Here is a 115,343-nt window from a genome sequence, read left to right as displayed (position 1 = left end):
CGCAAGGTTGGCGGCTTTGGTGCCGTGCATACCCAACATGCCTAAATAGTGCGGGTAGTCTTTGTTGACGGTGCCTAGCCCTTTAAGAGTGCTGACAACGGGCATTTGACTGCGAGTAAGATAGTCACGAAGCGCCGCCGTTGCTTTGCCTAACACCACGCCACCACCGACATAAAGCATAGGGCGCTCGCTTTTTTGGATAAGCGCATTGGCATGTTCGAGCGCGACAGCATCCAGAGGGACGCCGGTGGGCGCAGGCACTGAGGCCTCACGAGGCGCAGGGATCAGCGCTTGCTGTACGTCTTTAGCAATATCGACTAACACAGGCCCCGGGCGGCCTGATTGTGCCACGACGAACGCCTTTTCGAGCGTGGCGGTGAGGTCTGCGGAGTCTGTGACCAAAAAGCTATGTTTGGTACAGGCCAAAGACAAACCTAAGACATCAATTTCTTGGAAAGCATCCGTGCCGATTAATGGGCTAGCCACTTGGCCTGTGATGGCGACCACTGGGACGGAGTCCATCATGGCATCGGCCAATCCGGTGATCAGATTCGTCGCGCCGGGGCCAGAGGTCGCTAGGCAGACGCCGGGACGCCCGCTAGCACGGGCATAACCGATGGCGGCCATGGCAGCGCCTTGTTCATGGCGACATAAAATGTGTTCGACGCCGCCGTCGTATAGCGCATCATAGACTGGCATGATGGCGCCACCGGGATAACCAAATACCGTTTCAACGCCTTGCTTACGTAAGGCTTCCACAACCCATTGTGCACCTGTCATCGTCGCCCCTCCCCGAATGAACGGGGAGGGCAGGTGTGCGAATAGTCAGTGTCTGCGCTCTCCATTTTTGCTGCTTCCGTTTTTGTGTGGCTTGGCCACATGAATGAAAAAAGCCCCCGGACCTGGTTGGGTGCGGGGGCTTGGTTGCGATGTTTGCTGCTGTGTTTCGCGTACCTACACCCCTCGCGGCAGAATGACCACGATAAGGCGAATAATGAGGACGGTAGCGAAGTTTGGCATTTGTCTGTCTTTTCTTGTCGTTAGTCGCCCATTTTTGGGCGTTTTGTTAATTATGTTTTTGTTTGCGCCTGCTTGTTACAGGTCAGTCATGAACTCGATCTAGCGCCGAGTCTCATGTTTAATTGTTGTGCATTTGTAGTGGTATCACAGACCTCACTCGCATGACAAGAAAAAATTACTCTGAATCACAAATTCTCTCGTCACCATAAGCGCAAGGTTTCATAGTAATAGCAGGATAGAGTCATGGCGCTAGCGATTGTGCATAGCCGAGCGTGTGTCGGGGTAGAGGCTCCCAATGTGACGGTTGAAGTCCATATTTCCAATGGATTGCCAGGGTTTGCGCTGGTGGGGTTACCGGAAACCACGGTTAAAGAAGCGCGCGATCGGGTCAGAAGTGCCATTGTGACCTCCAATTTTGAATTCCCATCACGGCGTATTACTGTCAATTTAGCACCGGCGGATTTACCGAAAGAAGGTGGGCGTTTTGATTTGCCTATCGCGCTTGGCATTTTGGTCGCCTCTGGGCAAATTCCAGCGAAACGGCTGCATGAATTTGAGTTTCTCGGTGAGCTGGCGTTATCCGGGCAGTTGCGCCCCGTCAAAGGGGCATTACCAGCTGCACTTGCCAGCCAAAAAGCGCAGCGTGCGCTCGTGGTTCCTGATGATAACGCTAGCCAAGTGGCGTTGGTGGACAGCGAGCGCCACGTGTCAGCGCCTGATTTAATCGCAGTGTGTCAGCACCTAGCTGGTCAACAGAGTTTGCAGCTTAACGCGACACCACATAGTGATACGACGCCGGCGCCAACCCGCTGCTTACGTGACATCATCGGCCAACAGCAAGGCAAACGCGCGTTAGAAATCGCCGCCAGTGGTTCACATAACTTGTTGTTTGTTGGACCGCCGGGAACAGGAAAAACCATGTTAGCGTCGCGCTTGTGCGATTTGCTTCCTCCCATGAACGACGAAGAAGCGTTAGCCTCCGCCGCGGTCACGTCATTAACCCAGCAACCTTTGCATGAGGGAAACTGGCGTCAGCGACCGTTTCGCAGTCCTCATCACTCTAGCTCTATGGCGGCGCTGGTCGGGGGCGGAACGGTCCCGCGTCCCGGGGAGATATCATTGGCGCACCAAGGGGTGCTGTTTTTGGATGAAATGCCAGAATTTGAGCGTCGTGTGCTCGATGCGCTTCGCGAACCGCTGGAGTCGGGTGAAATTATTATCTCGCGTGCTAACGGTAAAACCCGTTTCCCCGCCCGCTTTCAGTTGATTGGCGCATTAAACCCGAGCCCGACAGGCCATCATGAAGGCGAGTTGGCGCGCTCTAATCCACAGCAAGTGTTGCGCTATTTGGCGCGTTTATCTGGCCCTTTGCTGGATAGGTTTGATATGTCAATTGAGATCCCGGCATTGCCGCGCGGGATGCTATCGAGCGGTGGCGACCGCGGTGAATCAACCGCAAAGGTACGGGAAAGAGTTGCGTGTGCCCGTGCGCGTATGTTGGCGAGGCAAGGGAAAGTGAATGCGTTACTCAGCAATCGCGAAATGGAGGAATATTGTCAGCTTGCGCAGGCGGATGCCGCATTTCTCGAACAGGCATTGCATCGATTAGGACTGTCTGTGCGGGCATACCATAGGATCATTAAAGTGGCGAGGACGATTGCCGATCTGGCCGAAGCGGAGGCGATAAGCCGCCCTCACCTTGCTGAGGCCTTAGGGTATCGGGCGATGGATGGCTTACTTCGCCATCTCAACGCCCAAGTCAGTTGATTACTTCTGGCTTAACAGGAAGTTAATCAGTTGGAAGTACTCTTCAGGGGTTTCGACGGTTTTCGGTGTCACGTGATATTTACCGTTCACGATCACCGCAGGCACGCCGCGTAGGCCGGCTTTTTCAAAAGATTGATCAAATCGTTTGGCCATCGAGTTGGCGGCAAAACTGTTGTAAGCCGAATCGAACTCTTTGCCGTCAACGCCGTTGTCGACAAACATCTGGCGAACGTCATCTAGCGACTTGGGCGCATTTTGGGCCACATGAATGCGGTCAAAAATCACCGGGATCATGGTGTCTTCAACGTTTAAGACCACGGCGGTTGCATAGGCGCGTGTGACCACTTCACCCATGTTGCCGCCCATGAAAGAAACGTGATTTTTCACTACTTTGGCATTATCAGGCACTTGCTGCTTCAACTGCTGAACCAGTGGCTCAAATTGGAAGCAGTGCGGACAGTAAAACGAGAAGAACTCGGTCACCGTTGGGGTATCGGTCGCTGCGGTGTCTAGGATTTGATAATCCTCTCCCGCCTTGAAGCGGCCGGGTTTGGCGGCGGGGACGTCGATTGCTTCTGCTGGCTCAGTTTGGGTTTGGGTTTGGTTTTGGTTTTGCGTCGTGGCCTGTTGGCTTGTCGACTCGACGGTTTCAGGCTCAGAGCAGGCCGCAAGGCCGAGTACGAGCAAGATAGGAAGCAGTTTTTTCAGCATCATTGAATGACTCTCCGTTATCGGTTGAACGCTTACGGGTACAAGGTAAGCGATGGCGCTTGTAAGGCGGCAAGCTGCTCCTTAAAAGCAAGCACCTGACTTTCCCAGTATTTTGCCTCAGCAAACCAAGGGAATGCACGTGGAAATGCCGGGTCTTGCCAACGTTTTGCTAACCACGCCATATAGTGCACCATTCTCAGACCACGTAATGGCTCGATCAGTTGCAATTGGTCAGCGGGAAATTCACTAAACTCACGATAGCCGTCGGCAAGGGTATCGAGTTGGGCCAGCTGATCGGCACGGCTGCCGTTTAAAAACAACCACAGATCTTGAATCGCGGGGCCATTGCGGGTGTCGTCAAAGTCGACAAATAACGGGCCATCGCGCCATAGGATATTGCTGGGATGGCAGTCGCCGTGCAAACGGATAATCGGCCAGTTGGTATGCCATCTTTCGCTAATGGCATCGATCAATCGGTCAAGATCGGAGAAAAAGGTCGTTTTAATCCCATCGGGGATCAGGCTCGCATGGGTCAATGCTTGGCGAGGTTGGTAGAGGTGGGTGTCGAGATCAAATCGCGCACGTGCCTGAAAAGGTCGAGCGGCACCGACTTGGTGAATACGGCCAAGATAGCGGCCAACCGCTTCGATCTGGTCCCAGTTATCGACTTCAAAGTTGCGCCCACCCACGCTGGGAAACAATGCAAAACGGTAGCCGTTGAAATGAAACAAGCTGGTCCCGTCGCGAACAAGCGGGGCAACGACGGGAACCTCCGCGTCGACTAACTCTTGGCAAAACGCGTGTTCTTCAAGAATTTGCTCGTCTGTCCAGCGCGCAGGGCGATAAAACTTCACCACGTAGCGCTTGCTATCATCGGCAACAAATTGGTAAACCCGATTCTCGTAGCTGTTCAGTGCAAGTAAACCCGATTGTGGGTAAATCCCCACCGACTCAATGGCATCCAGTTGATGCTCAGGGGTGAGGGCGTGAAAATCAAAGCCAGGTTCAGTCATGGTTTGCTACTCATTCAGCACAGAAGTGTCATGGTAACAAATAAAAAGGGCGCTGCATGCGCCCTTGTTACCAATCAGCTGGGTGGCTGATTAAAGGTCTGTAATAAAGCGGCTTTCCGCTTGGACCTCTTTTTGTTTGTCGCCCGATGCACGCTCCATGACAAAAGTGATGTCGGCAATGCGTTGGGTCATTTCGTAGGTGTCTACGCCTAAACTGATGGGCAGTGAGAACACTTCTCCCGCTTGCACTTTAACGGTTTGTGGGCCGTACCATTGCACATCTTTTAGTCCTTTCACCGAGAGGGTATAGGTTTCATCACTTTGGGTCTTATTGAGGATTTTCAGCGTGTAGGTATTCTCAATCAGCCCTTGATTGTTGACGCGATAAAGCTGGTTACGGTCACGAATGACATCCAATTCCATGGGCATCACGGACATGGCTAAGTAGATAAACATAGCCGTGACAATGGTCATGACGACGCCATAACCGACCAGTTTGGGTCGCATAACTGCCGTCTTCTTCCCTTCAAGCTTATGCTCGGTGGTATAGCTTATCAGTCCGCGTTCATAGCCCATGCGGTCCATGGTTTGGTCACAGGCATCAATACAGGCGCCACAGTTGATACATTCATACTGTAGGCCATCGCGAATATCGATGCCTGTTGGGCAGACTTGAACGCATAAATTACAGTCAATACAGTCGCCCAGCCCCAACTCTTTGGGATCTTTTTTACGTGGGCGTGGGCCACGTTTTTCACCCCGTTCGACATCATAGCCGACAATAAAAGTGTCTTTGTCGAACATGGCAGATTGGAAACGTGCATAGGGACACATATGGATACACATAATCGAGCGCATCCATCCCGCATTTCCGTAAGTACAGGCGGCAAAGAAAATCACCCAAAAACCGACCCAGAAACTGGTATCAAAGGTGACTAAGTCCACCGCCAGCTCGCGCATGGGGACAAAATAGCCGACAAAGGTCATGCCCGTAATTAAAGAAATCACCCACCATGCTGCGTGTTTCGCGGTTTTGCGTACGGCCAGCTCAGGGGTCATTTTTAATGAGTCTTGTTTGCGACGCTTGTTGGCGGCGCCTTCGAGCTTTTCTTCAAACCAGATAAACAGGAAGGTCCACACGGTTTGCGGGCAAAGGTATCCACACCAGACGCGGCCGAGGAAGGTGGTAATAAAAAAGAGTCCGAACGCCCCAAGCATCAACAAGGCTGCCAATAAGGTCAGATCTTGTGGCCAAAGTGTGGTGCCAAAAAAGGTGAACTTCTGGTTGCCGATATCGAGCAAAATCGCTTGGCGCCCTTGATACGGGATCCAAGGAATCGCGAGAAACAGCACCATGAAAAACCAGCCCATATAGCGGCGCATCTTTTGGTAATAGCCTTTTACCGCGCGCACATAAATGCGATTGCTCGGATTAAAGCGATCGTCGCCCCCTTTATGGGTTTTCGGATTGTATTCTTTTGCGGTCACGTCTTTGACGTCTATCTTTTCGTTGCTCATGACATTGGCTTTCCTTGGGATGTCGAGGCCTTGGTACGTTGCCAGACCCTGTTTATCGTTGTGACGCGTGATTATAGCGTAGCCAGATTCGCGAATACTCTATCAGTGTCATAGTTTGCGAAACAGTCACAAACTAGAACAATTCCAGCTATAACAGCGCTCTATGTGTGCTCCCTGCCTCATTCCGCTTAAGATTGAATACCGCGAGCACGCAAGATAGCGGCTTTGAAGTCCTCTTCGCTGTCTTTTGCCAAGCCGGGAATAGGGGCAGTTTTATCTTCTAGTCGCATTTTGAGCTGATAGATCAAGGTGTCGTCCGAGATGTTGTCCAGTCCGTCTTGATGACCAGCCTCTTGGGCAATGACAGTGAGCATCTCGACCAGTGAGCGCTCCGGCGTTTTCTGCCACGACTGATTTAACAGCTCGAGCAGTTCATTGATGCGATGGCAATTCATAGGTGTCCTTTATGTGTGGCACGTAAAAAACACCATTTTGCCCGAGCGTATTGGGCTGAAACTTAGCCAAGATCAAATAAGGCGCAGGTGAGGATTAATTTATCGGCATCACGCGATTGCGGCCGAGTTTCTTCGCGCTGTATAAGTGCTTGTCAGCACGATGAATGAGATCTGACGCAGACTCACCCGTTTCATTATCGTACTCGGCAACGCCAATCGATACCGTGATATGGTCGAGCGTGTTGCCACGGCGTCTATCTTTGATAATCATCCGGTCGATAGCGGTGCGTATCGTTTCAGCAATACGCTTGGCGCCATTGAGACGTTTTTGCGGGATGAGCAAAGCAAACTCTTCGCCGCCATAACGAAAGGCTTGGATGCCATCACGACAGTAATCGCTGAGGCGCTTGGCCACTTGTTTTAGCACGGTATCGCCAATCACATGGCCATAGGTGTCGTTGAGCTTTTTAAAGTGGTCAAGGTCAATCATGGCGAGGCAAAAAGGCGGAGTGAGATTGCTGTCGATATAGGCGGTGAGTTCTCGGTCGAAGGCACGGCGGTTTAATAGGCCGGTTAAGCCATCATGCGTGGCTTGCTCTGTCATTTCTGCCAGCGTCTGTTTGAGCTGAGAGATCTCTTGCTGCGCATCACTGAGCTGGTGCTTGAAGTAGCGGGTCGACTGGGTGAGCGATTGCGAGTCTTTAACCACGCTACGCACGACCGCGATGGTCTCATCGATAGATAAGCCCTCATCTTCTACCCGCGCAAGCTGTTCGAAGGTGCGATCCAACACACTCTGGAAGGCATCGGTGTCTTGCAATGTATCCGACATCGAGTGGCTCATCTCGGTCATCATCGATTCGAGGCTTTGCTTGAGAGCGCTCATGTCTTGGCTGTGTTTATCGGCGACGTGTTTTTGGTAGAGCATGTCACTTTGCAGCGGACTGCAGGTGCCATGGTGCGTGAGCGTGTCGTCTACATCCGCATTGAGTTGAGGATCGGTATCCGCGACATAGGTGTACCACAACGCGTAGTTGGTAGGGGTGGTGGGCACCTTGTATTTCATCATTAACGGCACGGCTTTCTTTAGAAAAGCGGTCGATTGTTGAAACTGATCATCCGACATGGCTACGTTGATACTCCCTGTCCGGTCGGGGGCCGGAAAAACACGTTATTATCAGTGTATACCCAAATTTAGGGCGCAGGCAGTGTGCGAGCCAAAAGTGTGTGCCTGTAGGCCAGATTGGCCTACAGAATATTGATTTAGAGAAAGAAAGGGCTGGGCTGGAAAAGACGCTCTACGTCTGGAATGTATTTTTTATCGACCAAGAACATCACCACATGATCGTCTTGTTGGATCACGGTTTTATCGTGTGCAATCAAGACTTCTTCGCCACGTACCACTGCCCCGATGGTGGTGCCGGGGGGTAGCTTGATATCGCCAATCTCACGGCCCACGACTTTGGATGTTGCAGCATCACCATGGGCGATAGCCTCGATGGCTTCGGCCGCGCCACGCCGTAGCGATGACACATTGACGATGTCACCGCGACGCACATGGGTTAGCAGGGCAGAGATGGTCGCTTGTTGAGGCGAGATGGCAATATCGATCGCGCCGCCTTGCACTAAATCAACATATGCACCGCGTTGAATAAGCACCATGACTTTCTTTGCCCCAAGGCGTTTGGCCAACATGGCAGACATGATGTTCGCTTCATCTTCGTTGGTCACCGCGATAAAGACATCGATTTGGTCAATGTGCTCTTCACTCAACAGCTCTTGATCGGAGGCATCGCCACAAAATACCGTGGTATCTTCCAGCAACTCAGATAGGTGTTCGGCTCGGGCAGGATCGCGCTCGATAAGCTTAACGCTGTATTGGCGTTCAAGTGCCATGGCTAGGCCTGCCCCGATATTCCCGCCCCCGACAATCATGATCCGTTTGTAGGGTTTTTCGAGGCGTTGCAATTCACTCATCACGGAGCGAATGTGGTTACTGGCGGCGACAAAGAATACTTCATCATCGGCTTCGATAATGGTGGTGCCTTGTGGACGAATCGGACGATCGCGACGGAAGATAGCGGCAACACGGGTGTCTACGTGCGGCATATGCTCACGCAGCGCCGACAAGGCCTTTCCGACAAGCGGGCCGCCGTAATACGCTTTGACGGCGACTAAGCCCACTTTGTTATCGGCAAAACCGACCACCTGCAGCGCCCCGGGATATTCAATGAGGCGGCGAATGTAGCGGGTGACGAGCTCTTCGGGCGCAATTAAATGATCGACCGGACAGGCCTCGCGATTAAACAGCTGATCTTTGACTGCTAAGTACTCTGGGCTACGGATCCGGGCGACACGGTTAGGTGTATTAAATCGGGTATACGCAACCTGACAAGCAATCATATTGGTCTCGTCAGAATTGGTGACGGCAACCAACATATCAGCATCTTGTGCGCCAGCTTCTTGCAGCGTTGAGGGATGGCTGGCATAGCCTTGCACCACGCGCAGATCGTATTTGTCTTGCAAGTCACGCAGTCGCTCAGGCGCACAATCGACAATGGTGATGTCGTTGTTTTCACCCACCAAGTTTTCTGCCAAGGTGCCGCCGACTTGTCCGGCGCCCAAGATGATGATTTTCATGTTATTAACTCTCCCTGCTTGGCACTTAGGTCAGTAACTTTTCCAAGCATGCGTAGTAAAAGCCGTCCATGTCTTGCTCTCCAGGTAAAATCTGACGTCCCGGTACTTCTGACGAGCCGGTGCGTAAGTTGGCATCTGGTGTACGAGCGAGAAAATCACGGATTTGATGGCGATTTTCATCAGGTAAAACAGAACAGGTTGCATACACAAGAGTACCGCCCGGCTTAAGCTGCTGCCACATTGCATCCAAGATTGCCGCTTGGAGCGTGACGAGGGCGGCAATGTCGCTATCACGGCGTAACCATTTGATGTCGGGGTGGCGACGGATCACACCGGTTGCCGAACAGGGTGCATCAAGCAAAATACGGTCAAACGCGGGGCCTGAATGCCAAGTGCTGGGCTCGCGAGCATCGGCTTGTTTCACCGTGGCATTAAGCCCCAGTCGGGCAAGGTTCTCTTTGATGCGGCTCAATCTTTGCGCATCGGCATCAATCGCGGTCACGTGTGCGCTAGGTTGGTGCTCTAAGATATGACAGGTTTTTCCGCCCGGTGCCGCACAGCAATCAAGAATCGTCTCGTCTGCTTGCGGGGTCAGGTAGTCGACCGCGAGCTGGGCAGCGGCGTCTTGGACGGATACCCAACCTTGGTCAAACCCTGGTAAGCGCGAGACATCGCACGGCTTGGCTAATTTGATCGCATCACCAGCCTCAACGAAGCACTCTCCATCAATGCCCGCTTCTTTGAGTAGTGCAAGATAGGTATCAGGGCGATGGTACTGACGATTAACCCGCAGCCACATGGGCGCTTTTTGATGGTTGGCCGCGACAATCGCTTGCCATTGCTCGGGATAGGCTTCTTGTAACCGCTTGAGTAGCCAACTGGGGTGGCAAAACTCGCCGGCGGCATTGGCGGTACTGGCTTCATCTAACGTGGTTTGCTCGCGTTGATATTGACGCAAGATGGCATTGATCAATCCACGAAGTTGAGGGCGCTTGAGTGTTTGGGTGGCGTTCACGGTTTCAGCCACCGCAGCATGCGCTGGGATGCGCATATAACCTAATTGATACAAGCCGACCAGAATGAGGTGATGAAAGACACGTTGTTTGCCTTTCAGTGGCTTATCCATCAAGGATTGCACGATTTGCTCAAGGCGTGGCAACCAACGTAAGGTGCCATAACACATCTCTTGTAATAAGGCCGCGTCACGCGGTGCGATACGTTGCTGGGCTAAAGGCAGTTGTTGTGACAGGGACTGACCCTGATCGACAACTTGATACAGAACGCGGGCAGCCGCGGCTCTTACATTCATGCTGTTACCTACATTGCAGCCAAGTGGCGAGTAGTATGCCACCAAGGGGCGTTAACCAATAAAAAAGGCCAGTGGACTGGCCTTTGAATGACGATGACACGGTAAACCGTGTTCATTATAGCTGTGTACCTATCTCAAACCATTCACGGCGCGCGTTGAGCAGCTCATGGGCTTGCATGGCTTTTTTACCGGGAGGCTGAAGCTGTGTTAGCTGGAGTACACCTTTGCCGGTAGCAACCTGAATACCGTGCTTGTCGGTATTGATCACCGTGCCAGGTGTGGCGTCGACATCAATGTCGAGCACATTGGCCTGCCAGACTTTGATATTTTGCTCTCCCAAGGTGAAGTAGCTGACTGGACGTGGATTAAAGGCGCGAATACAGCGTCCGATAAACGCAGCATCTTGTGTCCAATCAATTTTGGCTTCTTGCTTGGTCAGCTTCTCGGCATAGTTGGCTTTGGCATCGTTTTGTGGCTCGGCAAGAATAATGCCGTTGGCCATGTCATTGAGACAATCAATCAAGGCTTGGGGCCCCAATTCTGCCAAACGCGTATACAAGCTGGCACTGGTATCGGTTTCTTCGATAGGCAGCGTGGCGATTTTTAGCATATCGCCGGTATCAAGGCCTTCGTCCATCTGCATGATAGTGACACCGGTTTCGGTATCGCCCGCCCACACGGCACGCTCAATTGGCGCGGCGCCGCGCCAACGTGGCAAAATAGAGCCGTGGACATTCACACAGCCCAATCGCGGTGTATCCAGTACTGCTTTGGGCAGGATCAGCCCGTAAGCGACCACCACCATCACGTCAGCGTTTAAGGCTGCCAGTTCCGCTTGCGCTTGTTCATCACGCAGCGTGCGGGGTTGATACACGGGTAAGTCATGCTCAAGCGCGAGCTTTTTCACTGGGCTTGCCGTGAGCTTCTTGCCTCGGCCTGCCGGTTTATCTTCGCGGCTATAAACCGCAATCACCTCATGCTCGCTGTTGAGCAGGGCTTGCAAATGGCGCGCGGCAAAATCCGGCGTGCCCGCAAATACAATACGCAGCGGTGTACTCAAAGTGACCTCAGCTTGCTTTTTGGTTAGCGCGTTTGATTTTTTCCATCTTCTGCTTGATGCGTTGACGCTTCAATGGCGAGAGGTAGTCAACAAACAGCTTACCTTCTAAATGGTCAAGCTCATGCTGGACACAAATGGCCAACAGATCGTCAGCATCAAACTGATATGGATTGCCGTCGCGGTCTAACGCTTTCACAGTCACTTCGGCGGCACGTGGCACTAAGGCACGGGAACCCGGTACGGACAGGCACCCTTCTTCGATACCGTCTTCACCCCGTTTTTCGATGATCTCTGGGTTAATTAACACCATAGGGTCATCGCGGGTTTCTGAGATATCGATCACTACAATGCGTTGGTGAAAGTCCACCTGGGTCGCCGCTAGGCCAATACCGTCTTCGTCGTACATGGTCTCGAGCATGTCGTCGACCATTTTTTGGATCTCAGGCGTCACTGCTTCCACCGGCTTGGCGACGGTGCGAAGACGCTCATCTGGGAATGTTAATACGTTCAATAAAGCCATAACGTCTCATAAAAATTGAACTGTGCCGAAAGCGGCACGGGGTAATTGGGTTAATTCTAGACATTTTGACAGCCAATTGACAGCATCAGCATCATCCGTCTGGTGAGGAAGACATTGATGACAAGAAAGCTATTCAATCTCGCCGCCGCTGGGCTATTGGCTATCGCGCTACCAGTACTGGCAGCCGGCCCCGCCGAGAGTCAGCGATATGTGGTTGAGCGAGGGGATACCCTGTGGGATATCGCCGCTGCCTTTTTCGATAACCCTTGGCAATGGCCTGAAGTGTGGTACGCAAATCCGGCCATAAAGGATCCCAATCTTATTTATCCCGGCGATGTGCTCACCCTCACATGGCAAGCGGGAAAACCGACCGTTAGCTATAAGCCCAGACGTGCGATTGCAGCAAAGGGAGATACGCCCAACACGCCAGCGCTGAGCAGTGTGGATCCTGTGCTGCTGCCGTATTTACAGCAGGACATACTGGTTGAAAAGGCGCGTTTGGTGGCGCTGCCTCGCGTCCTTGGCTCGACGGATGGACGTCAATATCTGTCAGTACACGATACCCTATATGTGGATGCGTCCCTGAGTGTTAAGGATTGGCAAGTGTTTCGGGTTGAGAAAACCTTTTTACGCCCTGCGCCGTCAGAGGCTAGCGCCGAACCTACCGCGATGGTGAGCTTAAAACATGTGGCTGATGGGCGTATTCGTGCGCGAAGTGAAGGCCGCAGTGTGATGACATTGACACGGGTGGTTCAGGAAGTGCGCCCCAATGATGTCTTGTTACCTTTGCCCGAGAACACGCATCCGCGTTTTTGGCCCCAAGCGGCTCAAACTGATGCCACATTATTGGGGCATCTGTATGGCAGTGAGTATGTCGCGAATGGTCAGCTTGTGGTACTTGATAAAGGCGCCAATGATGGCGTGACTGCCGGGCAAATGTTTACTGTCACTGAAGCTGGTGCCAACGTATTAAATGGCCCTGGTGAGTATCGCTATCAAAACGCAAGTGACAGTACTGCGCAGCCTATGACCGCCTTGCCTGATGTGACGGTGGGACAAACCATGGTGGTTCGGGCTTATCCGTGGGTAAGTTTGGCGGTGATCACGCAAGCGCGTCAGCCGATCAAAGCCGGCATGCATGCGGTGCCACCGTCCCCTCAACTGGCCTATGCGCGATAAATCCCTGCGAGGGTGGTTGATACTGACCCAAGTTCCGCGGTTGCGCGTTTCGCAGCGACGCGCGCTGTTGGCCAAAGTGCCCATCGATGCGTTGAGTGAGCAAACTGCTCATGATCTTGCCGCGGTTGGTTTAACCGCTGAGCAGTGTCAGGCCGTCACGCATCCCAATCATGCCATGATTGAGCGCAGCCTTGAGTGGGCGAGGCAAGAGAATTGCCACCTGATTGGCTTTGACCACCCAGCTTACCCTGCATTACTCCGAGAAATCGCACGGCCGCCTTTGCTCTTGTATGTGCAAGGCGATCTGACTTGCTTGGCGATGCCTCAATTGGCGATGGTGGGCAGTCGTCACGCGACCCCGCAAGGTTTAGAAACGGCGTATCAATTTGCTAAACAATTGGTTGAGCATGGTGTTGCGATTACCAGTGGGCTTGCGCTAGGTATCGATGGCCGAGCACACAAAGGCGCTCTTGAAGGCCACGGCAAGACATTAGCAGTGCTAGGAAGCGGGCTTGCCAATGTGTATCCTGCACGACATCGCGCATTGGCTGAGCGGATTGAAGCACAAGGCGCACTGGTCTCAGAGTTCTGGCCAGAGGCTCCGCCAAGGGCTGAGCACTTTCCGCGGCGCAATCGACTGATCAGTGGGTTGTCGGCAGGCGTATTAGTGGTAGAGGCCGCGCCACAAAGTGGGTCGCTGATCACGGCACGTTATGCACTTGAGCAAAATCGTGATGTGTTTGCGATTCCTGGGCCCATTGACCAAGTCCAGTCGCGTGGGTGCCACCAATTGATTAAACAAGGGGCCACACTCACAGACTGTGTCGATGATATCTTGCATGAAATTGATAGCCTGATAAGCTTCGCCGCGTGTCAACAAACCGAATTATTTAGTGACGCGCCTAAGTTAGATACACATGAAGGATTGCCATTTCCTGAGCTGTTGGCTAACGTAGGTACTAAAGCGACGTGTGTCGACGTACTGGCTGAGCGCTGCAACCAACCGGTTCACGAAATCATGATGCAGTTGTTAGACTTAGAACTCCAGGGGCTTGTAGCAGCAGTACCCGGTGGCTATGTCAGAACGAGGAGGGGCTAGCCATGATGGACATTCTTATGTACCTGTTCGAAACCTACATCCATAGCGATGTGGAAGTGATGATCGATCAGGACGAGTTAGCAGATGAATTGTCCCGTGCGGGTTTTCATCAAGACGATATATATAAAGCCCTGAACTGGCTTGAAAAGCTGGCACAGTTGCAAAATGCGGATAAACAGCCTTACCTATCAGGCAGTGCCCAAAGCTCGATCCGAATCTATACCGAGCAAGAAACACGCTTTATCGACCAAGAAAGCCGAGGCTTCCTTTTATTCTTGGAGCAAGCTGGGGTACTTTCACCGGAAACGCGTGAAATGGTCATCGATCGGGTGATGGAGCTCGAGACCCAAGAATTCTGTCTTGATGACCTAAAATGGGTCATTTTGATGGTGCTGTTTAACGTGCCCGGTAACGAACGTGCGTATACACAGATGGAAGAAATGCTGTACGACGCACAAGAAGGATACGTGCACTAACGCTTATCAATGACACTAAAAGGTGTGAATGAGTAAAGATAACACCCCGAATACCCATGAGCGCTGCCCGGAATGTGGCAGCGCTCTTGCGTTTAAATCGGGCAAACGAGGCCCGTTTCTGGCCTGTACGGCCTACCCAGACTGCCACTATACCAAAGCGTTACATCATGGCGATGGCCATGTAGTAAAAGCCCTTGGCGTGGTTTGTCCGGCGTGTCATCAGGGAGAATTGGTGTTACGCCAAGGTCGATTCGGTATGTTTATTGGCTGTGATCAGTTCCCGCAATGTACGCATATCGAGAAACCGGATGAACCGGATCATACTACCCTCACTTGCCCTGCCTGCCACAAAGGTGAGCTGGTGGAGCGCACCTCGCGTTACGGCAAGCGCTTTTTTGCCTGTGACCAATACCCGAAGTGTCATTTTGCGGTAAACGCACAACCGATAGCCGGCACCTGCGAGCAATGTGGCTTTGCGCTACTGGTGGAACGCAAGAAAGGCGGTAAGACGGTGCATCAATGTGCCGACAAACCCTGCAGCGCGATTCAAGGTGAACCGGCTGCAGAATCGGAAAGCGAGGGTTAATCGGTTTGCGCGGCGAGAGCCAAGGCAGCCGACTTTAAACCGTGAAAAGCATCGTCGGGGAGGTAGCTGGCGAGGCTGGCTAACTTGGTGGCAAGCGCTGCGTTCGATGTGGCCGTGACATTAATATGGCCCACTTTGCGCCCCGGACGAGGCGTTTTGTTATACCAATGCACATGGGCATCACGATAGGTCGCAAGCGGGACACTGCCTTGGCCTAAGATATTAATCATCGCTGTTGGCTGGATTAAATCGGTCGGGCCAAGGGGTAAGCCGCTGACGGCGCGCAGGTGGTTTTCAAATTGGCAACACGCGCTACCTTGCTGTGTCCAGTGACCGGAGTTGTGCACCCGAGGCGCTATCTCGTTCACCAGCAAGCTGCCGTCTACATCAAAGAATTCCACCGCAAGCACCCCCACATAGTTAAGCGCGCTGGCTATCTTTTCCAACATGTCCGCGGCCTGTGTTTGCAAGGCATGCTCATCCGGGCGCACCACAGACAAGGTTAATATCCCATCATGGTGGTGGTTTTGGGTCAGGCTATAACTGGCAAATTCACCATTCGCGCCACGCACACCAATCAGTGACACTTCTCGGTCAAAGGGGATCATGGCTTCGGCAATGATGGCTTGGCCATCGCGTTGCTCTGGCGCGCTAAGAAAGGCGTCGAGCTCGGCCCATAATGCGTGAAGATCATCGCCGTCACGATAGCGCCACTGTCCTTTGCCGTCATAACCATCCAAGGTGCTTTTGAGGACCAAGGGTGCCCCCAGTGCGTCGACCGCCTTTTCTAAATCAGCCTGTGTATACACCACTCGGTATGGCGCATTGGCGACGCCTGCTTGCATCAGCAGGGCTTTCTCAATTTGGCGGTCGCCACCGGTTAGAATCGCCTGAGCACTGGGGCGTAACTTCCCGCTTTGCTCGCATTGGTGCAAGATATCAGCGGGGATATGCTCAAATTCCGCGGTAATAATATCTGCGCCAGCGATGGCCGTATTGAGGCCGTGCCCCAGTGGTTGCAGCGTCAGTGGGTGAATAATGTCGCCACTACGCACATCATAGGCGCTGACGATAAGATTGAGCGGTGCGCCGGCCAAGGCCATCATCCGAGCCAGTTGTCCCGCGCCTAACACCAGAATATTCATGGCCTTAGCCTTGTGGGTTGGGTTGAGCGAGAACGGCCTCAGTTTGCGCTTGGCGAAACGCATCCACTTTTGCCATCAAATCAGGGTCGGCCGTTGCGAGAATTTGTGCCGCAAGGAGGCCTGCATTCGCGGCGCCTGCGTCACCAATGGCGAGCGTGCCCACAGCCACACCTTTGGGCATTTGAGCAATAGAAAGCAATGAGTCCATTCCCTTTAATGCTTTTGACTGGACCGGAACGCCGAGCACCGGCAGGCTGGTGTGTGCGGCGGTCATCCCAGGCAGATGGGCGGCACCACCGGCGCCGGCAATAATCACTTTAATCCCGCGCTCGGCCGCTTGTTGGGCGTAGTCGGCAAGTAACTGTGGTGTGCGATGGGCAGAGACAATACGGGTTTCGTAAGGGATGGCAAAGTGATCCAACATAGCCGCTGCATGTGTCATGGTAGGCCAATCGGATTGCGAGCCCATGATGATACCGACAGTCATAATACGTCCTTCTTGATGACAAGCGTGAATAAGATAAGCTGAGCGTGACGCGAATTATACCCAGATTTCATCGCAAGGAAAACGTTTGCGTCAGCGGTGGGGGATGAAATTCCGTCAAGATCCCAGTGCGTGGATCAGGTAAAGTAAGCACATAGTCTCAGTAACAAAGGATGTGAGCGTGGCACACGGTCAGTCGACAATTGATAAGCAAGCCGTGAAGGCTTTTTTCCTCCAGCTTCAAGATGATATTTGCCAACAGCTTGCGCAAGAAGATGGTCAAGCGCGTTTTTTTGAAGATGCGTGGGAGCGTGAGAAAGGGGGCGGTGGCCGCAGTCGCGTCCTGCGTCAGGGCCAAGTATTTGAGCAAGCAGGAGTGAACTTCTCGCACGTATTTGGCGATCAAATGCCTGCCTCGGCGACCGCGCACCGTCCAGAGCTTGCCGGGCGCTGTTTTGAGGCCATGGGAGTGTCGTTAGTGATCCATCCTCATAACCCGTACGTGCCGACCTCGCACGCAAACGTGCGGTTTTTCATTGCCGAAAAAGAAGGTGCAGATCCTGTGTGGTGGTTTGGCGGCGGCTTTGACCTCACACCTTTCTATCCGTTCGAGGAAGACTGCCAGCACTGGCATCAGACCGCCAAAGCCTTATGTGCGCCCTTTGGTGATAGCGTGTACGCTGATCACAAAGCATGGTGTGATCGCTATTTTTATCTGCCCCACCGTGATGAAACCCGTGGCGTCGGCGGGCTTTTCTTTGATGATTTGAACCAATGGCCATTCGAACAGTGCTTTGCCTACACTCAAGCGGTTGGAAAAGGCTTTATCGATGCCTACCTGCCGATAGTACAGCGCCGCAAAGCCACGCCTTATGGTGAGCGAGAACGCGATTTTCAGCTTTATCGCCGCGGACGCTATGTCGAGTTTAACTTGGTGTATGACAGAGGCACGCTATTTGGCTTACAAAGTGGTGGGCGTACCGAATCTATTCTGATGTCGATGCCGCCGATGGCGCGCTGGGAATACAATTGGTCACCTGATGAAGATGCACCGGAAGCGAGACTCTATCGCGACTACCTTAAACCGAGGGAGTGGTAACCAATGACCGATCGTTATTGCGTGGTAGGCCACCCGATTGGCCACAGTAAGTCGCCGCAGATCCACGCCGCATTTGCGACGCAAACCCAACAAGACATCGACTATCAAGCCATTGAGGCGCCGCTTGAAGGCTTTGTGACCACCATGCAGGCGTTTTTTGCGCAAGGAGGGCGCGGCGCCAATGTGACCGTGCCTTTTAAACAGCAAGCGTATGATTGGGCTGATACACTGACAGAGCGTGCCCGCCGCGCCGGTGCCGTGAATACGCTGGTTAAGCAAAGCGATGGCTCTCTACTAGGTGATAACACCGATGGCGCCGGTTTGGTGACGGACTTACACCACCACCATGTGACACTGCGCGATAAGCGCATTATAGTCGTGGGAGCGGGCGGTGCCGCACGGGGTGTGTTGCTTCCTTTACTGGAGCAAGTGCCAGCATCGCTGATGATTGTCAATCGCACCGAGCAAAAAGCCCAGCAATTAGCCGCTGCATTTGGTGAGGCCGGACCGATCGCCAGTCATGCCGTGGATAAACCTGTGGCGGCGCCTGTTGATGTGATCATTAATGCGACCTCGGCAAGCTTACATCAAAGCTATCCCCCTCTCCCGCAAGGAGCGATTGGCCCAGCGACCACTGTCTATGACATGGTGTATCAAGCTGGCAGCACAACCAGCAACCAATGGGCGCAACGCCAAGGAGCAGGGCGGTGTTTAGACGGCTTGGGCATGCTGGTGGAACAAGCGGCGGAAAGCTTTGCTATATGGCGCGGCTGTCGGCCACAAACCGAACGTGTGCGCGAGCAGTTAAGAGAGGCACTCAATCGATGAATCAGTCCCTTATTCTGGCTGCGGACGAAGCGCAGGTCGATACGGCAAAGGCCCGTGTTTGTTTTTACGGCCAGCTTAATGGTGCATTGCTAACATGCGCTGTCCGCTTTACCACCTTATCTACGCTCGCCGGCTGTGCGGTGGACACGGATAATGCGCAGGCGATCGTCGAACAGGTATGGTTTGATATTGAAGAGCAAATGGAAGCGGCCATCGAATCAGAAGCGTTTGAACCCGATGGCAGCTTGGTGATCTAGTGCTCGCAGCGGTAGATGTCTTTGGTGTCGACATAGTTTTGCGCTGAGCGGGCAAAATAAGCACGCTCTTTGTCAGTGAGGGGGCGGACCTGTTTGACCGGTGAGCCAACATAAAGGTAGCCGCTCTCTAAGCGTTTTCCTGGTGGGACTAAACTGCCAGCGCCAATCAGCACTTCATCTTCTATGACAGCGTCATCAAGAATAATCGTCCCCATTCCCACTAGAACTCGGTTGCCAATCCGGCAGCCGTGTAACATGACCTTGTGGCCGATTGTCACTTCTTCACCAATGATCAGCGGGTAACCATTTGGGTTTTCCGCATTTTTATGGGTGACATGAAGGACGGAGCCATCTTGCACATTGGTCCGTGCGCCAATCTGGATATGGTTCACGTCACCACGTGCCGCAACCAGCGGCCAAATACTCACATCATCGCCTAGCGTAATATCGCCAGCCAATACACTGGATTCATCAATATAGACGCGTTCGCCCAGCTGAGGCATCATGCCTTTATAAGCGCGCAACTGTTTTGCCATCACAAATCCCTCTTTATATCGCTATACAATGTCAGATAACGCTGACTTTGGTACCAGTTTTACACCCTAGCGAGCAAAAAAACAGCGAGTGACAGTTTTTTTCTAAAAAACCACTAAAAAGGGGTTGCCAATCTGATCAGCTTCCCTATAATGCGCCCCCATCGACACGGCACACAGGGCAAGCGCTCAGCGGCCATGTCGGGGCAAAAAATCAAATAAAAATAAACGCTTGACGTCAGTTTTTAAATGATTAAGATAGCCCACCTACTTAACGCGGACAACGTGTTAGGGGAGTCAAGAAGACGTTTTGTTTTCGCCGGTTGGCATCAACAAAAAGATAAAATTTCTTCTTGACTTCATCGGCAAGGCGAGTAATATACGCAGCCCTGACCGAGCGAAGCAACGCTTCGCAAGTCAACGCTCTTTAACAATTTGACCTATGCAATCTGTGTGGGCACTCGTTGAGAATAGACAAAAAGATTTATTCGATGAACTGAGTGACCAAACGATAACTTTTAGTTATTCGGCACAGTCAATTCGTTTTTCTCTTCGGAGATAAACAGTAATCAGTATTCATTGAGCTGAAACTTCGGTTTCGAAAAAACTTTAATTGAAGAGTTTGATCATGGCTCAGATTGAACGCTGGCGGCAGGCCTAACACATGCAAGTCGAGCGGAAACGGCAGTATTGAAGCTTCGGTGGATTTACTGGACGTCGAGCGGCGGACGGGTGAGTAACGGCTGGGAACCTGCCCTGACGAGGGGGATAACCGTTGGAAACGACGGCTAATACCGCATAATGTCTACGGACCAAAGGTGGCCTCTACATGTAAGCTATCGCGTTGGGATGGGCCCAGTTAGGATTAGCTAGTTGGTAAGGTAAAGGCTTACCAAGGCGACGATCCTTAGCTGGTTTGAGAGGATGATCAGCCACACTGGGACTGAGACACGGCCCAGACTCCTACGGGAGGCAGCAGTGGGGAATATTGCACAATGGGGGAGACCCTGATGCAGCCATGCCGCGTGTGTGAAGAAGGCCTTCGGGTTGTAAAGCACTTTCAGCAGTGAGGAAGGCAGTGTACTTAATACGTGCATTGCTTGACGTTAGCTGCAGAAGAAGCACCGGCTAACTCCGTGCCAGCAGCCGCGGTAATACGGAGGGTGCAAGCGTTAATCGGAATTACTGGGCGTAAAGCGCATGCAGGCGGTTTGTTAAGTCAGATGTGAAAGCCCGGGGCTCAACCTCGGAACCGCATTTGAAACTGGCAGGCTAGAGTCTTGTAGAGGGGGGTAGAATTTCAGGTGTAGCGGTGAAATGCGTAGAGATCTGAAGGAATACCAGTGGCGAAGGCGGCCCCCTGGACAAAGACTGACGCTCAGATGCGAAAGCGTGGGTAGCAAACAGGATTAGATACCCTGGTAGTCCACGCCGTAAACGATGTCTACTTGGAGGCTGAGGTTTAAGACTTTGGCTTTCGGAGCTAACGCATTAAGTAGACCGCCTGGGGAGTACGGCCGCAAGGTTAAAACTCAAATGAATTGACGGGGGCCCGCACAAGCGGTGGAGCATGTGGTTTAATTCGATGCAACGCGAAGAACCTTACCTACTCTTGACATCCAGCGAATCCTTTAGAGATAGAGGCGTGCCTTCGGGAGCGCTGAGACAGGTGCTGCATGGCTGTCGTCAGCTCGTGTTGTGAAATGTTGGGTTAAGTCCCGCAACGAGCGCAACCCTTATCCTTGTTTGCCAGCGAGTAATGTCGGGAACTCCAGGGAGACTGCCGGTGATAAACCGGAGGAAGGTGGGGACGACGTCAAGTCATCATGGCCCTTACGAGTAGGGCTACACACGTGCTACAATGGCAGATACAGAGGGCAGCGAGACAGCGATGTTAAGCGAATCCCTTAAAGTTTGTCGTAGTCCGGATTGGAGTCTGCAACTCGACTCCATGAAGTCGGAATCGCTAGTAATCGCAGATCAGAATGCTGCGGTGAATACGTTCCCGGGCCTTGTACACACCGCCCGTCACACCATGGGAGTGGGCTGCACCAGAAGTAGATAGCTTAACCTTCGGGAGGGCGTTTACCACGGTGTGGTTCATGACTGGGGTGAAGTCGTAACAAGGTAGCCCTAGGGGAACCTGGGGCTGGATCACCTCCTTACTGACGCTATTCTTGCGAGTGTTCACACAGATTGCACGGTCAAAATTAAAGAGAGCATCATTGCTTATGATGGGTCTGTAGCTCAGGTGGTTAGAGCGCACCCCTGATAAGGGTGAGGTCGGTGGTTCAAGTCCACTCAGACCCACCAACACATCCCCAAATGTGTTGGTCAAAGCAATATCAATGTGGGGCTATAGCTCAGCTGGGAGAGCGCCTGCTTTGCACGCAGGAGGTCAGCAGTTCGATCCTGCTTAGCTCCACCACTCTTTAAAGGTTTTTCCTTAAGAATCTTTAAAAAGTGGCTTGCCTGATGGCAAACCCATGCTCTTTAACAATCTGGAAAGCTGACAAGTCATTCTTAAAGAATGACAGTAAAGTTCTCAATCAGTGACAGAAATGTCACTCACACAATCAAGTGTGCTTGGGCTTTGTCTTAGTGATAAGCAAAGTCTCTATTTTGAGTCCGGCAAAAACAAAACCTTAGTTGTTTTCATACAAGACCTTTTGGGGTTGTATGGTTAAGTGACTAAGCGTAGACGGTGGATGCCTTGGCAGTCAGAGGCGATGAAGGACGTATTAACTTGCGATAAGCCCAGATAAGGCAGTAAAAGCCATTTGAGTCTGGGATTTCCGAATGGGGAAACCCACCTGCATAAGCAGGTATCTTAGCGTGAATACATAGCGCTAAGAGGCGAACTCGGGGAACTGAAACATCTAAGTACCCGAAGGAAAAGAAATCAATTGAGATTCCGGCAGTAGCGGCGAGCGAACCCGGAGCAGCCCTTAAGCGGCTTAGGCGTTAGGTGAACAGGTTGGAAAACCTGGCAATAAAGGGTGATAGCCCCGTAACCGACAGCGCCTTAGTCGTGAAAACGAGTAGGACGGGACACGTGATATCTTGTCTGAACATGGGGGGACCATCCTCCAAGGCTAAATACTCCTGACTGACCGATAGTGAACCAGTACCGTGAGGGAAAGGCGAAAAGAACCCCTGTGAGGGGAGTGAAATAGAACCTGAAACCGTCTACGTACAAGCAGTGGGAGCCTCCTTTGTGGGGTGACCGCGTACCTTTTGTATAATGGGTCAGCGACTTAATGTTAGTAGCAAGGTTAACCGCATAGGGGAGCCGTAGGGAAACCGAGTCTTAACTGGGCGTGTAGTTGCTAGCATTAGACCCGAAACCGAGTGATCTAGCCATGGGCAGGTTGAAGGTTGAGTAACATCAACTGGAGGACCGAACTCACTAACGTTGAAAAGTTAGGAGATGACCTGTGGCTAGGGGTGAAAGGCCAATCAAACTCGGAGATAGCTGGTTCTCCCCGAAAGCTATTTAGGTAGCGCCTCGGACGAATACTACTGGGGGTAGAGCACTGTTAAGGCTAGGGGGTCATCCCGACTTACCAACCCTTTGCAAACTCCGAATACCAGTAAGTACTATCCGGGAGACACACGGCGGGTGCTAACGTCCGTCGTGGAGAGGGAAACAACCCAGACCGCCAGCTAAGGTCCCAAAGTTATCGCTAAGTGGGAAACGATGTGGGAAGGCTCAGACAGCCAGGATGTTGGCTTAGAAGCAGCCATCATTTAAAGAAAGCGTAATAGCTCACTGGTCGAGTCGGCCTGCGCGGAAGATGTAACGGGGCTAAGCGATACACCGAAGCTGCGGCAATGTCCTTATGGATATTGGGTAGGGGAGCGTTGTGTAAGCCGTTGAAGGTGTGCTGAGAGGCATGCTGGAGGTATCACAAGTGCGAATGCTGACATGAGTAACGATAAAGGGGGTGAAAAACCTCCTCGCCGGAAGACCAAGGGTTCCTGTCCAACGTTAATCGGGGCAGGGTAAGTCGGCCCCTAAGGCGAGGCCGAAAGGCGTAGTCGATGGGAAACGGGTTAATATTCCCGTACTGCTGCTTACTGCGATGGGGGGACGGAGAAGGCTAGGTGGGCCTGGCGATGGTAGTCCAGGTTCAAGTGCGTAGGCTGATTTCTTAGGCAAATCCGGGAAATCAAGGCCGAGACACGATGTCGAGCCACCAAGGTGGTGAAGTCATTGATGCCATGCTTCCGGGAAAAGCCTCTAAGCTTCAGGTAAGTAGCAACCGTACTCCAAACCGACACAGGTGGTCGGGTAGAGAATACCAAGGCGCTTGAGAGAACTCGGGTGAAGGAACTAGGCAAAATGGTACCGTAACTTCGGGAGAAGGTACGCTGCCCACGGTGAAGTCCCTTGCGGATGGAGCTATGGGCAGTCGCAGATACCAGGTGGCTGCAACTGTTTATTAAAAACACAGCACTGTGCAAAATCGAAAGATGACGTATACGGTGTGACGCCTGCCCGGTGCCGGAAGGTTAATTGATGTGGTTATCGCAAGAGAAGCCATTGATCGAAGCCCCGGTAAACGGCGGCCGTAACTATAACGGTCCTAAGGTAGCGAAATTCCTTGTCGGGTAAGTTCCGACCTGCACGAATGGCGTAATGATGGCCACGCTGTCTCCACCCGAGACTCAGTGAAATTGAAATCGCAGTGAAGATGCTGTGTACCCGCGGCTAGACGGAAAGACCCCGTGAACCTTTACTACAGCTTGGCACTGAACATTGAGCCTACATGTGTAGGATAGGTGGGAGGCTTTGAAGCGGCGACGCCAGTTGCTGTGGAGCCATCCTTGAAATACCACCCTTGTATGTTTGATGTTCTAACTTAGCCCCATTATCTGGGGTGAGGACAGTGCCTGGTGGGTAGTTTGACTGGGGCGGTCTCCTCCCAAAGAGTAACGGAGGAGCACGAAGGTGGGCTAATCACGGTCGGACATCGTGAGGTTAGTGCAATGGCATAAGCCCGCTTAACTGCGAGAGTGACGGCTCGAGCAGGTACGAAAGTAGGTCATAGTGATCCGGTGGTTCTGAATGGAAGGGCCATCGCTCAACGGATAAAAGGTACTCCGGGGATAACAGGCTGATACCGCCCAAGAGTTCATATCGACGGCGGTGTTTGGCACCTCGATGTCGGCTCATCACATCCTGGGGCTGAAGTCGGTCCCAAGGGTATGGCTGTTCGCCATTTAAAGTGGTACGCGAGCTGGGTTTAGAACGTCGTGAGACAGTTCGGTCCCTATCTGCCGTGGGCGTTGGATGATTGAGGGGAGCTGCTCCTAGTACGAGAGGACCGGAGTGGACGAACCGCTGGTGTTCGGGTTGTGTCGCCAGACGCATTGCCCGGTAGCTAAGTTCGGCACAGATAAGCGCTGAAAGCATCTAAGCGCGAAGCTGGCCCCGAGATGAGTCATCCCTAGAGCTTCGAGCTCTCTAAAGGGTTGTCGTAGACGACGACGTTGATAGGCAGGGTGTGTAAGCGCTGTGAGGCGTTGAGCTAACCTGTACTAATTGCCCGTGCGGCTTAACCATACAACACCCAAGAGGTTTTGGGTTGGACTCGAAATAAGCCAGTTGATTGTGGCGAGAACGAAACAGCTTTCTAGATACGTGTTTTGACTGAAAAGTGAAGACACACCAAATTTTGCTTGGCGACCATAGCGCTTTGGACCCACCTGACTCCATGCCGAACTCAGTAGTGAAACGAAGCAGCGCCGATGGTAGTGTGGGGTCTCCCCATGTGAGAGTAGGACATCGCCAGGCTTTGAATACAATTGATTAAAGCAAAGAGATATAAGCCTTTAATCATACAGAATTGGTGCGGAGTGGTAGTTCAGTTGGTTAGAATACCGGCCTGTCACGCCGGGGGTCGCGGGTTCGAGTCCCGTCCACTCCGCCACTACTTAGAAACCCTAGCTGAAAAGCTGGGGTTTTTTGCGTTTAAGCCCCAGCATCATTGTGTTGGGGCTTTTTGTGTTTATCGCATGACATCGAGTAGGGCGTTGAGTAAAGGCTCTTTTGCGCGGGAAGCTTTACAACAAAGGCCCAGTTCGAGAGGTTGCACAATTTCTTGACGTAAGCGCTCAACCTTGTCTTTTACTGGGCTGTTATCAATCACCACATCTGGCGCCACACCAATACCACAGCCTAATGCCACCATACTGACAATCGCCTCGTGGCCTGCTATTTGTGCGTAGACGTTTGGCTCGATACCTTTACTGGTCAACCATTGATCAGCGAGTTCGCGCGCTGTCCCTGCTTCGGGCAAGATTAACGGTGTGTGTTGCCAGTCAATGGCTTGTAGATCAATGCCACTGCTGGCCATTGCTGGCGCGATAACCGACAAACTGACTGTATCAATCGGTTGAAACACCAAACTAGATGACAAGCGCTTGGGTTTAGCGGCAATAGCGATGTCGGCACTATTATCTTGCACTTTCTCTTCTGCTTGAGCGGGGTCGCCGGTCAGCAGTTGTAGCTCGATATTTGGGTATTGTTGACGAAACCGCGCGAGGAGCTCAGGTAAATGGCTATAGCTTGCCGTGACTGAACAAAAGAGCGTGAGCTTGCCGCCGAGCAAAGAGGCATGTTCATTGATACTGGCCTTCGTGGTGTGCCAAAGCTGCAGGATATCGCGTGCGACGGGAAGCAGCGTTTTACCTGCTGGGGTGAGATCGACCGCTTTATTGGTGCGAATAAACAGCGGCTGACCAATATCTTCTTCGAGACGTTGGATGATTCGGCTCAGCGCAGAAGGGCTGACGTGCATTGCTTGTGCGGCTCGGGTATAGCTTTTGGTGTCACAGAGGTGGAGAAAGCCTGTGAGTTGCTTTGCATTCATAATTTATTGTTGCTGTAACTGCAATGTTATGTTGTGAATATATCACTTTAGGCAATATAGTGGTTAGGGTAGTATCAAAAATACGCGGTGAAAACACACCCAATCACGGATTTGAATCAATGGAGCACCCCATGGCGAACTACTTTAATACCCTGAATTTACGTCAACAATTGGAACAATTAGGCGTATGCCGATTTATGGATCGTGATGAATTTGCCACCGAGGCCGAATTTCTCAAAGGTAAAAAAGTGGTGATTGTGGGCTGTGGTGCACAAGGGCTCAACCAAGGCTTAAACATGCGTGACTCGGGTCTTGATGTGGCTTATGCACTACGTCAGGCTGCCATTGATGAAAAACGTCCTTCTTATCAAAACGCGGTCGAAAATGGATTTGAAGTGGGTAGCTATCAAGATTTGATCCCACAGGCAGACTTGGTGATTAACCTTACGCCAGATAAACAGCACTCCAACGTGGTTGAAACTGTAATGCCACTGATGAAAGAGGGCGCCGCGCTTGGCTACTCACATGGCTTTAATATTGTCGAAGTCGGTCAGCGTATCCGTGAAGACATTACTGTGGTTATGGTTGCGCCAAAGTGCCCAGGTACCGAGGTGCGTGAAGAATACAAACGCGGCTTTGGTGTTCCGACGCTGATTGCCGTTCACCCAGAAAATGATCCTAAAGGTGAAGGCTTTGAGATTGCGAAAGCATGGGCCGCTGCAACCGGTGGTCACCGTGCTGGTGTACTCGCATCCTCATTCGTAGCAGAAGTGAAATCCGATCTGATGGGTGAGCAAACTATTTTGTGTGGCATGCTGCAGGCCGGATCCATCGTTTGCTACGAGAAAATGATCGCAGAGGGTGTTGAGCCAGGTTATGCGGGTAAGCTTATTCAGTACGGCTGGGAAACCATTACGGAAGCGCTGAAGTTCGGTGGCATCACCCATATGATGGATCGCTTGTCCAACCCAGCGAAAATCAAAGCCTTTGAATTGTCGGAGTCGCTTAAAGAACTGATGCGTCCTCTTTATAACAAACATATGGATGACATCATTTCTGGCCATTTCTCGGCGACCATGATGGCCGATTGGGAAAACGGCGATAAAGATCTGTTCACATGGCGTGAAGAAACGGCACAGACCGCTTTTGAAAACTATCCCGAGTCGGATGTAAGCATCAGTGAGCAAGAGTTCTTTGATAACGGTATTTTGATGGTTGCTATGGTGCGTGCAGGGGTTGAGCTTGCTTTTGAAGTGATGGTGTCATCCGGCATTATCGAAGAGTCAGCCTATTACGAGTCATTGCATGAATTGCCTTTGATTGCCAACACCATCGCGCGTAAGCGTCTTTATGAAATGAACGTGGTCATTTCAGATACGGCTGAGTACGGTAACTACTTATTTGCAAACGTCGCGACACCGCTGCTGCGCGAACACTTTATGCCAACAGTGGGTGCTGATGTGATTGGTAAAGGACTCGGAGAAACCTCTAATCAGGTCGACAACGCCACCTTAATCGAGGTCAATGACCGTATCCGTAATCATCCGATTGAGTATATCGGCGAGGAATTGCGAGGCTATATGACTGATATGAAGCAAATCGCAATTAATAACCACTAACGACACAGTATGAGATGAAAGCCTGGCCAGTGGTCCTGTCTCTTGATCACATCTCAGAGGTCAAGAGACTGGGCTAGTAGGTAACCTTCAAGGATGGTTTGTAACATAAACCATCCTTCCCATAACCTTTCCCAGCCAACTCGGCCATTACGTTTTGAGTCATGCCAACCGGCTAACTTCCCGAGATTAATGTACGCCCAATACAGACTGGGAGCATGCTTTGGCGGCTTACTCTTTTCCTGTTTAGACCACAGAAGCTTCCAAGCCAGCGGGCTTAATATCGTTTCACAACTCTGTTTTTCGGCCTCTTCTTTATTGAGTCCGAGGTAACGCAGTTGGTGCAACCGCACCGCGATGAAAGCCAGTATCACGACCATTCGCTCTAAGTTTTCTTTACTTTGCATCCGCAGGCCTTCGACTTGAGTTCCGCCGCTCTTCCATGCTTTGTGAAACTCCTCAATCAACCAGCGCTTTTCGTAGTAATCCAATATGCGTGCAGCATCTTCTTTCGTCCGGACGGGCTCTGATGTCAGAATATGCCAGTTCAGGCCTTTCTCATGGCCAACTTCCTGACAACCCACGTAATATAACGGCACAGGCTCACCTGTTTTATTGGCAGGGATCTTCACCGTCACCGGTGCGTAACGCACTTCGCAGCTGGCTTTACGAGCCTTGCGACCGCCTTTCTGCCTAACCTGAACCGTCCTAGTGCCAGCATGCGCCAAGGAGTCGCTGTACTGGTAAAGTCTCTCCTCACTTTCCTTGATGCAGCGACTTTGCATTGAACGCACAATAAAGCGTTGCTGATGCGAGATCTTGTAGGTCAGGTATTCGATAACATCAGCCTCCCGGTCACAGACCGAGATAACCTTCTGAATTCCGTTCCCGAGACGAGTTTCCATGGCTCGAGAAGCGCGTTCCCATTTATAGCTTTCTTTTTCTATGTAAGGCCTGCTCGCATGGCGCTGATTCTGCCCGTAGGCCTGGAGATCTCTGGTCCAGCGTTCTTGCTCAATCAGACCAACGACATGTTGCTCTTCTGGCGCAAACAGCAAGACAGAATGGGCATGCATCCCTCGGGAGCGCTTATTGGATGTGGTATGCCCCATTTCTCCCCGAACGGTCTGATGGGAAAACTCGAGCGAAGTTGTATCTTCAAGGGCGAGTAAGCAATCATAGTGCTTTGTATGTTCAACTGTTGCGGCAAAACCCGCTTCAGCAATGGCTTGTGGATCAATGGCTTGATTCCGAGTAAAACGATAGGCCGCTTCAATATCGGCGGGAGATTTTAAAGACTGCACGAGGGACTGCCCTAAGTGGTTGGCCAGAGAGGAGGCAAGTTTAACCAGACGCTTGGTTCGGCGGCTATCACCTAATTCGGTATGGTAGAAGGTATCCTTGGCCCATTGCTCAGCATCTGTTGAAAACATAGTCACTTACCTCAACTTATGATTTTTTGTTGAGATCAGTCAGGCAGATAAAGGTTCAAAAAAAATCCCTCGATTCTCATCGAGGGATTTGTGTAGGAAAGCCAGGGCCAGTGGTCAGGCTTTTTTAATGATGAATTTAGGCGTCAGTGTCTTGGTTAAGCTTTTTTTCCATCTCTGCGAGTTTGGCTTCAAGCTCGGTCAACTTTTGACGGGTGCGTAGTAGCACCTGAGTCTGCACATCAAACTCTTCACGGCTTACCACGTCGAGCTTGGTCAACTGACCTTGAATGGCTTGGCGCACACGGCTTTCCATATCCGTGCCTAACTCTTTGACAGGCTGAGGCATGGCGTCGTGAATTTGCTTGGCCACTTGCTCAAGTTTTTTGGGGTCAAACATGGAATACTCCTTCATTAACTGCCTTTATTCTATGTAAATACGGACAGCTTGTCGAAAGATGACAAAAGAGAAAGGGCCCGAAGGCCCTTTAATTAGTGTGACGCGTGATAGTCTTTATCGAGCTTGTCGAGCTCATCGTCTTCGACAAACACAGGCAGTGGTTTGTGTTTGCTGGCCAGATAGGTGTAAATCACTGGCAAAACGAATAGGGTAAACAAGGTACCGATAGCAAGACCTGCCACGATCACAATCCCGATGCTAAAGCGTTGCTCGGCACCTGCGCCGGTCGCGAACATCAGAGGGATCAGGCCAGCAATCATTGCTGCAGTGGTCATTAAGATCGGGCGCAAGCGAATTTTAGCCGCTTCTTTGACCGCATCCATCCGACTGGCTTGATGATGCAGCTGCTGCTCTTTGGCTACCTCACAGATCAAAATACCGTGTTTGGTAATCAGACCTATCAAGGTGATCAACCCGACTTGCGAGTAGATATTCATCGACGACAGCCCCCATGCGAGTGCAATTAATGCACCACAAATGGCGAGCGGTACAGAGACCAAGATCACCAGTGGGTCGAGCAAGGATTCAAACTGAATCGCAAGGACCAGATAAATGATCGCTAGCGCGAACAAGAAGGTGGCATAGAGTGCGCTACCTTCTGTGACGTATTGGCGAGATTCACCGAGGTAATCGTGTTGATAGCCTTTAGGCAACTCTGCCGCTTTGCTTTCAAACCAGTCAACAGCAGTCCCCATGGTTACGCCAGGCGCTGCCACTGCACTGATTGTGGCGGCATTCAATTGGTTGAAGTGCGGCAGTGAACGTGGCTCTGCGGTAATGTCGATATCAATCAGCGAACCGAGTGGAATTGACTCACCATTTGCCGCGCGTACGTAATAACCTTCGATAGACTCAGGGTTGAGGCGATATTTACGCTCAACTTGTGGGATCACTTCATAAGAGCGTCCATCAAAGTCGATACGATTGACATAGCCATCCGCCATCATGGTGCCAATGGTGGAACCGATGTCTTGCATGGTCACGCCGTAGGAACCTGCCTTGTCTTTATCAATGCTGATGTTCATGGTGGCCGAGTCAAAATTAAGGTTCAGCTCCGAATAGACGAAATTCGGGCTAGATTGAACCTCTGACATGATTTCAGCCGTCACTTGATAGAGACTTTCGAAGTTATTCGGTGTCGTCACCACGAATTGGATTGGTAGGCCAGACGAGGCGCCGGGGAGCTCTGGCATCTCAAAGGTGGTGACTTTCATGCCCGGAATGTCTTTCACTTCCTCGGCCATGCGCTTCACGATTTCTGACTGACTGGCTTCACGCTCACTCCATGGCACCAAAGAAGCAATACCAAATGCTTGATTCGACTTAGGTACCCCAGAGAAGACCTGAGAGAAGGCCACTTCTGGTTGTTCGTCGAGCTTTTGGTTGACTTCTGCCATGGTGTTTTGGATGTAATCCAAGTTAGCGGTCGAGGGAGCAGTACCCATCATCACGACCACCCCTTTATCCTCCGAAGGCGCAAGCTCGCTGGGGATAAAGCTGAACAGAACCGGCAAGGACGCAAACACGATCACGGCGAAAGACAAGATCACCGGACGACGTTGCATCACCTTATCCAGCATGCCAGCGTAGCGCTCTGTCATACCATCTAAGAAACGGTGGACTGCCAATTCAAAACGGCTTGGCTTTGCGTGGGCTTTTAACATCGATGAACACATCACTGGCGAGAGAGTGAGTGCCACAATCCCCGAGACAAACACGGCCCCGGCAAGTGTAAGCGCAAACTCCTTAAACAGTGAGCCCGTGATCCCGCCCATCATGGCGATAGGGGCATACACAGCCGCCAGTGTCAGTGTCATTGAGATAACTGGCACGGCAATCTCCCGCGTACCAATAATGGCCGCGCGGAAAGGCGATTCACCCAGCTTGATATGTCGGTCGATGTTTTCGAGGACCACGATTGCATCGTCAACCACCAAGCCGATGGCCAACACCATCGCCAGTAGCGTCATCAAGTTCAGCGAGAAACCAATCATTTCCATGACCAAGGCCACACCAATCAATGACAACGGAATGGTGATGATAGGAATGATAACGGCGCGGAATGAGCCCAAGAACAAGGTAATCACCACCAGTACGATAATGGCCGCTTCAATGATGGTTTTTACTACCTCATGAATGGACTCATTAATCGCTTTGGTAGAGTCATACAGTACGTTCATTTGGATATTGCCCGGCATGTTGCGCTCGACTTCGGGGAGCATTGCAGTCACGTCTTCGGCAATATCAATGGGGTTGGCGGTAGGTGCTGCATTGACCGCCGCGACCACTGCCTCTGAGCCATTCGCAATGGCGCGGAAGCGATCATGGCTTTTCTCTAGCGAGACTTTGGCAATATCCCCAAGGCGCACCACGCGACCCTCTTGGGTCTCGACCACCAAATTACTGAGCTCTTCTGGGGTCGACACCTGGGTGTCGGCGCTACCGTTGTAAACCATATAGGTTCCGATAGCTTGACCGGTGGCGGACTGGTAGTTATTGGCACTCAGTACCGACATGACATCCGTGGCCGTTAGGTTAAACCCGGCCATTTTCTGAGGATCCAGCCAAACACGTAGACCGTATTTCACCCCGCCGTATAAGTCGATTTTCGACACCCCGTTCACGGTGAACAGCTGAGGCTTCACGACTCGCTCGAGGTAATCAGTGATCTGACTTGAATCGAGCTCCGGTGAGGTAAAGCCGATATACATCACCGCAGTGGTTGAACCCGTCGACATCGATACCGAGGGGTCCTCTGCCTCAGTCGGAAGCTGTGCACGCACCGAATTGACCTTGGCAAGAATATCCGCCAGTGCCGCGTTCGGATCCGTGTTTAGCTTCATGTTGACGGTAATCGTCGAGGTCCCCAGCACCGATTCTGAGGTCATAAAGTCAATATTGTCAGCTTGGGCGACGGCCTGTTCGAGTGGGGTGGTGATAAACCCCTGAATCAAATCGGCACTGGCACCATAGTAGCTGGTTGTGATGGTGACCACGGTATTGGTCATTTCCGGGTATTCCCTGACTTGCATCTTAAAGAGCGACTGCAAGCCTAGCAGCGCAATCAGTATACTGATTGAGGCTGCCAGTACTGGGCGCCGGATAAAAATATCAGTAAAGCGCATCACATCCTCGTCTTACAATTGAGGTAATTGTTCTGGTGGTGTGAGAGCGTCATTTTCGACGATTTTCACTTTTGAACCGTTGCTCAAGCGCACTTGGCCGGACGTTACCACGAGATCGCCAGGTGCGAGACCATCAATGATTCGGACTTGGTGGCCACGACGCTCGCCCACTTTAAGCACTTGCTGATAAGCACGCTTTTCGCCATCTTCTTCACGGATCACGTACACACTTTCCCCATACAAAGTGAAGTTGATCGCGGTTTGGTCAATCACGATTTGATCTTCAATGGTCGGTAAGACGATATCGGCGCGGGCAAACATCCCTGAGCGCAACTGGCCGTCGTTGTTGGGAATGTTGGCTTCTACTTTAATCAGGCCGCTCTGACTATTGACAGCTGGCTCGATAGCACTAATTGAGCCGATAAACTCCATTTCTGGATACGCATCAACGGTGATACGTAGTGGCTGACTGAGACGGATTTTAGCAATGTCCGTTTGTGGCACGGTAAAGCGAAGCTTCATGACAGAGGTGTCTTCTAAACGAGCAATATCGGTACCTGGCTGCAAATATTCACCCATGAAGACATTACGCAGACCTATGACCCCATCAAACGGCGCTTGGAGGTTACGACGAGCGATGGTGGCTTTCAGCGCCGTGATATCCGCTTGTAACGAACGATAATTCGCTTCGGCTTCATCGAGTGCCTCTTTAGAGATGGAGCCTTTGGCAAACAGACCCTGGTAGCGTTTAAATTTTGCTTCCGCAGCAGGTAGGCGCGCTTGGGTACTGGCAAGGTTGGCTTTTTCAACACTGGAGTCAAGTTCCACCAAATTTTGACCCTGCTCGACGGTTTGGCCTGATTCGAAATTGATCACATCGACGACCCCAGCAATTTGTGTGGTCAGGGTGATCCCTTGATTTGGCTCGATAAAACCAATTGCGTCGATGGTGGGGGTCCATGGCTCAGCAGCAATCGTCACGGCCGTCACCGGATGGGTTGGTTCCGGCATATTTGCCATGTATTCCGCTATCTTTTGCTGCTTGAACAGGTTAAAGCCAATCACACTGCCAAACAGCAGCAGTGCAAGGATCAGCATGACAAAAAACCATTTTTTCATCGAAGTTAGCTCCGAACGTCGTTAGTGAAGAGAAATTGCATCCCAGCAAGCGCGAATTGCATCTGCGATAGCATCATCGTTCAGGGTTATAACACCCCGAACCTGTTTGCGAGCTAAACAAACCGCCGGTTCTAGCCCGAGAGTGATCAAAACGTCATCGTCCATGGGTTTGAATAGCCTTTGGTCTTTACCTTGTTGAATCACCCGATAAAGGTCAGCAAATGCGATGCGTTCCTGCTGAGTGTGTGCATGGTCATCACGTGGTAGTGCTTCGAATTGATCACGTGATAACAGGAGGTGGTCGCGCTGTAACATCATGTGCCAAGTATTGCGCCATAGGCGTTCAAATTGGTCGCGCAGTGTTGGTTCATCCTTAACCCCATGTTGAATGTGTGTCGCGCATTGCATCATCAGATGCGCAGATAATTGACGGAGTAAGTCATCCTTGTCATCGAAATAGCGATAAATGGTGCCAGCTGCTACGCCAGCATGCTTGGCGACTTGCTGCATCGAGACTTTATCGAGCCCACGTGTCGCAATGAGTTGCTCAGTGGCTGACAAAATTTGGGTGCGTTTATCCATACTGTGCATGGTATTAATAGTGAATGAACGTTCATTCATTCTAGTCTGTTTTTTGCGCGAGTGACAAGCGCAAAGTGTAGTCAATCTTTGCGACAAGCGCGCGTAAGATAGACATGTGAGTGTTTCCCTCTACAATGCCAACTCAGGTTAAAAAGAGGCGTTGTCACCATGAAACTTAACCCCGCGCAGTCCGATGCGGTGCGCCATATTTCCGGCCCTTGCTTGGTTTTAGCGGGAGCCGGTTCAGGAAAAACACGTGTTATTACCCACAAAATCGCCTATTTGGTTCAACAGTGTGGGTATAAAGCGCGTCATATTGCGGCGGTCACCTTTACCAACAAAGCAGCGCGAGAAATGAAAGAACGTGTCGCGCAAACGCTCGGCAAGCAAGAGTCGCGTGGCCTGATGGTGTCAACCTTCCACACCCTAGGTCTGAATATCATTCGGCGAGAATATAAAACCTTGGGGCTCAAGGCGGGCTTTTCGCTCTTTGATGACCAAGACCAATTGGCCTTGCTTAAAACCTTGACCGAAGATGAGCTGGATAATGATAAAGACTTGCTGCGTCAATTAGTGCATACCATCTCGAATTGGAAAAATGCGATGCTGGGGCCTGATGAGGCACTGGCGCAGGCGCAAGGTGAGCGCGATCAGCTATTCGCTGCCTGCTATGCGCGTTATCAAAAACAAATGCGCGCGTATAATGCGTTGGATTTTGATGACTTGATATTGATGCCGGTGGCGTTACTTAGTCAGAATCAAGCGGTACGGGAGCGCTGGCAAGCACGCATTCGTTACCTGCTCGTGGATGAGTATCAAGATACCAATACCAGCCAGTATCAGTTGGTAAAACTGCTGGTGGGCGAGCGTGCGCGCTTTACGGTGGTTGGGGATGACGATCAGTCGATTTACTCATGGCGAGGCGCCCAGCCGAAAAATCTCGTTTACCTGCAGCAAGACTTTCCGCGCTTGCACGTGGTGAAATTGGAGCAAAACTACCGCTCAACCAGCCGTATACTGCGTGCCGCCAATATTTTGATTGCCAATAATCCGCATGTTTTTGAAAAAACGCTTTTCTCAGCATTACCTGATGGGGACATGCTAAAGGTATTGACGGCGAAAAATGAAGAACATGAAGCCGAGCGTGTGGTGGGTGAGCTGATTGGCCATCGCTTTCTGGGACGCACCCAGTATAAAGACTACGCCATCCTTTATCGCGGAAATCATCAGTCTCGTCTCATCGAAAAAGCGCTGATGCAAAACCGCATCCCGTACAAAATATCGGGCGGCACCTCCTTTTTTGCCCGCGCAGAAATTAAAGACATCATGGCTTATTTGCGCTTGCTGACCAACCAAGACGATGACAACGCCTTTTTACGTATTGTGAATACTCCGCGACGCGAAATCGGCCCTGTCACGCTGGAAAAACTGGGTAGCTACGCAAACCAGCGAGGCAAAAGCTTGTTTGCGGCGAGCTTCGAGTTAGGACTGACGCAGCATTTGTCGGGCCGAGGATTGGCCTCGTTACAGGCGTTCACACGTTGGATTGTTGAATTGTCCGATCAGGCTGAACGTGGCGATACAGTCGCCGCAGTAAGGGCGTTGTTGCGTGATACCCATTACGAAGATTGGCTATATGAGACCTCGTCCAGCCCCAAAATGGCGGAAATGCGGATGAAAAATGTCTCGGATCTCTACAGCTGGATAGTGGCTGATTTAGAGGGCGACAATCCGGACAACATCGAGCGCAGTTTACGAGAAGTGGTTCAGCGCCTTACGCTGCGCGACATGATGGAGCGAGGTGAAGACGATGATGATGCCGATCAAGTGCAGCTGATGACCTTACATGCGTCTAAGGGGCTCGAATTTCCCTATGTGTATATGATTGGTATGGAAGAAGGCTTGTTGCCTCACCAGTCGAGTATCGACGAAGACAATATCGATGAGGAGCGGCGTTTGGCGTACGTGGGGATCACGCGGGCACAAAAAGCGCTGACTTTTGTCGTCTGTAAAGAGCGTCGCCAATTTGGCGAGTTGATTAAGCCGCAGCACAGCCGTTTTCTCGACGAATTGCCGTTTGAGGATGTGGAATGGGAGATGAACAAAAAGCCCGTTTCACAACAAGAGCGCATGGAGAAGGGACAAGCCGCGATCGCGAACCTAAAAGCGATGTTAAACCAAAATAAATAAGCGCCGTTGATACGGCGCCTTTTATTACTCAGTCGAACGCAATAACCATTCCGTCTTAGAGCGCGTCTAGCATGTGCTCAATCGCGGCAACGATCTCGTCGTCAGAGCAGTCCATACAAGTGCCTTTGGCAGGCATCGCATTAAAGCCGTTAATAGCGTGTTTGGTGAGGGTTTCCATGCCTTTGTCGACACGAGGCCCCCAAGCGGCAGCGTCACCGGTTTTTGGTGCGCCTGCTGCGCCTGTGCTGTGACACGCAGTGCAGTAGGTATTATAAACCTGATCGCCGGTACGCGGACCCGTCGGTTCAGCGGCAGCCGTTTCGACCGGGGCTTGGCCGTCAAGGTATACATCACCAACTGGGGCAATGCGCTCGGCAATGGCGGATTTTTCACTCTCTGAGACTTCAAGCGCCTGTGCGGCTGAAGCAAACATGAAGGCAGCCACAGAGGCAACCATGATATGACGTAGACTCTTTCCCTTTGCGCTCACAATGACACTCCCACATTACTGGTGGCTTACGCCTTTTTCGTCTTATTTTGTCGCCAACCTCAAAGGGTGAATCAATGAAGACGTGATTCGGCCGCGACATTCATATTTCTCTACGGGCTCACCCAAACAGGGTAGGTTAACCCCGTGTAAAGATTAGGTGATTATAGCGCTTTAGATTGTTACGTTAAACCGTTATAGTAGAGACCTAACTGACGATTTCTACGCAATTTGTCCAAAAAGAGACCAGTCAGTAAAAAAATTAAAAAAAGTGCTAGACGGCTGGTAACGATATCCGTAATATTCGTCACCGCCAACGGGGCAAGCGCCCGTAGCTCAGTTGGATAGAGCGTTGGCCTCCGGAGCCAAAGGTCACAGGTTCAAATCCTGTCGGGCGCGCCATTCCGGGATAGAAATAGATGGCAAAAAATCAGTGGTGGCTGTAGCTCAGTTGGTAGAGCCCTGGATTGTGATTCCAGTTGTCGCGGGTTCAAGTCCCGTCAGCCACCCCATTATTCTCGCTAAAAGCGAAAATGTCGGTGAATAGCGCAGTTTGGTAGCGCATCTGGTTTGGGACCAGAGGGTCGGGGGTTCGAATCCCTCTTCACCGACCACCATTCAAACCCTAGCCTAACGGCTGGGGTTTTTTCGTTTATACCTGTTCGTTTGGGATAGCGGGTCGGGGGCCGGAAGCCCGGTCGCATCGAATTCCTCTTCACCGACCACCATTCAAACCCTAGCCTAACGGCTGGGGTTTTTTCGTTTCTAGGTCTGCTTATCATGATAGATGTGTCTGTGTTGATGCCTGTCTGATTAACCCACCTTACCTGCCTATTTATTTTTTGTCGCGATGATGCGGCTTCATGAAGAAAAAGTCAGAAATTAGAGCTTAATCAAGAATCCCACACAGAAAAAAACCTGAATCTGCCCGATATCAGCGGCTACGCGATACTGCTGCTATACCTAAGATTATACAGGGTAAAACACTGCCATTCTTATTATTGATAAAATAGATAACAATTTATGCCGTTAATATCAGCGTAAAGCACTGGCAGTGTTTTATGAGTGTTAACAGGTTAGGCTTTATCTTATGCGTAATTTGTTTTACAACTGTGACACGGTAATGAATCTGTATTTCACTGATATGAAATGTGTTTTGTATCTTTTGGTGTGAATTTACAGAGAATGGCTGTGAATGATTATTCGACCTTTAAGCAGGATTATGGCATATCCTGCTGTGTTGTTGATTTTTTGTGAAATGTTTGCCAGATTGGAATCCCCCTATTTTTTACTGGGTATCGGTTGAACAGGGCTCAGTCTGGACAAGGAGTACATCGTCACATTCGACGATGCCAAGGATGATAAATGGCACTGCTAGAAGTAAATAACCTACGAATAGAGTATCCGTCTCGTCATGGCGTTCATGCGGCAGTGAAATCACTGTCATTTACCATTGAACGCGGCGAGATCGTTGGTGTGGTCGGTGAGTCCGGCGCGGGTAAGTCGACGGTTGGTAACGCGGTGATTGACTTACTGAGCCCTCCGGGACGGATAGTCAACGGCGATGTGTACCTCGACGGCAAAAAGATTTCTGGTCTGACACCCAATGAGATGCGCAAGGTTCGCGGGGATAAGATTGGCTTTATCTTCCAAGACCCCATGACATCGTTAAATCCACTGTTCACGGTGGAGCAACAGCTGACTGAAACCATTCATACCAATTTAAATGTGACTCAGCAGCAAGCCTATCAGCGGGCGTTGACCTTGATGGAGCAAGTGGGGATTCCAGATCCAGAAATCCGCATTAAACAGTACCCCCACCAATTCTCTGGCGGAATGCGTCAGCGTGTGGTGATTGCTATCGCCCTAGCCGGTGAGCCCGATTTAATCATTGCCGATGAGCCCACGACTGCATTGGACGTCTCAATACAGGACCAAATCCTGACACTCATCCGTGACTTGTGTCAGCAGAAAAACGTCGGCTGTATGTTAGTGACCCATGATATGGGTGTGGTCGCGAATGTCACTGATCGCGTTGCAGTGATGTATCGCGGTGATTTGGTGGAAATTGGCACCACCCAACAAGTACTCGGTGAGCCACAACATCCTTACACGCAAAGTCTGATTTCAGCGGTACCACGCTCAGATATCAAGCTTGATCGCTTTCCACTGGTTAACTATATCGAAGAAGCTGGCGAAACCGTCGAGCTGGATATTAAAAACCATTGGTTGGGGCAAAGCCAAGATCAGCGCGCTTATACCGGGCCGTTATTGCAAGTCAAAGACGTATCGCTGCGTTTTGTTACCAAAGATTCGTTATTTGCCAGCCGTCGCGAATATGTTCAAGCGTCTGATCATGTCAGCTTCGATATTGTCGAAGGTGAAACCTTCGGGCTGGTGGGCGAGTCAGGGTCGGGTAAGTCGACCATTGCCCGTGCGATTACGGGGCTGTATCCGCCCAATACAGGGCAAATCATTTTTGAAGGCATTGATCTCACCGCGATTAAGAGCGAACGGGCGCGACGGCCAATTCGTCGTCAAATGCAGATGGTGTTTCAGAACCCGTATTCGTCAATGAATCCGCGGATGAAAATCTATGACATTATCGCTGAGCCTATTCGCTTCCACCGCTTGGCAGACAATGAGTCTCAGATCCGTCAGATCGTGGGGGATTTATTGGATCATGTTGGATTAGGACGTGGCGCGGGGATCAAATACCCTCACGAGTTCTCTGGTGGCCAACGTCAGCGGATTTCAATTGCCCGCGCACTGGCAACGCGCCCGCGCTTATTGATTTGTGATGAACCTACGTCGGCGCTGGATGTGTCGGTGCAGGCCCAAATTCTAAACCTGCTTAAAGACCTACAAGACGAGCTCAATCTCACCATGCTGTTTATCAGTCACGATTTGCCAGTTATTCGACAAATGTGTGATCGCATTGGTGTGATGCGCAAGGGTCAGCTGTTGGAAGTGGCACCGACCGAGCAACTATTTACCGATCCTCAGCATGAATACAGCCGCAAGCTGATTTCATTGATGCCGGAATTTAAGGGAATGAGCACGGAAGGTTTGCAAACGGCATAGTTAGCCTGTGCCGTCGCGGCCAGATGGCCGCAATTGATTACCGATGCAAACACAGCAGGGGACACTCCCCTACGCATAAAGGAGCTATGCAAATGAAAACAATGAAGAGCAAGATTGCCGTGGCGCTGATGGCCGCAGGCCTAAGCTTTAGCGCAGCCGCTGCGGATATCACCATTGCTTACGATGCGGATCCTGTCTCACTTGACCCGCATGAGCAACTGTCTGGTGGCACGTTGCAGCTTTCTCATATGGTCTTTGATCCGTTAGTCCGTTTCACCCAAGAGATGGACTTTGAGCCACGCCTCGCGACCTCTTGGGAGCGCATGGATAACAAAACGGTGCGCTTTAATTTGCGTGAAGGTGTGACGTTCCACTCTGGTAACCCATTTACTGCTGATGATGTCGTTTGGACGTTCAAGCGCCTCAAATCCTCGCCAGACTTCAAAGGGATCTTCACCCCGATTGTTGATATTAAAAAAGTCGATGCGCATACGGTAGACGTGATCACGGATGGCACCTACCCATTGGTTGAAAACGTGATGACCTATGTCTTCCCGATGGACAGCAAATACTACAGTGGTAAAACCGAAGACGGGCGTGACAAAGCAGAGCTGAAGAAAAATGGCTCAACCTATGCGTCAACACACCTGTCAGGGACCGGTCCTTACGTGGTTGCCGAGCGTGAGCAAGGCGTTGTCGTGGAATTTAAGCGCAACGAAAACTACTGGGACAAAGACAGCGAAGGCAATGTCGACAACATCACCTTACGCCCAATTAAAGAAGACGCCACCCGCGTCGCTGCCTTGTTGTCAGGTGATGTGGATATGATTGCGCCGGTGTCACCGAATGATTACCGCCGTATCGAACGCTCTGATAACTTGCAGTTGGTGACCATGCCAGGGACGCGCGTGATCACTTTCCAAATGAACCAAAGTGTTGTTGATGAGTTTAAAGACCCGCGTGTTCGTCAAGCGGTTGCTTATGCGGTCAATAACGAAGGTATCGCGCAAAAAATCATGAAAGGCGCCGCCACGCCAGCTAGCCAGCAAAGCCCCGTCGGGTATGCAGGCTACAATGCTGATCTAAAGCCGCGTTATGACTTGGCCAAAGCGAAAAAGCTGATGGAAGAGGCGGGTTACCCAGATGGCTTCTCGATCACCATGATTGCGCCGAATAACCGTTATGTGAACGATGAAAAAATCGCTCAAGCGGTTGCGGCGATGATGGCGAAGATTGGGATTAAGGTCGATCTGCAAACTATGCCAAAAGCGCAATACTGGCCAGAGTTTGATAAGTGTGAAGCGGGCATGCAAATGATCGGATGGCACCCAGATACTGAAGACTCCGCCAACTTTACCGAGTTCTTGACCATGACCCGCAATGCGGACACAGGTAAGGGCCAGTACAACTGTGGTCACTACTCAAACAGTGAAGTCGACAAACTGGTCACGGCGGCGAACTCAGAGACCGATCTCGAGAAGCGCAGTGCCATGCTGCAAAAAGTCGAGAAGATCCTGTATGACGACGCTGCTTTCCTTCCTCTGCACTGGCAGGATCCATCATGGGCCGCCAAAAATAACGTCAACATCAAACCGATTGTTAACGGTATGAACTTCCCTTATTTCGGCGATTTGGTCGTTGAGTAAGGGTGTAAAAGGGGGCCTGATAAGGCCCCTTCATCTCCAATCGCTTAGAGGCAAACATGGTAACGTTTTTAGTCAAACGTCTGGTTCAGGCACTGGTAGTGATGTTTGTGATCAGTCTGGTGGCGTTTGCTATCCAGGACAACCTCGGCGACCCCTTGCGGGAGCTGGTGGGGCAATCAGTATCAGAAGCGGAGCGTAACGCGCTGCGCGATGAGATGGGACTTAACGATCCCTTTATTACCAAGTACACCCGGTTTATCGGTAAAGCGGTACAGGGCGACTTGGGAAATTCGTACTTCTTTAAACGTCCCGTGGTGGACGTGATTTTAGATAAGCTGGTAGCGACACTGGAGCTCGTCGCTGGGGCGGCGTTAATTATCGTTGTCGTGTCGATCCCACTTGGGGTGTATTCTGCCATTCATCCCAATAGTATTCTCACCAAAGTCATCATGGGCTTCAGTATTGTGGGGATCTCGATACCTGTTTTCTTAACCGCCATCATGTTGATGTATGTGTTCTCGATTGAGTTAGGTTGGTTGCCGTCGTATGGGCGAGGTGAAACGGCCAATTGGCTTGGTTGGGAGTCCGGCTTTTTCACCTTGGATGGCTTGGCGCACTTGGTGCTGCCCGCGGTCTCGCTGGCATCGATCATGTTACCGCTGTTTATTCGCTTAGTGCGCTCTGAAATGCTGGAAGCGCTTGGCACTGAATACGTGAAGTTTGCGCGAGCCAAAGGTTTGCCCCAGAAGAAGGTGTACTACCAGCACGCGTTGAAAAATACCATGTTGCCCGTTGTCACCGTTGGTGGGGTACAAATTGGTACCATGATTGCCTATACCATTTTGACGGAAACTGTCTTCCAATGGCCTGGCACGGGTTTTCTTTTCCTTGAAGCGATTAACCGTGTGGATACGCCACTGATCACCGCTTATGTAATTTTTGTCGGCTTGATATTTGTGGTCACGAATACCTTTGTTGATCTGCTCTATGGCCTTATCAACCCAACGGTCAATCTTATAGGTAAGGAGGCATAGGCAATGACACAAACAACCACTCAGCCAAACCGTTGGCAGCGCTTTTTAGCCTCAGATTTTCTCTATCACTTTAAGCGTGACAAAGTCGCGATGGCGAGTTTTACCGTCTTTGTCCTGTTCGTCTTGTTGGCGCTATTTGCCCCGCTTATTGCGCCGAGCAATCCCTACGATCTGACCATGATTGATATTATGGACTCAGAATTACCCCCGGCATGGATGGAGTGGAGCGATCCGCGTTTCCTGTTAGGAACGGATAACCAAGGGCGCGATATTTTATCGACCATGATTTATGGTCTGCGTATCTCCCTGACCATTGGTTTGTGTGCGGTCGGTTTGCAGCTTCTATTGGGTACTGTGATTGGGCTCAGTGCGGGCTATTTTGGTGGACGAATCGACAGCTTTTTCATGCGAATTGCCGATATTCAGTTATCGTTCTCGACCATGATGGTGGCGATCATTGTCTCGGCCATTTTTAAAGCCAGCTTTGGCAGTGAGTTTTACAGTCAATATGCGATCTTAATGCTGGTGGTGATTATCGGGGTGGCGGAATGGCCACAGTATGCCCGCACCATTCGAGCATCTGTGCTTGCTGAAAAGAAGAAAGAGTACGTCGAAGCGGCGCGAGTGATGGGTTTTCGTTCCCCGCGGATTATGTTCCGCCATATTTTGCCCAACTGTCTTTCGCCCATTTTGGTGATTTCGACGGTACAGGTCGCTAATGCGATTATGTCGGAAGCGGCGCTATCCTTTTTGGGTTTGGGCATGCCGGTCGATCAGCCGTCTTTGGGCTCACTGATCAGTATCGGATTTAACTATATCTTCTCGGGGTCGTGGTGGATCACTGCCTTTCCTGGCATCGTACTGGTCTTATTGGTACTAGTTATCAACTTACTGGGCGATTGGCTGCGGGATGTCTTCAATCCCAAAATCTATAAAGGGTGAATAAAATGGCTGCGTTTGCAGCCATTTTTGTTGGAAGCTAACAGGCTGAGCAGCGCTCGCTTGAGTCGCCGCGTCACTTTGCTTAAGCTGACAACATTCGGTTTTCAGGAGAGCAAATCATGAGGTGGTTGCGACGTCTTGCGGTGAGTGCCGTAGCAACATGGGCGATCAGTGCGCCAGTGAATGCGGCGCAAACGCCGTGTGCGGTGATTGACCACCAACAAGGCTGGCCCATTATTGGTGAGCAGTGCGATATTGGTGAAGGATTGTGGGGCAACCAAACGCCTGACTCAAATAGCCATGCGTTTTGGATCCAGTGTGGGGCAACGGAAGGTGTGCCATCGCGCGCGTTTTTCCAGTCGCTGCGTCAAGGGTTGCCAGACTTGCCATTTCAGGTGCATCTCCGTGATGGGCGCGGGCGTTGCCTGATTGGTCCATATGATAACCCTGACGTGGCGCGTTTGGTGTTACAGCGTGTGCGCCAGTTCGGACCCACCCAAAAGGCTGTTATGCGTCAAACACGCCAGCCATTATCGGAACCGGCCGTGATTCGCTTACCCCCTTTAGCGACGCAGGCGAAGTCTGTGACGTCATCATCGACGATGGCAAAATCAACCATGCCAGCGAGCGCGTCCACCATTAACCTGAATCATTTTGGTTTGCCTGAGCCGGAAGCCGGCGATCAGCAATATGTGGAAAAGGATATCAATTGGTTGCGTATTGACTATGCAGGCGCGATGGCACGGTGCCAAAAAGAGGGCATGATGCTGGCAAGCCAAGCCGATTTAGTCGCGGTATCTAAGGCCACCGATCAGTTGCCTATGCGTTTACCTTATTGGGTGCAAGGAGCAATGGGCGTGGATGCCCGCACTGGGAAAGTGGTGACACGTAATGCCGATGCGGCGTTAAACGTATTGTGTAAAAAGCGTTGACGCTCGGATGAAGAATAACAAACGCCCCGCTTGAAGCGGGGCGTTTTCGTTTGCTTGTGTCTCATTTTCCACGATTAAGCGGCAGGCGGTTGCTCGGGTAGCGCAAGTTTGAGTGCGGTGCGAGAGACATCGCTGGCCGCTTTTCCTTGATTGAGCTTATCCAATACATCGGCGAGATACGCGTAGTCGGTCACGTCCGCACGATACTCGAGGGCTTTCTCAAAGTGGCTACGTGCGTCTTGCCACTTCCCTTGTTGCATCAGCAACTGTCCTAACGCGCTATGGGTCACAGGATTACGAGAGCCGTACCTGAGGAGCTCTTCGAGCATGATCACGGCGGGATGAATGTCAGGCAGCTTTAAGCTGGGAAGCAGCGCAATCAGGCTGTCCTCCGGACGTTTTTTCAAGGCTTCTCGCAGCAGAATATAGGCTTCAGAGTCCGCGTTGCGCGCCACTAAGTGGCGTACCAGCCCCACCAATAGAGCGGGTTGGCTGCGTTTGGTTTTCGAGAGTCGATTCCAGTGGGTTAGCAGTCCCTCGGTACCTTGTTGGCTGGCAATGTGTTCCATGACACCGAGTTCCGCACGCTCACTGAGTGCTTCCAATTGCGTCCCATCGAGAAGCTGAGCCTTCTTCAGTGTGGGCAGCAAATTCAATAACGCCGACCAATCTTCCAGTTGAATATAGGTGTCTTTAAGCAGGGATAGCATCACCGGGTTTCGAGGATGCTGGCGCTTAATGGCACGCAACGACGCCAGTGCTTCTTCGTACTGACCGCTTTGGCTGTGTAGTTGTGCACGGGTCAGGGCAAGTGCCAAGCTGTTGGCGTTAAGGTCAGCGGCTTGTTGGAGATACTGATCCCTGGCATGAAGATCTTGACGCTGCTGCGCCGCTTCTGCAGCGGCCAGTAAATTATGCATGGGCGCGTCACTGAAAGGACGAGCTTTTGCTAATAGCTTCTCCGCTTGCTTCCATTCGCCTTCGCGTAATTTCATCAATCCCGTTTGGGTTTGTTTGCGTGCTTTGCGTTGTTTACGTCCTGATAACCAACCGCTCGCGGTGCTACTGAGCGAGAGCAGCTTGCGCAGCACCCACTCGAGCAGCCATAACACCCCAATCAATCCAACAATGAGGATAATCAAGGTCGTCACACTCATTTCAAGTGTCTGCTCGGCGGCAGAGATCAGTACATACCCTTGTTGACCAGCAAGCTCCGGACCGACGAGCAGACCGGCAACCAGCGCTAAGACAAGCAGTAGGAGTTTAATCATGACTGACCTCCTGTGAGTGGCGCGATGTCTCGACGCAGTCGAGTGTCGATTTCATCACTGACCAAGGCTTGGCTTTTTAGCTTGTTAGGTAAATCGATGCCGATTCTTTGCTGGTCGAGTGCATCGATTTGCTCGACAAAGCGTTCCGTCACAGTCGCATCTTGGTTATAAAAGCGTAGTGTCCAATCTTTGGCCATACCCAAGGCCTCATGATACAAGGCATCATTGCCTTGATAGACCGCGCGCATCGCTTGATCGAGCTTGTTCTTGACGTTCTCTTGCAGATAGTAGCTTTGTGTTGGCGACAGCAGCGGGACAACATTGCCATCACGTTTGCGGTAGGTAACAAAGTTATCGACAAAGTCTTTCACGGAGGTAGTGAGGTTGGTTTGCCAGTCATTGACCGATTCGCTCACCACCGGCTTCTCGGTTTCAATCGCGTCAGGGATCACCGCATTGGCAAGCGGTAAGGTTTCGACCTGCTGTTGCATACTGGTTAAACGCAGCACGATGCCGTCGCGATCAATCCGTTTTACTGCTTTTAGCGCCGTAATGTCGTCGGCCATCGCCTGACGAATAGGCATCAAAGAAGGATCGTTGAGCTGGGCAATGCGATGGTCGGCCGCTTCCATCAGCGCGGTGGCGCTTTGCGCGTCATGCTCGAGCCAAATCTTGCGTCCGGCCATACGAATTAGGTAATCCGCTTCGGCAAGCAGCCAGTCATTCGGACGGCGTCCTTTCACTTCGGCTACCGCTTTTTGCAAGCTCTTCAAGGTATTGTCTTGTTGCGCTAAGCGTGTTTGGGTGTCATCAATCACTTGCGCGCGCACTTTTGCTGCCGTCTGTTGTTGGTCATTTAGGGCTTGCTCAAGGCGTGCAATCTGCGCTTGCTGCGCGGATAGCGTATTTTGCAGCACGGTGGCTTGTTGGTGGCCGTGGTAGAAAAGCCAACCACTCGACCCTAGCGCGATGGCGATGGCAACTGCACCTAATATTAGTCCGCCTCGGCTGCGTGTGGCAGGTTTAGGCTTATTAGGCGCCGCTTTACTGTGCGAGGCGTGTGTATCTGGTGAAGAGGGAGTCGTGGCCTTGCTTTGCTTGGTGTCGGTGTTTTTGTTGTCAGTCATCCGAAAGTCCCGTTTTTCTTAACCTCAGCAGCGTGTTAACCAGTGCGTCATTGGCCACGCTGTCAACGGTCGTAATCGTGTCAAAACCGAGCGCAGTCGCTTGATCTTGAATCCTTTTACTGGGCACCAGTATACGGCATTGGCGCAGCCAGTGCTGTCCGCTCAGTGTGATAAGTTGATCAAAGTGGGCTAATTGTTGACCACTGGTTACCACCACGGTGGTAATCGTGTCTTGTGGCCAGCTTACTACTTGCGATACTAAAGGCTCAATCGCCCATTGTCGTAGATAGGCCTCGCAATAGTGAACTTGCCCGCCTTGCGACTGCAAGGTTTGCCCCATCATATCGCGTCCGCTCTCTCCGCGCAGAATAACCACCTGCTTCCCTTTTATCACCTTAAAAGGCGCTAATGAGAGCATGCCTTCGCTGTCTTCTCGCGCAGGATACTGTACCGGCTGGTTGGCAACCTGCTGCCATTCGTTGGCCGTGCGCTGCCCGACGGCCACATAATGACAATGACGCGGCCACGCTAACCCCTGTTGCTGAAGGGCTTGATGGGTAAATGCGACCGCGCGGGGGCTAACGGCCACTAACACACTGCCTGCGGGGAGAGAGGAAAGTAGCGCGGGCAGTGACGGTAAATCTCGCCCCGGCGTAAAGCTAACCAGTGGGCAAGGCAAGGCCGCCAGCTTGTGTTGGGCAAGCAGGTCGACTAATTGGCTGCAATCCGGCTCGGGGCGAACAACAACAATGGTCATGCGTCGTCTTGATAAAGCTTATCCAAGATTTGACGTGCGCCTTGGGCGAGCAGTTGCTCGGCGAGATCGGTGCCCAGTTGTTCGCCTTTCTCGAGCGGCCCTGTAATTTCGCCGCGCAGAATGGTAGAGCCATCGGGCTCACCGACTAACGCACGTAGCCAGATTTTGTCGCCTTGGATTTCTGAATAACTGCCAATCGGCACCTGACAGCCGCCTTCGAGGCGATTGTTCATCGCGCGTTCGCACAATACGCGTTGAGTGGTGTTGGCGTCAGACAGCGGGGCCAACAAGGTACGAATACGTTCATCATCCAATCGACATTCAATCCCTACGGCACCTTGGCCAACCGCGGGTAAGATCACTTCTGGCGGGATTTCGCTGCGAATGCGATCGTGCAAGCCCAGTCGTTTTAACCCAGCTGCTGCGAGGATGATGGCGTCATATTGGCCATCGTCGAGTTTACCGAGACGCGTGCCGACATTGCCGCGCAATGTATTGACCACCAAGTCTGGGCGGCGCTCACGAAGTTGGGATTCTCGACGCAAGCTGGAGGTGCCTACCACCGCCCCTTCGGGCAATGCATCAATGCTGTCGTAATGATTAGAGACAAAGGCGTCACGCGGGTCGCCACGTTCACAAATGGTGACCAGCCCCAGTCCTTCAGGAAATTCGACTGGAACGTCTTTCATCGAGTGCACGGCGATGTCGGCGCGACCGTCGAGCATGGCTTGCTCGAGCTCTTTAATAAACAACCCTTTACCGCCAATCTTGGCGAGCGGTGTGTCCAGAATCACGTCACCTTTTGTGACCATCGGCACCAGCTCGACGGATAAACCTGGGTGTGACTGCTCAAGAGCCGCTTTAACAAACTCCGCCTGCCACAATGCCAGAGGGCTTTTGCGTGTCGCAATGCGTACGGGGGTTGAATACATGATTTGCTTTCCTTCTTACACAATGGCGCCCATCCTATCATTGGCGCTGCGCTGGACGTAATCTCTCCTGACGCGTTTGCGCATTTATGGCGTGCTGGTCGCGATATAGGTGAAAAAATGTGATCAATCGCTTATTATTACAGCAAATTGTTACTTGGAAAGACGGCATTTTTGCTGGTCTACGACTAAGGTTGTAGAGCGAAAAAGATTGATGTTGGTCTCAAAAATCGCCTATAGTGCGGCATAGATACCACCACACAGGCATCGGGGTTATTGGCTTTACCCGAGTTGTCTAGAGTGTTACATTGATCACGTTTTGTTATCTGCAATTGGGCGGATACGGTGAAGACAGTAACGTCGACCTGTTGACCGGGATGTCAACGAATCTGGATGATTGCCTTGCAAACATACGTTGAACAGCAAACTGAACGCATCGAGGCGTTTAACCGTGTGAGAATGGATCGCGCGCGGTCAGCCATGAGCCGGCAGGCTCAAGCGGTTTTCGATGTGCTACCAGTGCTTTTACACCTAAACCATCCGGCTTTACCGGGGTTTTTTGACGACAGCGTGCCCTTTGGCATTGCCGATTACGAGCTTGATGAGACACAACGTCAGTTTGTCTCCGATTGCCTGATCCACACAGACACCCGTTTCTCCTCTCTAACTGCGCGTTTTGAGCACGATCAGCGTCTGCCTATTAAAGGCATGTATACCATGGGCAGCACCGGGTCCATGGGGCAAAGCTTGACCAGTGACCTCGATATTTGGGTGTGTGTGGATGCCTCCGTCAGCGCGGCGCAGCGCGAGATGCTGGATGCCAAGTGCACCGCCATTTCAGAGTGGGCCCTAAACCAAGGGGTAGAAGCGAACTTCTTTGTGGTCTGTGAGGGCCGTTTTCGCCACCACTTGTCACAGGCGATGACCAGTGACAACTGTGGCACCAGTCAGCATTTTCTTTTGCTGGATGAGTTTTATCGCTCCTCAATGCGACTCGCCGGCCAAAAACTGTTGTGGTACATGGTGCCACCAGAGATGGAAGCGTGCTACGAGGACTATGTGGATACGCTGGTCGCTGACCATGGCCTTGACCGTCGTGATTGGGTCGACTTTGGTGGTCTGCCGACCATCCCAGCCGAAGAATATTTTGGCTCAAGCTTGTGGCAACTGTATAAAAGTATTGATTCACCGTATAAGTCGGTGCTCAAAGCGATTTTGCTCGAAGCCTACTCATGGCAGTATCCCGGCACCCAGCTTCTGAGTGTGGATGGCAAACGCCGTTTCTATGCCGGATGGGTCGATGTGTATCAGTCCGACGCCTATTATTTGATGCTGGAAAAAGTCACCCGTTATTTGGAATCCATTGGTGACACCCGTCGTCTCGACCTTGTACGTCGTTGTTTTTATCTAAAAACCCATGAGAAATTGACGCAGGCGCCGTCGACCGGCTCGGTCGCATGGCGTCGTGATGTGTTGCGATTGCTAACCCGTGAGTGGGGCTGGGATGAACAGGCGCTGGCCTACCTCGACAACCGCCGTTACTGGAAAGTCGAGGAGGTAAAATACGCGCACAACGAGCTGCTTGACGCCTTGATGCAAAGCTATCGGAACCTGATCCGCTTTGCCCGCCGCAACGATATTACGTCCGCGATTAGCCCGCAAGACATCAGTATTCTCGCGCGTAAACTGTATGCCGCCTTTGAAGAATTGCCGGGTAAAGTGACCTTATTGAATCCGCAAATTTCGCCAGATTTACATGAATCGGATCTCACCTTTATTCAGGTATCGGAAGGGCGCACCAATGCGCCGGGTTGGTATTTGTATAAGCACTCGCTTGATCCGGTCGATATCATTGGTCGCGCGCCGCTAGAGCACAATGCTTATTTATCCAAGCTGGTGGCGTGGGCGTTTTTTAACGGCTTGCTGACGGAGTCAACCCATTTGCACACCGTGGTGCGCGATGCGGATGTTGATATCGATACCTTGTATCAGCTAGTCAGTGACATGCGTAACACCTTCTCATTACGTCCACCGCGCCCGACACTGGATGCGCTGTCGAGTCCGTGTGAAATTCGCCAGCTCGCGTTGTTTGTCAATTTGGAGCAAGATCCAACATCGGCATACAAAAAACCGTCGATGCGTTTTGACTTCAAAAACAGTGATATTTTCAGCTACGGCCCCGAACAAACCTGTTTGGTGGGGAGTGTCGATCTCGTTTATCGCAACTCGTGGAATGAAGTTCGGACCCTGAATTACCGTGGCGATGATGCCATTTTGGAAGCATTGAAAACCATGCTGGGCAAAATGCACCAAGATGCGCTGCCCCCAGAGTCTGTGGACGTGTTCTGCTACTCAAGCAAGATGCGTGGCTTAATTCGTAATCTGGTCTATCAATTGGTCGCTGAGTGCATTGAATTGCGCTTAAAACCAATTGAAAAGGAAAAGCGCCGCCGATTTAAAGCCTTACGCATCGGTAAGCAGACTCATGGTTTGTTTTTCGAACGTCGAGGCGTGTCAGTACAGCGGTTAGAAAACTCGGTTGATTTTTATCGCTGTATTTCCACCAACAAGGTCAACGGCACGCCGGTGATGGTGGTCGACAACCCACAAGATGTGCATCCGCCTGAAGTGGTTGATGCCTACGCCAGTGAAGGCTTGGTGCAGTTTTTCTTTGAAGATTGTACCAATGGTTACAACCTGTATATTCTCGACGAAAACAATCGGGTGGAAGTGTATCGTCAGTGTAGCGGGGACAAAACTGAGATGGTGCAAGGGGTAAACCGTTTCTATACCTCTTCTCATGACCGCTACAGCTACAGTGCCAATTTTATCAACTTTAACTTGCCGCAGTTTTATCAAATCGTGACCGATGAGCAGGGTGAAACCCAAGCCTTGCCCTTTAAATGCGATCCACAATGGCAGCCGCCGCGACAGCCGCCACATCAGGGATTAGCCGGTCAGGTAGCGTCGTTTAAATAGTCAACGAGCGCGGCCCGTGGGGCTCGCGCTCTGTCGATTGTCCATCAAGATCACCAAGAAACAGGTTCGCCTGCGTGCTTGCTGCACTCTTGCTGCACCAGATCCATCAACACGAGTCCCGTTTTGCTGCAGGTCCATTCGCCGTCTTTGAGGGCAAAGTGGAATCCACCGCTTTTCGACGCGAGCCAGATTTCTTGCATCGGCTCTTGGCGGTTAATGATGATTTGGCTGCCATCATCGAACTCCAGCGTCATTACGTTGCCAACGCTCTCATAATCGATGTCGGCGCCTGAGTCATCGATACCTTCTTCAATGGCCTGCATTTGTAAATCGACCAACTGATGATATTCCGTTGTGTTCATCCCGTTACATCCTATTGCTTTTCATGGTTGTGATGCGATTATAGAGGGCATTGACTCGATAATCACTGGCATTCACTATGCGAAAACTCGTCATTTTACTGATGTTCACTGGCATCATGACACTGACCGGCTGTGGCCAACAAGGGCCCCTGCATTATCCGGACGAACAACCGACGCAAAATCAATAACCAACGACGACAGGGAAGAACACCTTGGATTATTTCAATTATCAGGACGACGGCCAGCTGTGGGCCGAATCATTGCCTTTGACCCAGCTTGCCGATGATCACGGTACACCCTTGTACGTCTATTCACGTGCAACCTTTGAGCGCCATTGGCACGCATTTGATCGCGCCGTGGGCGATCATCCGCATTTGGTGTGTTATGCCGTTAAGGCAAACTCCAATATCGGGGTGTTAAATGTGCTGGCGCGCTTGGGGTCAGGATTTGATATTGTCTCTCAAGGTGAACTCGAGCGCGTGCTCGTCGCCGGTGGTGATCCTGCCAAAGTGGTGTTTTCTGGTGTGGGGAAAACGGCCGCAGAAATGCGTCGTGCACTGGAAGTGGGCATCAAATGTTTCAACGTGGAGTCCCACTCTGAACTCGACCGCTTAAATCAAGTCGCGGGCGAGTTGGGTGTGCAAGCGCCGATATCGTTGCGTATTAATCCTGATGTGGATGCCAACACCCACCCCTACATCTCGACGGGCTTAAAGGAAAATAAATTTGGTATTGCCTTTGCGGAGGCGTTGAATAGTTTCCGTTATGCAGCCAGCTTGCCACACCTTAAGGTCGAAGGCATTGACTGTCATATCGGCTCGCAACTGACCGAGCTCGCGCCTTTTATTGAATCTACCGACCGCTTGTTGGCGTTGATTGATACCTTGGGTGATGAAGGCATTACGATTCGTCATCTGGATGTGGGTGGCGGATTAGGCGTGACCTATAGCGACGAGAAACCGCCTCAGCCATCTGAGTATGCCAAAGCGTTGTTGGCGCGTTTGGACAATCATCGTCATCTTGAGCTGATTTTTGAGCCGGGTCGTGCGATTGCCGCCAATGCGGGGGTGTTGCTGACCAAGGTTGAGTTTCTGAAGCACAGTGAGCATAAAAACTTTGCCATTATCGATGCGGGGATGAACGATTTAATTCGTCCGTCACTGTATCAAGCCTATCAAGAAATCATTCCCGTGGTGCCGCGCCAAGGAGAGCCACAAACCTATGATTTAGTAGGCCCAGTGTGCGAAACGGGTGATTACTTGGGCAAAGACCGCTCGCTGGTGTTACAAGCGGGTGATTTACTGGCGGTACGCTCAGCCGGCGCATATGGCTTTGTGATGGCGTCAAACTATAACTCACGCTGCCGCCCCGCCGAGGTGATGGTTGATGGCGACCAAGCTCACCTTGTGCGCGAGCGCGAAAACTTGGCGTCGCTATGGCAGCTTGAACAGCGCCTACCAGAATAAGGATTGGCATGCAGGTACAGTTTGCAAAAATGCACGGGCTGGGCAACGACTTCATGGTGGTTGACTGTGTCACGCAAAACGCGTTCTTTTCGCCGGATTTGATTCGGCGTTTGGCCGATCGTCATCGTGGCGTCGGCTTTGACCAGCTATTGGTCGTGGAGCCGCCTTACGATCCTGAGACAGATTTCCATTATCGCATTTTTAATCCTGACGCATCGGAAGTCTCGCAATGTGGCAATGGTGCGCGCTGCTTTGCGCGTTTCGTGCGAATGAAAGGGCTAACCAATAAGCATCAGATCAGCGTGAGCACCCAAGCCGGTAAAATGCTACTGCACATTGAAAACGACAATCAGGTGCGCGTGAACATGGGCGAGCCGGAATTCACGCCGGGGAAAATTCCGTTTCGTGCCAACTCACAAGAAAAAACCTACTTGATGCGGGTGGCGGAACAGACCTTGTTTGTGGGTGCCGTGAGCATGGGCAACCCGCATGTAGTGACTGTGGTCGAGGATGTCGACCATGCCGACGTGGACACCTTGGGACCGCTACTTGAAAGTCACGAACGCTTCCCTGAACGGGTCAATGCTGGCTTTATGCAGATCCTTTCCCGCAATGCGATTAAGCTTAGAGTGTACGAGCGCGGCGCTGGTGAAACCCAAGCCTGTGGCAGTGGCGCGTGTGCCGCGGTTGCGGTCGGGATTATACAAGGCCTGCTTGATGAGCAAGTAACGGTGAGTTTACCCGGTGGAGATTTACGCATTCGCTGGCGTGGGCCGGGTCATCCCTTATCAATGACAGGCCCAGCGACACATGTATTTGATGGACAATTGCAATTATGAATGATGGGGTAGAAGCTTCGACACTGGAAACCATGCCTCTTAGCGATGAGGCGGTGGCAGCGTATTTAAAAGACAATCCAGATTTTTTTATTCGCCATCGCGATTTACTGACGCAGCTGACCGTGCCACACGGCGAGCAAGGTGCAGTATCGCTGGTGGAAATTCAACTCAAGCGCCTGCGTGAGCGGGTGGCGGAGCTGGAAGAAGACATTACCCAACTGATGAGTCTAGGGGCAAAAAACGATGCCCTGTTTCGTGCCTTTGCTGAAGCGCATCAGGCATTGTTGCGTGCCGACACACCGCAGACGGTGCAAAAAGCATTGACGACGCTTAGCGATCAACTGCAACTGAGCGTCAGCTTACGTGTGTATGCGTCTATCGACGGGCTGCAGACCATCTCACGTCAGGCGGTGGATCAATTAAAGAGTCATCATTTTGCCGGACGTCGTTGTTATCTCGGACGCTTGCGCCGTGTGGATGCTGAAGTAGTGATGGCAACGCCACCGGAGCTAGGCTCTTTTGCGCTGATACCGATTAAAGGGGAAGGCAAAGAGTGGGGACTGTTGAGCTTTGCGAGCGCAGATGGCGGGCACTTTCAGCCAGAAATGGACACCCTTTTTATCGAACAGCTGGCGGCACACTTGGCCATCTTATGTAGCCAGTGGACGAACAAGGGTGAGCGTCAGTGACAGCGGTAACGTCTGACCAAGCGGCTCCCCGTTCACTGACGGTCCCTCTTGATCGCTTTTATCAATATCAGCTCAGCGAACGGGGCCTCAGTGCCCATACGCAACGCAATTATCAGCGCCAGTTAGATAAGATTGTCGACTTTCTGGCCGCGCGGGGCATCGCCCATTGGCAAGATGTGGATGCCGACTGGGTGCGACAAATTTCGAGCCAAGCCAAACGCGATGGCCTCAAACCGGGCAGTATTGCGTTGCGGCTGTCCGCACTGCGCAGCTTTTTCGACTATCTCGTACAAACCGAACAGCTTGCCGCCAACCCAGCCAAAGGGGTCGCCGCGCCCAAGCAAGGGCGCCAGTTGCCGAAAAACCTTGATGTGGATGAAATGAATCAGCTGCTCGAGGTGGAGCAAGACGACCCGCTGTCGGTACGGGATCGGGCGATGATGGAGCTGATGTATGGCGCAGGGTTGCGTTTGGCCGAGCTGGTGGATCTCAACGTGCGTGATGTCTCGGTACGTAAAGGGGATTTGCGTGTCACCGGTAAAGGGGAAAAGGAGCGTATCGTGCCTTTTTCCGGCATGGCGAAAACCTGGGTGATGAACTGGCTAAAAGTGCGCAACCAGCTCCTCAAAGGGCCAGAAGAGGCGCTATTTATCTCTAAACTCGGCCAGCGAATTTCGCACCGTAGCGTGCAAAAGCGTATGGCGGAGTGGGGACAAAAGCAGGCGGTGAACAGCCATATTAATCCTCACAAACTGCGCCACAGCTTTGCTACTCACATGCTGGAGTCGTCTGGGGATTTGCGGGCGGTGCAAGAGTTGCTTGGCCATGCCGATTTAAGCACCACACAAATTTATACCCACTTGGATTTTCAACACTTGGCGAAAGTGTATGACGCGGCGCATCCTCGCGCCCGCAGTACAGGGGCTCGTAAACCCAGCGCAGGCAAAAAAAACAACTCGGAGTCGTGATATGAAATTTTATCGTCGCTTAAACGCGTTTGATGCGGTGAGTTTTGACTTGGATGATACCTTGTACGATAACTGGCCGGTGATCGCACGCGCGGAGGCGGCGCTAAGCGACTATTTGAGTGAGCACTGCCCACCGCTCGCCGCGCTTGATAAAGCCACCCTTGCGGGATTTCGCCGCCAAGCCCGTGATGAGAACCCTGCCCAACGCTTTGATGTTACCGCGATGCGGGTTGCCCAGCTGACGCTTGCCGGTGAACATGTGGGTTTAACCGCGGAGAAGGCGCGCGCACAAGCCCAAGCGGCGACCACCTTCTTTTGCGGATATCGCAGTGACTTTACTCCGCCGGCGCAAAGTCTGGCTTACTTAAAAGCTTGGTCCGAGAAACTGCCATTGGTGGCTATCACTAACGGTAACGTCGACACCGATGCGATTGGACTGACGCCGTTTTTCCAGCATATTTTCCGTGCCGGTGAACACGGTGCGGCCAAGCCGAACCCGGAGATGTTTGACAAGGCGGCGCAGGCCTTGGGCATCGCCCCGGCGCGTATTTTACATGTGGGCGATCATTTAAGTTCGGATGTGGCTGGCGCGCGCCAAGCGGGCATGCAAGCCTGTTGGATCCGCCCAGAGCGCCAATCTCCGATGATGCGCAAAGGACGCACCTTACCGGATGTGGCGATCGACGATTTATCTGAGCTCGATAGCTTAATTCAGCAGTGGCACCGTTAGGCCGCGATACTGCTATGCGATATTACGTATACTACCAGTATTACTCATAGCTCAGATATTACTCATAGTACTGATATTTCCACCATTCACTCGGTTGAAGCGCTGATCGTTATCGGGCGCGCAATTTAGCGCTGAGCTGGTATAATCGCCAACCAGTGTATAAATACCCAGTAAAATGGCAGGTGGCGATGGACGTATCAACTCTTCTTGACGGACTCAACGACAAACAGCGTGAAGCCGTGGCCGCGCCGCTCGGCAACCATTTGGTGCTGGCAGGTGCTGGCAGTGGTAAAACCCGGGTGCTGGTTCATCGTATGGCTTGGCTAATGCGGGTGGAAGAGGCGTCGCCGTTCTCGGTGATGGCGGTTACCTTCACCAACAAAGCGGCAGCGGAAATGCGCGGCCGTATCGAGCAATTGATGCAAGGCACCGCCTCGGGCATGTGGTGTGGCACCTTCCACGGCATTTGCCATCGTATTCTCCGTGCCCACTATTTGGACGCCAACCTGCCACAAGACTTCCAAATTCTTGATTCAGACGACCAGCAGCGCTTGCTACGCCGGTTAATTAAAGCGCAAAACTTGGATGAAAAACACTGGCCCGCCAAGCAAGCGAGTTGGTACATCAATGGCAAAAAAGATGAAGGCTTGCGTCCCAAGCACATTGATACCCGCCATGATCCGGTTGAAAGCACTTGGCTACGGATTTATCAGGCGTATCAAGAAGCCTGTGATCGCGCCGGTTTGGTGGATTTTGCCGAGATCTTGCTGCGAAACTTAGAGTTATTGCGCGATAAAGCGGTGATCCGTGATCATTACCAAGCACGTTTCCAGCACATTTTGGTGGATGAGTTCCAAGATACCAACAACATCCAATATGCGTGGCTACGCATGATGGCCGGTCAACAGGCTAGAGTGATGATTGTCGGCGATGACGACCAATCCATTTACGGCTGGCGTGGCGCAAAAGTCGAAAATATTCAGCGTTTTCTGGACGATTTCACCACCCCGCAGACTATCCGTTTGGAGCAAAACTACCGCTCGACCAGTACGATTTTGCAAGCGGCGAACACCCTGATTGAAAACAACGCCGACCGGATGGGCAAAAGCCTGTGGACCGAGGGCAAAGAGGGCGAGCCTATTTCGGTGTATGCCGGGTTTAATGAGCTAGATGAAGCGCGCTTTGTCGTCGGGAAAATTAAAACCTGGCAAGACGAAGGGGGCGTACTGAGTGACAGCGCCATTTTATACCGCAACAACGCCCAATCCCGGGTGCTGGAAGAAGCCTTAATTCAAGCCGGCTTGCCTTATCGTATTTACGGCGGCATGCGCTTTTTTGAGCGTCAGGAAATCAAAGATGCATTGGCGTATTTACGTTTGATGGCGAATCGCAATGACGATGCGGCGTTTGAGCGGGTGGTAAACACGCCCACTCGAGGGATTGGTGATCGCACTCTTGAGACGCTTCGTGGTGCGGCGCGCGATCGTGGCCAAACCTTATGGCACACTGCCGAGCAAATCTTGGCCGAAAAAGCGCTGGCAGGGCGTGCGGCCAATGCATTGGGCCGGTTTATCGAGCTGGTCAATGCGCTAGAAGATGACACCCGTGACATGGCACTGTATCAACAAACCGATGCGGTGATCCGTCACTCCGGCTTGCGCGCCATGTACGAGCAAGAAAAAGGTGAAAAAGCGCAAGCACGCGTTGATAACTTGGAAGAGTTGGTGACGGCCACGCGCCAATTTACGCCACCCGAAGAGGCGGAAGCGGAAGGGATGACACCGCTGTCGGCATTCTTGGCCCACGCCGCCCTTGAGGCCGGTGAAGGGCAAGCGGACGAGTTTGATGACGCGGTCCAATTGATGACCTTGCACAGTGCCAAAGGTCTCGAGTTCCCCTTAGTCTTTATGGTCGGGGTGGAAGAGGGCATGTTCCCCAGCCAGATGTCAGCCGAAGAAGCGGGTCGCCTAGAAGAAGAGCGTCGTCTTTGCTATGTCGGCATGACGCGAGCGATGGAAAAACTCTATCTGACCTACGCAGAAATGCGCCGTGTGTACGGCAAAGACATGTTCCATAAGATCTCGCGCTTTATTCGTGAGCTGCCCGAGGCCTGTTTGGAAGAAGTGCGCATGCGTGCCAATGTCTCACGCCCTGCTGCAAGCGGGGGTCGTTTTTCCAAAACGCAGACTCAGGAGAACTTTAACCAAACCGGGTTTAGTTTGGGTCAGCGGGTTCAACACCCTAAGTTTGGTGAAGGCACCATCATCAACTTTGAAGGCAGTGGCGGACAAAGCCGCGTGCAAGTTGCCTTTAATGGGGAAGGGATTAAGTGGTTGGTGACTCAGTACGCCAAACTGGAAGCGCTTTAATCTCGGCTGCTTAACGCCAAAAAACGTAACATACGCCCAGCCTTGGCTGGGCGTATTGGTATTGACTCGATTGCCTGCATTTTTTCAGCCGCGGCGTTAGCCGAACACGCCGGCTTGCCAAACGACCGCGCCACCTAACAGCAAAAACAATAGCGCACACAGGCCATCGATAACTGGGGCGACCTTGGTGAGCACTTGCTGTACGCGACTGCCTGATAGCAGCCAGGCGAGTGACGAAAACCAGCCTAATGAGAGTAGGAACACCACCGCCACGGCCATGGCTTTGCCACTGGCAGACATGCTGGCCGGCACCAAGGTACTCATCAACGAAATAAAAAACACCAAGGCTTTAGGGTTAAAAAGGTTGGTCAGTACCCCTTTCCAAAAGGCCTGTTTTTGGCCGCGTACTGCAGGCGCATCATTGGTAGTTTGCGCCGGCGCGGTGGCGGCGAGCAAGCCTTTAATCGCGCTAAGGCCTAAATACATCAGCACACTGCCCCCTGCCACTTGCACCCACATAAACAGTTGTGGATGCTGATGCACCAACAGACTGATGCCGGTAATGCTCAATATTGTGTGTGCCAAAATACTGAGCGATAACCCTAGTGCAATCGCCAAGCCAGTAGCACGGCCATAACGGGTTGCATTTTGGAGCACCAAGGCAAAATCGGGCCCGGGGCTGAGCAGTGCAATCATATGCACCCCCGCCAGTGTGGCGAGAATAGTCAGCTCGTTCATCCTAACCTCTTTTTAAGCATGAAAAGGGCAAGATACGCCATAGCCTTCGCAGGAGTATTGTAGATTCTTATCATGGTTAGCGTGCTTGTGAGGGCAGCAGGGCAAAGTGGTTATAAAAAGCACGGACAAAATGTGCTTGATCATGAAAGCCGTGTTGGTGGGCAACCGTGCTCAGCGGCGTGCCAGCACGAATCGCTAACAAGCTTGATTCGAGGCGTAAGCAGAGGAAATAGGCGTAAGGGCTCATACCGGTTGAGCGCTTAAACTGGCGACAAAACTGTGGCACGGACCGATGTGTTAGCTGGGCGAGCTGTGACAATTCAACCCCCTCTTCCAAGTGGGCATGCATGTATTCTCGCAACTGCTTAAGCTGCGTTTGGGTGAGAGGTGCTTGTGGATGTTGCTCGTTATGGGTATACAGCAATGGCTCTATGGCGGCGACTAGCGCGGACTCACAAGCCAGTGAATCGGGCTGGTGTATCAACTGCTCACTCAGTTGATACACGCGTTGCCAGCATGTGCGTGCCAAGGGCTTTGTTGTGAAGGGCATGGTGTCATTACCAATATGATAATGCTCCGTTAGCCATTGCGGTGACAGCGCGATCACGCGATAGCTATAGGCATGTTGGTCGACGGCAGTGCCATCATGTACCTCACCTGGAGGCATAATCACGAGCTCTCCGCGGCGCGCAACATGGCTCGCACCGCGGTAGTAATAACGCTGAGCCCCACCGGTGATCAGCCCGATATGATAATCAAGATGATAGTGGCGCTTGAAGGACTCATGATGAAAATGGCCTTCGATAATACGCACGCCGGCTATCTGGGTGGCTTGGTGCTGGGTCGTCAGAGCGCTCTCCTTACTGGTTTAGTCAATCGCCGACGCTTGCTTTAGCGAGGATTTAGGTCGGCGTGCCCGATAGGCATCAAAGCTAAATATTGCCAAGGCGGCCCAAATAAAGGCAAAGGTGGTGGCTTTATCTGGGGTAAAGGGTTCGTCATACAAGCCGACGGCAAGTAAAAACATTAAGCTAGGGCCGATATATTGGAAAAAGCCCAATACCGTTAAGGGTAGGCGAGTGGCAGCACCCGTAAAGCACAGTAAAGGCACCGTGGTGATCAAACCGGCAGCGGCCAGTAGCATATTGAGGTTGATGGGATTATCGAGCAAGTTGGCGCTGGGGGTATCGGCAAACTGCCAAAGATAAATCAGCGCAACGGGCAAGAGTGTGCAGGTTTCCACAAACAACCCCGGCACCGCAGGGAGATTGATTTTTTTGCGCAGTAAGCCGTAAATCGCAAAACTGGTGGCCAGCACCAACGCAATCCAAGGCAGTGAGCCAAAGGTGATCAGTTGTACTAATACCCCCACCAACGCCAGCGCGGCTGCAAGCCACTGTAGACGGCGGAAACGCTCACCAAGAAAGATCATTCCCAGCGCCACGTTCACCAGTGGATTAATGTAGTAGCCAAGGCTGGCATCCAGCATGCGGTTATTGACAATCGCCCAGATAAAAATCAGCCAATTACAGCCAATAAAGCAAGAGGTGAGCATCAACATCAACAGCTTTTTCGGCTCGCGGATAATCGGCTTGAGCTGATAAAAACGACGGGTGAAAAAAAGCAGCAATGCCAAAAAGACAAACGACCACAATACCCGGTGCGCTAAAATTTCGGGCGCCGGAATATGGTTGACCGTTTTAAAGTACATGGGGGCGATACCCCACATAATGTAGGCCGCAAGGGCCAGTAACACGCCTTGGCGTGTGCGTTTTGGATCAGGAATCACAGCGCAGTCTCGTTATAAGTGTCGGTCAGGGATGAACACGAACGTGTGCATGTTGCCTAGATGTAACAAGTTGTAAGGGCGGGCGCAAGCACCTTTCTCTGTGCTCAGGGTTTCATCGCTTACGGGGTGTCGGTAGAATGAGCGCCAGTTTGAGTAATGAGCTTGATTATGTCCGCCACCCCCGCCCATGCCGATGCGTCAACCGAAACTGACGCCGCTACCGCTGATCCTGCCATGAGTCCTGCCCATCAGGTACTCAAAGCGGTGTTTGGTTATCACCAGTTCCGAGAAGGTCAGCAAGCGGTGATTGATGCAGCGATTGCGGGGCGTGATGCCTTGGTGATTATGCCGACCGGGGGAGGGAAGTCACTGTGCTATCAGATCCCCGCGTTGGTGCGCACCGGCTTGACCGTGGTGATTTCACCTTTGATTTCATTGATGAAAGATCAGGTTGACCAGCTTAATGCCAATGGGGTTGCGGCGGCGTGCTTAAACTCAGCGATGACGCCTGAGGCGCAAGCGGATACTTTGCGTGCGCTAAATCAGGGGGAGGTGAAACTACTCTATGTGTCGCCTGAGCGCGCGCTAGGGCGTGACTTTATCCATCGCTTAACGGAGTGGCAACTGGCGTTGATTGCGGTCGACGAAGCGCACTGTATTTCCCAGTGGGGGCATGACTTTCGTCGTGAATATGCCTCTTTAGGCCAGCTCAAACAGCACTTTCCTGACGTGCCGGTGATGGCGCTGACTGCCACCGCGGATGCCACCACGCGCGAGGATATTTTGTCCCGCCTTGCCCTGCACGATCCGCTGGTACATCTGGGTAGCTTTGACCGCCCTAACATTCGCTACACCTTGCTGGAAAAGCATAAACCTTTGGCCCAATTAGTGCAGTTTCTGAGCGGTCAACGCGGCCAATCAGGAATTGTCTATTGCAATAGCCGCAAGCGGGTTGAGCAAGTCACTCAAAAACTGTGTGATAACAATATGCTCGCCGCCGCTTACCATGCAGGGATGACCACAGAGGCGCGCGGATCAGTCCAAGAGGCGTTCCAACGTGATGATGTCAATATTGTGGTGGCGACCGTGGCGTTTGGGATGGGGATCAACAAGCCCAATGTTCGCTTTGTGGTGCACTATGATGTGCCGCGCAATATTGAATCTTACTACCAAGAAACCGGCCGAGCCGGGCGAGATGGACTGCCGGCTGAAGCGGTGTTGTTGTACGACCCCTCCGACATGGGATGGCTCCATCGTTGCTTGGAAGAAAAGCCGGATGGGCCCCAAAAGCAGGTCGAAAGCCATAAACTGACTGCGATGGGCGCATTTGCCGAAGCACAAACCTGTCGTCGTTTAGTGCTTCTAAACTACTTTGGAGAGCATCGGCAAACCCCATGTGGCAACTGTGATATTTGCCTCGACCCGCCCACCCATTTTGATGGCACCGAACAAGCACAAAAAGCGCTGTCGTGCGTGTACCGTGTTAACCAAAGCTTCGGGGTCGGGTATGTGGTGGAAGTGTTGCGCGGGATGCAAAATCAGCGCATTAAAGATCATGGCCATGACAAGCTCTCTACCTACGGCATCGGGCGAGAGTGGAGCCATGAATACTGGGTAAGCATTATTCGCCAATTGATCCATCGCGGTTATCTGGTGCAAAACATTGCCCGTAGCTCGGTACTGCAGTTAACTGAACAAGCGCGACCATTACTGCGCAGCGAGATTGCCCTTGAGCTGGCGGTGCCGCGTATTGGCCTCAGCCCTCGCACCAAGGCCAACAAGCTGAGCCAGCGCCATTACGATAAAAAACTGTTCGCCAAGCTGCGTAAGTTACGCAAAGCCATTGCTGATGAAGAAGATATTCCACCTTATGTGGTGTTTAACGACGCAACCTTGATGGAAATGGCCGAGATGCTGCCGTCATCGCAAGCGGAGCTCCTAGCGGTCAGTGGCGTTGGGCAGCGCAAGCTCGAAAAATTTGGCGATGCGTTTTTGGACTTGATTGACGATCACTTGAGCTTGAGCGAGTACGGCTATGGCACCGAGTAATTGGCAATTGATAGCGTCCGACAACACCTTGGCGTTTTATCAGCCGCAGCTGGATGCGGATAATGGCAAAGAAGTCTGTCAGCCATTGCTGCAAGCCCTCGAAGCCTCTGTGCTTGAGTGGCAACAAGACGCGGATATGATGACCTGGCTGATTGATTTTGAAGGCACGCGTTTGATGCTTAAAGCAGCACATTACACCCAGAGCGTGTGGTTAGAAGCGCTGGATGAGGAGGGCGATGAGGTAATTGCCTTTTTGCGCCGCTGGTGGACGCGTCATCCGCCTCTTTAAATTGCGCTGGCACCGTCGCTTGATTGCTGTATAATTCGCCACCTCGCGCTGCCTGTAGACGGGTAGCTAAGTATTTTGGGTTCCCTCGCCCCCAATGACAAAAAGGTGCACTATGAGCCACTTTTCTCTTGCTCAGCAGCGTAAGGCGCTGGGTTACCTCGTGATTTTTCATCTACTGATCATTGCCTCCAGTAACTACTTGGTGCAGATCCCCTTTACGGTTTGGGGTTTCCATACCACGTGGGGGGCGTTTACGTTTCCGTTTATTTTCTTGGCCACTGATTTAACCGTCAGGATCTATGGTCCGGCATTGGCACGCCGTATTATCTTGCTGGTAATGGTGCCCTCGCTGCTGATTTCCTACGTGTTATCCGTCTTGTTCTATCAAGGCAGTTACCAAGGGTTTGCGGAGCTGGGCACGTTTAACCTCACAGTTGCTCGGATTGCGATTGCCAGCTTTATGGCTTACTTACTGGGTCAGATCTTAGATATTCATGTGTTCAATCGGTTACGCCAGCAGCGCCAATGGTGGGTCGCGCCGAGTTGTTCCACCTTGTTTGGTAATGCGTCAGACACACTCGCCTTTTTCGCGATTGCGTTTTACCAAAGTCAAGATGCCTTTATGGCCGAGCACTGGGTTGAAATTGCCTTGGTAGACTATGCCTTTAAGCTGATTATTAGCTTGGGGCTGTTTATTCCTATGTATGGGGTGTTGCTAAACCTGATTATTCGACGAATCACACAGGTGACGCCGTCGGCGACGATGCAGCAAACGTCCTAATCAGTAGCAGAATAAAGAGTCGCATTGCGGCTCTTTTTTTACGTCAATGCGAGGAGGTGAGATGGAAATTCGTGCTGGGCACTTAGAAGATGCGGCAACAGTGCTTAACAGCGTGCCCGAGTTGGATGCAGGTGTATCCTTGGAGCAATGCCACGCGCGATTAGCGGGACGCACAGCATTGGTATTAGTCGCATACCAAAACGGTGAGCCTGTCGGTGCCAAAATAGGCTACGCCACCAGTCAGACGCAGTTTTATAGCTGGCTGGGCGGGGTAACCAAAGCGGCCCGAGGTCAAGGAGTGGCGAAAGCGCTACTCAAGGCTCAAGAAGCGTGGGTAGCGGCTTCTGGCTATCAAACGCTTGCGGTCAAATCACGTAATCGCTTCACCGCGATGGTGTGCATGCTGATGCGTCATGGCTATCAGATGGTTGCGGTGGAGCAAAAAGGTCAGCCTGCCGATTACCGACTTTATTTTGAGAAGCAGATCAATAAATGTACAGCGAGTGAAAAATAAGCGTATTTTTTTCTTGATAAACGATAATGAGAATGGTTATTATTAACTTGCACTCAGGGCCAAGCCCACATGCTCAGCTCTGAAGGCACGACATTGCTCACATTGCTTCCAGTGTATTAGCGGGGCGCTTATCAAACAGTGATTAAGTTAGCCTATTTTTGCTAGGCGACACCTCTCAGGGTGTCGCTTTTTTCTTTTCTGGGCACTGGCTTTTCGAACCAAAGTTGTTAGCGTGATGACTTTGGGTGCAATAACAGTTTGATGACAGCGAGTGAGTCTGAGCACAAGATCAATAAATGAAAAAGATTCTCAACTAAGTCTTGAAAGTGGGAATGAGAATGGTTATTGTTAACTTGCGTTCAGGGCAAAGCCCACATGCTCAGCTCTGAAGGCACGACATTGCTCACATTGCTTCCAGTGTATTGGGGCCAGCAAACTGTTCTGGTAACAGCTTTGTTTTTGCGCTCACTTGTTATAGCGACGCCCATCTCGGCGTCGCTTTTTTCTTTTTCTCTGCTGCGTTTCTGTGCGGATAAGCGTGTCTAGGCGAGTTCTACCAATTTTTTTACCATCCGATTGATCCCACTGGCGGCATCCAGGACTGACGTCGCGAGCATATAGGCGGGCGTGGACAGGAGATGGTGGCGCTGATCTAATACATAATCTGATACCGGACACTCAATATGTTCACCGCCCATCCGATTAAAGGCGGCAGCGATATCTGGCTCATTGCCAATGGTGCCCTTGACGCCTTTTGGATAGATCTGCGGGATCATGATGGGGGCAATACACATGTAGCCGGCGGGCTTTTCTGCACGAGCGAAGGCTTGGCAAACCGCAAACATCTCTTGATTGACTTGCACCGGATCGCCATTGTAAGCAAAGTCCGATAGGTTTTTCGCGGCGCCAAAGCCGCCGGGAACCAGTAAGGCGTCGAAGTGGTCGACGTTTAAATCCGTTAGCGGAAGAATCTCCCCACGAACAATACGGCTGGCTTCGGTGAGTACATTACGTGTCTCGTTCATCGCTTCGCCGGTACGATGATCGATCACATGGTGCTGATCGATATCTGGTGCGAAGCATTGCCATTGGGCATCGTTTTGCTCGAGGGCAAGCAGGGATAGGACTACCTCTTGGATCTCGGCACCGTCAAACACGCCGCAGCCAGATAAGATAACAGCCACCTTTTTCATGATGCTCTCCTTGTATCGAGATTAAAATTATCGCAATCAATGTGGATAATCGACCAAACGCGTCTACGCTTAGTTACGTTCAACAGTGTCGCATTGGTGCTGGGTTAAGCGAAATAGTAGCCAAGTTCGATAACCAAATTGGTGATTATCTCCGCAGTTTGTGATGACTTTCTCTGCAACCTCATGCAGAGCAAGTGATTTCTTTTTCCACACCTAAGGATCCTTTTTCGATCAAGATCCTTTTTGCGCCACGTGGAATAAGTGTTTGTTTTTAATCTATTTAAAAATCAAAATCTATGATTATTTAGACGAAATCAAAACCCTATAAAATATTTACCAACAAACTTATCCACAGCTCAGGCTATGGATGTGAAAAACCGTGGTTAACAGGAATGACGACTCGTGGCATGCTTAGCAGCTAACGTGTTTAACTGGCAACCAAGATTCTGATATGGCAACTCTTCCCGACAATCCGTTAATCCTCGTGGATGGCTCTTCGTACCTTTACCGGGCATACCATGCTTCTCCTAATCTCACCAATAGCCAAGGTGAACCCACCGGGGCTGTATTTGGGGTGGTGAACATGCTGCGTAGTTTGTTGCGACAATTTCCCCATTCACATGTGGCGGTGATTTTTGATGCTAAAGGGAAGACGTTTCGTGACGATATGTACGAGCAGTACAAAGCCAACCGTCCACCCATGCCAGATGACCTACGCGGGCAAATTGAACCTTTGCATAAGATTATTAAAGCCATGGGTCTGCCTTTACTCGCGGTAGAAGGGGTGGAGGCTGATGATGTGATTGGCACACTCGCCACTCAAGCCTCAAAAGCGGGAATGCCGGTTCTGATCAGCACGGGTGATAAAGACATGGCGCAGCTGGTGGATGAGCATGTCACCTTAATCAACACCATGACTAATGTGGTGATGGATCCTGAGGCGGTGCGTGAAAAGTATGGCTTTGGTCCTGAGCATATTATTGATTACCTTGCCCTGATGGGCGACAAAGTCGATAACATTCCTGGCGTACCGGGTGTGGGAGATAAAACCGCGACCGCGTTGATTGCCAATCTAGGCGGCTTGGATGATATCTACGCCAACCTCGATAAGATTGCAGCGCTCAGCTTCCGCGGCGCGAAAAGCATGGCGAAAAAACTGACTGAGCATCAAGACGCCGCTTACCTGTCTTATCAGCTCGCCACGATTAAATTGGATGTTGAACTGGATTTCACCCCTGAACAGCTGGTCAAGCAAGAGCCTGACAATGACACCTTGGTGGCCATGTATCGTGACTTGCAATTCCGCCGCTGGCTTAAAGAGCTGGATGAAGGCGATGCGCCGGAAGAGGCGGTGTCTGATGAACCTATCTCGCAAGCGGCCACGATTGACCGCAGTGGCTACCAGACCGTTCTGACTCGCGACGCACTGGACACTTGGCTGAAGAAAATTCGTGACGCTGAGGTAGTTGCGGTCGATACGGAAACCGATAGCCTCAACTATATGGAAGCCAATCTGGTTGGTATTTCATTTGCCGTCGCGCCGGGTGAAGCGGCGTATGTACCGGTAGCGCATGATTATCTGGAAGCGCCTGCTCAATTATCGCTGGATGAGGTGCTGGAGGTGTTGCGTCCTTGGTTGGAAGATCCTTCAGCCGCGAAAGTCGGCCAGAATCTGAAATATGATGCCAGTGTGTTTGCGCGTCACGGGATCACCTTAAAAGGGATCGCCTATGACACCATGCTGGAATCGTACGTCTATAACAGTGTGGCGGGACGCCATGACATGGACAGCCTCGCTGAACGCTACTTGCAGCACACCTGCATCAGTTTTGAAGACATAGCTGGGAAAGGCAAGAAACAACTGACCTTTAACCAAATCCCTCTTGAGCAAGCGGCACCTTATGCGGCGGAAGATGCCGATATTACGTTGCGTTTGCACCAATACCTGATTGGTAAAGTCACCAGTGACGAGAAACTGAAAACCATCTTTGAGTTCTACGAGATGCCGCTAGTCAGCGTGTTGTCGCGTATGGAACGTCATGGTGTGCTAATTGACAAAGACAAGTTGGCGACCCAATCAGAAGCGTTACATACTCGTTTGATTGAGCTTGAGCGTGAAGCGTTTGAGATTGCCGGCGAAGAGTTCAACTTAAGCTCGCCCAAGCAGCTACAAGCGATTTTGTTTGAGAAAATGGGCCTGCCGGTAGTAAAAAAAACCCCATCAGGTAGCCCTTCAACCAATGAAGAAGTGCTGCAAGAGCTCTCACTCGATTACCCGCTGCCAGCGCGGATTTTGGAATACCGTGGGCTGGCAAAGCTCAAATCGACCTACACGGACAAATTGCCGCGCATGATCAATGCGCAAACCGGCCGTGTGCACACCTCGTATCATCAAGCCGTCACCGCGACGGGGCGCTTATCGTCCACCGATCCGAACTTACAAAATATCCCCATTCGTAACGAACAGGGTCGTCGTATTCGTGAAGCCTTCACCGCGGAACCGGATCATACCATTTTGGCGGTCGATTACTCGCAAATCGAATTGCGGATTATGGCGCACCTATCCGGTGATAAAGCCTTGCTAGAAGCGTTCCGTGACGGCAAAGATATTCACGCCGCCACCGCAGCGGAGGTGATGGGGGTAAGCCTCGATGAGGTCACCAGCGAGCAGCGACGCCGCGCTAAAGCGATCAACTTTGGTCTGATTTATGGCATGAGTGCTTTTGGTCTGTCCCGTCAATTAGGGATTGGCCGTCAAGAAGCACAAAGCTATATGGATACCTACTTTGAGCGCTACCCAGGCGTAAAGGCCTACATGGACCGCACCCGTGAGCAAGCGGCGGAAAAAGGCTATGTAGAAACCATTTTCGGTCGTCGCCTTTATCTGCCTGAAATAAAATCACGCAATGGCATGCGTCGTAAAGGGGCCGAGCGCGCGGCAATCAATGCGCCGATGCAAGGAACGGCGGCCGATATTATTAAGCGTGCGATGATACTGGTTGATCAATGGATTCAAGCCAATGCCGCGGATGACGCTCGTCTGGTAATGCAAGTTCACGATGAACTGGTACTGGAAGTTAAAACGTCATCTTTATCCAAAGTTGAAAGTGAAGTACGGAAACTGATGGAGTCGGCAGCGGACTTGGACGTGCCGCTGATTGCTGAGTCTGGACACGGTAATAACTGGGGTGAAGCCCACTAAATCACGGCTTTTCCTGTGGTTTAATAACAAAAAAGCTAAAGCCGACACCATGTCGGCTTTTTTTTCGTCCGTTTATCTTGCTGTTTTGGCGTCTTTTTGCACATTTCGATACAAATTTATGAAAAAAAATTACGTAGGATACTTTTCAACGCTGTGCATTTGATATACAGTTATTGGCGTAGGGTACAGAGGTAAGATGTTCTATCTTTCAGACCTTTTGTTTCACGTTATTGGATTTGGCTGATTCAGCAGCCCCAGTCAGGATACTGACTGGGGCTTTTTTTATTGGCCATTTCCCAACCGATGAAGACACCCTGCCACTGCCTTTTTATGTTTCGCTGACTCGCTTATGCTCATTCTTTTCAAAAAAATTAGAGTAATTACTTTAATTTTAGTGATGAGCTTGGTTATAATGCGCGCAGCTTCTTGTTCTTTATGTGTCTACGGGGTCTTATCAGATCGCTTACGCACAAAGATTCGCCGATCCTGTCTTAGGGTCGGCTTTTTTTTGGGCAATTTTGCCCGAAGTGATGGTTTTGTGACCTTGAGGCAGGAATCAAAGTGAATGTGCGGCGAGACTAATGGTTCGACAAAGCGATACTTGCGTTATGGGCGATTGTCTATAAAACTTGTCGCGATAATAAGATAAATCCTATTTCTCTCCCGTTGCCCCACCTGTTCAGGTGGGGACTTTATTTTCTCTGCCATCTTCAGGCTAGACGAGCTTATAAATGCAGCTTACTCGGCGTATAAGAGGCGATCACTCCGGCTCCGCATCAGGGGAAGTCTCGTCGAGAACGGTTTCATCAGGCGCTTGGTGGTACCAAGTGTCGAGCTTACGGCGAAGCTTATCGACGCCAATGCCTTTTAGGGATGAGAACAATTCAATCTCTACATCGCCACAAAACGCCAGTGCGGCTTCACGGATCTTCATCAGTTGTTGCTTACGGGCGCCGGATTTTAGTTTATCGGCTTTGGTCAGTAACACCATGACAGGCAGGTTGGATTGCACTGCCCAATGAATCAACTGTTGATCAAGATCCTTCATGGGATGACGAATATCCATCAACACCACCAGTCCGCCCAACTGCTCGCGTTTTTGTAGGTATTCACCCAGCGAACGTTGCCACTTTTCTTTCATCTCCAGTGGCACTTGGGCAAAACCATAGCCGGGCAGGTCGACAATATGGCAACCATCGTCCACCTTAAAAAGGTTAATTAATTGTGTCCGCCCCGGCGTCTTACTGGTCTTTGCAAGGCTCTTTTGGTCACAAAGACGGTTAAGGGAGCTAGACTTGCCGGCGTTGGAACGACCAGCAAACGCGATTTCTATCCCAGTATTATCAGGCAGATGGCGAATATCGGGTGCGCTGGTAACAAATTGGGTGTTACGGTAATTAAGCGATTGCTCCACTGTTAACTCCGTCTCGTCTTGGTGTAGTAGACTGATTACTTTTGTGTGAATTTGTGTAAAATAACCGTGCTCGGTTTTTGATCGGTTATTGTACCATGACGGTAACGAAGTAGTGGTACTGGAAGCTTGATAATTATAAATGGAATGTCATGAAGAAATTAGCGCTAATATTGACCCTCCTCGCCAGCGCCTCAGCCTGGGCCCAAGGAGATGCTGAAGCGGGCAAAGCAAAAGCCAATACCTGTGCCGCCTGTCACGGTGCCGATGGTAATAGCATTTTGCCTGACTACCCCAACTTGGCGGGTCAGCACGCCAACTACATTGAAAAGCAATTAAAGGAATTTAAGCTCGGCGCGCAAAGCGGCGGAGAGCAAGGTCGTTACAATGCTGTGATGGCAGGCATGGTTGCACCGCTTTCAGAGCAAGACATGGCTGATCTCGCGGCTTACTATGCGACCTTGACGCCTAAGCCTGGCACTACGCCTGAAGGCTCGGTGGCGGTTGGCCGTCAGCTTTATATGGCAGGTGATCCTGAGCGTGGCATTGCAGCCTGTACTGCGTGTCATGGTCCGCGCGGTAATGGTACGCCTTCTTCTGGTTTCCCCAAAATTTCTGGCCAGCCCGCGAAATACCTAGCGAGTCAGCTGAAAATGTTCCGCGATGGTGATCGTCATAACGATATGAATCAAATGATGCGCTCAGTGGCGGCGAAGCTGACCGACAACGAGATTGATGCGTTGTCAAAATATCTTGGTGGTCTGCACTAAGACAGCATCGCCTCGCAGCGACACGCACACATATCGAAAGCGAAAGGGGCGCAGGCCGCTTTCGCTTTTTTGTTGCCTGACGTCTTACCCGCTTAGCGTTTGCCTTCGGTTTTTTACTCATACGAACCGACTCCGCGCACCTGACCCTATTGACGCAGATAGCTGCACCGCGAAAAGAGCGACTTTTTTTGTAAGAGATCGCCCATAGATTGCCGTGAAAATAGATATGATTTATGCGAGACAATAAAATATAAACATAATATTCAGCTACTTATGACTTAATGCCGTTTTGTTCCCATCTGTTTTTTGGCTGTAATTCTAGGCAATGATTATGGTTGTAGTATTCTATCCCCATCGACAGGACGTTGATGCATCACCCGCACGGAGCGCGGGAGAAACGCTAGGAAGGTGACGCCACCACGGTGGTGCGCATGGAGCGCGTTAGCACAAGGAGTGTGATGCACGAGGACAGTGCCGTGGTTGTCATGATGACAAGGACGCAGGATGCGACTGTTAGGCAGGTAGCCACCACAGCAACAGGACGTTGATACAAAGGGCGCACAGCGCCATCAAGCAGGGACGAAAGACGTACCAGGACGGACGACACCCGCTTATATCGCTCAGGCGATACCGCGACAGGCTTTATGCCTGTCGCTTTTTTATTGACCCACTTTCTGCTACATTCGCGCCAGCTTCTGGCATTGAAGAATGATATGCAGCATTGCCCATTATGTGCGCACCAAGGCGTACACCCTTACCATAGTGATAAACAGCGAGCATACTTCCAGTGTGCAGTGTGTGAGTTAGTCTTCGTTGACCGTGATGCGTTGCTATCGGCGGATGATGAGAAGGCGATTTACGACTTACACCAAAACCATGCTGAGGATGAAGGCTATAAACGTTTTCTGTCCCGCCTGTTCACACCGTTAATGACACGGTTACCCCAACATGCTTACGGGCTCGATTTTGGTTGTGGACCGGGGCCGGTATTGGCGAGAATGCTGACTGACGCAGGGCACACGATGGCCTGCTATGATCCCTTCTATGCGCCAGATGCACAGGTCTTAGAGACGCAGTATGACTTTATTACCTGTACAGAAGCTATCGAACACTTTTATCAACCCGACGTGGCTTGGCAACAATGGCAAGCCATGCTAAAGCCCGGTGGATGGCTTGGGTTGATGACCAAGTTGGTCACAGACCAAGCGGCATTCTCACGTTGGCATTACAAAAATGACCCCACACACGTGAGCTTTTTTAGCCGTCATACTTTTGAGTTTTTAGCCGCACAATCGGGCCTTGCGCTTGAATTTGTTGGCAACGACGTAATTTTAATGAGGAAACCACTGTCATGACGCGTAAAAAGAAAACGCGCCGCGTAGGATCGGAAGGCCCGGCGCAATACGTAGATAAAAATCAGAATGAACAAGATCGCATTGCGCGTATGCTGAAAAAGCAGAAAAAGCGCAAAGGTAAAAAAGCCGGCTCGCGTCATTCGGAAGAAAGTAAAACGCAAACGCGCCGCAGCGGAGGTAATAAAGACCCGCGCATTGGCAGTAAAAAGCCTATCCCACTCGGGACGGATGCGGTGAAACCAAAGCAGCCTAAACTCACGCCTGAGCAAGAGCTTGCCAAACTCGAGCAAGACCCTCAACTGAATGTGTTGTTGGATCGTATCGAAAACGGTGAGAAGTTAGGCTCTGGTCTGCAAGCGTATGTGGATGAGAAGCTCGATCGCATTGAAGTGCTGATGGATAAGCTTGGTTTACTCAATGACGACGACACTGATGAAGACGACCTGCTGGCGAAATTTGAACAACAGGACGACTAACGAGGAGTAACAGGTGCAGGATTGGATCTGGGTATTAGCCGGACTAGGCGGATTAATTATTCTCGGCCTATCCATTTATGCGGGGGTGTTGCTGGCTAAATTAAAACGCCAAAACACCTTACAAGCGCAGCAAAAAGAGGCTGCAATTGCCAAGCGCAACGATAAAATTGTCGAGAGTGTCGACGTGATTGCGTTTGCTGCACTTAACGATCAGTGTGATTTATCGGAAGCGGCGATTCGGCTCTATATGATCATGGATCATTTGCAAGGCGATAAACGGGTCGAGTTTGATAGCCGTTATCCCGCCTTGTTTGAGCTGTATGAGGCGGTGAAAGATACTCCACGCGGCGAGGCTCGCAGTGCGCTGAAAAAGAAAGAGCGTATGAAGTTTGACCTAGAACGGGCGAAACACGAAGCGCGCCTTGAGCAAGCGATCAAGGCCGAGTTGGCCGAGATTCTCGCGTTTACGGGCGGTCGCCATATCCCCGATCATATCCTGACCCATTAAAGCCAGTCGCGCGGTCTATCTTCTGACCGCGCAATACCCCTATAATTATTGGGCGAAACTCGATCTCACCGACATTTTCGCATCGCTAGCGCCGGTTTGTGCTCAACACATCACCAAAAGCTGTGGCACACTAGGCGCTGTTGTCCTGAGCGCTCTTTGCGGAATTGTAAGCCATGTCCTCACCACAAGTTATTTGGGATCAAGCCCTTATCAATAAGTACAACTATTCAGGGCCCCGCTATACCTCGTATCCTACCGCGTTAGAATTTCACGAAGCCTTTACGGCCGCTGAATTTGATATGGCCTGTAGCCAGTATCCTGACCGGCCCTTATCGCTTTACGTGCATATCCCGTTTTGCCATAAGCTTTGTTATTACTGCGGATGCAATAAAGTGGTGACGCGCCATCAGCATAAAGCGGATGAATACTTGGATGCGCTAGAGCATGAAATTCGCCAGCGCGCGTTTTTGCTGGGCACGCGTCGCGTGACTCAATTGCATTGGGGTGGAGGGACGCCGACATTTTTAACCAAACCGCAAATATCCCGTTTGATGAACTTGTTGCGTCAAGAGTTTCACTTTGAGGCCGAGGCAGAAATCAGCATTGAGGTGGACCCGCGTGAAATTCCATTGGACATGCTTGATCATTTGCGCGGTGAGGGATTTAACCGTATTAGCATTGGCGTGCAGGACTTTGATAAAAAAGTGCAGCAGTTGGTCAATCGAGAGCAAGACGAAGACTTTATCCACGCCTTGGTTGAGCGTGCGCATGAGCTGGGATTTCGATCCACCAATCTTGATTTAATTTATGGTTTACCCACACAAACGCCAGCGGGTTTTGCCAAGACCTTAGAGCAAGTGCTAGCGATGCGTCCGGGACGTTTGTCGGTGTTTAATTATGCGCATTTGCCATCGCTGTTTGCTGCGCAGCGCAAAATTAAAGACGACGACCTCCCATCGCCAGATGCCAAGCTGACTATGCTGCAAGAGACCATCACCACATTAACCGATGCTGGCTACCAATTTATCGGCATGGACCACTTTGCTCTGCCCGATGATGAATTGGCTGTCGCGCAGCGCGAAGGGCGTTTACACCGCAATTTCCAAGGTTACACCACGCAAGGTGATTGTGACTTACTGGGGTTGGGGGTGTCGGCAATTTCGATGATTGGCGATTGTTACGCCCAAAACCAAAAGGACATGAAGCAGTATTATCAGCAAGTGGATGCTGAGCGCCATGCATTGTGCAAAGGCGTGATGCTAGAGCGCGATGACCGGATCCGCCGTGATGTGATCAAAGCATTGATGTGTAATTTTTACTTGGATAAAGCCCAGATTGCGGCCGAGTATGACATCGACTTTGATGGCTATTTTGCCGAGGATCTGAAACTCTTGCAGTGTTTTGTCGATGATGGCTTGGTCGCCTTGACCGACACCAGCATTGCAGTGACCAAAACGGGGCGCATGTTGATTCGTAACATCTGTATGAGTTTTGATGTTTATTTACGGGATAGGGCTCGCCAACAACAGTTCTCGCGAGTGATTTAAACAAAAAAACCGCCAAACGGCGGTTTTTTGTGTCGCTTGGTTCGCAAATTAGCGGGCCGCGGCTTTGGCGGTCAGTGCCGCTTTCTCACTGTCAGACAAGAAAGCAATGGTCAGGCCATTTTCTTGCAGTGTGTGGATTTGCGCAGCAGTTAAGCCCGCAGCTGGGGCAGCCACTTCGTATTCATACGGGAGTTCAATGCCTTCGACGGCGGGATCGTCGGTATTTAACGAAGCAAGAATACCGTGATCGAGGAACTGACGTACCGGGTGCTGAGACAAATCCGCCACCGTACTGGTTTGAATGTTCGACGTTAGGCAGCTTTCAATCCCGATACGGTTTTCGGCTAAGTAGTCCATCAGTTTTGGATCCTCAATGGCTTTAACCCCGTGCCCGATTCGGGTCGCGCCAAGTTCATTAATGGCTTGCCACATGCTGGCCGCACCCGCGGCTTCACCCGCGTGCACGGTCACTTGCAGATCGCTGGCACGGACTTTGGTGAAGTGTTGGGTAAATTGATCGCCAGGTTGGCCCAGCTCATCACCGGCCAGATCGATGGCGACCAATTGATGTTTCTGGGGCAGCAAGGCATCTAGCTCCGCCATACAAGCTTGAGGGCCAAAAGTGCGGCTCATGATACCAATCAGGTTGGTTTTTACGCCAAAGTCACGGCTACCGGCTTGCACGCCATCGACCACGGCTTCCACCACGCCTTCGAGAGGCAGTTGATGTTTCATCGCCATGTAGTAAGGCGAAAAGCGTAGTTCCGCATAATCAATGCGTGCGTTTAATGCGTCTTCGACGTTCTCATACGCCACACGGCGCACTGCATCCAAGTCACCCAGCACGGCGACGCCCCAGTCCAGCTTGGACAAAAACGCGACCAGATCCGGCTCGTTTTCAACCACTTGCACGTGTGGGCGTAGCGCATCGATGTTGGTTGCCGGCAGAGGCATCGCGAATTTTTGCCCCAGCTCTAAAATGGTCTCGATACGGATGTTGCCGTCCAGATGGCGGTGTAAGTCCGTCAAGGGTAGGTCTTTTCTTATCATCATCGGTTCCCAGCAGGTGAGTTGGCGCTCAGTATAGCGATTGACCATCACATCGTCAGTAGCCAGTATGCCGATGACGTGACAACTATCGCGTGGGGAGCTTATCCGTTACCCGTTCTGTTGGCAGTTCGGCCAAAGGAAGCGGCTTGGCAAACAAGAACCCTTGGGCGTAGTGGCAGCCAATTTCACGCAGTCGAATCGCTTCTTCTTGGGTTTCAATCCCTTCGGCAACGAGGTGGACGTCCATGCCACGGGTCATGGCTACTACGGCTTCAATGATGCGCTGGTTGGTCACATTTTCAGTCATCGAATGCACAAAGCTGCGATCGATTTTTAAGCTATCAAAGGCCATCTGGTGAAGGTATGCCAAAGACGAATAGCCGGTCCCAAAATCGTCGATGGCTATTTTGATGCCCAGTGCACGGATTTTAGTTAGCCCTGATGTCGCCAGTTGCTCGTGGCTCATAAGTTGAGATTCGGTGATCTCTAAGGTGAGGTTATCGGCGGGCAAGCGAGTACGTGACAGGACATCTTGCAACTTATCGATAAAATCAGCGGATAAAAGCTGGCGGGCGGATAAGTTTACGTGCAGCTGAAAATCCGCTGCCCACACGCCTTTTTCAATTTGAGCGACGGTATCGTACGCAGCCTGTTCGAGCACTTGCATACCAATTTGATTGATTAAACCGCTTTGTTCGGCCACCGGAATAAATTCGGCGGGCGACACCATACCCCGACTGGGGCTTTCCCAACGGACCAGTGCTTCGGCGCCACAGAAACGGCCATCAACAAGACGCACAAGAGGTTGATAGTAAACCACAAATTCATGGTGCTGTACGGCATGATGAAGCTCGAGCAGCAAGCGCGACTGCTCTTGGACACGCGCTTGCATACTGGCCTCAAAGAAAACATAGGCATCGGTTTCACTGCGTTTTGCCTCACTCAGTGCCAATCCTGCGTGTTGCAATCCTTCATAAATGGCATCGCCAAAAGTGTGGCCAAAGACTACCCCCGCACATGCATCGACTAAGACCTCATCGTTACCGATTTTTACCGGACGCTTGAACAGGCTGAGCAATTGATTCACCAAGGCTTCTGACTGAGTGCGATTGGTGGTGTTGGGAGCCAGTACAGCAAATTCATCACCGCGAATCCGTGACACCAACATCCCAGTGCCATCCGCGAGATCGGTTAAGCGCTGAGCAATGGTGCACAGGAGTTGGTCGCCGCCGTCTTGGCCAAGGCTGTCATTGATGTTGCGAAACCCGTTGATGCCGAGGATCACTAAGGTGTTGGGCGCGTGATAGCGGATGGTATTGGCTTGTTCTAATAAGCCTTCTCGGGTGTACAAACGGGTTAAGTTGTCTTGCCGGACCTGTAGACGTAATGCGTTGAACGAATCCTGCACCTTGTCTGACATGTTGTTAAAGGCATCTTTAAGGATGGCGATTTCTCGCAAACTGGCAGAGGTGTTGATCCGATACGTCAGGTTCCCTGAAGCAAGCTTGGCGGCAGCTTCCGCGGTATCGCGCAAAGGGCGGGTGAGTTGGCGAATAATCAAATACACCACCATTAACCCAACTAGCGCCATGGCTATCACCAGATAGACACTGATCTTTTGTTGGTTGAGTAAGCTCTCCAGCAATAGCTGATCGGGCAAGGCCACCACCACATACCAGTCGTGCTGGAACGGTGCCGCCATATCTACCCTCTTGATCGTGCCGTAAAAATTGCCCTGATCGGCAATCTTAAAATAAAAAGGCTGCCCTAATTGCGAGGGCGCAGGAGGCCAGTCATCGGAGATATTTCTAATGGTATTGTTGAGCACCGAGTTATTGGGGTCGCCGGGAAAATGAAGAATATTGGTCGGGCTGTCTTGGCCGCTGTGTGCCAGCATGCGTCCTTCCCTATCGACAATAAACAAGGCACCGCCCAGCTTTTGCTGACGCTCACTTAAAAACTGATTGAAAGCAGTGAGTTTAATGTCGCTGGCAACCACGCCCCATACTTTGTTGTTTATTTGGATGGGGGCAATGGCAGAGAGCGAGACTTCTCCCACCTCATCGGTATCGCGATAAATATCGGTCCAGCGTGGCTGCTCACGGTTAAAGGCAGGAATGTACCAAGGGCGCACACGGGGATCGTAATCCCCGTCTTGATAAATCACATTGGATAAAGGCGTACGCCCATCGAAGATGCGCAAGGCGCGGTCGGTATCATCACTGCGCTCCATGAGGATGTATTGGCCACTGGCGCTTTTTCGGTAGCCGTAATAGTCGCCGCGGGCATCGACACCAATGCTCAACACCTGCATATGAGGCATGGCTTGAAAAAGGGAGGTATAGCTGTTGAGCAAGTAATTGCGAATGTCTTGTGGGGTGGGATTGCGATCTTTCGCCCACGCTGCCACGCTGTCAGCGACAAAGACATTGGTGTAAAACGGATTTTCGAGGTATTGACGTAAGTCCTGCTCTATCCCCTGAGAGTAGTCGGTAAGCAGTAACTTACCGACGAAACGCGAACTGGACTGGTAATGATTGTTGATTGTAAAAACGATCACAATCAGTGTCAGCGTGAGTACGAGAAACACGGGTAACATGACAGCTGCTCGAATCGAAAGGGGACGCATGTTTCTCATTAGTACAACAACTTAACTCTTCTTAAGAACCCAACACAATTGGCGGATTGTACTCCAATCACTGTTATTAAATTTAGCAGAGGTTCAAAGTGTTTGAGTTTTAATAATGAGTCATGACTCAATATTAAGCTCTTTTAGCTTGCGAGTGAGTGTATTTCGTCCCCATCCGAGTATTTTCGCTGCATCCTGCTTGTGACCATGGGTGTGTGCCAATGCTGACTCCAACAATATGCGCTCAACACTCGGCAGTGCCTGTTGCAAAATGCCGTGTTGGCCGCTGGCAATCGCATGCTCTGCCCATTGCGCCAATGCGTGCTGCCAGTCTTGCTCTTCGTTCTCAGCGAGGCGGGTGGGCTGATGAAGCAGCTCGCGAGGTAAGTCGCTGGGTAAGACCTCATTGCTACTGGCCATGACGGTTAACCATCGGCAGGTATTTTCTAGTTGACGCACATTCCCCGGCCAAGGTAGCTGGCTCATGATGGCCTTGGTATCTGGATGGAGCTGTTTGGCTTCGACGCCGAGCTCTTCCGCGGCGCGGGCGAGAAAATACTGACACAATTGCGGAATATCTTGGCGTCGGTCTTTAAGAGACGGTAAATGGACGCGAATGACATTCAGGCGGTGGAACAAGTCTTCTCGAAATGCGCCTTCCGCCACCAAGCGCTCTAAATCTTGGTGGGTGGCGGCGATGATCCGCACATCCACATCCACGGCGGCGTGACCACCGACGCGATAGAATTGGCCATCCGCCAGCACACGCAGCAAACGTGTTTGCACATCCAGTGGCATATCGCCAATTTCATCGAGGAATAACGTGCCGCCATTGGCTTGCTCAAACCGTCCTTGGCGCACCGAGTTTGCACCGGTAAAGGCGCCTTTTTCGTGGCCGAACAGTTCAGATTCAATCAAATCTTTGGGAATCGCGGCCATGTTGAGTGCGATAAAAGCATGGTCAGCGCGGGGGCTATGGCGGTGCAATGCTTGCGCCACTAACTCTTTCCCTGTGCCAGACTCGCCATTAATCAAGACTGAAATCGATGAACGAGAAAGGCGACCTATGGCGCGAAACACTTCTTGCATGGCGGGCGCTTCACCAATGATTTCTGGCATGTCCGCTTGAGAAGGCTGGGTGGTTTGCTGCTTTTGCTGCTCTTTGCGATGTGCCAGTGCACGCTCGACTAAGGCTAGGGCTTCATCAATATCAAATGGCTTCGGCAGATACTCGAATGCGCCCTTTTTGTAAGCATTCACCGCGGCATCCAAATCTGAGTGTGCGGTCATAATGATCACTGGCAAATCCGGATGTTGCTCATGAACACGATGGAGAAGGGCGAGCCCATCCGTGCCCGGCATGCGGATATCGGAGACCAACACATCGGGTGTTTGCTCGCGGAGTGCGCTTAACACACTGTCGGCATCACAAAATGTCTGACACGCTAAATTGGCGGCGCTTAAGGTGCGCTCCATGACCCAACGAATGGAACTGTCATCATCAACAATCCAGATGGTTCCTTTACTCATGCGTGGTGTCCTTTTCAATAATCGGTAATTGGATGATAAAGCAGGTGTGCCCCGGCCAGCTATTAACCTCAATCTTTCCTTTATGCTGATCAATGAGGTGGTGGGTAATCGCAAGCCCGAGGCCATTTCCGTTCACTTTGCTGGTGACCATAGGGTAAAACAAGGTGTCTTGTAGCTCGGGGCTGATGCCCGGCCCATTATCGATAATCTCGATTTGTGCCACGACACGATGACGCATGCCATGAATCACGGTTTGAAACCCTGTGCGTGTACGCAAGGTAATTTGTCCATCGGCTTGCTCGCGCACCGCGTCGGCAGCATTGGCCACCACGTTGAGAATCGCTTGCTCAAGTTGTTCTGGATCCATGTCAAAATCCGGCAAGCTAGGGTCGTAGTCGCGAATGATATCGACCGCGCCCTGCGTGTCGAGATTGACTAACTGACGGACCTTTTCCAGCACCACATGAATATTTTGCTTTTGTCGCAGCCCCGGACGCTGCGGGCCCAGTAGTCGGTCGACGAGATTACGCAGCCGGTCCGCTTGTTCAATGATGATTTGGGTGTATTCGGCCAAGCTCGCATCGGGCAACATTTTTTCCAGCAGCTGTGCCGCGCCACGTAAGCCACCGAGCGGGTTTTTTATTTCGTGCGCTAATCCTCGGACTAATTCTTTGGCCGCTTGCTGCTGTGCTTTTTGGGCGAGCTCTTTACTGATCCGTTGCTGCTGGCTAACCACATTGACTTCGAGCAGGATTTTCCCGCCGTCTGGGTCATCAAATAGCGGACTCGCGCTAAGTTGGACTTTTTGTGGTTGACCGTCGACCACCCAAGTCACATCACTGTCGGTCAAGCTCTGTCCGGCTTGTGTGGTACTGACGATGTGTGACCAATCCACACTGGCATGTTGGAGCTGTTCTGTAAGCGGTTGGTTAACTAAACGGCGGACACTTTGGTGCATCAGCTGCTCAGCGGCTGCATTGGCGTACAAAATACGCCATTGTGTGTCGACCACGACAATGGCCGTTAGCAGATGATCGAACAGTTGCCCTGGCATCATGTGCGGCTGAATCCTTATTTGCACTATAATGGTGCATTGAGTGTAATCAAACTCTGTACACCGTGCAGCCCCCGTCGGTGGCTTTGTGAACTCAATCGGTTGTCATCAGGCGATAACCGCCTCACTAGTGCGTCTGACGCGACGGTTGATTGAGATGTGCACGGTGCAAAAAGAAACGATGAACGGGAGATGATGCAATAACCTTGCCGTTTTCAATGTATTGCACTTGCACCGTGTGAGTGCCCCGATCGACTGGCTCAATATACCAATGCAACGTTCGCTGATCTTGCTGTGTGGTTTGCTGGGGGGAAAGCGCTACCTTTGCACCATCGAGGAGCAATACCACCGACTCTGTGGCTGCATGGACGGGACGGACTGATGCCGAGACTTTGAGCTTACCGGGATTGCTGCGCAAGGTCGCACCTTCAGCAGGATGGAGTAGTGAGAGCGCCACGGCAATGTCCGGCTCGGTTGAGGGAGAGGCAGGTGTCAGGCTCGATGAAGGTGAGACCGGCGGCGTGGATGGCGTAAAGGGCGTTACCGTATGCTCAGTGACCGACATCTCGCCAACCGGCCGCGTATCACTGAGATGCAAAACCCCTTGCGCATCGGTCCATTGATAGACGCTGGTGGCTGCACAAGGCAGTGTGATAAGCAACCAAGTTACGAGAAGCCATTTCATGTTTGTTGTGCCTTATCACGGTAAAACACTGAGTGTAAAACGGCATTAGGCGGGCTCAAGCATAAAAAAGCCCACCTGAGAGGTGGGCCGTAATTTCTGTTGGTGGGCGCTTTACACTGAGTAGTAAAGTTCGAACTCAACAGGGTGCGTGGTCATTTGGATGCGCTCCACGTCACCGGCTTTTAGGCCAATGTAAGAGTCGATAAAGTCATCCGAGAACACGCCACCAGCCGTCAAGAATTCACGATCGGCATCAAGGGCTTGCAAGGCTTCTTTCAAGGACTCGGCAACGGTTGGGATTTCCGCCGCTTCCTCTGCGGGTAAGTCGTACAAGTCTTTATCCATCGCATCGCCTGGATGGATCTTGTTTTTAATCCCGTCAAGACCAGCCATCAGCATCGCAGCAAAGCACAGGTATGGGTTCGCAGACGGATCGCCAAAGCGGACTTCGATACGACGTGCTTTCGGGCTCGGCACCACCGGAATACGGATAGACGCAGAACGGTTACGTGCGGAGTAAGCCAGCATGACAGGCGCTTCAAAACCGGGAACCAGACGCTTGTACGAGTTGGTTGAAGCGTTGGCAAAGGCGTTGATGGCACGCGCATGCTTGATGATACCGCCAATGTAATAAAGAGCGGTTTCGGACAGGCCACCGTACTTGTCACCGGCAAACAGGTTTTGACCGTCTTTCGCGAGTGATTGGTGTACGTGCATGCCCGAGCCGTTATCACCAACCAGTGGCTTTGGCATAAAGGTTGCGGTTTTACCAAAGGCGTGCGCGACGTTATGCACGACATACTTGTAAATCTGAATTTCGTCCGCTTTGGTGGTCAGAGTGTTAAAGCGGGTTGCGATCTCGTTTTGTCCTGCGGTTGCCACTTCGTGGTGGTGCGCCTCAACCACGAGGCCCATTTCTTCCATCACTAATGACATGGCAGAGCGGATATCTTGTGATGAATCCACAGGGGCAACTGGGAAGTAGCCGCCTTTTACGCCCGGACGGTGGCCTTTGTTACCGCCTTCCAGCGCCGAGCCTGAGTTCCAGCTCGCTTCGACATCATCAATTTTGTAGAAAGAGCCGGCCATATCGGTGGCGAATTTCACGTCATCGAACAAGAAAAACTCTGGTTCAGGACCGATCAGGACGGTATCAGCAATGCCAGTTGCGCGCATGTAGTCTTCGGCACGTTTGGCAATCGAGCGAGGGTCACGCTCATAACCTTGCATGGTTGAGGGCTCAAGAATATCACAGCGAATGTTGAGCGTGCTTTCTTCGGTAAATGGGTCCAGCACGGCTGAGCTTGGGTCAGGCATCATAATCATGTCTGATTCGTTGATGCCTTTCCAACCGGCGACGGATGAGCCATCAAACATTTTGCCTTCTTCGAAAAAGTCAGCATCGATTTGGTGTGAAGGAATAGAGACATGCTGCTCTTTACCCTTAGTATCGGTAAAGCGCAGATCGATGAATTTCACCTCGTTCTCTTGGATCAATGCGAGCACGTTTTCTACTGACATGTGAAATAACCTCCGGTGTCAAAATAAAAGGGTAAGCTGGGTTTGCTCCTTGCACAGTACAAAGCGAAAACTGTGCCAACAATTTTAAACGTGCTAATTGCCCCATTGACGGGAAACGCGACGATTAATGGGCACCGAAACACTGTCTGTATGCACCATTATTGTGCATGAATGCATTGCTATGGTGCAAATAGCTCGGCAGTGGTGTTGGATTCGCACGACAGCCGTGCAGCCCTCGAAGTTATAGCAGACAAATGGCGGTGAGAGTGTGGTCTGCCTTTAAAAATTCATCTTGGTCTTTTTCTCACTGAGCCGTTGTATTTGCTTAATAATTCACCAGTGTGGACACAAGAGTCCGTCATTGTCTTTGCGCTGATTCACATATTTAGGTGGGTTTTGCGACAAAATCTGGTACATTACGGCCGTTTTTTTAATCAGGTGGCGGCACCGTCGTGGTAGGTGTGTTTAACCCAAGGTTCGGCGCGCGCCCCCGTCTATCGAGTGAAAAGAGAGTCCATGACCAACTTACAGACTGATAAATTGAGAAATATCGCCATTATTGCCCACGTTGACCACGGTAAAACCACGCTAGTGGATAAGCTGCTGCAGCAGTCCGGCACGCTAGCAACCCGCGGTGAAGTGGAAGAGCGTGTCATGGACTCGAACGACATTGAGAAAGAGCGTGGCATCACCATTTTGGCGAAAAACACCGCGATTAACTGGAATGACTACCGTATCAACATCGTCGATACTCCTGGACACGCCGACTTCGGTGGTGAAGTAGAGCGTATCATGTCGATGGTTGACTCTGTGTTGCTAGTGGTTGATGCGGTTGACGGCCCGATGCCACAAACGCGTTTTGTCACCCAAAAGGCGTTTGCACACGGTCTGAAGCCAATTTTGGTTATCAACAAAATTGACCGCCCAGGTGCGCGTCCTGACTGGGTGATGGATCAGGTATTCGATCTGTTTGATACCTTGGGTGCGACAGACGAGCAGCTAGATTTCCAAGTGGTTTACGCATCCGCACTAAACGGTTGGGCGAGCCTAGACGAAGCCACCGAAGGCGAGAACATGGAACCGCTGTTCAATGCGATCGTTGATAACGTTGCAGCGCCGGATGTTGACATCAACAGCCCATTCCAAATGCAAGTCTCTCAGCTGGACTATAACTCTTACAAAGGCGTTATCGGTGTTGGCCGTATTACTCGCGGCTCAGTGAAGCCTAACCAACAGGTGACCATTGTTAGCGCCGACGGTAGCAAGCGTAACGGTAAAGTAGGTGGCGTACTGGGCTACTTGGGCCTTGAGCGTAACGACGTTGAGCAAGCGACAGCGGGTGACATCATTGCTATCACCGGTCTTGGCGAGCTGAAAATTTCAGATACCATCTGCGATCCAAGCAATGCAGAAGCGCTGCCAGCGTTGACCGTCGATGAGCCAACTGTAACCATGACTTTCCAAGTTAACACCTCGCCATTTGCGGGTCTGGAAGGTAAATACGTTACGTCGCGTAACATTCTTGAGCGTCTGCAAAAAGAATTGGTACACAACGTTGCACTGCGCGTTGAAGAAACGGATAACCCAGATAAGTTCCGCGTATCCGGTCGTGGTGAACTGCACCTGTCTATCCTGATCGAAAACATGCGTCGTGAAGGCTACGAGCTTGCGGTATCACGTCCAGAAGTGATCATCAAAGAAGAAGATGGTCAAAAACTGGAACCGTTTGAAACCGTGACCATTGACGTACTGGAAGAGCACCAAGGCGGCGTGATGGAGAACATCGGTCTGCGTAAAGGTGAATTAACCAATATGTTGCCTGACGGCAAAGGCCGTGTCCGTATGGACTTTATGATGCCGTCTCGTGGCCTGATTGGCTTCCAGACTGAGTTTTTGACCCTGACCTCGGGCTCTGGCTTGATTTATCACACGTTTGACCACTACGGCCCATTTAAAGGCGGTGATATCGGTCAACGTGTTAACGGTGTACTGATTTCTAACGCGGCGGGTAAAGCACTGACTTATGCTCTGTTTAACTTGCAAGAGCGTGGCCGTCTGTTTGCTGAGCACGGTGATGAAGTGTACGAAGGTCAAATCATCGGTATTCATAACCGTTCTAACGATCTGACCGTTAACTGCTTGAAAGGTAAGCAGCTGACCAACGTACGTGCGTCTGGTACTGATGATGCACAGGTACTGACACCAGCCATCAAGTTTACCCTTGAGCAAGCGCTTGAGTTTATCGATGACGATGAGCTGGTGGAAGTGACACCAGAAAGCATCCGTATTCGTAAGAAGTTACTGACTGAAACTGAGCGTAAGCGTGCAGGCCGTAAAGGCTAAATCGTGAATGCGAAGCGTCAAAAAGGCACCCTCGGGTGCCTTTTTTTGTGCCTATGGATTAATTAAGGGTTTGAATAAACCGATCGGACGCTTGAATGGCACGCTGCATATCGGCAATAGCGCGATCGATATCGCCGGCGAGATTTTTGAATTCGCCTTGGAGTGCACCGATGGCGCGTGCATTCAGATTGTGTTTCAGATATAAGCGGTTATCTTGCAGCGTATTTAGCACGGGTGTCATGGTGCGTTCGGCGCGTTGCATGGCATCATACAAGCGCTGATACTCGGCTTTTGTGGCTCGCAAACGCTGAGCACTCTCGCGTTTGAGGCGTGGATTGGTGTATAGCGCCAGCTCCTCGTCCCACTCGGCAAATAAGGCCTGCGCCACGGCGTCCAAGGCATCAATGCGGTCACGAACCTGAGTCACTGCTGCTTCGCTTTTTTGATATTGCTTATTGACCGTATCGTAAGCCGCTTGTAACTCGCCGCCATCAAACTGCGTCAATGCGGTCAATGCTTCAAGCGCGTCGTTAAACTGGGTTTGTGCCTCTTGCTGCGCACTGGCAGCATCTTCAACACGATCGACCATGATATCGCGCTTATGAACGCCGACTTGCTCCATCGCTGCGTAATAGGCAGACTGACAGCCGGTCAGCAGGGTTAAACTGGTCAAAAATAGTAGCATGGCCCGCACAGGCAACTCCTTGGTTATAAATCATGTACACTGAATAAGCGTAAGGCTAACACAAGGTTAGGAACAAGGTATGCTCGATAATCCGCTGCGTGACATGCCCTCATGGCAATGTTCACGTGACTGGCTACAGGCCATGGTTCGTCATTTGTGGCAACGAATGGGAGAAGATAGGCTCACCGTGAGCGCTGGCTATATGGCCTATGTCACCTTGTTGTCCTTGGTCCCGCTTGTCACCGTGGTGCTGTCTGCGTTCTCGAGTTTTCCCGGCTTTTCGCAAGTGGGTGAAACACTGCAGCAGTTTGTGATCAAGAATTTCGTCCCAGCGGCGGGCGAAATTGTCGCGCGTTACCTCAATGAGTTTGTCGCCAACGCGGGCAAGATGACCGCGGTGGGGGTCAGCTTTTTGTTCGTGGTCGCCATTATGCTCATTTCTGCCATTGATAAGAGCTTGAACCACACCTTTAAGATTAAGACCAAGCGACCAATGATGATCGCCTTTTCGATCTACTGGATGGTGCTGACGCTGGGCCCTATCTTGATTGGTACCAGCATTGCCTTAAGCTCGTATTTGACGTCGCTATCGCTCTTACAAAGTGGCGTCGCCAGTGATTTATTAACCACCTTGCTGCGTGGATTACCCTTTGTGTTAACCACGCTTACGTTTATGGGACTGTACACGATGGTGCCGAACACCCGAGTGCGATTGCGCCATGCGTTAGTGGGCGCGGCAGCTGCCAGCATTTTGTTTGAATTGAGCAAAAAAGTGTTCGCGTTGTATGTCACGCACTTTCCTTCGTATCAGCTGATATACGGTGCACTGGCCGTGGTGCCGATTTTATTTGTTTGGGTGTATTTTAGTTGGTGCATTGTGTTGTTTGGTGCTCAAGTGACGGCCACCTTGCATGAGTCGGCACTGTGGCGACCCCAAGGGGATGCGGCGCCGCGAGACACACCTGTCCCTGCTGTGATTGAAAATGAAGACAATAAGGAGCGTTATGATCGCCTTAATTCAACGCGTGAGTGAAGCGAACGTCACGGTTGAGGGCAATACCCTCGGTACCATCGGCAAAGGGCTTGTGGTGCTATTAGGCGTAGAAAAAGGGGATACCGATGCGCAGGCTGCCAAACTGGCGCACAAAGTCACTGGCTATCGGGTGTTTGAAGACGATGCCGGCAAAATGAACCTCAATGTTGCTCAGGCTGGAGGCGAGCTGCTGGTGGTTTCGCAGTTCACCCTTGCAGCGGATACTAAAAAAGGGATGCGGCCGAGCTTTTCAGGCGCGGCGCCGGAAGAGGCGGCACGTTTGTACGATTTGTTTTGTGATCACTGTCGCCAAGCGGGGCTTCAGACCCAAACTGGGCAGTTCGCCGCAGACATGAAAGTGAGTTTGGTCAATGATGGACCGGTCACATTTTGGCTTCAGGTTTAACCAGCCTAACAGGGAGAGACAGGCATGTTCCGAATGGTGACGCCACAAACAGAGCAAGATCTGGCGCGGTATTACGATTTTCGTTATCGCATGCTACGCGAGCCTTGGCATGCACCGCGTGGCTCTGAACGCGACGCGTATGACGTGAGTGCTTGCCATCGAATGATTGTCGATGGCAATGGCGAGCCTGTAGCGATTGGGCGGTTGTATCTGACCCCAGATAACGACGGTCAAATCCGTTATATGGCGGTTTCACCGGACTATCGCAGCCGTGGTCTTGGCGCCTTGGTGCTGATGGCACTAGAGTCCTTAGCACGCCAAGAAGGTGCAAAGCGCTTGGTCTGTAATGCGCGTGAGGATGCGGTCAGTTTTTACGCCAAGCATGAATTTATTAGCCAAGGTGAGTTGAACGATGAGCGCGGTCCGATCCGTCATCAACAAATGGTGAAGCATTTAGACCCACTTTCCGATGTCGTGCGTCGACCTGAATGGTGCGCAGAGCTTCAAACGCGCTGGCAACATCAGATCCCCATCAGTGACAAAATGGGGGTTAAAATCACTCAATTTACCGGCTATCGCTTCGAAGTGTGCGCCAACCTTAATGCCAATCTAAACCCGCATCACACCATGTTTGCAGGCAGTATTTTCAGCCTTGCCACGCTCGCCGGTTGGGGCATGGTGTGGTTGCTGATGAAAGAGCGCCAGCTGAGTGCGGATATTGTGCTCGCAGACAGCCATATTCGCTATCGTCGCCCGGTGGCAGAGCGTCCCCGTGCCAGCGTGTCATTAGACAGTTTAAGCGGCGATCTAGACCGACTCGAAAACGGGCGTCGAGCGCGGGTGACGCTAGAAGTGGCGTTTTTCAGTGGTGATGAACAGGCTGGAGTGTTCACGGGTACCTATGTCTTACTGCCATCGGATGATGCGGCAACGACCCAACCGGCCCCGCAACTGGCTCTGCTGCGTTAGCGCCTTATTCGCTGAGGTTAGGCTCTGTCGCTTGATAAATCGGCCAGCGGAGTGACAGGGTTTGCTCGCCGTTGAGCGTGGCGCGAATGTCACCGCGATCGGCATTGAGCGTCAGCGATGCAAAGGGTAGCGGAACTAAGCGGCTTTCCTCAGGCGGAACAGTCTCCCCTTTCAACCAGTGTGCGAGCCGAATAGACCAAGGTTGATCCACAGATAGGTCGGTTTGCGCCGCAGCGCTGTCGAGAAAAGTGACGGCTAACTGACCGTTCAACCCCACCTTAAAACTGTGTGCGTCTGCTGCCAGCCCTGACCATTGCCCCTCAATATCGTGAAAGCCGTCTAGCGGTAGTGGCCAATCGAACCAAGCATGGTAAATGGACAAGGGAATTTGCAAACCGTCAACGGCCAGTGACCAAGGTCGGCTCGGTGCGGCGAGATTGATCTGCCCAGACAGCGCCAGTTGGCCATCGGGAAAACCCAGTAAAAATTGGTGCAGCTGAAGTTTTCGATCATGGGCCTCAAGACGCAGGTAGGGCTCTGCGATCCACTGCTGGTTAATACTTGCATGGTTGGCGCTGGCTGTAATGAGACCATTGACCAGCTCGCCATCGCGGATCTCAAGAGATTGGCCATCCACATCAATGCCACTGATTTTGGTGGCAAAGTCAGGGGATAAGTTGAGCCACTCGTTATGCTTTAGCTGTAAACTGGTGATGCTCAGTTGGGTCGGTATACCGGGTAACAGGGCTTGAAGGGGATCAAGCTCTTGGCGAGAGAGGGTTAAACCGTTGGCTTGAAAGCGGTCTATCTGCCAATTGTTCTGGGTGAATTGGCCAGACACAGCAAAAAAGCCCTCCTGCAATTGGCTGGTGAGCTGATTGACGATCACTGTGTTATCTCTCCACTCGATATCGCCCAGCGGCTGTTCCCAAGTTTGGCCTTGCCAGCGTAAATAATCGGCGTTGAATGACAATCGCATCGCCGGTTGATACCACCAAGGCGCGTTGGGGGCGAAACGAAGATTTTGCGCCGAGAAGGTTAATTGGTTCACCGACAGGAGATGCGTTTCTGCGCTGAGTTGTCTTACGTCGGCGCGGGCGACGGTTAACACGGTATCGTGAGGCCAAGCCGCGAGCGCTTGCGCGAGGGTCTGGCGGGTTTGCTCGCTATCAATCACCGCATCGCTGATAGTGAGTTGCTCGAGCGCGAGGGTGCCGGGTTGCCAATGGCCCTGCGCACTGATTGCAGCGCGTTGCCACTGCATCGAGGCGCCCAGAATTTCCCACCCTTGGTCACTCGGTTTCGCATCCAGTAGTAACTGGGTTAAGGCGATACCTTGTCCGTTAAGCGAGCCTATTTCCCATTGTGCTCGTCCTTTCACTGTGCCATAGGCTTGGGAGCCTTTTTGCCAATTATCGAGTTGTGCTCGTACATTGGTGGCTTGCCAGTGCGGCGTGTGTAGGGTGATATCACTCAGTAGCACTCGACCAATGGTAAGCCCTTGAGGTAATTCCTGAAATGGGTTGGCGTCCAGCGCATCAAGGTCAATATCCATACCATCAATGCGTAGCCAAGCAATGTGTGGAAAGGTGGCGGGGTCTATATAAAGTTGTAGTTTGTCCGCATGCCAATCGGTTTGGGAGGCTTGATAATCCGGTTGAATCAATGTCAGTTGCAGCGGTGAGCGCCAGTGATACCCCACTTGTGCCGCGGTGAGTTTACCGGGTAACAGAGTCTGGGAGACGGTATTAAAGACAGGTGTGCTGTAACGGGTATGCAAAAGCACCACAACCACGAAAAGCGCGGTAACAATCAGGATGATCAAGCTGGCAATCAGTTTGGCCAGGATGCGCATGGGCAAATCCTATCGGAGCGAGAAAAGGTGACGATGAATGGATTAAGACTGGAGCAAAAGTGGCCTAAATTCAACTGCTAGGCAAAAAGTACGCCCCATATTGCTATGAGGCGTAAGTGGGATGATTTAGTCGAGCTGAGGCCCGGCTGAAACCAAAGCAGCCCCTTCTGGGGTGTCTGTATACTTGTCGAAATTATCGATAAAGCGTTGGGCAAGGTCCTTCGCTTTGCTTTCCCACTGGAGTGGATCGACATAGGTGTCACGCGGGTCAAGGATGCCATCGTTGACCTCGTCGAGTGAGACGGGCACGGTGAGATTGAAGATAGGAATCGTCTTCGTTTCTGCTTTCTCAATCGAACCATCTAAGATAGCGTCAATAATGGCGCGGGTATCTTTAATCGAAATACGCTTGCCTGAGCCGTTCCAACCAGTATTCACTAGGTAGGCTTCTGCACCTGCCGCTTCCATACGTTTGACCAACACTTCTGCATACTTGGTTGGGTGCAAGGTCAAGAATGCGGCCCCAAAAGCAGCTGAGAAGGTAGGGGTTGGCTCTGTAATACCACGCTCAGTGCCGGCCAGCTTGGCGGTAAAGCCTGACAGGAAGTGATACTTGGTCTGCTCAGGCGTCAGTTTAGACACTGGCGGTAGCACGCCAAACGCATCCGCGGAGAGGAAGATCACCTTGTTGGCATGTCCGCCTTTCGACACTGGCTTAACGATATTATCGATATGATAAATCGGGTAAGACACTCGGGTGTTTTCGGTTTTGGAGTTATCGTCAAAGTCGATACGGCCATCGCCACGTACGGTGACGTTTTCAAGCAGTGCATCACGGCGAATGGCATTGTAAATATCGGGCTCTGCTTCTTTGGACAGCTTAATGGTTTTTGCATAGCAGCCGCCTTCAAAGTTAAACACACCATGATCGTCCCAGCCGTGTTCGTCGTCGCCAATCAGCTGACGCTTCGGATCGGTGGAGAGGGTTGTTTTACCCGTGCCAGATAGGCCGAAGAAAATCGCGACGTCGCCGTCTTTGCCCATATTTGCCGAGCAGTGCATGGACGCGATGTCTTGCAAAGGCAAGAAATAATTCATCATCGCAAACATGCCTTTTTTCATCTCGCCGCCGTACCATGTCCCGCCGATAAGCTGCATGCGCTCGGTAAGATTGAAGACCGTGAAGTTTTCCGAGTTCAAACCATGCTCGCGCCATTTATTGTTGACGCATTTAGCACCGTTCATGACCACAAAGTCGGGCTCAAAGTCTTTTAGCTCTTCATCGGTAGGGCGGATAAACATGTTTTTCACAAAGTGCGCTTGCCACGCCACTTCGGTGATCACACGGATCCGTAAACGCGTGTTAGGGTTGGCACCGCAGTAGCCATCAATCACAAACAGACGTTTGCCAGAGAGTTGCTGGGTGACTAAAGCTTTTAAATCTTTCCAAACGGCGTGATCAATCGGCTTGTTATCGTTTTTCCCTTGATCGGACCACCACACGGTATCGCGGGTGGTGTCGTCACGCACAATGTATTTATCTTTTGGTGAACGGCCAGTAAAAATACCGGTATCCACCGCCACAGCGCCGAGCTCAGTCACCACGCCTTTTTCGTAGCCTTCCAGCCCAGGTTTGGTTTCTTCCTCGAACAGCTGTTCATAAGAGGGATTGCGAATGACTTCTTTGACATTTTCCAGACCATGACGGGAAAGATCGATGCCGGCGACTTCGGATTCGACGTTCAGGACAGTCATAGGTGCTCCTTGGGGTAAGATGTTGTTAACTGTCTTTATGCTAGCAACCTGAATAGTGCCATTCAGGGAGTTACTGCAAAAAATTACCGCACGCACACTAGGGCTATTTTGATTGTAGGGTACTGACCACCAGGTGACGTGACTCCCTCTATGGTAACGCTTAGTTAAACGTTTGCGCTACCCACAGAGCTCTTATTGTTTGTACAAAATTAATGCGCAAAAAAATGTGAGATGTGTCCGAGGAGACCAAGAAAAAAGCCAGCTTGATGCTGGCTTTTGAACTAAGTTGGGTTTCTTTGTTTTATGCAACTAAATATGTAGCACGTTTTTCACTGCATTTGTGACGATGAATCGGCGTTCTGCTCAAAGATGGCTGCGACATCGACGCTGTCAAACGCATAATCACTGCCGCAATAATCACAGTGCAAACGAATTGTGCCCATTTCTGCAATCATTTTATCGACTTCGCTGCGTTCAATCGCGGCTATCGCTTGTGCGCTGCGCTCGCGTGAACAGCTGCATTTGAAGCATACTGACTGAGGATCGAAAACGGTGACGCTTTCTTGGTGATATAGACGATAAAGGACGTCTTTTGCATCAAGGCCAAATAATTCATCATTTTTAACGGTTTCAGTCAGCTTCGCCAAATGGTCAAAGTCGTTATCGTCCCCTTTGCCATCCGGTAGCACTTGCAGCATCATTCCGGCCGCGTGACGTTTGCCATCAAACTCACCGGTGCGCAACCAAAGTCGCGTTTCCAGTTGCTCTGAACGCGCAAAGTAGTCTTCAAGGCAGCCTTGCAGATGATCCGAGTCTAAGCCCACAATGCCTTGATAGCGTTCGCCGTCGACCGGTTCGATAGTGATAATGAGCTGCCCCTTACCGAGCATTTCAGGTAGGGTAGCATCGGCTTTGATGTCGCCTTTCAGGCGTGCGGTACCGCGCAGTTGCTGCTGGTGGTCACCATTGATCACCGCCAGTGATACCGGACCGTCACCTTGTAGTTGCACGGTAATCGAGCCTTCAAATTTTAAGGTGGCAGTGAGCAAGCTGGTGGCGACAAGCATCTCCCCCAGTAGCGCTTGGACGGGCGCAGGGTAGTCTTGGTTTTCCAATATGCGTTGATAGGTTTCATCGAGCTTGACCAGCTCACCACGCACAGACACATCTTTAAATAGGTAACGGTGTAGTTGATCGTTTGACATGCAATCTCTCTCCGGCTTAGGGCCTGGTTAGTGGGATCGGCCTTACTCTATGCCTTGTTTAAACTTACGAATATCTCGGCGTTGTTTCTTATCCGGCCGGCTTTCTGGGCGCGGATTGTGTGCGTGTAAGCGACGCATTTCCGTGTTGTGCTCACGCTGTTTGATACTGTCTTGGGTTTCTTGATACAGCGTCTGCGCAATCGGCGCACCCTGACGCTGCTCTGATAATTCTAATACAGTAATGGTTTTTTCTTCGTGTCCTTGCCGAAGTCGGATCTCAGCACCTACTTCAACCATTTTGCTAGGTTTGGCGCGCTGGCCATTATAATGCACCTTGCCGCCGTCAATCATGTTGCGTGCAATTGACCGTGTTTTGTAGAACCGAGCGGCCCATAGCCACTTGTCTAGCCTGACTGCCGTCAAGGGCGCCGATGCGTGTGTTTTCATGACTCAACTCCTGCGCAATCCGGATGGGCGACATTAGCACAAAAATTCCTTTAGAGCAGTATCACAGCGTCGAGGTACAATCTGACCTAAATGTGCTGGCTTGGTTAGGATGTGGGATTACGACAAAAATGAAAATTATCTCAATATCACATCGTGTTTTTGCTAGTATGCCCAGCTTTTCGTAATCTAATGATGGAACTTGATGGTAAAAAAAGCCATCAATGGACACTCGGTGACTCAATTTGGTTTGGAAGGGATGATGCGTAAGGCAGGACGCCAGCATGGCATGTTCACTGTGTCACCGCAGCAGGTGGCACGACTTGCGACGTGGCTAAACATTTTACTGTTCCTCGTTCTGGCATGGTTGGCTGGGCGAATGGTGTGGGCGTTTTATGCGCCTGCACCCGCACCTGTATTGTCCGTAGCAAGCCAGTCGGCGTCGTCCTCTCGCGCTGCGACGGACCCTTTTTCGTTGGCACCTATCGTTAATGCCCAATTGTTTGGGCGTTACCAAGCGGCCGTCCAACCCACGCAACATGCGGTGACCAATGTCCCCGAAACCCGGCTACGCCTAACTTTGGTTGGCGTGGTGGCCAGTAACGATCCGAAGCGTGCATTGGCCGTGATCGCGAACGGCGGCCGTCAAGTGACTTACGGTGTGGGTGAGCAGGTGAAAGGGACCCAAGTCAGTGTCGATCAAGTCTTATCCGATCGGGTGATATTACGCCAAGGGTCAAGACGCGAAGCGCTCCTTATGCCAGGGGTCGATGCAGATAGTACACCGCAGACCGTTTTTTCCTCCCCTACTGATGCGTCGACGCCCCCAAAGTCGATGGCGACCAAGCGGCAGACCAGCCCTGACTGGCCTGCCGACTTAGCGCAGCAGCTTAGCCAGAACCCGCAACGCTTATTTGACTTTGTGCAGCTGTCACAAGTGCGCGAAGGCGATCAAATAAAGGGCTTTCGCCTCACACCGGGACGTAATCCAATCTTTTTTGAGCAATCCGGCTTACAGGCAGGGGATATTGCTGTCGCTATCAATGGCCTGACGTTAAGTCAGTCCGCAGCACTGCCTGATATTCTGGGACGCATTCAACAACAGGGATCGCTTGACTTGGTTATCGAGCGACAAGGACAACAACATGACATCTCGATTCAACTTTAATCCACAGCATTCGCCGTCAGCGGCCGTAGGAGTGTGACGTGAAGGGAAAACAACGACTGATCCCCTATCTGATGGCCGCGAGCCTTCTCTTTTCTGGTATCCCAGCCGGCGCCGCTGAGTTTAGTGCCTCTTTTAAGGGCACAGATATTCAGGAATTTATTGAGATCGTTGGCCGTAATCTCGAAAAAACCATCATTGTTGATCCCTCGGTTCGTGGCACCATCAATGTCCGTAGTTACGATACCCTGACCGATGAACAGTACTATCAGTTTTTCTTAAACGTACTCGAAGTGTATGGCTTTGCCGTGGTCGAGATGGAAAATGGTGTCGTTAAAGTGGTCCGCGACAAAGATGCCAAAACCTCACCGGTACCTGTGGTCGGTGAAGACGATAGTGTGGTGGGGGATGAAGTTGTCACTCGCGTAGTCGCGGTAAAAAATGTGTCGGTACGTGAGCTATCCCCTTTGTTGCGCCAGCTGATTAACAATGCGGGAGCGGGTAACGTAGTCCACTACGATCCGGCTAATGTGATCATGATTACTGGGCGTGCAGCGGTCGTGAATCGCTTGACCGATATTATCCGTCGTGTGGACCAAGCCGGCGATAAAGAGGTGGAAGTAGTGCGTTTAGATCACGCGTCTGCCGCAGAAATGGTACGGATTGTTGAAGCGTTAAACGAGCGAGACAACGCCAATAATGCCCCCGATCTCCTTAAACCACGCTTTGTCGCTGATGAGCGCTTAAACGCCGTTTTGGTCTCAGGTGAACCTAAAGTACGCGAACGGGTGAAAAAGCTGATCAGACAGCTTGATCAGGAAATGGCGACCACAGGTAACAGCCGAGTCATTTACCTGCGCTATGCCAAAGCGGAAGATGTGGTAGATGTTCTCCAAGGTGTATCAGATAACTTACTGAAAGAAAAAGAAGAGAAGAGTAAACCGGGTGCCCAAAAGCAAGCGGTACAAATTTCTTCGCACCAAGGCACCAACTCGTTGGTGATCACTGCGCCGCCCGATATCCTCAAAACCTTGGAAAGTGTGATCTCTCAGCTGGATATTCGTCGTGCGCAAGTACTGATTGAAGCACTAATCGTAGAGATGTCAGAGTCCGATGGCGCCAATTTAGGTGTGCAGTGGGGCTCGCTTGAAAATGGTGGCATTCAATTTAGTAACACAGGGGTTGGGATCACCAATTACCTGACTGGCCAAAAGGCAACCGAAGACAAGACCCGTACAGAGGTGCGCTATAAGAGTGATGGAACGCCATACAATGTGCCAATCACAGAATCTGGTGACTACAGCGCTCTTTCGGATGTACTAGGTGGCGTCAATGGTCTTGCCGCCGGGGTCATTATGGGGGATTGGACCGCGTTGGTGACTGCGGTGGCCTCGAATAACGAATCCAATATCCTTTCTTCACCCAACCTGATGGTGCTGGATAATCAAGAAGCGTCGTTTATTGTCGGTGAGGAAGTCCCCGTTATTACCGGTTCACGGACCGGTTCGAATAACGATAACCCGTTCCAAACCGTCGAGCGTAAAGATGTGGGCATCAAGCTAAAAGTTACCCCACAAATCAATGAAGGTTCTGCGGTTCTCTTGGATATTGAGCAAGAGGTGTCAAATGTCTTGGGGGCCAGTGGCGCCGTGGATGTGCGCTTTGGTAAACGCCAATTAAACACGTCAGTGATGGTGGGCGATCAGCAAATGATTGTGCTCAGCGGTTTGATTGATGAGCGTACTGTAGAAAGTGAGTCCAAAGTGCCATTATTGGGAGATATTCCGGTGCTGGGTCATCTGTTCAAATCCACTTCTACGGGGACAGAAAAGAAAAACCTGATGCTGTTTATCAAGCCCACCATTATTCGTACCGGCTTAACCGCAGATGGTGTGACACAGCGTAAATATAATTACATCCGTGCCGAACAACTGCTGCGTGCACAAGATGGGGTCAAATTGATGCCAGATGCGCAAAAACCTGTGTTGCCTGATTATAAGAGTGATGCGGTGATGCCGGCCGAAGTGCGTGCATTACAAGCGGAGCTGGCAGGATGACGGATCGAACGGTCGCACTCGCGAACGAGCCAGAGAGTAAATGGCAGTTACCGTTTGGTTTTGCGCGTCGTCATGGGGTGCTAATTCAGCCCGATGCCTCGCAGGCTCGGTTATTGTGTTTACCGTCGGTGGCTCCTGAGACCTTGGTTGAAGTGCAACGGTTATGGGGTGCGTGCTTAGTGCCTGAAACCGTGGATGAGGCCTATTTTGAGCAGCAATTGACGGTACTCTATCAGCGAGACAGTGCGGATGCGCAGCAGCTGATGGCTGACATTGGCGCCGATGCAGACAGTGATGATTTCTTCTCATTGGCCGAAGAGTTGCCGCAGAGCGAGGATTTGCTTGAGTCTGAGGACGACGCCCCTATCATCAAGTTGATTAATGCCATGCTGGGTGAAGCGATCAAGGAAAGTGCCTCGGATATCCATATCGAAACCTTTGAGCATGCATTGTCGATCCGTTTTCGTGTCGATGGGGTGTTGCGCGAAGTCTTATCGCCGAGCCGCAAGTTAGCCCCCTTGCTGGTATCACGTGTCAAAGTGATGGCCAAACTCGATATTGCCGAAAAGCGTGTGCCACAAGATGGGCGCATCTCGGTCCGCATCGGCGGTCGCGCCGTCGATGTGCGGGTATCGACTATGCCGTCCTCTCACGGTGAGCGTGTGGTGATGCGTTTGCTCGATAAAAACGCGGTACAACTCGACTTGGCTCAGTTGGGGATGGTGCCTGAATTGCACGAGAACTTCCGTCATCTTATTCATAAACCGCATGGGATCTTACTGGTCACGGGTCCAACGGGGTCGGGGAAATCGACCACGCTGTATGCGGGCTTACAAACCATTAACAGTGAAGATCGCAATATTCTTACGGTAGAAGATCCGATCGAATTTGATCTTCCCGGTATCGGGCAGACCCAAGTTAATCCTAAGGTCGATATGACCTTTGCGCGAGGGTTGCGTGCCATGCTGCGTCAAGATCCTGACGTGGTTATGGTGGGGGAAATCCGCGACTTAGAAACCGCTCAAATCGCCGTGCAAGCGTCTCTCACTGGTCACTTGGTGATGTCGACTTTACACACCAACACCGCCATTGGGGCGGTAACACGTTTGCGCGATATGGGCATCGAGCCCTTTTTGCTTTCCTCCTCCTTGCTTGGCGTGCTAGCACAGCGCTTGGTTCGCACCCTTTGCAGCGATTGCCGTATCCCTTATCAAGCCGATGCCAGCCAGCAGCAATTGTTTGTGGATGTGGGGTTGGCTCAGCCTGGCGATAACGTCACCTTGTATAAAGCGGGGGGCTGTTCGCGTTGTCACCACAAAGGTTACAAGGGCCGAACGGGGATTCATGAACTGCTGACGGTCGACGAGAAGGTGCAAGCACTGATTCATCACGATGCGGGTGAGCATGCGATTGAACAAGCGGTGCGCGCACAGAGTCCGAGTATCCGCTACGACGGACTGGCCAAAGTGCTACAAGGAAAAACCACGCTTGAAGAAGTGATGCGAGTCACCAAGGAGACCTGATGGCGGCGTTTGATTACCAAGCTTTAGATACGCGAGGGCGTAAACGCAAAGGTGTGATTGAAGCGGATACGCCTCGACAGGCGCGCCAGCAGCTCCGTGACAAAGGGCTGACGCCATTGGTGGTCAATACAACCACTCGCAAGCGTAGCCAGCAAAAGACCGAGACGTCGCGGCCTTTGTTTTCATCACGCAATCGCGGTATTAGCACCCAAGAGCTGTCGTTGATCACGCGTCAATTGGCGACCTTGATTGAGGCTGCGATGCCACTGGAAGAGTGTTTACGGGCGGTGGCGGAGCAAGCGGAGAAGCCGCGTATTGGCAGTATGATAACCAGTGTGCGCGCGCGGGTGATGGAAGGCTATACCCTTGCTGATGCGCTCGCCGATTATCCGCAAGTGTTTGATGAACTGTACCGTGCCATGATTGCGGCGGGCGAAAAAGCCGGTCATTTGGGCACGGTGCTGGAGCGATTGGCGGACTATGTGGAAAATCGTCAGCGCATTCAATCAACCCTACTACAAGCGATGCTGTATCCCGCCATTTTGACGTTTTTCTCTGTGGTGATTGTCGCCTTTTTGTTGGCGACCGTGGTGCCTGACATCGTTGGCCAGTTTGTTCAAACCGGCCAATCCTTACCCGCATCGACACAGTTTCTCCTCAACGCCAGTGATTTTATTACTCAATGGGGAATTTGGGTCGTGGGTGCCCTTGTCTTACTCAGTGTGGGAATACGCACATTGCTGAAGGACAAGCAACGGCGATTGGCGTGGGACAAACAAAAGTTGTCGTTACCGGTCTTGGGCCGTGTTGCACGAGGCCTCAACACATCGCGCTTTGCACGCACTCTTGCGATTTGTACTGCCAGTGCAATTCCGCTTTTGGATGGTATGAAGGTCGCCGCACAGGTGATTACTAACCAGTATGTGCGTACCCGAGTGCTCGAGGCCGCGGATAAGGTGCGAGAAGGTGCCAGCTTGCGAGTGGCACTGGATCAATCTGGGCTTTTTCCGCCAATGATGTTGCATATGATTGCCAGCGGTGAACGCAGTGGGGAACTTGAACCCATGCTCACACGGGCGGCGGACAACCAAGATAAAGATTTTGAGGCGCAGGTGAACGTGGCATTAGGTGTGTTTGGGCCGCTGATGATTGTGCTCATGGCAGGTCTGGTGCTCTTTATTGTCGTCGCCACTTTGATGCCAATTATTGCCATGAACAACATGGTGGGGTTGTGATTTTATGATAATAAACAAGGAGAACAGGATGCGTCGTCAACAAGGTTTTACGCTTCTCGAGGTGATGGTCGTGGTGGTCATCATTGGTTTGCTAGCCAGCTTTGTCGCCCCGAACTTATTGGGCAACAAAGATAAAGCAGCAGTGAAAAAGGCGATCGCAGATGTCAGCGCGCTCGAAAATGCGCTGGATATGTACAAACTGGACAATAACCAGTACCCCACCACCGACCAAGGACTTGATGCACTTGTGACCAAGCCACAAAGTGAACCCGTGCCACGTAACTATCCGGCACAAGGTTATATCAAGCGTTTGCCTAAAGACCCTTGGAACAATGACTATCGCTATGTGAGCCCAGGTGAGCATGGTGTGATTGATGTGTTCTCGCTAGGCGCGGATGGGCAAGAAGGCGGTGAAGGGATCAATCAAGATATTGGTAACTGGAACCTGAACGAGCTGCAATAACATGCGTCAGGCGGCGGGCTTCACGTTACTCGAAATCCTGTTGGTGGTAGTGATTATTGCCGTCAGCGCCTCAGGCGTGGTGATGGTGTGGCCCGAGCCTGTTGACACCCGGACCGAGCAAGCCGGCCAAGCTTTGTATCAGCGCATTAAGTTATGGGCAGAGCAAAGTTGGCTGGAAGGGCAGACTTACGGGGTGCGGATCAACAACCATGATTATCAATTGCTGAAGTTAGGCGAAGAAAACTGGCAAACGGTGAGCAGTGATCGTTGGGCAACCCAAGGGACCTTGCCTGAACAAAGCCGCTTTGCGTTAAGTATGGATGGCTTTGGTTGGCAGCAGCAAGACCGGTTATTTGAAGACAAACCGCTGTTCGAAAACATGTTTGAAGAAGACGGTGAAACCGCTGTAGCGCCTCCTCAGATTTGGCTATTACCGAATGGCGAAATCACTCCCTTTACGCTCACCATCGAAACCGACGGTCGTGCCATGTGGCAATTAAAGGCCAATGAACTGGCGCAATTTCGCTGGCAGCGGGCCGAGGAGGATGGATGATGCCTAAGACCCAACATGGGATGACGTTACTGGAAGTGCTAGTTGCAGTGGCCATTTTTGCGGTTGCCGCGCTCAGTGTGATGAAAGCCACTGGGCAGCATACCCGCTCACTAAGTCGCCTGGAGCAAAAAACCTTGGCGGCGATGGTGGCTGACAATCAGTTGGCTGAGGTAGTGCTGAGCGGCAAGGTGCCGGACAAAGCCACCCAAGGCACCACGGAGATGGCCGGGCAGCGCTGGCAGTGGCAGTTGACGCCGATTGCGACTAACACGGGACCACTGCGAGCGGTGGATCTCGCCGTTGCAGCAGCAGAATCGACAGACAATCCACTGGTAACCGTGAGGACCTATGTCGCCACGCGCTGAAAAGGGGTTTACCTTACTGGAAGTGTTGCTGGCGCTGGTGGTCTTCGCCAGCATTAGCCTGACTGCGTATCAAGTGCTACAGACGGTGCAGCGCAGTGACGAGCAATCGCGCCAAGTGGGAGAAAGGTTGCAACAATTACAGCGTGCACTGGTGATCATGGACAGTGATTTTCGCCAAATGGCCGCGCGACGCCAGCGTATGGATGGCCAAGCCCCCAGTGAGCAATTACTAACCGCAGGCAAAGAGGTGCTGGGCGGGGATGCTATGGGCGTGCGCTTTACCCGTACCGGTTGGATTAATCCCCAGTATCGTTTTCCGCGTAGCGAAGTGGTGGCGGTGGGTTATCGCCAGCGAGATGGCAAGTTGGAGCGGTTACGTTGGCGCTATCCGGATCAGGCTGCTGGTGAACAACCGGCGGTGATGATATTGCTGGACGATATTGATGATCTCACCTTCCGCTTTAACGTGAAGGGGACTTGGCAGAGCAGTTTTGATACCCCTCACGCATTGCCCGATGCCATTCAACTGCGTTTTACCCATCCTCGCTATGGTCAGTTAGTACGGACGTACTTATTGGCCGGACAAACGCTGCCTGCAGCGCTACAGCGGGAGGCAGAATGAGTCGTCAACGCGGTACAGCGTTATTGGTCGTGATGTTGATTATGGCGTTGATGACAGCGATAGCTGGTAGCATGGCATCGCGGTTATTTACTAATTACAACCGCGCGGAAAATCAGCTTCATTTTCAGCAAGCCTATTGGTACGGCATGGCCGTCGAAGGGCTTGCCGCAGCGGTGCTGCGAGACAGTTTATCTGGCAGTGACACGGTGAATTTAAGTCAAAGTTGGGCCGAGAAAGAGCGCAGCTTTCCGCTAGAAGGTGGCACAGTAAGTGGTCACTTACGAGATGCACAAGCCTGCTTTAATTTGAATAGCTTGCAGCTGCGTGGCGCGACCCTAGGCAGTGCGGTGCCCTATGAAGTGACGGTACTCAGAGCCTTGGTCGGCAGTGGGGTCGATGATGAGTACCAAGCGGATGTGATTGCCCAATCTACGCGAGACTTTGTGGATGAAAACAATCAACTGGATCAGTCGCTCGGGGCCGAAGATGCCCACTATGAGAGTTTACGTCCTCCCTATGTGACGGCGGATGCCGTGCTAGCCGACCGTAGCGAGTGGCGTGCGGTCAAAGGAGTCAATGCACAGGTCTTTCAGCGTTTATCCGCTCAGGTTTGTGCGATTCCCAGTGCGGAGCTGAAAATCAATGTCAATACACTGACGGATAAGCAGGCGCCTTTGCTGGCGGCGCTGTTTACCCCTGCGCTGTCGATAGAACAAGCCAAACAGGTGATCGCACAGCGCCCTGATGCTGGGTGGAAAAATGTCGACGCCTTTATGGCGGTGTTAAACCTGAGTGAGTTTGATGACAAAGCCCGTGAGCAGGTGATCCCGCATCTCACGGTGACCAGCGAGTTTTTTTTATTACAGGCCGATGTGACCGTGGCGTCTGCCCAACGTCACATTCAGGCGTTATTGCACTATCAAGACGATGGCACCACAACCGTGGTGCGTCGTCGCTTTGGAGGAATGCGTGAGCGAGCGACTGATAATAAGGATCAGTGATGCCAGCCAGCCGATCTTTTGGGCCCAGGTGCGTGTGAGTGACAATCAGGTCACCGCGACCGGTGAATGCGAGCATCTGTCAGCCTTGACGGAGCAAGCACAAACGCGGCGTGTGGTGATCTTAGTGGATAGCACTTGGGTGACCCTCAGGTCGGTGACCTTGCCGCCCGGCTCTCGGCGTCAGCGCGATAAAGTGGTGCCTTACTTACTTGAAGAGGCATTGGCCGATGATGTGGACAGGGTACACGTCAGTATTTTGAGTGTCTCGGGCAGTCTTGCCCACGTGGCGGTGGTAGCACACGACAAAATGCAAGCCTGGCAGCAAGCGCTGGCGGATGCAGATATCCATGCGCGGCAATGGCTACCCGATGTGCTGTGTTTACCGTGGCAAACAAACCATTTGACGGTTGCGCCACTGGGTGAGCAATGGCTGTGTCGGCATCATGACAGTCAAGGTGTGGTGGGGTCGCGTGACTGGCTTCGTTTCTGGGCGCACGCGTGGCGAGCTCAACAACAAAAGGCGCTGGAACAGGATCCGGTGGATGCGGATGACGAGGACAAGGCCCCGTCACTCACCTTACATGGATATTGTCCGTCCCATCTTGACCTTGATTGGCCAGTCAGTGGACTGGATGAGGCGGAGGCTAAGTGGCATCCCTGTGACACTGTGATAGGGCTGTTGGCGACACAAAGTCATGCTCTGTCTGCGAACTTGCTAACTGGGCCTTATCGGCCACAAAGCCAGACTAAGCAAACGCTCAAGCCTTTATTACCTGCCGCCTGTTTAGTGTTAGCCATTAGCGCCTTATTGGGCGTTGAGCAATGGCTGACAATTCGTGATACCCAACAGCAGGCTAAAGCGCTACGTGCACAGAGCGAGTCTGTCTTTCGCCAGACGTTGCCACAGTATCAGCGCATCCCGACGCAATCGTACATGGTTCGCCAGATGGATGCGGAAATTGCGCGTCTTGAAGGACAGCAACACAATGCTGCGCTTTTGCCTTGGTTAGCGAAATTAGCGCCGATGCTAGAAAAAACGCCCGGTATTCACCTGCAAGCGTTACGTTATCAAGCAGCACGTGAAGTCTTAGTGATCCGAGCCTCCGGCAGCGATTTTGCACAGTTTGAGCGACTACGCGGCCTGCTGAGCGAACACTATACGACCGAGCTTGGGCAGCTCAACCGTAATGGTGACAGCGTAAGTGGTGAGTTTACCTTGAGGAGCGAATCATGATGAGTCAGTTAAAAGCACGCTGGCAATCGCTCAGTGAACGTGAGCAGCGTTTATTGGTGGTGGCTGCACTGGTGATGCTACTCAGTGTCTTGTACTGGGGGATCATTGCGCCGATTCAAGCCGAGGCGAACAATGCGCGAGAAGCGCTTGCTAGTGAGCGACGTTTGCTGAGTGATGTACAGCAAAAGCATCAGCAAATTGTTCAGTTGCGCGCACAGTCAGGTGCAAGCAGTCGCGCACCAACCAGCAGTAATCAGCCATTAAACCAAGTGGTAGCGGCCAGCGCAGGGGAGTTTAGTGTCACTATTACTCGCTTGCAGCCCGGTGAGGCGAGTGTCCAATTGGGTGTCGAGCCTTTGCCATTTAACCAACTTTTGCGTTGGCTCGACCAACTCGCTCGCTTACATGGCATTCAGGTCGTGCGTCTTGATACGGAAATGACAGATAACGCTGGGGTTGTGAAGGTTAATCGCCTGCAATTAGAACGATAGTCATGAAGAAAAAAATAGTCTTGGGTTTAGCTTGTACGCTGGTTTTTGTACTCAGCGTCGTGATTCACGCACCCGCATCGCTATTGCGTCTGGCCCCCTTGCCGCCTGAACTTAAGGTGGGCGCGATTGAGGGGACAGTGTGGAAAGGACGCATTGCGCAAATACGCTGGCAAGATTACACCGTCGGTCCACTTCGTTGGGATCTTCAAGTACACCGTTTATTTACTGCGGCAACGTTAGAAGCGGATATTCGTCTTCGCAGCTCAGATGGGGTGAAAGGGAAAGCAACCGTGAGCTTTGATGGTCATGCAGTTTCTTTATCCCGTGCGCTGGTGTCAGCACCGGCCCAGTTGCTTGCCAGTTCTGTGGCACTCCCTGCCAATGTGGCGATTGAAGGCCATGTGGATCTGGTATTACGCGATCTGGCCTTTACCGAGGCGGGCTGTCAGCGACTCGATGGTCAGCTGCAGTGGCAACAAGCCGCATTACGTTTGCCAATGGGGCGTTTAGCGGACATCCCAGCCAGTGCCACACTCCGTTGTGAGCAGCAAGGTATTCTCGCCGAAGGCCAAGGTGCGTCTTCCTCGCTGAGTAATAAGTTTTCATTGTCAATCACACCGTCGGGGCGATACTCTGTTTCAGGATGGCTCAAGCCGGAAGCCGCGTTCCCACCGCCAATGAAAGAGCCACTAGCTTGGCTGGGTGCGCCGGATCAACAAGGGCGCTATCGCTTTTCTTTTCGAGGCTAATCAAGCCTGTTAGGCTTATCAGTAAAGGGTGCAAATAGGATATGACGCAGCGAAAACCTCCCCAGATCCTGTCTAAGCAAGTGGTTGCTGCTTCTCGTTTATTTAAGGTGGAATCGCTCGACCTCCAGTTTAGTAACGGCGTAAATCGTACCTATGAACGCATGAAGCCTTCGGGCCGTAATGCGGTCATGATGGTGCCGCTGACCGAACAGGGGGATTTGTTGCTGGTGCGAGAATATGCAGCTGGCACGGAGCGATATGAGCTAGGCTTTCCAAAAGGCTTAATTGATAAAGGGGAAGTGCCAGAGCAGGCAGCGGTGCGTGAACTGAAAGAAGAAATAGGCTTGGGCGCCCGCGAGCTTATTCCACTCAAAGAGGTCGTACTGGCTCCGTCGTACTTTTCCAGTCGTATGACACTGATGTTGGCACGTGATTTGTATCCTGAAACCTTGGAAGGGGATGAACCCGAACCACTTGAGGTGATCCGTTGGCCATTAGCTCAAGCGGAGGAGTTGCTGACCCACGGCGATTTCTGTGAAGCGCGCAGTATCACCGCACTAATGATGGCGCTGAAGTACTTACAATCTGAGAGGTGAGGCATGCCATTGCCTGAGTTGTTGCCCGATGTGATTGAAATTACCCGTGCAGCGGGACAAGTGATTCTCGATATTTACCAAGACGGTGATTTCGAGGAAATGACCAAAAGCGATGAAACACCCGTCACCAGCGCGGATCTTGCCGCACATAAAATGATCAGCGAGAAACTGACGGCATTAACCCCGGATATTCCGGTGTTATCGGAAGAAGATTGTGGTGTGCCGCTTAGTGATCGCCAGCAATGGCAACGTTACTGGTTGATTGACCCACTGGATGGTACCCAAGAGTTTATTGCGGGGAGTGGCGACTTTGCCACTATTATTGCGCTGGTGGAAAATAATCATCCGGTGATGGGAGTGGTCTATGCCCCGGTCTCGGGTGTGACTTATTATGCGTGCCAAGAAAAAGGGGCGTGGAAAATTACCCCCGATGGCGAAATGCATCGCATCTCGACAATGAAGCGAGAAGAGGCCATTACCTCGCTCTCTATTGCCATTAGCCGTCGTCAAGATATTCATGCCGTGACAGAAAAACTCGCCCCTGAGATCAACTATGATTTGGTGCCACTAGGGTCCGCAGCATTGAAAGCGTGTTTGGTCGCTGAGGGCGCGGTAGATTGCTATTTGCGTCTAGGTCCGACAGGGGAGTGGGATACGGCAGCCACCCAATGCATTGTCGAACAAGCTGGGGGGCGGATTTTAAGTACCGAGTTGGACCCCTTGTCATATAACGAGCGTGACTCGTTGCAAAACCCCAACTTTATTGTACTGGGTGATGAATCGCTCGCTTGGTCTTCGATATTGCGTGCATCGTAACAGTCGCGCGAAACGGCACCCGAGGGTGCCGTTTTTTGGTAAGAGACAGCGATTGGTACCGCTTAGAACAAGCGATTTAAGCCGTTGAGTGCAGCAACGCGGTACGCTTCGGCCATGGTCGGGTAGTTAAAGGTCGTGTTGACGAAATAGTCGATGGTATTACCGGCGCCTTTTTGCTCAAAAATCGCTTGGCCGATGTGAATGATTTCCGAGGCGCGTTCACCAAAGCAGTGGATCCCCAAAATCTCACGGGTATCGCGATGAAAGAGGATCTTTAAACTGCCAACATCCATCCCGGCAATTTGGGCGCGAGCGAGATGTTTAAATTGCGAACGCCCGACTTCATACGGGACTTTCTCTGCCGTGAGCTCTTGCTCCGTTTTCCCCACAGAACTGATTTCTGGGATGGTATAAATGCCGGTGGGAATATGTTCAATGAGGCGTGCATTGGCATTGCCTTGGCTAATTGCTTCTGCGACGACCCGTCCCTGATCATAGGCCGCGCTGGCCAAACTTGGATAGCCAATCACATCCCCAACCGCATAAATATGGTCAACCTCGGTCGAGTAATTGTCGTCGACGCTCAGCTGGCCGCGAGAGTCGGGCGTCAGTCCCACCGCACCAAGATTCAACTTATCTGTGTTACCGGTGCGACCGTTGGCATAGAGCAGGCAGTCGGCTTTCATTTTTTTACCTGAGGCAAGATGGACAATGACCCCGTCATCTGTGCCCTCAATGCGCTCATAGGTTTCATCATTGCGGATCAGGACCCCGCTATTCCAGAAATGGTATGACAGGGCATCGGAAATTTCGTTATCCAAGAATGACAACAAGCGATCACGGGTATTGATTAAGTCGACTTTGACGCCAAGCCCGCGAAAAATAGATGCATATTCGCTGCCAATGACACCTGCGCCATAAATAATCACGTGGCGCGGGTCATGCTTGAGTGACAGAATTGAATCACTGTCGTAAATACGTGCGTGGCTAAAATCGACATCGGCTGGTTGATAAGGGCGTGAGCCGGTCGCAATCACAAAATGATCGGCAGTGTAATGCTCTTTGCTGCCGTCAGGGTGGCGAACGGCTAAAGTATGTGCGTCAACAAATTCCGCCATTCCATGGAGCAGCGTGCACTGATTGCGATCGTAAAAACCCTGACGAAGGCGCGTTTGTTTGCCGATCACGGAATCGGCATGGCTCAGGATTTGAGAGAAGGTGCTGTGAATACTTTTGGTGTTCTGGGTGTAGATCGGGCTTTGATTAAATTCAATAATCCGGCTAACGGTGTGACGCAGTGCTTTGGAAGGAATGGTGCCCCAGTGGGTACAGCCACCACCGACAGTGCTTTCGCGTTCTATCACGGCCACGCGCTTGCCCGCCTTGGTTAGCCCCATTGCCGCGCCTTCGCCGCCTGGGCCACTCCCTATTACGATCGCATCAAAATGATCAACAGGGCGAGGATTCGACTTGCTCATAGGATTCAAACCTTATTTTCATTATTGCAACATCCATTTATGACCAGTTTAACGCTTATTGGCAGTAAGGTTAACTTTCCTGCATGATCTGGACGTTCGCGTGGAAAACGCAAGGCGCTGTTCAAGAGGGTGTTTGGCTGATTTAGGACGTAAAAATGCGTATAGTGTCGCCATGATGACGGCAGGTTGAGTGTGATGGGTATTCGAGCAGAACAAAAAGAAAAGACGCGTCGCTCATTGATTGATGCGGCCTTTAGCCAATTGAGTGCGGAGCGAAGCTTCTCGAGCTTGAGTTTGCGAGAAGTCGCACGTGAAGCAGGCATTGCGCCAACCTCATTTTATCGCCACTTTAAAGACATGGATGAGTTGGGATTAACCATGGTCGATGAGGGGGGGCTCCTGCTTCGTCAGCTGATGCGTCAAGCCCGTCAGCGTATTGCCGCAGAAGGTAGTGTGGTGCGTACCTCGGTTGAAACCTTTATGGAATTTGTTGAAAGCAGCCCCAACGTTTTTCGCTTGCTGCTTCGCGAACGTTCAGGGACCTCAGCGGCGTTCCGTGCGGCTGTAGCACGAGAAATTCAGCACTTTGTCGCAGAATTGACCGAGTATTTGCAGTCTCGCACGCAGCTCACCTATGAAGAAGCGTACAATCAGGCTGAAGCCTGCGTGATCTTGGTATTCAACTCCGGCGCGGAAGCGTTAGATCTTGATACACATTCACGGGCAGAATTGGCCGAGCGAATGGTGATACAATTGCGCATGATAGCCAAGGGAGCTTACTGGTATCGTAAAGATCGTGAGCGGCGGGCATTACAGAAAAAGCTGTCATAACAGGTGAAAACATGGAACATGAGCAAGTTAAATCTGAGCGTAAATTCTTAGTACTGTCATTGATCACAGGTATCTGTGGCAGTGCCACTCTCGCCACGCTTTTTGTCGGTGGCGTGGCGTTTTCTATTTTCCCCATTCTAGCGTTTGTGCTGGCGGTACATGCTTGTTACCAATTGCATGAACGCCAACCCCTCACTGAAGGCACACCGCTGATCGCGTTTGCGTGTTTCTTAGTGGGTGCGTTTGGGTACTCTGCGTTTATGCGTATGCAAATGCCAGAATTGGGCGGTAACTTCTTCTCGATTTTGGTTGCTATGGTATTGGCGTTTTGGGTGGGTCATAAGCTGGGCTTTTTCAGCCGCAAAGCCAAAAACGATACAGCCTCTGACGTATGAGCCCTGCGCGGCGAATCGCACACTAAAACGAGTGAATAAAAAAGGCGTCGAGAGACGCCTTTTTACGTTGTAACGAACTCACTTCCTGTAATTATTTACGCTCCAACCACACACCCGCTTCGGTATGGTGGGTGAACGGGAATTGATCGAACAGTGCACAGCGACTAATGCGGTGTGTTTGGCTGAGGCGTTCTAGGTTCTCGACCAAAGTCTCAGGGTTACAGGAGATATATAAAATCCGATCGTAACCTTGCACCATTTTGCAGGTTTCATCATCCATGCCCGCACGAGGGGGATCGACAAAGATGGTATTGCACTGATAGTCACTCAGCGTTACCCCTTGGTCTTTTAAGCGGCGGAATTCGCGCTCGCCATTGATCGCTTGAGTGAACTCTTCGGCAGACATGCGAATAATTTGCACATTGTCGATGTTGTTGGCGGCAATATTGTATTGCGCCGATTGTACCGAAGGTTTCGCCAGCTCGGTGGCGAGGACGCGGCGAAAGTTTTTCGCTAGTGCCAGTGAGAAGTTGCCATTCCCACAATACAGCTCCAGCAAATCACCTTGGCTATCGCGGGTGCAATCAATGGCCCATTTTAGCATTTTCTCCGCCACGGGCCCGTTTGGTTGGGTAAAACTGTTTTCAATTTGCTGGTAGATCAATGTCTGACCATCAGCATTGAGTTTTTCCAAAACGTAGTCGCGGTCTAGCACTTTCTTTTGCTTGCGCGCACGGCCAATCAGGTTGAGGTTAAAGCCCTCATCGTTCAAACGTTGTTTAAGCGCTTGCGCGGCCTCGTCCCACTCTTCGTCTAGCTGGCGGTGATACAGCAACGACACCAAGATCTCACCGCTTAAAGTGGAGAGAAAATCAACTTGGAAGAGCTTACGTCGCAACGCGTTGTTAGGCTTGATGGCATCCATCAATAGCGGCATGAGGTCATTGATCAAACGGCTTGCGGCAGGAAAGGTATCGACCCGATATTTCTGCTTGGTCGCAGGATCAAACATGATGTAATACAAGTCGTCGCCTTCATGCCATACTCGAAACTCTGCGCGCATCCGATAGTGGGTTTCCGGTGAGCGAAAGATCTCTAGCTCAGGCGCATGAAACGGCGCGAGTTGGGTAGTGAGTCGTTGGACTTTCTCAGCAAGCTGTGTGTCGTAGTCAACGGCGGTGTGAGCCTTGGTCATGATGGCTGCCTCAGCGATTGGAAAATGAGCGCAGATTTTAGACAAATCCCCAGCCATGTCCACCCTTGCTCACGATTCTCCTTTATTCAATAGGGTTATCAATGGACAATATCCATCTAGACGGCTACTATCCGTGAGCGGGTACGCGATCAGCAAGTATAAGCCTGTTGGTCACTGGAATGCGGTGAGAATCCGCAACTGACGCGCAGCGGTGTAAGAGAACGACCCTAACTCGGCGCTAGGCCAGACACTGTCGCCAATACTGTTTAACAGTATGCGATGGGAAGTCGTTAGCAGTAGGCGGCGAAAGCCACGCTCTTAAGTCCGAACACAGCCCGCCCCGCAGCATAACGCTGCATATTCTCGCGATAGAAAGGAATAACCAATGAACAAACAGATTGTGGCGAGCCTAGTGGCGGCGTCATTACTCCCTGTGAGCGCGTGGGCAGAGCAAAACACCGAAACGGTGGTGGTGACTGCTAGTCGGTTTGAGCAGTCAGATGCTTCAGTGTTGCAATCGGCAACTATCTTAACGCGTCAAGACATTGCGCGCTTGCAGGCGCGAAGCCTTGTCGATGTATTGCGTACGGTGCCGAGCATCGAGATTGCTCAAAGCGGAGGCCGTGGACAAATTGCCTCTATTTTTATGCGCGGCACGGAATCAGACCACTCATTGGTCTTGATTGATGGGGTGCGTATGGCCTCGTCTATCACAGGCTCGGTGGATTTTAATCAGATCCCGGTGAACAGTATCGAGCGGATTGAGATTATTCGCGGCGCACGCGCCACACTTTATGGGTCGAGCGCGATCGGCGGGGTGATCAATATCATCACTAAAACCGATAAAGAGCGAGCCAATGTTTCCGCGACCGTAGGCAGTTTGGATCATCATGCTGTTAGTGGCGCATGGGCAACAAAATTGGGCGATAATGGTCACTTCTCTGGTATCGTTGGGTATGAGTCCAATGATGGATACAATGTTCATCCATCGGCGAGCAACCGGGGAGATCAGCATGGTTTTACCGGCCGCAATGCACAACTTGGATACAGTCATCGCTGGAATCCATCTTGGTCGGCCGATATCACGGGGCGCTGGTACCAGAATGAATACGATTACGATAATTTTGGTAGCTTAAAACATGGCTGGTTAGAAAGCCAAGCACTGGCCAGCACGCTGAATTATCGCTCTGAGGCCTGGAGTGCAACACTCAGCGCAGAAATCTCCCAGCAAGAAAACTATGACTACAGCCCTGGCAGTGACCGTAAAAACAATAAAACTTCAGATGTTGAGCAAATCTCTACCTCGTTGGGACTCCAGTATCAAGCCACGGAGGATTGGCTGCTTGGTGGTGGTGTGGATTATCGACAAGATACCTACAATAAAGGATGGGTAGATATTGATGAAGTTGATATTAACCCGCGCGATAATCTGGGCACTTACTTTTTAACGCAATTTAGCCCGGTAGAGGCACTATCTATTGAAGCAAGCGTGCGCTTGGATGATAACGAACAATACGGGCAGCATACGACTTGGCAGGCAAGCGCGGGTCTAGCGATAGCGGAAGGGTATCAATTGGTCGCCAGCTACGGCACCGCTTTTAAGGCCCCAAGTCTGACTGAACTTTACGGATGGGGCGGTAATGCAACGCTCAAGCCGGAGGAATCATCCAACACCGAGCTTGCTCTTCGTGGCGTGACGGCTGACGTTGATTGGTCACTTACAGGCTATATCAATCGCATTGATAATCTCATTCAGTATGCAGGTAGTTACCCCAACGGTCAGAACCAAAACGTGGGCGAAGCTAAGATCGAAGGCGTTGAGTTTATTGCTAACTTTGATGTCCACGCTTTAAATAACCGCATATCGTTAGAATATAAAGACCCTAAAAATGAGAAAACAGGCGAGCAGCTTGCACGTCGCGCTAAACGGATAGCGAAGTGGGATGCATCCTACCAATGGGAGCGACTGCAGCTCGGTACTCAGTGGCAGTATCAAAGTGAACGTCTGGATTATTCCGGTGGAGAGATGTTGGGAAGCTATAGCCTGTGGACGATTACTGCGTCCTATCAGGCGACCGATAATCTGACCGTAAAAGGTAAAGTCGACAATGTATTTGATAAAGACTACGAAACCGCGGGTGGTTATCCGTCAGCTGAACGCGGCTATTTTATGACGTTAGACTATCAGTACTAGTGCCTGTTTCAAGGCGAAGCTAGCTTTAATCACGCCTTTATCGTTATGATAAGGGCGTTTTTTTATTGAGTGGCTGGATCATGGCGCAACCCCATATTCTGATCTTTGACTCCGGTGTCGGAGGCTTATCTGTCTACCAAGCGATCAAGGCAAGCTTGCCGAGCGCTCAATATACCTATTTGTTCGACAATGCCGCTTTCCCCTATGGCGAATTAGAAGATCAACGCCTAGTGCATCGCGTACTCACTCTGGTCAAAGCAACCTGTGAGCGCCATGCTGTCGATATCATCGTCATTGCGTGTAATACGGCCTCGACACTTGTGCTGCCGACACTGCGCGACGCACTCTCTATACCGGTTGTTGGCGTGGTGCCGGCGATCAAGCCAGCGGCGGCTTTGAGTCAACACAAAGCTATCGGTCTGCTCGCGACCCCAGCCACCGTCAACCGACCTTATACGGCACAACTGATCGCAGATTTCGCCAAAGATTGTCGGATAGTCTCGGTAGGCACAACAGCATTAGTACATATGGCAGAGCGTAAACTGCGTGGGGAGGCGGTGAATCAGCAAGACCTTAGCGCCATACTTGCACCGTTTGATTCGCACATCGATGTCTTGGTGCTAGGCTGTACCCACTTTCCACTCTTACATGATGAAATACAGGCGGCGATGGGTAAACAGGTCCAGTTAGTTGACTCCGGCAACGCCATTGCACGTCGTGTTGCCTCATTAGTTACGCCGCAAGCATCTGTCACCAGCGATAACAGTGATGGCAATCGCGCGTACGCAACGGCGACGCCTATAAAAGCCGCCGCCTTGTCTGATTATATCCGCTCGATTGGGCTAGAGTGCGTTAGCTATGCTCCCGCTTTTTTGGATCGTTCG

The 115,343-nt window shown here is 51.6% G+C and carries 100 protein-coding genes, 6 tRNA genes, 3 rRNA genes and 1 riboswitch (3 of these 110 only partly in view); of the genes, 65 read left to right on the top strand and 44 right to left on the bottom strand.

The window, feature by feature from the left end:
- Positions 1-780, bottom strand: partial view of an acetolactate synthase 2 catalytic subunit gene (gene ilvG / locus N7E60_RS13825; protein ID WP_269597777.1) — the 5' portion only. The gene continues 867 nt to the left of window position 1, outside the view; 780 of the gene's 1,647 nt are visible here — the first part of the coding sequence; its start codon is at positions 778-780; its stop codon lies off the left edge, out of view.
- A 483-nt stretch (positions 781-1,263) separates the two neighbouring features.
- Between ilvG and N7E60_RS13820 the strand changes: the two genes are divergently transcribed.
- Positions 1,264-2,787 carry a YifB family Mg chelatase-like AAA ATPase gene (locus N7E60_RS13820; protein WP_096630329.1) on the top strand — a complete coding sequence of 508 codons (1,524 nt, stop codon included), beginning with the start codon at positions 1,264-1,266 and terminating at the stop codon, positions 2,785-2,787.
- On the opposite strand, the gene N7E60_RS13815 is transcribed toward N7E60_RS13820, so the two are convergent.
- The 9 genes from N7E60_RS13815 to def all read right to left on the bottom strand — a co-directional run bounded on the left by N7E60_RS13815 (position 2,788) and on the right by def (position 12,013).
- Positions 2,788-3,501 carry a thiol:disulfide interchange protein DsbA/DsbL gene (locus N7E60_RS13815; RefSeq protein ID WP_269597775.1) on the bottom strand — a complete coding sequence of 238 codons (714 nt, stop codon included), beginning with the start codon at positions 3,499-3,501 and terminating at the stop codon, positions 2,788-2,790.
- Between the two features lie 29 nt (positions 3,502-3,530).
- The gene (locus N7E60_RS13810) at positions 3,531-4,511 is read right to left on the bottom strand and encodes a serine/threonine protein kinase (protein ID WP_269597774.1); all 981 of its coding nucleotides are present in this window, start codon (positions 4,509-4,511) and stop codon (positions 3,531-3,533) included.
- 90 nt (positions 4,512-4,601) lie between these two features.
- On the bottom strand, positions 4,602-6,029 hold the full coding sequence (ccoG, locus tag N7E60_RS13805; protein WP_077458095.1) for a cytochrome c oxidase accessory protein CcoG: 1,428 nt from the start codon (positions 6,027-6,029) through the stop codon (positions 4,602-4,604).
- 188 nt (positions 6,030-6,217) lie between these two features.
- A complete protein-coding gene (locus N7E60_RS13800; RefSeq protein ID WP_077458097.1) occupies positions 6,218-6,484 on the bottom strand; it encodes a YihD family protein in 267 nt (88 codons plus the stop codon).
- Between the two features lie 94 nt (positions 6,485-6,578).
- Complete coding sequence (locus N7E60_RS13795; protein WP_269597773.1) at positions 6,579-7,610, bottom strand: GGDEF domain-containing protein; 1,032 nt, start codon at positions 7,608-7,610, stop codon at positions 6,579-6,581.
- A gap of 137 nt (positions 7,611-7,747) precedes the next feature.
- A complete protein-coding gene (gene trkA, locus N7E60_RS13790) occupies positions 7,748-9,124 on the bottom strand; it encodes a Trk system potassium transporter TrkA (RefSeq protein ID WP_069588060.1) in 1,377 nt (458 codons plus the stop codon).
- A 25-nt stretch (positions 9,125-9,149) separates the two neighbouring features.
- Positions 9,150-10,433, bottom strand: coding sequence for a 16S rRNA (cytosine(967)-C(5))-methyltransferase RsmB (gene rsmB / locus N7E60_RS13785; RefSeq protein ID WP_269597772.1), 1,284 nt, complete (start codon positions 10,431-10,433; stop codon positions 9,150-9,152).
- A 115-nt stretch (positions 10,434-10,548) separates the two neighbouring features.
- Positions 10,549-11,493 carry a methionyl-tRNA formyltransferase gene (gene fmt / locus N7E60_RS13780; protein WP_077641437.1) on the bottom strand — a complete coding sequence of 315 codons (945 nt, stop codon included), beginning with the start codon at positions 11,491-11,493 and terminating at the stop codon, positions 10,549-10,551.
- A 7-nt stretch (positions 11,494-11,500) separates the two neighbouring features.
- A complete protein-coding gene (def, locus tag N7E60_RS13775; RefSeq protein WP_077458105.1) occupies positions 11,501-12,013 on the bottom strand; it encodes a peptide deformylase in 513 nt (170 codons plus the stop codon).
- Positions 12,014-12,130: 117 nt separating this feature from the next.
- Here def and N7E60_RS13770 point away from each other — a divergent pair, with 117 nt between their 5' ends.
- Genes N7E60_RS13770 through N7E60_RS13755 form a run of 4 tightly spaced genes read left to right on the top strand, consistent with a single transcriptional unit; the run spans position 12,131 to position 15,353 of the window.
- Positions 12,131-13,192 carry a LysM peptidoglycan-binding domain-containing protein gene (locus tag N7E60_RS13770; RefSeq protein ID WP_269597770.1) on the top strand — a complete coding sequence of 354 codons (1,062 nt, stop codon included), beginning with the start codon at positions 12,131-12,133 and terminating at the stop codon, positions 13,190-13,192.
- Positions 13,182-14,291: a DNA-processing protein DprA gene (dprA, locus tag N7E60_RS13765; protein WP_077458109.1), complete on the top strand. Its 1,110-nt coding sequence runs from the start codon at positions 13,182-13,184 to the stop codon at positions 14,289-14,291. Before N7E60_RS13770 ends, dprA begins: the two co-directional genes overlap by 11 nt.
- A 2-nt stretch (positions 14,292-14,293) precedes the next feature.
- On the top strand, positions 14,294-14,767 hold the full coding sequence (locus N7E60_RS13760) for a DUF494 family protein (protein WP_096630346.1): 474 nt from the start codon (positions 14,294-14,296) through the stop codon (positions 14,765-14,767).
- 28 nt (positions 14,768-14,795) lie between these two features.
- Positions 14,796-15,353 (top strand): DNA topoisomerase family protein, encoded by a 558-nt coding sequence (locus tag N7E60_RS13755; RefSeq protein ID WP_269597768.1) that lies wholly within the window; start codon positions 14,796-14,798, stop codon positions 15,351-15,353.
- Here the strand turns inward: N7E60_RS13755 and N7E60_RS13750 are convergent.
- The gene (locus N7E60_RS13750) at positions 15,350-16,498 is read right to left on the bottom strand and encodes a 5-(carboxyamino)imidazole ribonucleotide synthase (protein WP_167314960.1); all 1,149 of its coding nucleotides are present in this window, start codon (positions 16,496-16,498) and stop codon (positions 15,350-15,352) included. The genes N7E60_RS13755 and N7E60_RS13750 overlap by 4 nt on opposite strands.
- A gap of 4 nt (positions 16,499-16,502) precedes the next feature.
- Positions 16,503-16,985 carry a 5-(carboxyamino)imidazole ribonucleotide mutase gene (gene purE / locus N7E60_RS13745; RefSeq protein WP_069362358.1) on the bottom strand — a complete coding sequence of 161 codons (483 nt, stop codon included), beginning with the start codon at positions 16,983-16,985 and terminating at the stop codon, positions 16,503-16,505.
- A gap of 178 nt (positions 16,986-17,163) precedes the next feature.
- Here purE and hemF point away from each other — a divergent pair, with 178 nt between their 5' ends.
- The 3 genes from hemF to N7E60_RS13730 are packed head-to-tail and all read left to right on the top strand — an operon-like array spanning position 17,164 to position 19,166.
- Positions 17,164-18,081 (top strand): oxygen-dependent coproporphyrinogen oxidase, encoded by a 918-nt coding sequence (hemF, locus tag N7E60_RS13740; protein WP_269597767.1) that lies wholly within the window; start codon positions 17,164-17,166, stop codon positions 18,079-18,081.
- A 3-nt stretch (positions 18,082-18,084) separates the two neighbouring features.
- Positions 18,085-18,909 carry a shikimate dehydrogenase gene (gene aroE / locus N7E60_RS13735; protein ID WP_269597765.1) on the top strand — a complete coding sequence of 275 codons (825 nt, stop codon included), beginning with the start codon at positions 18,085-18,087 and terminating at the stop codon, positions 18,907-18,909.
- Positions 18,906-19,166, top strand: a complete 261-nt coding sequence (locus N7E60_RS13730) for a DUF1488 family protein (RefSeq protein WP_269597764.1) — start codon at positions 18,906-18,908, stop codon at positions 19,164-19,166. The genes aroE and N7E60_RS13730 overlap by 4 nt, the downstream gene beginning before the upstream one ends.
- On the opposite strand, the gene N7E60_RS13725 is transcribed toward N7E60_RS13730, so the two are convergent.
- Entirely contained in the window at positions 19,163-19,702 is a 540-nt protein-coding gene (locus N7E60_RS13725; protein WP_077458123.1) for a gamma carbonic anhydrase family protein, read from the bottom strand. The genes N7E60_RS13730 and N7E60_RS13725 overlap by 4 nt on opposite strands.
- Positions 19,703-20,309: 607 nt before the next feature.
- Here N7E60_RS13725 and N7E60_RS13720 point away from each other — a divergent pair.
- The 6 genes from N7E60_RS13720 to N7E60_RS13695 all read left to right on the top strand — a co-directional run bounded on the left by N7E60_RS13720 (position 20,310) and on the right by N7E60_RS13695 (position 25,635).
- Positions 20,310-21,864 (top strand): 16S ribosomal RNA (locus N7E60_RS13720).
- 71 nt (positions 21,865-21,935) lie between these two features.
- Positions 21,936-22,012: transfer RNA gene (locus N7E60_RS13715), tRNA-Ile, on the top strand.
- Between the two features lie 39 nt (positions 22,013-22,051).
- Positions 22,052-22,127, top strand: a tRNA-Ala gene (locus N7E60_RS13710).
- Between the two features lie 253 nt (positions 22,128-22,380).
- Positions 22,381-25,268 (top strand): 23S ribosomal RNA (locus N7E60_RS13705).
- A 115-nt stretch (positions 25,269-25,383) separates the two neighbouring features.
- Positions 25,384-25,499, top strand: a 5S ribosomal RNA gene (gene rrf / locus N7E60_RS13700).
- The 16S, 23S and 5S rRNA genes sit together here with 3 tRNA genes alongside, the layout of an rRNA operon.
- A 59-nt stretch (positions 25,500-25,558) precedes the next feature.
- Positions 25,559-25,635, top strand: a tRNA-Asp gene (locus tag N7E60_RS13695).
- 78 nt (positions 25,636-25,713) lie between these two features.
- Here N7E60_RS13695 and ilvY read toward each other — a convergent pair.
- Entirely contained in the window at positions 25,714-26,577 is an 864-nt protein-coding gene (gene ilvY, locus N7E60_RS13690) for an HTH-type transcriptional activator IlvY (protein ID WP_069590338.1), read from the bottom strand.
- Between the two features lie 131 nt (positions 26,578-26,708).
- Between ilvY and ilvC the strand changes: the two genes are divergently transcribed.
- Entirely contained in the window at positions 26,709-28,196 is a 1,488-nt protein-coding gene (ilvC, locus tag N7E60_RS13685; RefSeq protein ID WP_069590337.1) for a ketol-acid reductoisomerase, read from the top strand.
- A 53-nt stretch (positions 28,197-28,249) separates the two neighbouring features.
- On the opposite strand, the gene N7E60_RS13680 is transcribed toward ilvC, so the two are convergent.
- The 5 genes from N7E60_RS13680 to N7E60_RS13660 form a co-directional block, all read right to left on the bottom strand.
- Entirely contained in the window at positions 28,250-29,626 is a 1,377-nt protein-coding gene (locus N7E60_RS13680; protein ID WP_269597251.1) for an IS4 family transposase, read from the bottom strand.
- Positions 29,627-29,762: 136 nt separating this feature from the next.
- Complete coding sequence (gene ubiK / locus N7E60_RS13675; protein ID WP_069590334.1) at positions 29,763-30,023, bottom strand: ubiquinone biosynthesis accessory factor UbiK; 261 nt, start codon at positions 30,021-30,023, stop codon at positions 29,763-29,765.
- Between the two features lie 92 nt (positions 30,024-30,115).
- Positions 30,116-33,208, bottom strand: a complete 3,093-nt coding sequence (locus N7E60_RS13670; RefSeq protein WP_269597763.1) for a multidrug efflux RND transporter permease subunit — start codon at positions 33,206-33,208, stop codon at positions 30,116-30,118.
- Positions 33,209-33,220: 12 nt separating this feature from the next.
- Positions 33,221-34,327, bottom strand: a complete 1,107-nt coding sequence (locus tag N7E60_RS13665) for an efflux RND transporter periplasmic adaptor subunit (protein WP_269597762.1) — start codon at positions 34,325-34,327, stop codon at positions 33,221-33,223.
- A gap of 21 nt (positions 34,328-34,348) precedes the next feature.
- On the bottom strand, positions 34,349-34,948 hold the full coding sequence (locus N7E60_RS13660) for a TetR/AcrR family transcriptional regulator (RefSeq protein WP_269597761.1): 600 nt from the start codon (positions 34,946-34,948) through the stop codon (positions 34,349-34,351).
- A 129-nt stretch (positions 34,949-35,077) separates the two neighbouring features.
- On the opposite strand from N7E60_RS13660, the gene rep reads away from it, so the two are divergent.
- Positions 35,078-37,099 carry a DNA helicase Rep gene (gene rep / locus N7E60_RS13655; RefSeq protein ID WP_269597760.1) on the top strand — a complete coding sequence of 674 codons (2,022 nt, stop codon included), beginning with the start codon at positions 35,078-35,080 and terminating at the stop codon, positions 37,097-37,099.
- Positions 37,100-37,154: 55 nt separating this feature from the next.
- On the opposite strand, the gene N7E60_RS13650 is transcribed toward rep, so the two are convergent.
- Entirely contained in the window at positions 37,155-37,589 is a 435-nt protein-coding gene (locus N7E60_RS13650) for a c-type cytochrome (RefSeq protein WP_069590326.1), read from the bottom strand.
- A 322-nt stretch (positions 37,590-37,911) separates the two neighbouring features.
- On the opposite strand from N7E60_RS13650, the gene N7E60_RS13645 reads away from it, so the two are divergent.
- The 8 genes from N7E60_RS13645 to N7E60_RS13610 all read left to right on the top strand — a co-directional run bounded on the left by N7E60_RS13645 (position 37,912) and on the right by N7E60_RS13610 (position 45,224).
- Positions 37,912-37,988 (top strand) — tRNA-Arg (locus tag N7E60_RS13645).
- Between the two features lie 34 nt (positions 37,989-38,022).
- Positions 38,023-38,098 (top strand) — tRNA-His (locus tag N7E60_RS13640).
- A 25-nt stretch (positions 38,099-38,123) separates the two neighbouring features.
- Positions 38,124-38,200: transfer RNA gene (locus tag N7E60_RS13635), tRNA-Pro, on the top strand.
- 751 nt (positions 38,201-38,951) lie between these two features.
- Positions 38,952-40,670 carry an ABC transporter ATP-binding protein gene (locus tag N7E60_RS13630; RefSeq protein WP_269597759.1) on the top strand — a complete coding sequence of 573 codons (1,719 nt, stop codon included), beginning with the start codon at positions 38,952-38,954 and terminating at the stop codon, positions 40,668-40,670.
- A 92-nt stretch (positions 40,671-40,762) separates the two neighbouring features.
- Positions 40,763-42,316 carry an ABC transporter substrate-binding protein gene (locus N7E60_RS13625; protein WP_269597758.1) on the top strand — a complete coding sequence of 518 codons (1,554 nt, stop codon included), beginning with the start codon at positions 40,763-40,765 and terminating at the stop codon, positions 42,314-42,316.
- 56 nt (positions 42,317-42,372) lie between these two features.
- Positions 42,373-43,350 (top strand): ABC transporter permease, encoded by a 978-nt coding sequence (locus N7E60_RS13620; RefSeq protein WP_269597757.1) that lies wholly within the window; start codon positions 42,373-42,375, stop codon positions 43,348-43,350.
- Between the two features lie 3 nt (positions 43,351-43,353).
- Positions 43,354-44,292 (top strand): ABC transporter permease, encoded by a 939-nt coding sequence (locus tag N7E60_RS13615; RefSeq protein ID WP_269597755.1) that lies wholly within the window; start codon positions 43,354-43,356, stop codon positions 44,290-44,292.
- 119 nt (positions 44,293-44,411) lie between these two features.
- Entirely contained in the window at positions 44,412-45,224 is an 813-nt protein-coding gene (locus N7E60_RS13610; RefSeq protein WP_269597754.1) for a hypothetical protein, read from the top strand.
- A gap of 74 nt (positions 45,225-45,298) precedes the next feature.
- Here the strand turns inward: N7E60_RS13610 and N7E60_RS13605 are convergent, their stop codons facing one another.
- Genes N7E60_RS13605 through hemC form a run of 4 tightly spaced genes read right to left on the bottom strand, consistent with a single transcriptional unit; the run spans position 45,299 to position 49,311 of the window.
- On the bottom strand, positions 45,299-46,495 hold the full coding sequence (locus tag N7E60_RS13605) for a heme biosynthesis HemY N-terminal domain-containing protein (RefSeq protein ID WP_269597753.1): 1,197 nt from the start codon (positions 46,493-46,495) through the stop codon (positions 45,299-45,301).
- Positions 46,492-47,622, bottom strand: a complete 1,131-nt coding sequence (locus N7E60_RS13600) for a uroporphyrinogen-III C-methyltransferase (protein WP_269597751.1) — start codon at positions 47,620-47,622, stop codon at positions 46,492-46,494. Before N7E60_RS13600 ends, N7E60_RS13605 begins: the two co-directional genes overlap by 4 nt.
- Entirely contained in the window at positions 47,615-48,379 is a 765-nt protein-coding gene (locus N7E60_RS13595; protein ID WP_269597750.1) for a uroporphyrinogen-III synthase, read from the bottom strand. Before N7E60_RS13595 ends, N7E60_RS13600 begins: the two co-directional genes overlap by 8 nt.
- Entirely contained in the window at positions 48,376-49,311 is a 936-nt protein-coding gene (hemC, locus tag N7E60_RS13590; RefSeq protein WP_069590307.1) for a hydroxymethylbilane synthase, read from the bottom strand. Before hemC ends, N7E60_RS13595 begins: the two co-directional genes overlap by 4 nt.
- A 390-nt stretch (positions 49,312-49,701) precedes the next feature.
- On the opposite strand from hemC, the gene N7E60_RS13585 reads away from it, so the two are divergent.
- Positions 49,702-52,287: a class I adenylate cyclase gene (locus N7E60_RS13585; RefSeq protein ID WP_077479950.1), complete on the top strand. Its 2,586-nt coding sequence runs from the start codon at positions 49,702-49,704 to the stop codon at positions 52,285-52,287.
- 50 nt (positions 52,288-52,337) lie between these two features.
- Here the strand turns inward: N7E60_RS13585 and cyaY are convergent, their stop codons facing one another.
- Positions 52,338-52,649, bottom strand: a complete 312-nt coding sequence (cyaY, locus tag N7E60_RS13580) for an iron donor protein CyaY (protein WP_077455777.1) — start codon at positions 52,647-52,649, stop codon at positions 52,338-52,340.
- 77 nt (positions 52,650-52,726) lie between these two features.
- On the opposite strand from cyaY, the gene lptM reads away from it, so the two are divergent.
- From lptM to uvrD, 7 genes are all read left to right on the top strand, one after another.
- Entirely contained in the window at positions 52,727-52,837 is a 111-nt protein-coding gene (gene lptM, locus N7E60_RS13575; protein ID WP_096630268.1) for an LPS translocon maturation chaperone LptM, read from the top strand.
- Positions 52,838-52,861: 24 nt separating this feature from the next.
- A complete protein-coding gene (gene lysA, locus N7E60_RS13570) occupies positions 52,862-54,115 on the top strand; it encodes a diaminopimelate decarboxylase (protein ID WP_077640155.1) in 1,254 nt (417 codons plus the stop codon).
- 8 nt (positions 54,116-54,123) lie between these two features.
- The gene (gene dapF / locus N7E60_RS13565; protein ID WP_069590300.1) at positions 54,124-54,954 is read left to right on the top strand and encodes a diaminopimelate epimerase; all 831 of its coding nucleotides are present in this window, start codon (positions 54,124-54,126) and stop codon (positions 54,952-54,954) included.
- Entirely contained in the window at positions 54,951-55,643 is a 693-nt protein-coding gene (locus tag N7E60_RS13560) for a DUF484 family protein (protein ID WP_269597747.1), read from the top strand. Before dapF ends, N7E60_RS13560 begins: the two co-directional genes overlap by 4 nt.
- A complete protein-coding gene (gene xerC / locus N7E60_RS13555) occupies positions 55,640-56,611 on the top strand; it encodes a tyrosine recombinase XerC (RefSeq protein WP_077640156.1) in 972 nt (323 codons plus the stop codon). Before N7E60_RS13560 ends, xerC begins: the two co-directional genes overlap by 4 nt.
- Before the next feature lies 1 nt (position 56,612).
- Positions 56,613-57,341: an HAD-IA family hydrolase gene (locus tag N7E60_RS13550; protein ID WP_269597746.1), complete on the top strand. Its 729-nt coding sequence runs from the start codon at positions 56,613-56,615 to the stop codon at positions 57,339-57,341.
- Between the two features lie 188 nt (positions 57,342-57,529).
- Positions 57,530-59,710: a DNA helicase II gene (uvrD, locus tag N7E60_RS13545; RefSeq protein WP_269597745.1), complete on the top strand. Its 2,181-nt coding sequence runs from the start codon at positions 57,530-57,532 to the stop codon at positions 59,708-59,710.
- Positions 59,711-59,806: 96 nt separating this feature from the next.
- On the opposite strand, the gene N7E60_RS13540 is transcribed toward uvrD, so the two are convergent.
- The 3 genes from N7E60_RS13540 to rarD all read right to left on the bottom strand — a co-directional run bounded on the left by N7E60_RS13540 (position 59,807) and on the right by rarD (position 62,234).
- Positions 59,807-60,448 carry a LysE family translocator gene (locus N7E60_RS13540; RefSeq protein ID WP_269597744.1) on the bottom strand — a complete coding sequence of 214 codons (642 nt, stop codon included), beginning with the start codon at positions 60,446-60,448 and terminating at the stop codon, positions 59,807-59,809.
- A gap of 76 nt (positions 60,449-60,524) precedes the next feature.
- Positions 60,525-61,262 (bottom strand): AraC family transcriptional regulator, encoded by a 738-nt coding sequence (locus N7E60_RS13535; protein ID WP_269597743.1) that lies wholly within the window; start codon positions 61,260-61,262, stop codon positions 60,525-60,527.
- 54 nt (positions 61,263-61,316) lie between these two features.
- The gene (gene rarD / locus N7E60_RS13530) at positions 61,317-62,234 is read right to left on the bottom strand and encodes an EamA family transporter RarD (protein WP_269598599.1); all 918 of its coding nucleotides are present in this window, start codon (positions 62,232-62,234) and stop codon (positions 61,317-61,319) included.
- A 171-nt stretch (positions 62,235-62,405) separates the two neighbouring features.
- On the opposite strand from rarD, the gene recQ reads away from it, so the two are divergent.
- From recQ to N7E60_RS13510, 4 genes are all read left to right on the top strand, one after another.
- Positions 62,406-64,286: an ATP-dependent DNA helicase RecQ gene (gene recQ, locus N7E60_RS13525; RefSeq protein WP_077765907.1), complete on the top strand. Its 1,881-nt coding sequence runs from the start codon at positions 62,406-62,408 to the stop codon at positions 64,284-64,286.
- The gene (locus N7E60_RS13520; RefSeq protein ID WP_269597742.1) at positions 64,273-64,575 is read left to right on the top strand and encodes a DUF3630 family protein; all 303 of its coding nucleotides are present in this window, start codon (positions 64,273-64,275) and stop codon (positions 64,573-64,575) included. The genes recQ and N7E60_RS13520 overlap by 14 nt, the downstream gene beginning before the upstream one ends.
- A 112-nt stretch (positions 64,576-64,687) precedes the next feature.
- Entirely contained in the window at positions 64,688-65,356 is a 669-nt protein-coding gene (locus tag N7E60_RS13515; protein WP_077455766.1) for a 7-cyano-7-deazaguanine/7-aminomethyl-7-deazaguanine transporter, read from the top strand.
- Positions 65,357-65,417: 61 nt separating this feature from the next.
- Complete coding sequence (locus N7E60_RS13510) at positions 65,418-65,870, top strand: GNAT family N-acetyltransferase (RefSeq protein WP_269597740.1); 453 nt, start codon at positions 65,418-65,420, stop codon at positions 65,868-65,870.
- 542 nt (positions 65,871-66,412) lie between these two features.
- Here N7E60_RS13510 and elbB read toward each other — a convergent pair.
- A complete protein-coding gene (elbB, locus tag N7E60_RS13505) occupies positions 66,413-67,063 on the bottom strand; it encodes an isoprenoid biosynthesis glyoxalase ElbB (protein ID WP_069590273.1) in 651 nt (216 codons plus the stop codon).
- A 451-nt stretch (positions 67,064-67,514) separates the two neighbouring features.
- Between elbB and polA the strand changes: the two genes are divergently transcribed.
- Together polA and N7E60_RS17465 are read left to right on the top strand one after the other, a co-directional pair.
- Entirely contained in the window at positions 67,515-70,265 is a 2,751-nt protein-coding gene (gene polA, locus N7E60_RS13500) for a DNA polymerase I (protein ID WP_269597739.1), read from the top strand.
- Between the two features lie 196 nt (positions 70,266-70,461).
- A complete protein-coding gene (locus N7E60_RS17465) occupies positions 70,462-70,509 on the top strand; it encodes a hypothetical protein (RefSeq protein ID WP_438616993.1) in 48 nt (15 codons plus the stop codon).
- A gap of 516 nt (positions 70,510-71,025) precedes the next feature.
- Here the strand turns inward: N7E60_RS17465 and yihA are convergent.
- A complete protein-coding gene (yihA, locus tag N7E60_RS13495) occupies positions 71,026-71,679 on the bottom strand; it encodes a ribosome biogenesis GTP-binding protein YihA/YsxC (RefSeq protein WP_069590269.1) in 654 nt (217 codons plus the stop codon).
- A gap of 149 nt (positions 71,680-71,828) precedes the next feature.
- On the opposite strand from yihA, the gene N7E60_RS13490 reads away from it, so the two are divergent.
- From N7E60_RS13490 to hemN, 5 genes are all read left to right on the top strand, one after another.
- The gene (locus N7E60_RS13490) at positions 71,829-72,446 is read left to right on the top strand and encodes a c-type cytochrome (RefSeq protein WP_269597737.1); all 618 of its coding nucleotides are present in this window, start codon (positions 71,829-71,831) and stop codon (positions 72,444-72,446) included.
- A 713-nt stretch (positions 72,447-73,159) separates the two neighbouring features.
- Positions 73,160-73,801, top strand: a complete 642-nt coding sequence (locus N7E60_RS13485; protein WP_069591276.1) for a class I SAM-dependent methyltransferase — start codon at positions 73,160-73,162, stop codon at positions 73,799-73,801.
- Entirely contained in the window at positions 73,798-74,277 is a 480-nt protein-coding gene (gene yihI, locus N7E60_RS13480) for a Der GTPase-activating protein YihI (protein ID WP_069591261.1), read from the top strand. The genes N7E60_RS13485 and yihI overlap by 4 nt, the downstream gene beginning before the upstream one ends.
- A gap of 13 nt (positions 74,278-74,290) precedes the next feature.
- Positions 74,291-74,785, top strand: a complete 495-nt coding sequence (locus N7E60_RS13475; RefSeq protein ID WP_077640167.1) for a DUF2489 domain-containing protein — start codon at positions 74,291-74,293, stop codon at positions 74,783-74,785.
- A 173-nt stretch (positions 74,786-74,958) separates the two neighbouring features.
- The gene (gene hemN / locus N7E60_RS13470) at positions 74,959-76,332 is read left to right on the top strand and encodes an oxygen-independent coproporphyrinogen III oxidase (protein WP_269597736.1); all 1,374 of its coding nucleotides are present in this window, start codon (positions 74,959-74,961) and stop codon (positions 76,330-76,332) included.
- Between the two features lie 48 nt (positions 76,333-76,380).
- On the opposite strand, the gene add is transcribed toward hemN, so the two are convergent.
- The 6 genes from add to glnA form a co-directional block, all read right to left on the bottom strand.
- Entirely contained in the window at positions 76,381-77,382 is a 1,002-nt protein-coding gene (gene add / locus N7E60_RS13465; protein WP_269598597.1) for an adenosine deaminase, read from the bottom strand.
- An 85-nt stretch (positions 77,383-77,467) separates the two neighbouring features.
- Positions 77,468-80,011, bottom strand: a complete 2,544-nt coding sequence (locus N7E60_RS13460) for a bifunctional diguanylate cyclase/phosphodiesterase (RefSeq protein ID WP_269597735.1) — start codon at positions 80,009-80,011, stop codon at positions 77,468-77,470.
- Positions 80,012-80,131: 120 nt separating this feature from the next.
- Entirely contained in the window at positions 80,132-81,541 is a 1,410-nt protein-coding gene (gene glnG / locus N7E60_RS13455; RefSeq protein WP_069591253.1) for a nitrogen regulation protein NR(I), read from the bottom strand.
- A complete protein-coding gene (gene glnL / locus N7E60_RS13450; RefSeq protein WP_069591252.1) occupies positions 81,534-82,598 on the bottom strand; it encodes a nitrogen regulation protein NR(II) in 1,065 nt (354 codons plus the stop codon). The genes glnG and glnL overlap by 8 nt, the downstream gene beginning before the upstream one ends.
- Positions 82,599-82,722: 124 nt before the next feature.
- The gene (locus N7E60_RS13445) at positions 82,723-83,280 is read right to left on the bottom strand and encodes a DUF4124 domain-containing protein (protein WP_077455754.1); all 558 of its coding nucleotides are present in this window, start codon (positions 83,278-83,280) and stop codon (positions 82,723-82,725) included.
- Positions 83,281-83,391: 111 nt separating this feature from the next.
- Positions 83,392-84,801, bottom strand: a complete 1,410-nt coding sequence (gene glnA / locus N7E60_RS13440) for a glutamate--ammonia ligase (protein WP_069591248.1) — start codon at positions 84,799-84,801, stop codon at positions 83,392-83,394.
- Positions 84,802-85,317: 516 nt separating this feature from the next.
- Here glnA and typA point away from each other — a divergent pair.
- Positions 85,318-87,144 (top strand): translational GTPase TypA, encoded by a 1,827-nt coding sequence (typA, locus tag N7E60_RS13435; protein ID WP_077455753.1) that lies wholly within the window; start codon positions 85,318-85,320, stop codon positions 87,142-87,144.
- 58 nt (positions 87,145-87,202) lie between these two features.
- Here typA and N7E60_RS13430 read toward each other — a convergent pair whose 3' ends face one another.
- Positions 87,203-87,838 (bottom strand): DUF2959 domain-containing protein, encoded by a 636-nt coding sequence (locus tag N7E60_RS13430; protein ID WP_269597733.1) that lies wholly within the window; start codon positions 87,836-87,838, stop codon positions 87,203-87,205.
- Between the two features lie 94 nt (positions 87,839-87,932).
- On the opposite strand from N7E60_RS13430, the gene N7E60_RS13425 reads away from it, so the two are divergent.
- From N7E60_RS13425 to N7E60_RS13415, 3 genes are read left to right on the top strand one after another with little or no spacing between them, the layout of a single operon-like run.
- Positions 87,933-88,862, top strand: coding sequence for a virulence factor BrkB family protein (locus tag N7E60_RS13425; protein WP_269598596.1), 930 nt, complete (start codon positions 87,933-87,935; stop codon positions 88,860-88,862).
- Positions 88,834-89,268, top strand: coding sequence for a D-aminoacyl-tRNA deacylase (gene dtd / locus N7E60_RS13420; protein ID WP_069591243.1), 435 nt, complete (start codon positions 88,834-88,836; stop codon positions 89,266-89,268). Before N7E60_RS13425 ends, dtd begins: the two co-directional genes overlap by 29 nt.
- 24 nt (positions 89,269-89,292) lie before the next feature.
- On the top strand, positions 89,293-90,237 hold the full coding sequence (locus N7E60_RS13415; protein ID WP_269597732.1) for a bifunctional GNAT family N-acetyltransferase/hotdog fold thioesterase: 945 nt from the start codon (positions 89,293-89,295) through the stop codon (positions 90,235-90,237).
- Positions 90,238-90,241: 4 nt separating this feature from the next.
- On the opposite strand, the gene N7E60_RS13410 is transcribed toward N7E60_RS13415, so the two are convergent.
- The 4 genes from N7E60_RS13410 to hslR all read right to left on the bottom strand — a co-directional run bounded on the left by N7E60_RS13410 (position 90,242) and on the right by hslR (position 95,499).
- Positions 90,242-92,092: an AsmA family protein gene (locus N7E60_RS13410; protein WP_269597731.1), complete on the bottom strand. Its 1,851-nt coding sequence runs from the start codon at positions 92,090-92,092 to the stop codon at positions 90,242-90,244.
- Between the two features lie 126 nt (positions 92,093-92,218).
- Entirely contained in the window at positions 92,219-93,847 is a 1,629-nt protein-coding gene (pckA, locus tag N7E60_RS13405) for a phosphoenolpyruvate carboxykinase (ATP) (RefSeq protein ID WP_069591238.1), read from the bottom strand.
- 329 nt (positions 93,848-94,176) lie between these two features.
- Positions 94,177-95,052: an Hsp33 family molecular chaperone HslO gene (gene hslO, locus N7E60_RS13400; protein ID WP_069591237.1), complete on the bottom strand. Its 876-nt coding sequence runs from the start codon at positions 95,050-95,052 to the stop codon at positions 94,177-94,179.
- Between the two features lie 42 nt (positions 95,053-95,094).
- Positions 95,095-95,499, bottom strand: coding sequence for a ribosome-associated heat shock protein Hsp15 (gene hslR / locus N7E60_RS13395; protein ID WP_077455747.1), 405 nt, complete (start codon positions 95,497-95,499; stop codon positions 95,095-95,097).
- A gap of 202 nt (positions 95,500-95,701) precedes the next feature.
- Between hslR and gspC the strand changes: the two genes are divergently transcribed.
- The 14 genes from gspC to cysQ all read left to right on the top strand — a co-directional run bounded on the left by gspC (position 95,702) and on the right by cysQ (position 108,366).
- Positions 95,702-96,664 carry a type II secretion system protein GspC gene (gene gspC / locus N7E60_RS13390; RefSeq protein WP_269598595.1) on the top strand — a complete coding sequence of 321 codons (963 nt, stop codon included), beginning with the start codon at positions 95,702-95,704 and terminating at the stop codon, positions 96,662-96,664.
- A gap of 71 nt (positions 96,665-96,735) precedes the next feature.
- Positions 96,736-98,718 carry a type II secretion system secretin GspD gene (gene gspD / locus N7E60_RS13385; protein WP_269598594.1) on the top strand — a complete coding sequence of 661 codons (1,983 nt, stop codon included), beginning with the start codon at positions 96,736-96,738 and terminating at the stop codon, positions 98,716-98,718.
- Positions 98,715-100,241, top strand: coding sequence for a type II secretion system ATPase GspE (gene gspE, locus N7E60_RS13380; protein ID WP_269597730.1), 1,527 nt, complete (start codon positions 98,715-98,717; stop codon positions 100,239-100,241). The genes gspD and gspE overlap by 4 nt, the downstream gene beginning before the upstream one ends.
- Positions 100,241-101,476: a type II secretion system inner membrane protein GspF gene (gspF, locus tag N7E60_RS13375; RefSeq protein WP_269597729.1), complete on the top strand. Its 1,236-nt coding sequence runs from the start codon at positions 100,241-100,243 to the stop codon at positions 101,474-101,476. Before gspE ends, gspF begins: the two co-directional genes overlap by 1 nt.
- A 28-nt stretch (positions 101,477-101,504) precedes the next feature.
- A complete protein-coding gene (gspG, locus tag N7E60_RS13370) occupies positions 101,505-101,939 on the top strand; it encodes a type II secretion system major pseudopilin GspG (protein WP_162274222.1) in 435 nt (144 codons plus the stop codon).
- 1 nt (position 101,940) lies between these two features.
- Complete coding sequence (gene gspH / locus N7E60_RS13365) at positions 101,941-102,492, top strand: type II secretion system minor pseudopilin GspH (protein WP_069591229.1); 552 nt, start codon at positions 101,941-101,943, stop codon at positions 102,490-102,492.
- Positions 102,492-102,857, top strand: coding sequence for a type II secretion system minor pseudopilin GspI (gspI, locus tag N7E60_RS13360; RefSeq protein ID WP_069591266.1), 366 nt, complete (start codon positions 102,492-102,494; stop codon positions 102,855-102,857). Before gspH ends, gspI begins: the two co-directional genes overlap by 1 nt.
- Positions 102,841-103,479, top strand: coding sequence for a type II secretion system minor pseudopilin GspJ (gspJ, locus tag N7E60_RS13355; protein ID WP_269597726.1), 639 nt, complete (start codon positions 102,841-102,843; stop codon positions 103,477-103,479). Before gspI ends, gspJ begins: the two co-directional genes overlap by 17 nt.
- Positions 103,476-104,480 carry a type II secretion system minor pseudopilin GspK gene (gspK, locus tag N7E60_RS13350; protein WP_077455741.1) on the top strand — a complete coding sequence of 335 codons (1,005 nt, stop codon included), beginning with the start codon at positions 103,476-103,478 and terminating at the stop codon, positions 104,478-104,480. The genes gspJ and gspK overlap by 4 nt, the downstream gene beginning before the upstream one ends.
- Positions 104,449-105,714 (top strand): type II secretion system protein GspL, encoded by a 1,266-nt coding sequence (gene gspL, locus N7E60_RS13345; RefSeq protein ID WP_269597725.1) that lies wholly within the window; start codon positions 104,449-104,451, stop codon positions 105,712-105,714. The genes gspK and gspL overlap by 32 nt, the downstream gene beginning before the upstream one ends.
- Positions 105,711-106,205, top strand: a complete 495-nt coding sequence (locus tag N7E60_RS13340; protein WP_269597724.1) for a type II secretion system protein M — start codon at positions 105,711-105,713, stop codon at positions 106,203-106,205. Before gspL ends, N7E60_RS13340 begins: the two co-directional genes overlap by 4 nt.
- Positions 106,206-106,207: 2 nt before the next feature.
- On the top strand, positions 106,208-106,954 hold the full coding sequence (locus N7E60_RS13335) for a type II secretion system protein N (RefSeq protein ID WP_269597723.1): 747 nt from the start codon (positions 106,208-106,210) through the stop codon (positions 106,952-106,954).
- A 41-nt stretch (positions 106,955-106,995) separates the two neighbouring features.
- Complete coding sequence (nudE, locus tag N7E60_RS13330) at positions 106,996-107,550, top strand: ADP compounds hydrolase NudE (protein WP_069591222.1); 555 nt, start codon at positions 106,996-106,998, stop codon at positions 107,548-107,550.
- Between the two features lie 3 nt (positions 107,551-107,553).
- Positions 107,554-108,366: a 3'(2'),5'-bisphosphate nucleotidase CysQ gene (cysQ, locus tag N7E60_RS13325; RefSeq protein ID WP_077480040.1), complete on the top strand. Its 813-nt coding sequence runs from the start codon at positions 107,554-107,556 to the stop codon at positions 108,364-108,366.
- 62 nt (positions 108,367-108,428) lie between these two features.
- Here the strand turns inward: cysQ and sthA are convergent, their stop codons facing one another.
- On the bottom strand, positions 108,429-109,844 hold the full coding sequence (sthA, locus tag N7E60_RS13320; protein WP_077640181.1) for a Si-specific NAD(P)(+) transhydrogenase: 1,416 nt from the start codon (positions 109,842-109,844) through the stop codon (positions 108,429-108,431).
- Between the two features lie 195 nt (positions 109,845-110,039).
- Between sthA and fabR the strand changes: the two genes are divergently transcribed.
- Both fabR and N7E60_RS13310 read left to right on the top strand, forming a co-directional pair.
- A complete protein-coding gene (gene fabR / locus N7E60_RS13315; RefSeq protein WP_069586866.1) occupies positions 110,040-110,675 on the top strand; it encodes an HTH-type transcriptional repressor FabR in 636 nt (211 codons plus the stop codon).
- 11 nt (positions 110,676-110,686) lie between these two features.
- Positions 110,687-111,070, top strand: coding sequence for a YijD family membrane protein (locus tag N7E60_RS13310; protein WP_069586865.1), 384 nt, complete (start codon positions 110,687-110,689; stop codon positions 111,068-111,070).
- Between the two features lie 91 nt (positions 111,071-111,161).
- On the opposite strand, the gene trmA is transcribed toward N7E60_RS13310, so the two are convergent.
- Entirely contained in the window at positions 111,162-112,265 is a 1,104-nt protein-coding gene (gene trmA, locus N7E60_RS13305) for a tRNA (uridine(54)-C5)-methyltransferase TrmA (RefSeq protein ID WP_269597721.1), read from the bottom strand.
- 122 nt (positions 112,266-112,387) lie between these two features.
- Positions 112,388-112,619: riboswitch (cobalamin riboswitch) on the top strand.
- Between the two features lie 31 nt (positions 112,620-112,650).
- Here trmA and N7E60_RS13300 point away from each other — a divergent pair.
- Together N7E60_RS13300 and murI are read left to right on the top strand one after the other, a co-directional pair.
- Positions 112,651-114,459 carry a TonB-dependent receptor domain-containing protein gene (locus tag N7E60_RS13300; protein WP_269597720.1) on the top strand — a complete coding sequence of 603 codons (1,809 nt, stop codon included), beginning with the start codon at positions 112,651-112,653 and terminating at the stop codon, positions 114,457-114,459.
- 80 nt (positions 114,460-114,539) lie between these two features.
- Positions 114,540-115,343, top strand: the 5' portion of a protein-coding gene (murI, locus tag N7E60_RS13295; RefSeq protein WP_167314921.1) for a glutamate racemase. It continues 15 nt past the right edge of the window; 804 of the gene's 819 nt are visible here — the first part of the coding sequence; it begins with the start codon at positions 114,540-114,542; its stop codon lies beyond the right edge, outside the window.
- Positions 115,312-115,343 carry the final stretch of an RNA recognition motif domain-containing protein gene (locus tag N7E60_RS13290; RefSeq protein WP_269597719.1) on the bottom strand. Its footprint extends 418 nt past the window's final position, so 32 of the gene's 450 nt are visible here — the last part of the coding sequence; the start codon falls outside the window, past its right edge; it ends in the stop codon at positions 115,312-115,314. The two genes, murI and N7E60_RS13290, sit on opposite strands and share 47 nt — an antisense overlap.

This window comes from Salinivibrio proteolyticus (assembly GCF_027286365.1).
In the GTDB taxonomy this organism is placed as follows: Bacteria; Pseudomonadota; Gammaproteobacteria; order Enterobacterales; family Vibrionaceae; genus Salinivibrio; species Salinivibrio proteolyticus.
The sequence above is the reverse complement of the archived record's forward strand: the minus strand, read 5'-3'. Positions and strand labels throughout refer to the sequence as shown.

Bases quoted from the DNA above. Each gene is read 5' to 3' on its own strand.
- N7E60_RS13600 (WP_269597751.1), bottom strand. From the start codon at position 47,622: ATGACTGACAACAAAAACACCGACACCAAGCAAAGCAAGGCCACGACT.
- N7E60_RS13615 (WP_269597755.1), top strand. From the start codon at position 43,354: ATGACACAAACAACCACTCAGCCAAACCGTTGGCAGCGCTTTTTAGCC.
- elbB (WP_069590273.1), bottom strand. From the start codon at position 67,063: ATGAAAAAGGTGGCTGTTATCTTATCTGGCTGCGGCGTGTTTGACGGT.
- N7E60_RS13510 (WP_269597740.1), top strand. From the start codon at position 65,418: ATGGAAATTCGTGCTGGGCACTTAGAAGATGCGGCAACAGTGCTTAAC.
- N7E60_RS13425 (WP_269598596.1), top strand. From the start codon at position 87,933: ATGCCCTCATGGCAATGTTCACGTGACTGGCTACAGGCCATGGTTCGT.
- N7E60_RS13300 (WP_269597720.1), top strand. From the start codon at position 112,651: ATGAACAAACAGATTGTGGCGAGCCTAGTGGCGGCGTCATTACTCCCT.
- N7E60_RS13460 (WP_269597735.1), bottom strand. From the start codon at position 80,011: ATGCGTCCCCTTTCGATTCGAGCAGCTGTCATGTTACCCGTGTTTCTC.
- dprA (WP_077458109.1), top strand. From the start codon at position 13,182: ATGCGCGATAAATCCCTGCGAGGGTGGTTGATACTGACCCAAGTTCCG.
- trmA (WP_269597721.1), bottom strand. From the start codon at position 112,265: ATGACCAAGGCTCACACCGCCGTTGACTACGACACACAGCTTGCTGAG.
- gspC (WP_269598595.1), top strand. From the start codon at position 95,702: ATGGTAAAAAAAGCCATCAATGGACACTCGGTGACTCAATTTGGTTTG.
- hslO (WP_069591237.1), bottom strand. From the start codon at position 95,052: ATGTCAAACGATCAACTACACCGTTACCTATTTAAAGATGTGTCTGTG.
- N7E60_RS13810 (WP_269597774.1), bottom strand. From the start codon at position 4,511: ATGACTGAACCTGGCTTTGATTTTCACGCCCTCACCCCTGAGCATCAA.
- ubiK (WP_069590334.1), bottom strand. From the start codon at position 30,023: ATGTTTGACCCCAAAAAACTTGAGCAAGTGGCCAAGCAAATTCACGAC.
- N7E60_RS13490 (WP_269597737.1), top strand. From the start codon at position 71,829: ATGAAGAAATTAGCGCTAATATTGACCCTCCTCGCCAGCGCCTCAGCC.
- N7E60_RS13815 (WP_269597775.1), bottom strand. From the start codon at position 3,501: ATGATGCTGAAAAAACTGCTTCCTATCTTGCTCGTACTCGGCCTTGCG.
- purE (WP_069362358.1), bottom strand. From the start codon at position 16,985: ATGACTGTCGGTATCATCATGGGCTCGCAATCCGATTGGCCTACCATG.
- N7E60_RS13610 (WP_269597754.1), top strand. From the start codon at position 44,412: ATGAGGTGGTTGCGACGTCTTGCGGTGAGTGCCGTAGCAACATGGGCG.
- N7E60_RS13515 (WP_077455766.1), top strand. From the start codon at position 64,688: ATGAGCCACTTTTCTCTTGCTCAGCAGCGTAAGGCGCTGGGTTACCTC.
- N7E60_RS13750 (WP_167314960.1), bottom strand. From the start codon at position 16,498: ATGAATATTCTGGTGTTAGGCGCGGGACAACTGGCTCGGATGATGGCC.
- dapF (WP_069590300.1), top strand. From the start codon at position 54,124: ATGCAGGTACAGTTTGCAAAAATGCACGGGCTGGGCAACGACTTCATG.
- rep (WP_269597760.1), top strand. From the start codon at position 35,078: ATGAAACTTAACCCCGCGCAGTCCGATGCGGTGCGCCATATTTCCGGC.
- cyaY (WP_077455777.1), bottom strand. From the start codon at position 52,649: ATGAACACAACGGAATATCATCAGTTGGTCGATTTACAAATGCAGGCC.
- N7E60_RS13730 (WP_269597764.1), top strand. From the start codon at position 18,906: ATGAATCAGTCCCTTATTCTGGCTGCGGACGAAGCGCAGGTCGATACG.
- ilvY (WP_069590338.1), bottom strand. From the start codon at position 26,577: ATGAATGCAAAGCAACTCACAGGCTTTCTCCACCTCTGTGACACCAAA.
- N7E60_RS13680 (WP_269597251.1), bottom strand. From the start codon at position 29,626: ATGTTTTCAACAGATGCTGAGCAATGGGCCAAGGATACCTTCTACCAT.
- N7E60_RS13595 (WP_269597750.1), bottom strand. From the start codon at position 48,379: ATGACCATTGTTGTTGTTCGCCCCGAGCCGGATTGCAGCCAATTAGTC.
- gspE (WP_269597730.1), top strand. From the start codon at position 98,715: ATGACGGATCGAACGGTCGCACTCGCGAACGAGCCAGAGAGTAAATGG.
- gspK (WP_077455741.1), top strand. From the start codon at position 103,476: ATGAGTCGTCAACGCGGTACAGCGTTATTGGTCGTGATGTTGATTATG.
- N7E60_RS13755 (WP_269597768.1), top strand. From the start codon at position 14,796: ATGAGTAAAGATAACACCCCGAATACCCATGAGCGCTGCCCGGAATGT.
- N7E60_RS13550 (WP_269597746.1), top strand. From the start codon at position 56,613: ATGAAATTTTATCGTCGCTTAAACGCGTTTGATGCGGTGAGTTTTGAC.
- hemN (WP_269597736.1), top strand. From the start codon at position 74,959: ATGTCCTCACCACAAGTTATTTGGGATCAAGCCCTTATCAATAAGTAC.
- dtd (WP_069591243.1), top strand. From the start codon at position 88,834: ATGATCGCCTTAATTCAACGCGTGAGTGAAGCGAACGTCACGGTTGAG.
- typA (WP_077455753.1), top strand. From the start codon at position 85,318: ATGACCAACTTACAGACTGATAAATTGAGAAATATCGCCATTATTGCC.
- N7E60_RS13630 (WP_269597759.1), top strand. From the start codon at position 38,952: ATGGCACTGCTAGAAGTAAATAACCTACGAATAGAGTATCCGTCTCGT.
- N7E60_RS13725 (WP_077458123.1), bottom strand. From the start codon at position 19,702: ATGGCAAAACAGTTGCGCGCTTATAAAGGCATGATGCCTCAGCTGGGC.
- N7E60_RS13620 (WP_269597757.1), top strand. From the start codon at position 42,373: ATGGTAACGTTTTTAGTCAAACGTCTGGTTCAGGCACTGGTAGTGATG.
- N7E60_RS13585 (WP_077479950.1), top strand. From the start codon at position 49,702: ATGATTGCCTTGCAAACATACGTTGAACAGCAAACTGAACGCATCGAG.
- gspF (WP_269597729.1), top strand. From the start codon at position 100,241: ATGGCGGCGTTTGATTACCAAGCTTTAGATACGCGAGGGCGTAAACGC.
- glnL (WP_069591252.1), bottom strand. From the start codon at position 82,598: ATGATGCCAGGGCAACTGTTCGATCATCTGCTAACGGCCATTGTCGTG.
- N7E60_RS13670 (WP_269597763.1), bottom strand. From the start codon at position 33,208: ATGCGCTTTACTGATATTTTTATCCGGCGCCCAGTACTGGCAGCCTCA.
- N7E60_RS13660 (WP_269597761.1), bottom strand. From the start codon at position 34,948: ATGAATGAACGTTCATTCACTATTAATACCATGCACAGTATGGATAAA.
- N7E60_RS13760 (WP_096630346.1), top strand. From the start codon at position 14,294: ATGATGGACATTCTTATGTACCTGTTCGAAACCTACATCCATAGCGAT.
- aroE (WP_269597765.1), top strand. From the start codon at position 18,085: ATGACCGATCGTTATTGCGTGGTAGGCCACCCGATTGGCCACAGTAAG.
- glnA (WP_069591248.1), bottom strand. From the start codon at position 84,801: ATGTCAGTAGAAAACGTGCTCGCATTGATCCAAGAGAACGAGGTGAAA.
- gspI (WP_069591266.1), top strand. From the start codon at position 102,492: ATGCCTAAGACCCAACATGGGATGACGTTACTGGAAGTGCTAGTTGCA.
- nudE (WP_069591222.1), top strand. From the start codon at position 106,996: ATGACGCAGCGAAAACCTCCCCAGATCCTGTCTAAGCAAGTGGTTGCT.
- glnG (WP_069591253.1), bottom strand. From the start codon at position 81,541: ATGAGTAAAGGAACCATCTGGATTGTTGATGATGACAGTTCCATTCGT.
- yihI (WP_069591261.1), top strand. From the start codon at position 73,798: ATGACGCGTAAAAAGAAAACGCGCCGCGTAGGATCGGAAGGCCCGGCG.
- pckA (WP_069591238.1), bottom strand. From the start codon at position 93,847: ATGACTGTCCTGAACGTCGAATCCGAAGTCGCCGGCATCGATCTTTCC.
- ilvC (WP_069590337.1), top strand. From the start codon at position 26,709: ATGGCGAACTACTTTAATACCCTGAATTTACGTCAACAATTGGAACAA.
- recQ (WP_077765907.1), top strand. From the start codon at position 62,406: ATGTCCGCCACCCCCGCCCATGCCGATGCGTCAACCGAAACTGACGCC.
- gspJ (WP_269597726.1), top strand. From the start codon at position 102,841: ATGTCGCCACGCGCTGAAAAGGGGTTTACCTTACTGGAAGTGTTGCTG.
- N7E60_RS13540 (WP_269597744.1), bottom strand. From the start codon at position 60,448: ATGAACGAGCTGACTATTCTCGCCACACTGGCGGGGGTGCATATGATT.
- N7E60_RS13410 (WP_269597731.1), bottom strand. From the start codon at position 92,092: ATGCGCATCCTGGCCAAACTGATTGCCAGCTTGATCATCCTGATTGTT.
- trkA (WP_069588060.1), bottom strand. From the start codon at position 9,124: ATGAAAATCATCATCTTGGGCGCCGGACAAGTCGGCGGCACCTTGGCA.
- N7E60_RS13665 (WP_269597762.1), bottom strand. From the start codon at position 34,327: ATGAAAAAATGGTTTTTTGTCATGCTGATCCTTGCACTGCTGCTGTTT.
- N7E60_RS13800 (WP_077458097.1), bottom strand. From the start codon at position 6,484: ATGAATTGCCATCGCATCAATGAACTGCTCGAGCTGTTAAATCAGTCG.
- fabR (WP_069586866.1), top strand. From the start codon at position 110,040: ATGGGTATTCGAGCAGAACAAAAAGAAAAGACGCGTCGCTCATTGATT.
- gspH (WP_069591229.1), top strand. From the start codon at position 101,941: ATGCGTCAGGCGGCGGGCTTCACGTTACTCGAAATCCTGTTGGTGGTA.
- N7E60_RS13335 (WP_269597723.1), top strand. From the start codon at position 106,208: ATGAAGAAAAAAATAGTCTTGGGTTTAGCTTGTACGCTGGTTTTTGTA.
- uvrD (WP_269597745.1), top strand. From the start codon at position 57,530: ATGGACGTATCAACTCTTCTTGACGGACTCAACGACAAACAGCGTGAA.
- N7E60_RS13485 (WP_069591276.1), top strand. From the start codon at position 73,160: ATGCAGCATTGCCCATTATGTGCGCACCAAGGCGTACACCCTTACCAT.
- N7E60_RS13625 (WP_269597758.1), top strand. From the start codon at position 40,763: ATGAAAACAATGAAGAGCAAGATTGCCGTGGCGCTGATGGCCGCAGGC.
- rsmB (WP_269597772.1), bottom strand. From the start codon at position 10,433: ATGAATGTAAGAGCCGCGGCTGCCCGCGTTCTGTATCAAGTTGTCGAT.
- N7E60_RS13445 (WP_077455754.1), bottom strand. From the start codon at position 83,280: ATGAAATGGCTTCTCGTAACTTGGTTGCTTATCACACTGCCTTGTGCA.
- N7E60_RS13820 (WP_096630329.1), top strand. From the start codon at position 1,264: ATGGCGCTAGCGATTGTGCATAGCCGAGCGTGTGTCGGGGTAGAGGCT.
- N7E60_RS13415 (WP_269597732.1), top strand. From the start codon at position 89,293: ATGTTCCGAATGGTGACGCCACAAACAGAGCAAGATCTGGCGCGGTAT.
- def (WP_077458105.1), bottom strand. From the start codon at position 12,013: ATGGCTTTATTGAACGTATTAACATTCCCAGATGAGCGTCTTCGCACC.
- hslR (WP_077455747.1), bottom strand. From the start codon at position 95,499: ATGAAAACACACGCATCGGCGCCCTTGACGGCAGTCAGGCTAGACAAG.
- sthA (WP_077640181.1), bottom strand. From the start codon at position 109,844: ATGAGCAAGTCGAATCCTCGCCCTGTTGATCATTTTGATGCGATCGTA.
- N7E60_RS13310 (WP_069586865.1), top strand. From the start codon at position 110,687: ATGGAACATGAGCAAGTTAAATCTGAGCGTAAATTCTTAGTACTGTCA.
- hemC (WP_069590307.1), bottom strand. From the start codon at position 49,311: ATGTATTCAACCCCCGTACGCATTGCGACACGCAAAAGCCCTCTGGCA.
- N7E60_RS13520 (WP_269597742.1), top strand. From the start codon at position 64,273: ATGGCACCGAGTAATTGGCAATTGATAGCGTCCGACAACACCTTGGCG.
- N7E60_RS13560 (WP_269597747.1), top strand. From the start codon at position 54,951: ATGAATGATGGGGTAGAAGCTTCGACACTGGAAACCATGCCTCTTAGC.
- add (WP_269598597.1), bottom strand. From the start codon at position 77,382: ATGATAAGAAAAGACCTACCCTTGACGGACTTACACCGCCATCTGGAC.
- lptM (WP_096630268.1), top strand. From the start codon at position 52,727: ATGCGAAAACTCGTCATTTTACTGATGTTCACTGGCATCATGACACTG.
- polA (WP_269597739.1), top strand. From the start codon at position 67,515: ATGGCAACTCTTCCCGACAATCCGTTAATCCTCGTGGATGGCTCTTCG.
- N7E60_RS13605 (WP_269597753.1), bottom strand. From the start codon at position 46,495: ATGATTAAACTCCTACTGCTTGTCTTAGCGCTGGTTGCCGGTCTGCTC.
- N7E60_RS13340 (WP_269597724.1), top strand. From the start codon at position 105,711: ATGATGAGTCAGTTAAAAGCACGCTGGCAATCGCTCAGTGAACGTGAG.
- N7E60_RS13795 (WP_269597773.1), bottom strand. From the start codon at position 7,610: ATGTCGGATGATCAGTTTCAACAATCGACCGCTTTTCTAAAGAAAGCC.
- N7E60_RS13770 (WP_269597770.1), top strand. From the start codon at position 12,131: ATGACAAGAAAGCTATTCAATCTCGCCGCCGCTGGGCTATTGGCTATC.
- ccoG (WP_077458095.1), bottom strand. From the start codon at position 6,029: ATGAGCAACGAAAAGATAGACGTCAAAGACGTGACCGCAAAAGAATAC.
- gspD (WP_269598594.1), top strand. From the start codon at position 96,736: ATGGCCGCGAGCCTTCTCTTTTCTGGTATCCCAGCCGGCGCCGCTGAG.
- cysQ (WP_077480040.1), top strand. From the start codon at position 107,554: ATGCCATTGCCTGAGTTGTTGCCCGATGTGATTGAAATTACCCGTGCA.
- gspG (WP_162274222.1), top strand. From the start codon at position 101,505: ATGCGTCGTCAACAAGGTTTTACGCTTCTCGAGGTGATGGTCGTGGTG.